This is a genomic window from Gordonia sp. ABSL11-1 (assembly GCF_030315685.1).
Taxonomy (GTDB): domain Bacteria; phylum Actinomycetota; class Actinomycetes; order Mycobacteriales; family Mycobacteriaceae; genus Gordonia.
In genome coordinates, this window is record NZ_JASXSI010000003.1 from 115,344 (window position 1) to 230,686 (window position 115,343).

Consider the following 115,343-nt stretch of genomic DNA (forward strand, 5'->3'; position numbering starts at 1 on the left):
GATCTCGTGATCCCCGCCGACATCGCCCGCGCGGTCACCCGGCACGCCTCCGACCGCGGCGTCACACCGTTCATGGTGCTGCATGCCGCCCTGGCGGCGGTGCTGTCGCGACTGTCCTCGACCACGGACATCGCGATCGGCACCCCGGTCGCGGGCCGCGGCAGGCGCGAGCTGGACGGACTCGTCGGGATGTTCGTCAACACCCTGGTGCTGCGGACGGAGGTCGACCCGGCTCGGGCATTCGACGAGCTCCTCGACGACATCCGCCGTACCGACCTGGACGCATTCGAACGTGCCGCCGTCCCGTTCGAGTACCTGGTCGACCGGCTCAATCCCGTCCGGTCCGAGGCGTTCGCGCCGCTGACGCAGGTGTGGCTGAACGTCGGCGGCACCAGCGCGGGCAACGCGATCCTGCCGGGTCTCGACGTCACACCCGTCGACGACGCCGGCACGGCGGTCGCACGGGTGGATCTCAGCGTCGACTTCGGCCCACCGCCGAGCGGCCTCGATGCCTGGCACTACGTGATCACCTATGCGACCGACCTGTTCGACGACGAGCGGGTCGCGCAGATGGGCGACACGCTCGTCCGCGCACTCGCCGCCTTCTGTTCGGCTCCGGCCGCCGCGATCGGCGACGCCGACATCCTGCCCGGAGTGGCGCAGGTGGACTCGTGGACCGCCGGCGACACCGTCGACGTCCCCGACCGGACGCTCGGTGACATGGTCGCTGCGCGCGTCGCAGAGGAACCCGACGCCGTCGCCCTCGAGTTCGAGGGTCGGTCGGTGAGCAATCGCGAGTTCGGTGCCCGGGTGTCGGTGCTCGCCCGGAATCTGATCGCGAACGGTGTTGGGCCGGATGTGGCCGTCGCGGTGAGTGTCCCGCGGTCCGTCGAACTCGTGGTCGCCCTGCACGCGGTGATCGCCGCGGGTGGTCAGTACGTGCCGATCGATCCCGACACACCCGCTGATCGCGTCGTCTACATGATCGACGTCGCCGGAGCCCGGGCGATCATCGTGTCCGGAGATGTTCCGGCCGGTGTCGACCCGGCCGTCACCCCCGTGATCGACCTCGATTGTGCTGCACCGCTGAATGAGTCGACGGCTCCCGTGACCGACGCCGACCGCCTGGGCACGGTGCGCGGCGGACACGCGGCGTACACGATCTTCACCTCCGGCTCGACCGGCCGTCCGAAGGGCGTCACCGTCACCCACGACGCCATCGTCAATCGACTGTCGTGGATGCAGGTCTGGTATCCGATCGACACGACCGATGCCGTGGTGCAGAAGACGCCGGTCACCTTCGATGTCTCCGTCTGGGAGTTGTTCTGGCCGTTGACCGCCGGGGCCACGCTGGTGATCGCGCGACCCGACGGTCATCGGGATCCCGCGTATCTGGCGTCGCTGGTGCACTCGGCCGGAGTGACCACCGCGCATTTCGTGCCGTCCATGCTGGCGGCCTTCGTCGACGTGGTCGGGCCGGACGGGATGGCCGAGCTGACGTCGCTGCGTCGGGTGTTCACCTCGGGCGAGGCCCTGGCGCCGACGGTGGCGTCCGCCGCGCTCGAGGGCTGGCCGCAGGCCCGCATGATCAACATGTACGGGCCCACCGAGGCGGCGGTCGACGTGACCGTGCACGAGGTCGGTGCGGACGACGCGGTGGTGCCCATCGGGCGCCCGGTGTGGAACACCGCGGTCCGCATTCTCGACTCACGACTGCACCCGGTTCCCGCCGGGGTACCGGGCGAGCTCTACCTCGCCGGTGTCCAACTGGCCCGCGGCTACACGTCGCGGCCCGATCTCACCGCGGACCGTTTCGTGGCGGACCCGTACGGTGTGGCCGGCGACCGCATGTACCGCACCGGCGATCTGGTGCGGTGGACCGGCCCGGAGAGCGGGTCGGGTGCCGGAATCGGCGAGGTGGAATACCTGGGACGCACCGACTTCCAGGTGAAGCTGCGTGGCCAGCGGGTGGAGTTGGGGGAGATCGAGTCGGTCCTCGCCGCCACCCCGGGTGTCGTGCACGCGGCTGCGCTCGTCACCGCGGGGCCGGGTGGCGGCCAGCTCGTCGGCTACATCGCCGGCGAGACGGTCGACCTCGACGTCGTGAAGGATCGTGCGGCTCGCGCCCTCCCGCAGTACATGCGACCCACCGTGTGGTCGGTGCTCGGCGAGATGCCGTTGAACGCCGCCGGAAAGATCGACCGCCGGGCCCTTCCGACACCCGAGACCGGAGCCGGGACAGATGAGTTCGTGGCCCCCGACAGCGACGTCGAACAGACGATCGCCGAGGTGGTCGCCGATGTTCTCGACGTCGAGACGGTGTCGGTCACCGCCGGGTTCTTCGACATCGGGGGCAACTCGCTGTCGGCGACCCGGGTCGTCGCACGTGTCGGCGAGGCGCTCGGGGTCGACCTCCCCGTTCGGATCCTCTTCGAGGCGCCCACCGTGCGAGGACTCGCCGAGGCGGTGTCGTCGACACCGACGGCGCGCACCGTACAACCGCTGGGCCCGCAACCGCGGCGCGATCCGATCCCACTGTCCTACGCGCAGCAGCGGATGTGGTTCATCAACCAGTTCGACCCGTCGTCACCGGCGTACAACATCCCGGTGGTCCTCCGGTTGTGTGGGCATGTCGACCTCGACGCGATGCGCGCCGCCGTCCGGGACGTCGTGGAACGCCACGAGGTGCTGCGCACCATCTACCCGGCCGACGCTGCAGGTGTGCCGCGCCAGGACATCCTCGGGGCGACCGAGGGCACCATCGATTGGGAGGTCACCGGCGAGGAGTCCGCGCGATCGATCCTGCGCCGCGGTTTCGACGTGACGATCGAGACACCGCTGCGAGTGCGCGTTGCGCCGCGTCACCGCACCGGCGAAGCCGAGCAGCCGGAGCACCTGTTGGTGCTCGTCACCCATCACATCGCCTCGGACGGCGAGTCGGCGCCCGTGCTGGCGCGCGATCTGGTCACGGCGTATCAGGCACGGCGCAACGGCACGCCACCGGCATGGTCGTCGATGCCGGTGCAGTATGCCGACTTCGCGGTGTGGCAACGCGAGCAGTTCGGCGACCCGCACGAGCCCGACTCCGTCATCGCCCAGCAGGTGGCGCACTGGACCGACGTCCTCACCGGTGTGCCGCAGGTGCTCGATCTGCCGACGGACCGGCGTCGTCCGGACATCCCGAGCCGGGAGAGTGCCGAGACGGTCTTCACGATCCCGGGCGACGTCCGCGACGCCCTGGCGCGCACGGCACGGTCGCACGACATCACGCTCTTCATGGCGCTGCATGCGGCGCTGGCCGCACTGCTCGGGCGGCTGTCCTCGACCACCGACATCGTCGTCGCGACCGCGGTCGCCGGCCGCGGATCGCGATCGCTCGACGACCTGATCGGCATGTTCGTCAACACCCTCGCGCTGCGTACCGACGTCGACCCGGATCTCGGTCTCGACGTGCTGCTCGACGCCGTGCGCCGCACGGATCTCGACGCGTTCTCGCATGCCGACGCCCCGTTCGAGCAGGTGATCGAGGCACTCGATCCGGTCCGATCCCAGTCCTTCGAGCCGCTGGCGCAGACGCTGTTCACCTACGACCAGTCGGATGGAGGGGCCGCCGACGATGTCGTCGCCGAGATCGACGGTCTCACGATCACCGCCGAGCGATCCTCCGCCGCGGCCGCGAAGTTCGACCTCAGTATCGGCATCCACGATTCGGGCGCCGACATGGTCGGCAGGATCGCGTACGCCACAGACCTTTTCGATGCCGACACGATCGAGAGGTTCGCGGGGTTCTACCTGCGGATCGTGTCCGCCGTCGTCACCGATCCCGGCATCGCGGTCGGCGATGTCGACCTGCTCGACGACACGGAACGGGCGACGATCGTGAGCCGCGGGACCGGCGAGGCGACGGACCGGGGCGATTCGACCCTGGCCGACGTTCTCGCCGGCGCCGCGCGAGAGAATCCCGACGCCGTGGCCATCGAGACGTCGGGGGACCGGCTGACGTATCGCGAATGGACGCATCACGTGACGGCGTTGGCCCGCACTCTGATCAGCGCCGGCGTCGGTCCGGACGTCGCGGTCGTCGTCAGCATCCCACGATCGAGCGCGATGGTCGTCGCCATCCATGCGGTGGTCTGCGCGGGCGGCCGATTCGTGCCGATCGAGCCGGACACCCCGCCGGATCGGGCCGTGTACATGGCGGCGACCGCAGGTGCGGATCTGGCGCTCGTCACCGATGCCGGCGGGTCGTCGGACACCCTGTCGGCCGACATCCCGCGCATCGTCGTCGACCTGTCCGGTGATGTTCCGTCCGACGAGCTCTCCGAGCCGATCACCGACGCCGAGCGCACCGCGCCACTGCGGGCCGACGACGCGGCCTACACGCTCTTCACCTCCGGGTCGACGGGCCGACCCAAGGGTGTGACCGTGTCCCATCGTGCGGTCGTCCATCGACTGGCGGCGGATGCCGAGATCTTCGATGTGCGTGCCGGAGACGGGGTGTTGCACAAGACCCCGCTCGCCTTCGACGCATCGGTGCGTGAGCTGTTCCTGCCCGCGCTCACCGCGGCCCGCATGATCGTCGCCGACGACGGCGGCCACCGCGAGCCGACACACATCGCGGCGATGGCGGCGCGCCACGACGTCACCCTGATGCACTTCGTGCCGTCGATGTTGTCGGCGTTCCTGCAGGCACTCGACGACGCGGAACTCCTCCGTCTGCGCACGGTGCGCACGATCCTCACCGGCGGCGAGACATTGCCGCCGGCCCTGGCGTCGGCGACGCTCGAGGCGTTCCCGTCGGCACGGCTGTTCAACCAATACGGGCCGACCGAGACCACCATCATCGTCACCCACCACGAGGTCGTCGCCGGTGACACCGTGGTGCCCATCGGTCGACCGATCACCAACACCACCGCCCACGTCCTCGACGACCGTCTGCGGGTCGTACCCGACGGTGTGGCGGGTGATCTCCACATCGGCGGGATCCAGGTCGCGCGAGGTTACGAGAGCCGTGGGGATCTCACTGCCGAACGGTTCGTCGCCGATCCGTTCGGACCGCCGGGTGCGCGGCTGTACCGAACCGGCGACCGCGCCCGGTGGAGCAGGCCGGACGGACCGTCCTCGGCGCCGGAGCTGGAGTACCTGGGCCGCAGCGACTTCCAGGTGAAGCTGCGCGGACAGCGCCTCGAACTCGGCGAGGTGGAAGCCGTGCTCCGCTCGGTCCCGGGAGTGGTGCACGCGGCGGCGACGGTGGTGACCGCGCCGGGTGGCGGACGCCACCTCGCGGGATACCTCGCCGGCGTCGACGACTCCGCCGGTGCCGTTGCTGCGGTCGCATCGGTGTTGCCCGACTTCATGCGCCCGACCGTCTGGGTCGTCCTCGACGAGATGCCCCTCGGCGTCGCCGGCAAGATCGATCGCCGCGCCCTGCCGGTGCCGACATTCGGGACACCCGGCACCGGACATGTCGAGCCGGAAGGCGAGACGGAACGACAGATCGCCGCCGTCTTCACCGCGGTCCTGGGTGTGCCGCGGGTCTCGGTCACCGACTCGTTCTTCGCGCTCGGTGGCGACAGCATCGTGTCGATCCAGCTGTCATCGTTGCTGCGTTCGGCAGGGCTGACGGTGTCGCCCCGAGACATCTTCGAGCACACCACGGTTCGCGGGATAGCCCGGGCGATCGCCGACCGCGAGGTGGCGACCCTTGCCGAGTTCGACGGAGGCGGTGTCGGCGACGTCGAGCTCACCCCGGCCGTGTGGTCGATGATCGAGCGCTCCGGCGACGCAGCCGACTTCGCCGACTTCTCCCAGTCCGCGCTCCTCGTCCTCCCCGAGGATCTCGCCCTGGCCGACATCCGGGTGATCATCGATGCCGTCGTCGCGAATCACCCGATGCTCGCCGCGTCCCTGTGTGAGGCGGACGGCGAGTGGATCATGACCGCCGGCACCGGTTTCGACGCCGACACGGCCGTCCGCGAGATCCTCACCGACGCCGCCGTCGGGGACCAGGAGTTCACCGACGTCGTTCTCGACGCGCATGCGCACGCCCTGGCCCGACTCGACCCGGCACACGGCCGCCTCGTCGACGTGACCGCCATCCGATCGGCACCGGGGACCGCATCACGCGGACGGCTGCTCATCACCGTCCATCACCTCGGCATCGACGTGGTGTCGTGGTCGGTGCTCCTTCTCGAACTGAACACCGCACGAGCACAACGCGACCACGGACAACCGATCCGGCTCACGGCGGAGTCGACGTCGATGCGGCGTTGGGCGGCTGCACTGCGCGACACCGCAGAGGCCCGCGACGACCTCGCGTTCTGGCAGGCGCGTCTCCCGGCGACGGCATCGCCGCTGGCGGCTCGGCTCGACCCGGCGCGCGATCGCGTGCGGACGGTGGTGACGCGCGAATCCGTCGTGGACACGGGACTGTCGGACGCGGTGCTCGCGCGCATACCCGCGGCCTTCCGCACCGGGACCCGCGAGGTCCTCGTGGCCACACTGACCGAGGCGGTCGCGCGGTGGCAACGTCGAATCGGCGGTACGGGCGCGGACGTCGACACCGTGTCCGTCCTGACCGAGAGTCATGGGCGTCACGAGGAGATCGCGGACGGGGCCGATCTGTCCCGCACCGTCGGCTGGTTCACCGCCTATGTCCCGGTGACGGTGGTTCCGGGCAGCAACATCGGGGAGTCGGTGAAGGCCGTCAAGGAGTCGTTCGCCGCACTCACCGATCAGGGGATCGGATTCGGCGCCATACGCTTCGGGCCGGACGCGCCACTCCGCGACCGGCCCCTCCCGCCGATCCTGTTCAACTATCTCGGCACCGCCGCCGATGGCGGGGCCCGTCGCGACGACCTCGGCTGCCGTACGGGCTCGATGCCCGGTGAGTCGGGTGGCCTCTTCACCTTCGCCGACGATGCGCCCGTCCTTCCGGGGTCGATCACAGGCGCCATGGCCGCCCCCGCGCTCTCGGTGCAGGTGTTCGTCGGCGCCGACGACACCGGTCGACGGCTGCACACCGTGCTGTCGTTTCCGCGGGCCGTCCTCGGCGACGACGACGCGGCCGAGATCGCCGACAACTGGATCACCGCCCTGGGCGAACTGACCGAGTTCGTGGACACGGCCGAGGACATCGGCCTGACACCGTCGGACATCCCCGGAACCGAACTGGGGCAGCGCGAGATCGACGAACTCGCCGATCGGTTCCCCAGGGCGGACATCTGGCCGATGACGCCGTTGCAACATGGTCTGTACGTCGAGTCGGCGCGCTCCGCGTCGGACATCGGGACCGCCACAGACCTGGACATCGATGTCTACGTCGCCCAGGTCGTCCTGCATCTCGGCGGAATCGTCGACGAGTCCCGCCTCCGCCGTGCCGCCGAGCATCTCCTCGACCGCCACGACGTCCTGCGCTCCGTCTACGTGCAGACCGCCCAGGGGACCGTGGTGACCGTCGTGCCACCGGCCGCCGATCTGCCCTGGCACACCGTGGATCTGCGTAACCGCGCACCCGCGGACGCCGATGCGGCTCTGGCCGACCTGGCGATCGTCGAACGGGTCAACCGATTCGATCTGCACCGCGGACCGCTGATCCGATTCGTCCTCGTCCGGCTGCCGAGTGACGACGACTCGCCGCGATCGGCCCTCGTCGTGACCAACCATCATCTCCTGTTCGACGGATGGTCCGGCCCGCTCGTCCTCGCCGACCTCGTCCGCGGCTACCTCGCCGGTTCCGCCGACGACCCATCGCCGCTCGGCTTCGGCGACTACCTCCGTTGGCTCCACCGCCAGGACCACGCCGGAGCCGTCCGCGCGTGGGCGGACGAACTCCCGGCCGTCGAGGGACCGACCCTGGTCGGTTCCGGTGCGGTCGCCACCCGCGACGAGATGCCGCGCCAGCACGCGGTCCTGGCCGGGTCGGAGATCACCGAGGCGCTGCGGTCGGTCGCACAGACCGAGGGGACGACCCTCAGCACACTCGTCCAGCTGGCGTGGGCGATTCTGTTGTCGCGCATGACCGGACAGCGGACCGTCGCGTTCGGTGAGACCGTCTCCGGGCGTCCGCCCGAGATCGACGGAGTGGAGCAGGCTGTCGGCCTGTTCATCAACACCCTGCCCGCCGTCGTGGACTGCGACGCGGACCGCAGCATCCGTGAGTCGATCGCCGATCTGCAGACGCGACGTACCCGCCTGCTCGATCACCAGCATGTGGGGCTGTCGGAGATCGCCGCGGTGACACCGGGGCTCGGCTTCGACACGCTGATGATCTTCGAGTCGTACCCGATCGACTCGGACGCCGTCGCCGACGGCAGTCGCGCGGCGGGGCTCGACATCACCGGCATCGACGTGGCCGACGCCACGCACTACGTGTTGAACCTGTACTGCACACCGAGCGACGACGACCTCAGCATCAACCTGAAGTACCTGCCCAGTGCGTTCGGCGACGACGAGGTGGTGGCGCTGGCGCGGTCCGTCGTGTCGATCCTCGCCACCATCGCGAGGGCACCGGAGACCCGTCTCGGCGACATCGACCTGCTGTCGGATCTGGATCGCGCCGCGGTGACGCAGGCCGCCGCCGGACCCGAGGTCAGGATCGAGCCGGACACCGTGGCCGACCTGATCGCCCGGCAGATCGCAGCCACCCCGGCGGCCACCGCACTCGTGTTCGACGACGGGCACGAGGTGACCTACGGGGAGTTCGGTGCACGTGTGGCGACCCTGGGCCGCCGGCTCATCGATCTGGGAGTCGGCCCTGATGTCGCTGTCGCCGTGTGCATCCCGCGATCGCTCGAGATGATGGTCGCGATCCACGCGATCGTCGCCGCCGGGGGACAGTACGTGCCGGTGGACACCGACATCCCCGCCGAGCGGGCCGAGTACATGCTGGCGACGGCCGCCGCGGCCGCCGTGCTGGTCGGCGGTGGAGACGACGGCGTCGGACTGCGTGCCGCGGCCGAGACCGCGGGCATCGCCGTGATCACCGTCGACGCGGCGACACCCGTTGCCGACGATGTCGCACCGATCCGCGACGACGAGCGCCTCGCGCCGGTGCGTCCCGACAACGCGGTGTACACCATCTTCACGTCGGGTTCGACCGGCAGGCCCAAGGGCGTGACCCTGCCGCACGCCGCCGTCGTCAACCGGTTGTGGTGGGGGCTCGACCGATTCCCGCTCGATGCGACCGACCTGGTGGTCCAGAAGACCCCGTACACGTTCGATTGTTCGGTTCCGGAATTGTTCGCCCCGTTCGTCGTCGGCTCGCGGTTGCTCGTCGCACGTCCCGGCGGCCACGCCGATCCGGTCTACATGGCCGACCTGATCGCCGACCACGGCGCCACGATGGTGCATTTCGTGCCGTCGGTGCTGTCGGTGTTCCTCGACGTCGCCGGTGCCGAACGGCTGGCCCGGCTGACCGGCGTCAAGTACCTCTCGACGACCGGTGAGGCGCTCCCACCCGCCGTCGCGTCGGCGACGCGGACGGCGTTGCCGCAGGCCGAGTTCTACAACCTGTACGGTCCCACCGAGGCGGCCGTCGAGATCACCTATGAGCGCATCGGGACCGGGATCGCCGAGCAGTCGGCCGAGTCGTCGGTGCCCATCGGCACACCGATGTGGAACTCCACCGCCCATGTCCTCGACGACCGGCTCCGGCCGGTCCCGGCAGGCGTCGCCGGGGAGCTCTACCTCGGCGGAATCCAGCTCGCCCGCGGCTACGCCGACCGCGCCGACCTCACCGCCGAGCGGTTCGTCGCCGATCCGTTCGGGCCGCCGGGCACACGTCTCTACCGGACGGGTGACCTTGTCCGGCGCCGCGCGGGATCCGACACCACCGACGGTGGTGACTCGCTGGAATACCTGGGACGCACCGACTTCCAGGTCAAGCTCCGCGGCCAGCGGATCGAGTTGGGCGAGATCGAGTCCGTCCTCGCGTCGGCACCGGGCGTGGTCCATGCCGCAGCCACCGTCGCGTCCGCGCCGGCCGGGGGCGAGCACCTCGTGGCCTACGTCGCGGGAGCCGATGCGAATCACCGACCCGACGTCGACGACGTCCGGGACGCGGTGGCCGTCGCGTTGCCCGACTACATGCGTCCGACGGTGTGGATGGTGCTCGACGAGATCCCGCTGAACTCCGCAGGCAAACTCGACCGCCGGGCGCTGCCCGAGCCCGAGTTCGGGGCAGGCGAGTTCGTCGGCCCGGCCACCGCGACCGAGGAGGCCGTCGCGCAGATCTTCGCCGACATCCTCGGCATCGAGCGGATGTCGGTGACCGACAGCTTCTTCGACCTCGGCGGCAACTCGCTCACCGCCACCCGTGTGGCGGCCCGGGTCGGCGATGCACTCGACGCCGACGTGCCCGTCCGTGCCCTGTTCGACGCTCCGTCGGTCCGCACCCTCGTCGAGCGCATCCGGCCCGGTGACCGTCGTGCCGTGGCGCCGATCGGATCGCTGCCGCGTCCCGACCGCATCCCGCTGTCGTTCGCCCAGCAGCGGATGTGGTTCATCAACCGGTACGACCCGGGTGCCGCCACCTACAACATTCCGGCGGTCCTGCGACTGACCGGACACCTCGACACCGATGCCCTGCGGGACGCAGTCCTCGACGTCCTCGGACGACACGAGATCCTGCGGACGACCTTCCCGTCGGATCAGGGACGCCCGTACCAGTCGATCGCGGAGATGTCCGCCGTTGCGGCCGACCTGCCCTGGGCCGTCGTCGACGACCCGGCAGACGCACTGGCCGCCGCCGCAACCGGATTCGACGTCACCGCGCAGTGGCCGATCCGCATCCGCCTCGCCACCGGTGACGGCGCGATCGACACCGCCGATCACCTACTGGTCGTCGTCGTCCATCACATCGCCGCCGACGGCGAGTCCGTGCGGCTGCTGGCGCGCGACCTCATCGCCGCCTACACGGCGCGCGCCGCCGGCGACGCACCGGCGTGGAGCCCTCTGCCGGTACAGTTCGCCGACGTCGCCACCTGGCAGCACACCGTGCTCGGTGCCGCCGACGTACCCGGATCGCTCCTGGCCGAGCAGGCCGACCACTGGCGGGACCGGCTCGCCGGACTGCCCGATGTCCTCGAGCTGCCCACCGACCGACCCCGGCCCCGCGTCGCGTCGATGCGCGGCGCATCGGTGTCGTTCGACATCCCCGCCGACCTCGGACGCCAGATCTCGCGACTCGCGCATGCGCGCGGGATGACCGAGTTCATGGTCCTGCATGCCGCGCTGGCGGCCGTGCTCGGCCGGCTCGCCGGCACCGACGACGTCGCGATCGGCACCCCGATCGCCGGCCGGGGGGATCCGCTCGTCGACGACCTCGTCGGGATGTTCGTCAACACCCTGGTGCTGCGTTCGGTCGTCGAGCCGTCGCTGACCGTCGACGAGTTGCTCACCGGCGTCCGCGCGACCGATCTCGATGCCTTCGCCCACGCCGACATCCCGTTCGAGCAGGTGGTGGAGCTGGTCGATCCGGTCCGTTCGGAAGCCTTTGCGCCCCTGGTCCAGACGTTGCTCGCCGTGGATCAGACCCCGGTCGACCGGATGGCGCGTGGCGCGGATGCGGCCGCGGACGACATCCGGGTCGGTGACCTGGGGATCACCGCGCTGGATCCCGAGGTCTGCTCGGCCAAGGTCGATCTCACCGTCGCCGTCGCCGCCGGGGCGGGGGACTGGGCCGGATCGATCACCTATGCGACCGACCTCTTCGACGAGGCATCGGTTCGACTGCTGACGCGACGTCTGGTGAGCTTCCTGCGCGCCGCGGTCACCGACCCGGCGGTGGCGCTGGGCGATGTGGACCTCCTCGACGCCGACGAGGCGACCGCACTCTCCCGCGTCTCCGGCGGACGCGGCACCGAACCCGCCGTGCTCGCCGATCTGTTCGCCACCGCGGCGCATCGGTGGCCTGAGCGCGTCGCTGTCCGCGACGCCACCGGGCGTGCGCTCACCTATGACGACCTCGACCGACGATCCGACCGACTGGCCCGATGGCTCCGTGCCCAGGGGATCGGCGTCGAATCCCTCGTCGCCCTGGCCGTCGGCCGATCGACCGACCTCCTCGTCGCGATCTGGGGCGTCGCCAAGTCCGGTGCGGGATACGTGCCCATCGATCCCGACTACCCGGCCGCCCGGATCGCCACGATGGTCGAGGACTCCGGCGCCGCCCTCGGCCTGACCCTGTCGACCGTCACCGACCTGCCCGACGACACGGTGGCCTGGCTGACCCTCGACACCGGCGAGGTGGCCGCAGGGATCTCCGCGACTCCCGACGGTCCGCTCGCCGACGACGAGCGCCCGGCGGTCCGGCCCGACAACGTCGCCTACGTCATCTACACCTCCGGGTCGACCGGCCGGCCGAAGGGCGTCGCCGTCACCCACAGCGGACTCGCGAACTTCGCCGATCAGGAACTCAGCCGCCTGGGCATCGACAACCCGATGATCGAGCAGCCGGACACCGCGCCGCGCGTCCTCGGGTTCGCGTCACCGAGTTTCGACGCCTCGGTACTCGAGTACCTGATGGCCACCGTGTCCGGCGGATCCGTGGTCTACCGCGCCTCCGACGCGGTCGGCGGCGATCTTCTGCAGTCCTTCTGCGCCGGGCAGCGGATCACCCACACCTTCCTCACCCCGACCGTCCTCGCGACGCTGGATCCGCAAGCGTTGCCGGATCTCTCGGGCCTGATGGCCGGCGGCGAGGCGGTACCGACGGCCATCGTCGACGACTGGTCGCCACATGTCGCGGTGCACAACCTCTACGGACCGACCGAGACCACCATCGGTGTGACCCTGTCCGCGCCGATGCGACCGGAGGAGCCGGTCAGACTCGGCACGCCGTTGGCCGGCCTCGGTCTCACCGTCCTCGACGCACGGCTGCACCCCGTGCCCGTCGGTGTCGTCGGCGAGCTGTACGTGACCGGACCGGCGCTCTCACGTGGATACCACGGTCAGCCGGGACTGACCGCCGACCGGTTCGTGGCCGCGCCGAACGGGGTGGCGGCGGACCGTGGTGGGTTGAACGCTGGTGGATTGAACGCTGGTGGATTGACCGGGGCCGCAGCGAACGGTGTTGCGGGCGAACGGATGTACCGCACCGGCGACCTCGTGCGATGGCGCCGTGACGTCTCCGGCGATCTCGTCCTGGAGTACGCCGGCCGCACCGACGACCAGGTGAAGTTGCGCGGTCTGCGCATCGAACTCGGCGAGATCGAGTCGGCGATCACCGACCATCCGGCGATCACCGCGGCGGTCGTCGTCGGGATCGGCGGTTCGGTGGCGACGGCGCTCGCCGCCTATGTCGTCGTCGACGGACACCGCGACGGTCCGATCACCGACGACAGTGCCACCGACGACAGCGTCGTCGACGAGGTGCGCGGACTGCTCGCAGATCGGCTGCCCGCCTTCATGATCCCGTCGTCGTTCACCGTCCTCGACGCCCTGCCACTCACCCCGGTCGGCAAGCTCGACACCGCGGCCCTGCCCGAACCGGTCATCACGACCGACACCGACGTCGCGGCGGACACCGACGAGGAACGGGCCATCGCCGAGATCTTCGCGGAGGTGCTCGGCATCGCGGATGTCGGTGCGACGACGGGGTTCTTCGAACTCGGCGGCAACTCGCTGTCGGCGACCCGAGTGGTGGCGCAGGTAGCCGAGTCGCTGCGCACGGATCTCGTCGTGCGCGATCTGTTCGAGGCGCCGACAGTGCGCGCTCTCGCCGCGCGCATCGTCGCCGGCCGTGGCGACGCATCCGGGACACCGGCGTCGGGGCAGCACGTCGAACCGTTGGTCGCGGGTCCCCGCCCGGCGCACATCCCGCTGTCGAACGCCCAGCAGCGGATGTGGTTCATCAATCGATTCGATCCTCTGTCGACCGCCTACAACATCCCGGTGGCGATGAGACTGTCCGGTGCACTGGATGTCTCGGCCCTGCATCAGGCTCTGCTCGATGTGATGGCCCGGCACGAGATCCTCCGCACGCGATTCCCGCAGGACCCCAACGGCCGACCCGAACAGGTGATCGTGCCGGTCGAGGAGTTGTCGTCGGCGTTCGACTGGGACGAGGTGCACACCGAGGTCGACCTGTTCGACGCGACCCGCGTCGGGTTCGACGTCACCGGCGAGCTCCCGCTCCGCGCCCGTCTCTACCGCGTGCAGGCGGGAGAGCACATCCTGCTTCTCGTCGCCCATCACATCGCCGCCGACGGTGAGTCCCTCGCTCCTCTGGTCCGCGATCTGACGGCCGCCTACCGCGCCCGGGCGGCCGGACAGTCACCCGACTTCGCTCCGCTTCCGGTGCAATTCGCCGACGTCGCGCTGTGGCAGCGGCGTGTGCTCGGGGCCGCCGACGACCCGGAGTCGGTCCTCGGGCGCCAGGCCGATCACTGGATCGAGACGCTGGCCGGGTTGCCGGACGTACTGGATCTCCCGACCGACCGTCCGCGGCCGTCGTCGGCGTCCATGCGCGGTGGACGCCTCGCACATCCGATCCCGCGCGAGGCAGCCGACCGGCTGACCGCGTTCGCCGGCGCCCGGGGAGTCACCGAGTTCATGGTGATCCACGCAGCGCTCGCGGTGCTGCTTGCCCGACTGTCCGCGACGACCGACATCGCCATCGGCACACCGACGGCGGGTCGCGGCCGGGCGGCCCTCGACGACATGGTCGGCATGTTCGTCAACACCCTCGTGCTGCGCACCGAGATCGATCCGGCAGCAACCTTCGACGAGGTGATCGACCTCGTCCGCCGGACCGACCTCGACGCCCTCGCGAACGCGGACGTGCCGTTCGAGTACCTGGTGGAGGCCCTCGATCCCGTCCGCTCCGACGCGTTCGCGCCGCTCACCCAGGTGATGCTGAGCGTCGACCAGAGCGTGGCGCGCGCCACCGAGACCCTCGAGGCCCTGTCATCCGACGCCACCGCACCCGACGGTCTGCGGGTCGAACCGGTCGCCGAACCCGGCGTCCCCCCGGCGCGTGTCGACCTGTCCATCGGGGTCTCCACCGACTCCGCGGGCGTGTACTCGACCGTCGACATCCTCTATGCCACAGATCTGTTCGACTCCGCGACCGTGCGGTCGATGGCGAGCCGGTTCGTCCGCCTGCTCGATGTGGTCACCGCCGGCCCGGGCGTGGCGGTCGGCGACGTCGAACTCCTCGACCGGGCGGAGCGCTCCGCGGACGTCGAGCGGGCCACCGGTCACGACGTGCTGGTGAGCGACGAGCTGCTGCCCGACATCGTCACGAGGCAGGCCAGGCGGATGCCGTCGGCCTCCGCGTTGCGCCTCGGCGACCGGACCGTCGACTACGCGGAGTTCGCCGATCGCGTCGCCGAGCTGGCCCACGACCTGATCGATCGGGGTGTGGGACCCGATGTGGCGGTGGGTGTGTGCATGCCGCGTTCGATCGAGATGGTGCTCGCCGCCCACGCGGTCGTCGCAGCCGGTGGCCAGTACGTGCCGATCGACATCACCGCACCGGCCGACCGCGTGCAGTACATGGTGACGACCGCGGGCGCCGGGCTCGTCCTGGTGTCGGCCGCGCACGGCGCCCCGACACCGGTGGCCGAGTCGTCGGTCGAGACGCTCGTCGTCGACGCCTCCGCACCGATCACCGGCGACACGACGCCGGTCACCGACGCCGATCGGCACGCCTCGCTACGGCCCGGTCACGCGATGTACACGATCTTCACGTCCGGGTCGACCGGTCGACCCAAGGGCGTCACGCTCACCCACGAGGCCGTGCTCAACCGTCTGTGGTGGGGCCTGCATCAACTGCCCATCGACGTGTCCGACATCGTTGTGCTGAAGACGCCGTACACGTTCGACTGCTCGGTTCCGGAGCTGTTCGCCCCGTTGATGATCGGCGCACAGACCCTGATACTCGAGGCAGACGGCCACCTCGACCCGGTGTACGTGGCCGAGCAGATCGCCGACCATCGCGCCACGATGGTGCATTTCGTCCCGTCGATGCTGTCGGTGTTCCTCGAGCTCGCCGGCACCGAACGGCTCGCCGCCCTCGACAGTGTGCGCATCCTGTCCACCACCGGCGAGGCGCTGCCGCCGGCGGTCGCCGCGCAGACCCGCGAACTGATCCCGGGCGCCGATCTCTACAACCTCTACGGCCCCACCGAGGCGGCGGTCGAGGTCACCTGGCAGCAGATCGACTCGATCGACGCCGATGCGCCGACCACCCCCATCGGTGTGCCGGTGTGGAACTCGACATCGCATGTGCTCGACGGGCGACTGCGGCCTGTCCCCGTCGGTGTGCCCGGCGAACTCTACGTCGGCGGCGTGCAGCTCGCCCGCGGCTATGCGGCACGTGCCGACCTCACCGCCGAGCGGTTCGTCGCCGATCCGTTCGGCGAACCCGGTGACCGCCTGTACCGCACCGGCGACCTCGTGCGCGTGAACCCGGCGGGCGAGCTGGAATACCTCGGCCGCACCGACTTCCAGGTCAAACTGCGCGGACAGCGGATAGAGCTGGGCGAGATCGAGTCCGTCCTCGCCGCGACCGAATCGGTGGTGCATGCGGTGGCCACCGTCGCCACCGCCCCCGGGGGCGGAGAACATCTGGTCGCGTATCTGGCCGGCGACGGAATCGACCTCGAGATCGTCCGACGCGAGGTCGCGCAGGCGTTGCCGGAGTACATGCGCCCGACGGTGTGGACCGTCCTCGACGACATCCCGCTCAACAGCGCGGGCAAACTGGATCGCCGTGCGCTGCCGGAGCCGGAGTTCTCGGCTGCCGGAGACCACGTCGCGCCGGCCGGGCACCTCGAGGAGACCATCGCCGGGATCGTCGCCGAGGTGCTCGGGGTCGAGCGCGTCAGCGTCGTCGACAGCTTCTTCGACCTCGGCGGCAACTCGCTGTCGGCCACCAGGGTGGTCGCGCGGGTGGCACAGGCACTCGACACCGATGTCCCGGTACGACGCCTGTTCGATGCGCCCACCGTCCGCGACCTGGCAGCCGGACTGACGCCGGGAACCGGCCGGCCGTCGGCGGGCATCGTCGCGGTCGCCCGGCCCGACGAGATCCCGTTGTCGTTGGCGCAGCAGCGGATCTGGTTCATCAACCGGTTCGACACGTCATCGTCCACCTACAACATGCCGATCATCCTGGGCCTCGACGGCCCCGTGGACGTCGACGCCCTCCGCGCCGCGATCGGCGACGTGGTGGCACGACATGAGACGCTGCGCACCACCTATCCGGAGACCGACGGCGTCCCGAGGCAGGATGTGCACCCGGCCGAGAGCGCCGAGGCCACACTCGACTGGGCCGTCGTCGGGGAGCGCGCCGAGATCGACGCCGCCGTCGGCGTCGGCTTCGATCTGGCGACGCAGTGCCCGATCCGGGTGCGGTTCTTCTCCGGTCCCGACGGCACCCATGTGCTCGCCGTCGTCGTGCACCACATCGCCGCGGACGGCGAGTCGATCGCGCCGCTCGTCCGCGACGTCGTGACGGCCTATGCCGCTCGCACGCGCGGACAGGACCCCGGGCTGCCCGACCTCGCGGTGCAGGTCGCCGACCATGCGCTGTGGCAGCGCCGCGAACTCGGCTCGCCCGACGACCCGACCTCGGTGATCGGCGGTCAGCTCGACTTCTGGGACACCGAACTCGCCGGGTCGCCCGACGTGCTGGAGATCCCCGCCGACCGCTCCCGCCCCGCGGTGTCGAGTGGACGAGGTGCGCTGGTCCGCTTCGAGATCCCCGAAGCAGTGGCCAGGCGCACGACCGGGCTCGCCCGACGGCATTCCGCCACACCGTTCATGGTGGTGCACGCCGCGTTGGCCACCCTGCTCGCCCGGCTGTCGGCCACCGACGACATCGTCATCGGTACGCCGGTCGCGGGTCGCGGACAACGCGCTCTCGACGACGTCGTCGGCATGTTCGTCAACACCCTGGTCCTGCGGACGCCGGTCGACATCGCCGCGCCCGTGGGCGACGTGCTCGACACGGTCCGCGCGGTCGACCTCGCTGCATTCGACCATGCCGACGTGCCGTTCGAGGCCGTCGTCGAGCGGCGCAATCCCGTGCGATCCGAGTCGTTCGCCCCGCTCTTCCAGGTGTCACTGACCTTCGAGGCGAACACGGTGCCGGACATGGCGGCGTCGACGCTGACCGCCGGGGACGTCGGCGGTGTCCGGATCACACCGCTCGCGCCGCCCGGGGTGTCGGCGAAGGTGGACCTCACCGTGACCGTGTCCGTCAGCGACGACGGGCCGTGGCACGGGTCGATCATCTACGCCACCGACATCTTCGACGAACCGACCGTCGACACCCTCGCTCGACGGCTGATCGACGTGCTCGACACCATGACCGAGAGTCCGGAAGTCGTGGTCGGCAACATCGACCTGCTCGACGTCGACGAGCACGATCGGCTCGTCCCCGTCGCGGGTGCGCCGTCGGCGACACCATTGCTGCTGTCCGATCTGTTCGACCGGACCGCGCGGCAGCGGCCCGACGCGGTCGCCGTCGTCGACGCCGACGGCCGGTCGGCGACCTATGCCGAACTGGACCGTCGCTCGAATCAATGGGCCCGACAGCTGATCTCGGTCGGCGTCGGACCGGACCGTCTCGTGGCGGTGGCGATCGGTCGGTCGGTCGATCTGCTGACGGCGATCTGGGCGGTGACCCGCGCCGGCGGCGCCTTCGTCACCGTCGACCCCGACTATCCCGCCGACCGGGTACAGATGATGATCGCCGACAGCGGCGCGGACATCGGGCTGACGAACGCGGACGCCACCGGCCCCGACGCGGCACATCCCTTCGACGCCGATCCGGCGCAGACCGGGATCGACTGGCTGCGGATCGATGACGCCGACATCGTTGCCGCGCAACCGGACACCGCACTGGTATCGGACGAGCGCCGTGGTGTGACGCGGCTCGACAACCTCGTCTACGTCATCTACACCTCCGGATCCACCGGCCGTCCGAAGGGTGTCGCGGTGACCCATCGCGGTCTGCACGACTTCGTGTCGACCTCCAACGGGCTGATGGGAATCGGTCCGGATGCACGGGTTCTCGGCTTCGCGTCGCCGAGCTTCGACGTCTCCGTCTCCGAGATGGTGTCGGCGATGACGGCGGGCGCCACACTCGTGTACCGGCCGCCTGATGCCGTCGGCGGCGACGAACTGCACCGGTACATGACCGACCAGCGGATCACACACGCGATGCTGACCACGAGTGTGCTGGCGACCGTGCCGTCGCACGGACTGCCGGATCTCGTCGGGCTCACCACCGGCGGCGAGGTCGTCGGACAGGCGTTGGCCGACGAATGGTCCGGTCGCACACCGACACTGAACGGCTACGGCCCGACCGAGGCGACGATCGCCGCGACGCTGTCGGAGCCGATGGTGCCCGGCGCACCCGTGCGGATCGGAGATCCGCTGAGCGGGGTGCGGCTCGTCGTGCTCGACCACCGGCTGCGTCCGGTGCCGGTGGGCACGCTCGGGGAACTCCACATCATGGGTCCGTCCCTGGCCCGCGGCTACCTCGGCCGGCCCGCGCAGACGGCGAGCAGTTTCGTCGCCGCACCGTTCGGCGCACCCGGCGAACTCATGTACCGTACGGGCGATCTCGCCAGGTGGACGATCGCCGCCACCGGGGAACTCGGCCTCGAGATCGATGGCCGTAGCGACGACCAGGTCAAGCTCCGCGGTCTCCGCATCGAGCTCGGGGAGATCGAGACGGTGCTCGCCGAGCATCCCGCCGTACGTCGCGCGGTGGTCCTCGGCGTCGGCGATCCGGTGTCGTCGCTGACGGCCTATGTCGTCGGCGACGCGGACACCGATGTGGACGCGCTGCGCGCCCATTTGGGTCGCCATCTCCCACGGCACATGATCCCGTCGTCGTTCACCGTGCTCGACACGCTGCCGCTGACCCCGGTCGGCAAGCTCGACAAGCGTGCACTGCCGGCGCCGACGATCACGGTCGCCTCCCACGTCGAACCGGCGAGGGACTCCGAGCGGCTCGTCGCCGACACCTTCGCCGAGGTCCTCGGACTCGAGCGGGTCGGCGCGACGGACAGCTTCTTCGACCTCGGCGGCAACTCGCTGTCGGCGACCCGGGTGCTGGCACGGCTGCGTGAGCGGTCCGTCGAGATCGAACTCGCCTGGCTGTTCAGCGATCCCACGGTCTGCGGGGTCGCGGCCCGCATCGACGGCGACGACGCGGGTGCGGTCGTCGGGGAGGTGGTGCTGCCGCTGCGCCGCGACGGCGCGCGCGCACCGCTGTTCTGTGTTCATCCGGCCGGTGGTCTGGCCTGGTTCTACGGCGGGCTCGCGCCGCACCTGGTGGACCGGCCGATCTACGGCGTGCAGGATCCCCACGTGGTCACCGGGGAGCCCGCCGCCGAGTCGATCGAGGAACTCGCGCTGCGCTACCTCAAGGAGATCCGGCAGATCCAGCCCGACGGGCCGTACCACCTGCTCGGGTGGTCGCTCGGCGGCCAGATCGCCCACGCCATGGCGGTCATGCTCCAGCACGACGGCGACGAGGTCGCGTTCCTCGGCATCATGGATGCCGTGGCGCCGGCCGCGGCGACGTCGACGGACAGTGTGCCGCCCGCCCTCGACGATGCCCCCGGTGGTGTCGAATCCGTCGAGCCGACCGGAGAGCAGGCGGGTGCACTCGCCAACGACCTGCTCGGCGGGTGGCGCGACCTGTTCGACCTCCCCGACGACGTCGCCGCAGCGACCCCCGAGGACGTGGCGGAGATCGTGCGGGAGCAGATCGCCGCGATGGGTCTGCTGCGCGAGGACCAGGTCCAATGGGTGATGGACAGCTTCGACGCGGCGGGCCGGATCGGGGCCGGTTACCGCCCCGATGTGTTCGACGGCCCACTGTCGGTGGTGACCGCCACGGCGGACAAGACCGACCCCGCGGGCGTCCGCGCGTCCTGGCGTCGACACGTGACCGGTACGATCACCAATATCGATGTCGCCGCCCACCACCTGGGACTGGCCGACGCGGTGGTCCTGGAGACCCTCGGACCGTGGCTCGACAGGCAGTTGGGGGACCGATGAGGAAGGGCCGGTCGACGACCGGCATGGCCACGCCGGTGGCGGCAGACGACCGTCACCACCAGAGATAAGAGCGAGAGGAACGACCGAGCAATGACCAACCCGTTCGACGACGAGAACGGACGTTTCTACGTCCTGGTGAACGATGAGAATCAGCATTCGCTGTGGCCGACTTTTGCCGACATCCCGGCGGGATGGACGAAGGTCTTCGGTGAGGATTCTCGGGCTGCGTGTCTGGAGTATGTGGAGAAGAACTGGACGGATCTGCGTCCGAAGAGCCTGATCGACGCCATGGAGGCCGACAAGGCCGCCTCCGGCGACGCCTGAGGTAGATCACGACCGCACGGGCCGGCAGAGATCAGGAAATCCTGATCTCTGCTGGCCCGTTGCCGTGACAGCGGCCGCGACATCTGGGACGATTTCTGCACAGGGAGTCAGCAGGGTTCTTCGTCGGTCGTGGCCGGAGGGCGCCTCGCCGCTCCCATGGATCTGCCGAGAGCGGGACTGACATGGTCGGTGACAACGGACTATGGAGAAGCGAGCCGTGGGGGAGCGGGCGGTTGCTCGCGACACAACGGGAGGTCCGGCGCCGTGCCGAGATCGCCCCCGGACTCACCGCGGTCCGGTTCGGTGGGGAGTCGGCCACCTACGGCGATCTCGCCGAGGCGTTCACCGGTTACGACACCGTCGCCGAGCGCAACGGACTGGGCGTCGGATCGTCGGTCGTCGCCTCGATCCTGCACTGTCTGCCCCGTATCGGGACGCTCGGTGAGCCCGGCGCCGTCGCCGGCGCCACCGGACAGGTGGTCGAATGGCTCGCCCGGGACATCGACGACGGCTACGAACAGATCGGCATCGTCGGCTGAGAGCGTCCGCCAGAGGAGTCACGCGCCTCAGCGGGCGGTCGCGGCCTTCCGGTAGCCGCGCAGTGCCGGGTAGATGCACACCCCGATGATCACGATCGTCCAGATCGCCACCTTGATGACGTCGTGACCGGCGGGTTCCCCGGTCGCGAGCGCACGCATCGCCTCGATCGTCGGCGTCATCGGCTGGTTCTCCACCACCGGTTGCAGCCACTCCGGGTAGGCGTCGATCGGAGAGAAACCGGAATTGAAGAACATCAGCACGCTCGAGACGAGTGACAGCAGCGGGACGAGGGGCGCCGACGGCTGCGCGCTGACCGCCAACGCCAGGACGAGGGTCGCGTAGGCGACGCCGAACATGAGCGAGACGCCGAAGATCCCGGCGACCGCGCCGACACCACCGGTGATGTCGAAACCGATCGTCGTCCCGACCGCGACGAGCAATGCGGTGACCACCACGATCCGGAAGACCTCGCTCAGCAGACGAGAGGTGAGGTCCGCGGCCCGGTTGATCGGCAAGACGTAGAGCCGCGCGAGGAGACCTGTGCTGCGTTCCTGATTGAGCCGGATACCGGCCGCCACAGATCCGAACATGGCGCTGACGAGGATGACCAGGGGGACCGTGCCGTACGTGCTGTCCTCGCCGGTGGCGCTGCCGATGGCATCACCGAGGACGACCTTGAACATGATCAGGGTCAGGATCGGCACGATGATGAGCTGGATGAAGGTGCCCTTGTCGCGCACCATCACCGAGATCTGCCGCCACGCGAGCACCCCGCTCTGGGCCGCCCAGGCGCGTACCGACCCCTCGGCGGGGCCCGATGCCGGGTCGGTGCCGGTCACGGCGAGGCTGGTCATCGGATCATCCTCCGCACGCCGATGCCGGTGAGGACGACGCCGGCGACGGCCAGACCGACACACCACCAGATGGTCGGGGTCAGCACCTCGAGGGTGGCTGTGCCGTCGCTGAGGGCCCGCATCGACGTCGCGAACTGTGAGATCGGCTGATTGCGGACGAACGGCTGGATCCAGTCGGGGAACTGGCTCTCGGGCACGAATCCGGTCGACAGCATACCCAGGATCAGAATCGGCAGCGACAGTGCCTGGCTGGTCGCCTCAGGACTGTTCGACAGTAGTCCGATCGCGTCCGCGAGCACGGCGATCAGGATGCCGACGGCCATCACGACCACGAACAACCCGACCGTGTCGAGCACGCTGCCCGCCGGGCGCCATCCCATCACCAACGAGGTGGCCGCCGCGCAGACGACCGAGATCGCCAAGAGCACCGTGTTGGTGCCGAGTCGCGCGAGCGTGGGTATCGCGGCGGGCATCGGCATGGTGCGGAAGCGGGTGTTGATCCCCTTCGTGGTGTCGACGGCGGCGCGCATGGCCGCCGACGACGCGACGAAGCTGACCGACTGCAACGAGATGATCGGCATCAGGAACGCCGCGTAGTCCATCGACGGATCGGAGTCCATGATCGCCCGCAACGGGAGATAGAAGCAGATCGCGAGCAGGATCGGCGCGACGAAAGCGAAGATGATCTCGCCGTTGCGGATCATCGCGGCGAGGCCTCGGCTCGTGAGGGTCCACCACTGCACCGACGCGCGCGTCCGTGGACGTTCGACGGAGACGGATTGCGTTGTCACGTCGAGGATTCCGGCCCGTCGGTGGCAGCTGTGGTCGTGGCGGCGGTGGTGTCACCGGTGCGCGAAGCGTCGGCCGTGGACGGATCGGTCAGGGCGAGGAAGACCTCGTCGAGGCTGGGCCGCCGGAGCGCGACGTCCGACAGGCGGATGCCCGCGGTCGTGGTGCGCTGCACGATCTCCACCAGGGTGTCCGCGCCGTCGGGGGCGGGCACGGCGACCGATGTCGCGGCGTCGGTATCGGCGGGGCCGTCGGTGATCAGGTCGTCCAGGCAGGTCGTCAGACGTGGCAGGTCGTGCGGGTCGGCCGGAGTCACCTCGTAGTGCGAGGCGCCGGTGGCGGCCTTCAGCTCGTCGGCGGTCCCCGAGGCGATCACGCGGCCACGATCGATCACGACGATGTGGTCGGAGAGCGTGTCGGCCTCTTCGAGGTACTGGGTGGTGAGCAGGGTGGTCACGCCCTGATCGCGCAGTGATTCGACGAGGTTCCACACGTCCTGGCGGCTGCGCGGGTCGAGGCCGGTGGTGGGTTCGTCGAGGAACACGACCTCGGGCTGGGTGACCAGACCGCATGCGATGTCGATCCGCCTCCGCATGCCGCCGGAGTATTCGCCGACCTTGCGTTTCCCGGCAGCCGTGAGGCCGAACGACGTCAGCAGCTCGTCGGCACGCGCCCGGGCCGATGACTTCGACAGCCCCATGAGCCGTCCGAACAGGATGAGATTGTCGCGACCGCTGAGCGCCTCGTCCAGTGCCGCGAACTGCCCGGTCAGCATGATGGACCGACGCACCCCGGCCGCATCGGAGGCGACGTCGTGACCCGCGACGAGCGCGGTCCCGCCGTCGGGTTTGAGCAGCGTGCAGAGCATGTTGACCGTCGTCGTCTTGCCGGCGCCGTTGGGGCCGAGCAGCGCCAGGATCGATCCCTTCTCGACCGAGAAGCTCACGCTGTGGACCGCGACGTGCTCACCGAACCGTTTCTGCAGGTCGACGGCCTGGATCGCGTACTCGGGGCCGGATTCGTCGGGGCCGGGCATGTCGGCGGGCACATCCTCGGCCCGATCGGGGAGCGTCGCGTCGTCGGTGGCGTCGTCGGCGGTCGCGGTGGAGGTGGCGACACCGGTGGCCGGGGACCGGTCGTCGACGACGGTGTCCGAGTCGGCCCGCGCACCGGACTCGGCTTCCGTGCGGGCCGTCGCACCCGCCGCGCGTGTCCTCGAGCCCGGAATCAGAGTCTGCGGGTCCGGACCTGCGTCGTTGCCGCTATCCGGGGACACGATCTGCCATCCGGTGGCCACGCTGGTCGGCGACGCCGGGGTCCCTTCGGGTACGGTCGGCAGAGGAATTGTGGGTGCATCGTCACCCGGCACGGCCGCATGGCGGGGTCGCGCCGGTCGGTCGGTGCCCGCTTTCGCGGTGAGATCTCTGTTGTGGTCGCGGGCACCGGCATCGTCGGGGCCGATCCGGTCAGGAGCGGGGTCGGGTGCGGCCCCGGAGTGACGGGCGGAAAAGCGCGAGGGATCGACAGGAAGGTCGCCGGAGGTGAGCACATCCGGAACGCTGACGGACAGCATGCTGTCGGCCGGCTCACCGTGGGCGGGTCGTCGTGGCGGCCGCGTGTCGGCACGATGGTCGGTGGAGGTCACCGAGTGGAAGGCGGCGGACGACAATGGCGTGGGTGCGGTCGTCTCCGATGCAGTCGACCCGGGTGCAGTCGTATCGCGTGCAGCGGTCGTCTCGCGGGACTGCTCGGCCATCAACTACTCCTCTCGGGCCACCTCGGTTGCCGGAGCACACGGCCGGACGAACAAGACACGCGCACCTGGGCGCCGGCGACGTACGGCCTGGCGTCACACCTCGGACTGGGGGAGAGCGTCCGTGTGGGCCAGGGTACCGAAATCATCGCCGATGTCCTCGCAGGACTGTCGTCGGAGGACACGAAATCATTACGACTGCGATCACAATGTTCATACGTTTGGTGGACTCGGTCGACCGATCGGTAACGAACCGGGTGGCCAGATCGAAATCCTATCGTGAGCCAGTCCGTGATCAGCGATTTGTGAGGCCACGGGGACGCTCTGCCATTCAATCGAATCATGGTGAAGTTCGTTGTGAAAGGTGGATAATGACGCACACTGTTGCGAGGGAACAGCCTTCCCCCGGAACAGACAGCCCAACACGGTTCCGGTGTCGGTCGAACCGGCCGATGCCTGATCGGGCTGGCCGATGACCTGGAAGAGAGAGGCAATGGGGTCAGTCGACAACTTCCACGACGGCACTGAGTCCGAGCTCGTACCTCTGGAGCTCACCGCTGCGCAGCGAGGAATGTGGTTCGCGGAAAATCTGTCGGCAGACTATTCCGTCACCGTTGCGCAATATCTCGATATCCGGGATCAGGATCGACGACTGGATCGCGAGCTGTTCCGGCGCGCAGTCGTCGACAACGGGCGTGCACAGGAGTCGGCGTTCACCAGGATCGTCGAGGTCAACGGCATCCCGATGCAGGTCGTCGACCAATCCCTCGACAATGATCTCGAATACCGTGATTTCCGTGGTCATTCCGATCCGGCGGCCGCCGCGATGCAGTGGATGAATGACGATTATCAGCGGCAAATGGATCTCCGCACCGACAAACTCGTCGTTTCCACACTTCTCCAGATCGCCGATGATCGTCATTTCTGGTATGTGCGCGCGCATCATATTGCGCTCGACGGATATGCGGGATTGATGGCGGTTCAAGATGTCGTGAATCGATATAATGCGGCGGTCGCCGGAACAGAATATTCGGCAAAACCCGGCGCGTCGTTGGCAGAACTCGTCGAGGACGACAAGAAATACATCGAGGGCACCCGCCGCGTGTCGGACCGCGACTACTGGGTCGACCGGGTCCGTGACCTGCCGGAGCGGGTCACCCTGGCCGAGAGTTCCGTCGCCGCCGAGCTGTCCCCGCGCAACATCGTCGCCGGCTCCGAGCTGACCGCTGCGCAGCAGGGCGAACTCGATCGCGTCGCCGCCGACCTCAACACCTCGGCCGCCGTTCTCCTCACCGCCGGGTTCTCCGCCTACCTCGCCCGGATGGCCGGCACCGACGACGTGGTCCTGAGCCTTCCCGTCACCGGCCGGGCGACCGCCAAGATCAAGCGGGCGAGCGGCATGCTCGCCAACATGCTTCCGGTGCGCGCGCGCGACATCTCGCATCTGTCGATGCGCACGCTCATCGATCAGGTCACCCTGGAGCTGACCGGGGCGTTACGACACCAGCGGTACCGCTTCGAGGACATCCGCATCGACGCCGGACTGAACGACGCCAACACCGCGTCATTCGGTCCGATCGTCAACCTGATGTTCTTCGACAAGCCCATCGAGATGTCCGGCGCGAGTGTCGATTACCAGATCCTGACGTCTGGCATCCTCGAGGATCTGCGGCTCAACGTCTATCAGGCGAGTCCCGGGGCGCGACTTGTCGTCGACTTCCACGGCAACCCGAATCTTTATTCCGAGGACGAACTCCGCGGCCATCTCGAGCGGTTCCTGATCTTCCTCGACCGTCTGTTCTCCGACCTCGACGCGCTCGTCGGCGCCGTCGACCTGCTGCGCACCGACGAGAGCGCCGCCCTGGTCCGCCTCGGTGAGGGGCCGGCGCTGACCGAGCCCGTCACCGACACCCACCTGCTCGCGGCGTTCGAGCGCACGGTGCGCGACCACCCGGACGCGACGGCGGTCGTGTTCGAGGACCAGATCTGGACGTATGCGCAGTTCGATCGGCTGCGTCGCACGCTGGCCGATCACCTCGTGGACGCCGGGGCAGGCCGCGGCGACCACGTGGTGGTCGCGCTCGACCGCGGTGTGGCGCAACTGGCGGCCATCTATGCCGTCCTGACCGTCGGGGCGGCATATGTCCCCGTCGACCCGGCGCAGCCCGACGAGCGGCGCGCGCTGATCGTCGACACCGTGTCGGCACGGATCGTCCTCGACGCGGCGCGGCTGGCGTCCATCGGATTCGATGTCCGCGACGGCGACGCCGAACCCGGCGAGCACGAGGTCGTCGGCGGCGGTCCGGAAGCGGCCTACGTCCTGTTCACCTCCGGCTCCACCGGTACGCCCAAGGGCGTCCAGGTCGCACACGGCGCGGTGCTCAACCGTCTCGCCTGGATGCAGGAGAACTATCCGCTGACCGCGGGGGACCGGGTGCTCTACAAGACCCCGTTCACCTTCGACGTCTCCGTTTGGGAACTGTTGTGGCCGTTGGCCCGTGGCGCTGCGATGGTGATCGCCCGGCCGGACGGTCACCGCGATCCCGAGTACCTGCTCGACCTGATCACCGCATGGCAGGTCAACGTCGCGCACTTCGTGCCGTCGATGCTCGACGTGTACACCGAGGTGCTGATCAACGACGGCCACCAGACCCTGTTGCCGCCATCCGTGCGTCGCGTCTTCACCTCCGGTGAGGCACTGCCGCGACTCCTGGCCGACCGCGTGCTCGGCGGCTCCTCCGCGGAGCTGGTCAACCTCTACGGGCCGACCGAGGCCGCCATCGACGTCACCGAGTACCGGGTCGTCCCGGGCGACGGCCCCGTCCCGATCGGTCGTCCCGTCGCCAACACCGACGTCCTCGTCCTCGACCCGCGGCTGCAGCCGGTACCCGTCGGCGTCGCCGGTGAGCTCTACCTCGCCGGTTGTCAGCTCGCCGACGGTTACGTCGGTCGTGCCGATCTGAGCTCGGACCGGTTCGTCGCGAACCCCGTCGGCGGGCCGGGCGCCCGGATGTACCGCACCGGTGACCTCGTGCGCTGGGCCGCCGACGGACAGATCCAGTACCTCGGCCGCACCGACTTCCAGGTCAAGATCCGCGGCCAGCGCATCGAGCCGGGCGAGATCGAGGCCGTCCTCGACGGCATGCCCGGTGTGGACGCGACCGCCGTGGTCGCCCGCACCGACCTCGGCCCGGGTCCGGTCCTGGTCGCCTATCTGCGCTCCGACGACGACTCCGTCAGCGAGGCCGCCGCCCTGGCCTGGTGCCGACGACACCTTCCGTCGCACATGGTCCCGTCGGCCGCCGTCCTGCTCGAACAGTTCCCGATCAACGCGACCGGCAAGCTGGATCGCAAGCAGCTGCCGGCACCGGAGTTGCGGCCGGTGGTCGGCTATGAGGCTCCTCGCACGCCGGTCGAGCAGACACTCGCGATGCTGGTCGGTGAGATGCTCGGCGTCGATCAGGTCGGCCTGCGCGACAACATCTTCAAGCTCGGCGGCGACTCGCTGATGGCGGCGCGCCTGGTCTCGCGCGCGCGTGTGGAGCACGACGTGCGGGTGGATCTGACCGACGTGTTCACCTCGGTCGACGTCGGCGAGATCGCCGAACGATCGCGCTCCGGCGGCACCGACGGCCGGCCGGCGCTGACCCGTGTGCACCCGCGCCCGGAGACGATCCCGCTGTCGCACGCGCAGACCCGACTCTGGTTCGTGAATCGCATGGATCCCGGTGCTGCGACCTACAACATGCCGGGCGCGGTGCGCCTCGGTCACGAGGTCGATGTCACCGCGCTGCAGCAGGCCCTGGTGGACCTGGTGGAGCGGCACGAGAGCCTGCGCACCCGGTTCGGGTCGCAGGGGGGTGAGCCGGTCCAGGAGATCCTCACGACCGACGAGGCACTGCGATTCCTCGACATCGAGGTGGCCGTCGTCGACGATCGCCTCGACGAGGTCCTCACCGGCGAGGCCGCCCGCGGATTCGATCTCGCCCACGACATCCCGTTCCGTGCACGCATCCTGTCCGACCGGCACGGCGTCGTCGTGATGGTGGTGCTCCACCACATCGCCGGTGACGGATTCTCCCTCATGCCGCTGATCCGTGATCTGTTCGCCGCGTACTCCGCGCGGCGCGAGGGTGTGCAGGCCGGACTCGCGCCGCTCGAGGTGCAGTACGCGGACTTCGCGATGTGGCAGCAGCAACTCCTCGGTGACTCCGACAACCCGACCGAGGTGGCGGCCGAGGGCCTGTCGTTCTGGCAGGACGAACTCGCGGACCTGCCCGGATTCCTGCCGCTGCCGACCGACCGGCCGCGCCCGCACGTGGCGACCGGTGCCGGTGGCTATGTCGACACCGTCATCGACGCCGACCTGGCCGCGGCCATCCGCACCCTCGCGCGTGATCACAACGTCACCCCGTTCTCCGTGCTGCACACCGCGTTCGCGGTGCTGCTGACCCGCTGGGCCGAGGTCGACGAGGTCGCGATCGGCACCGCCGTCGCGGGCCGCGACGAGCCCGAGACCGTCGACCTGGTCGGCATGTTCGTCAACACGGTGGTGCTGCGGACCGCGCTGCGCCCCGACGACACGACCGCACAGCTGCTCGACCGCGCCCACACCACCCGAACCCGCGCGATGCGGCACGCATCGATCCCGTTCGAGCGGGTCGTCGAGGCCGTCTCGCCGGAACGCTCGGCCGCGCACACCCCGCTGTTCCAGGTGTCGCTGACGATGCATCCCGGTCAGGCGGCCGCCCTCGACGAGTGGGTCGATTCGGCCGAGCTTCTCGATACCCGTGTGCCCGCAGCCAAGTTCGACCTGTCGGTCACGGTGACCGATCAGGTCGGGGCGTCCGGCTTCGAGGTCGAACTCGCCTACGCGTCCGATCTGTTCGATCACCGCACCATCGAACGGGTCGGCGCGCAGCTGATCACCGTGTTGCAGTCGATGATCGACGCGCCTCACCGACCGGTCGGCACCATCGACCTGCTCGGCACCGGAGACGTCGCCGAGCTGACCGCACCGGCCGAGTCCCGGGTCATCCCGGAGACCCTGCGCGATCTGCTGTTCAACGGTCTGGTCCAGTCGAACCCGGCGGCGGTGGCGATCAGCGGCACGTCCACGATCACCTGGTCTACGCTGGAGGCCAACTCGAATCAGCTTGCGCGCGAACTGGTGTCGCGCGGTCTCGGTGCCGGCGACGTGGTGGCCATCTGCATCCCGCGGTCGCACCTGTCGGTGACGTCGATGATCGCGGTGGCGAAATCGGGTGCCGCGTTCGTCAGCATCGACCCCGGTCATCCGCCGGCCCGCCTGGCCGAGATCCTCGCGGACAGCGGGGCGTCGATGGGACTGACGTCGGTCGCCGTCCGCGCGCAGGCCCCGGCCGGCGTGGAGTGGCTGGCCGTCGACGACGAGACGGTCGAACTGCAGCTCGCCGGCCACAGCGGTGCACGACTGCACAGTGACGAACTCCGTCGCGTCCCGCGCGTCGACGATCTCGCCTATCTCATCTACACGTCCGGCTCCACCGGACGACCGAAAGCCGCCGCCGTCAGCCACATCGGTCTGGCCAACGTGGTCGCCAACCAGAAGAAGATCCTGCGTCTCGACCAGCGCTCGCGCGTGCTGCACGTGGCCTCACCGAGCTTCGACGCGTCCATCTTCGAGATCCTCATGGCGTTGGGCACCGGAGGCGAACTCGTCATCAGCCCGACCGGTGTGTACGGCGGCGACGAACTCGCGTCGCTCATCGACCGGCACCGGGTGACCCACGCGGTGATGACCCCGTCGGCGCTGGGCACCCTCGAGCCCGCCGCAGTCCCCAGTCTGGGACGCGTCATCAGCGTCGGTGAGGCCTGCCCGCCGGACCTGATGCGCCGCTGGGCACGCGCGGGGCGCGCGTTCTTCAACCTGTACGGACCCACCGAGGTCACCATCTGGGCCACCGCTGCGGGACCCATGCACGAGGGCGACGAGGTCACCGTCGGCCGCGCCGTCCCGGGAGTCGGCGCGCTCGTCCTCGACCAGACGCTGCGCCCGGTCCCCGAGGGCGTCCCGGGTGAGCTGTACCTGTCGGGTATCCAGCTCGCTCGTGCTTATCATCGCCGAAGCGATCTGACCGCAACACGTTTCGTGGCCAACCCGTTCGGTGCCGGTGAGCGGATGTACCGGACCGGAGATCGCGTGGTGCGCACGGCCACCGGCAATCTACGGTACGTCGGCCGAACCGACTTCCAGTTGAAGATCCGCGGACTGCGGATCGAGCCGGGAGAGGTCGACGCCGCGATCCTGCATCACCCGCTGGTCACCGAGGTCGTGAGTCTCGGCGTTCCCGGCCCGGGCGGTGAGGACGTGCTCGTCGCCTACGCGAAACTGGTCGATGGCGCCCCGGCCGAGCCCAAGCGCATCCTCGAGCAGGCCGCCACGCATCTGCCGGGCTACATGGTTCCCCACGCGCTGGTCGTGGTGAAGGAATTCCGCCTCACCACGTCTGGCAAGATCGACCGGAAATCCCTTCCGCCGGTGGACTTCACCGCATCGCTGCCGTATCGGGCGCCGAGTTCGCAAATGGAGGCGGTCGTCGCCGGGATCTTCGGTCAGGTGCTCGGGCAGGACCGGGTCAGCGCCGATGCCGACTTCTTCGACCTCGGCGGCAGCTCCCTGTCGGCCACCAAGGTGACGTCGCGGCTGTCGGCGCTGCTGGATCGTCAGGTCCCGGTCAAGCTCCTGTTCGAGCGGCCGACCGTGGCCACCCTGGCGCAGGCGCTGGCCGGCGGCCCGACGGGTCAGAGTGCGCCTCCGTTGCTGGCCCGCAGCCGTGCCGAACTGGTGCACGTCTCGGAGATGCAGCGCGGGCTGTGGCTGGTCAACCGTGCCGACCCCGATTCGGCCGCCTACAACGTGGCGATGGCGCTGCGTCTCACCGGAGATCTCGACGTGGCCGCACTGCAGCTGGCCACCGCGGACATCGTCCGGCGGCATGAGTCGCTGCGCACCACCTACCCGATGATCAACGGTGAGCCGATCCAGGTGATCATGCCTGCGGACGTGGTCGAGAGCGATCTCACCGTCGAGTTGCGCGAGGTCACAACCTCTCTCGAGGCCGCGATCGCGGAGGTCACCGGTGCCGGCTTCGACATCGCCACCCGCCCTCCGGTGCGGGCGGTGCTGTTACGGATCGCCTCCGACGAGCACATCCTGGTCTTCGTGGTGCACCACATCAGCGCCGACGGGGCGTCGATGTCGCCGCTCGCTCGCGACCTGATGACCGCGTACGCGGCGCGGAGCAACGGTGCCGAGCCCGCGTGGAAACCGCTGCCGGTGCAGTACGCGGACTTCAGCCTCTGGGTCTCCGAGCGGCTGGCCGTGCTCGACGCCGACGGCGTCACCGAGGGTGAGCGTCAGCTCGCCTACTGGGACGAACGGCTGGCGGGCGTGCCGGAGCGACTGGAACTGCCGTTGGATCACCAGCGGCCGAAGTCGCCGAGCTTCGCCGGTGATGCGGTGAACTTCGAGATCCCCGCGGCACTCGTCGGGCTGCTCGAGAATGTCGCCCGGCAACACCACACGACACTGTTCATGGTCGTGCACGCCGCATTCGCGGTCCTGCTCAACCGCATGTCGGGTCGCGACGACCTGGTCATCGGTACGCCGTTCGCGGGCCGCGGCGAGCAGAGCCTCGACGACGTCGTCGGCATGTTCGTCAACACGCTGGCACTGCGGACCCGGGTCAATCCGGGTGAGCAGTTCGTCGACCTGCTCGAACGCGTGCGCAACGACGATCTCGCCGACATGTCGCACACCGACGTGGCGTTCGACAACATCGTGTCGCGCACGTTGCCGAAGCCACCGACCTCGTACAACCCGATCTACCAGGTGATGCTGGCGTTCCAGGACGTCGACTTCCCGACCCTGCAGTTCGATCGGCTGACCGTGGCACCGGTGCACGAGGAACTGACGTCGGCGAAGGTCGATCTGCAGCTGACGCTGTTCCCCAACGATCCCGACCGGGACGAGCGTGGGGGAGCGATGCGGGCTCAGTTCCTCTTCGCCACAGACCTTTTCGAACGCACCACGATCGAGCGGCTGGCGTCACGCTATCTACAGGTGCTCGAGACGGTCGCCGCCGATCCCGAGCACGTCGTCGGCGATGTCAGCATTCGGCTGTCCGACGAGATCATGTCCGCGGCGCCGGAATCCGACTCGGTCGAGGTCAGCTTGGCCGACCTCGTGTCGGAGGCGGCGGCGGCCGACCCGACAGCGATGGCGGTCAGCGGCGCCGCGACGCTGACCTTCGGTGACGTCGACATCATGACGCAGGCAATGGGACCCACTGCGCCAGACGCGGATTCGGCGCTGACGATGGCGCTGATGACCTTGGTGCCGGGCCTGGCCGAGGCCGGGCCGGAAGGCTTCGACGGTCTCCTCAGTGAGCTGCGGGATCGGGCCCGAAGCGTGGTGACACAGAACGAACATTCGACGGATTCGGTTGAGTCGGAAGGCAGCGAGCGAACGTGACGGAGATCGGCTTGGACGCAGTAGACATTTCTACGGGATGGGGGCGGCGTCCGCCGACGCGAGACCTGATCACCATTGCGGCCCAGCTCGAACCGGGTACTGTAGCGCTGGCCGGGACCGCCTCGCCGGTGACGTTCGCCGAACTCAACGGCCGGGTCGCGCCCACCGCGTCGGTGTTCGCCTCGCGCGGCCTGGACACCGAGGCGGCCGTCAGCGCGATCGTCACCGCGTTGATCCCCAAGGACGGACTCGATCCGGCAGGTATCGCCGCGGCGATCCAGACCGCGATCGACGACATCCGCGAACGCGCGTACGCCGTCGCCGGCACCACCGACTGGGGTTCCCTGCCCGGCATCTTCCGGTCGGCGGTGCATCGCTTCGGCGATCGCGTCGCGATCACCGACCTGTCCGGCGGTGCGCTGACCTACCGTGAGCTCGACGACCGCTCGGATGCCGTGGCCTCCGGGCTCCTCGCCTCCGGTGTCACCACGGGCAGCGTGGTCGGTCTGGCGACCCCGCGCACCGTCGACGTGATGGTCGCGATTCTCGGCATCCTCAAGGCCGGCGCCACCTACCTTCCGCTGGACACCTCGCATCCCGCCGATCGCCTCTCCTTCGTCGTCTCCGACGCCGATCCGGTGCTCGTCATCACCGACCACGACGGGCGCGAGGTGCTCGGCTTCCTCGATGTCGAACGCCGCACGATCTCCGAACTCCTCGCCGATGCCGACGGGGCCACCGTGTCGCTGCCGAGTGCGATCGACGCGCGCGGCGCCGCCTACATGATCTTCACCTCCGGGTCCACCGGACGTCCCAAAGGCGTTGTCGTGGAGCATCGTAGCGTCGTGGCGCTGATGGCGGCGGCCCAGCAGCACTATGCGTTCACCGAGCACGACGTGTGGACGATGTTCCACTCTTACGCGTTCGACGTGTCGGTGTTCGAGATGTGGGGACCGCTGCTGTTCGGTGGCCGCCTCGTCGTCGTCGACTTCCTGACGACCCGCAGCCCCGACGAGTTCGCCGAACTGCTCACGGCGGAGCAGGCCACCGTCGTCTCCCAGACCCCGTCGGCCTACTACCAGCTGGCCGCCGCGGTGCGTCCGGCCACCCGGAACCGACTGGCGGGCAGCGTCCGCTACATGGTCTTCGCCGGTGAGGCACTCGACTTCGCCCAGGTGCGGAGGTGGTACGAGGACCGTCTCGAGGCCGAAGGCGTGGTCGGGCCGGTCCTGGTGAACATGTACGGCATCACCGAGACCACCGTGCACTCCACCTTCCGTGCCCTCGATCCCGACTTCGTGGCCTCCGCCAAGGGATCCGACGTCGGCCACGGACTACCCGAGCTGACGATCCACCTTCTCGACGATCGCCTGCGCCCCGTCCCGGATGGCGTACCGGGTGAGATCTACGTGAGCGGAACCCAGGTCACCCGTGGGTATCTGGGCCGCCCGGGGCTGTCGTCGGGCCGGTTCGTCGCGGATCCCTTCGCCGGTGACGGCCGCCGGATGTATCGCAGCGGCGACCTCGCGATCGCGCGCGAGGGAAGTCTGGAATACCTCGGCCGCGGCGACGCGCAGGTCAAATTGCGCGGCTTCCGCATCGAACTCGGCGAGGTCGAGACCGCTCTGCTGGCCACCCCCGGGGTCGACGCCGCGGCCACCGCGGTGAAACAGCGCGACGGCGGCGACGAACTGCTCGTGGGCTACGTTGTCCTCTCCGACGGCGCCGATGTCAGTCCGTCGGATGTCCGCATCGCGGCGGCAGGCGCACTGCCCGGCTACATGGTTCCCGACGTGGTCATGCTGATCGACGCACTGCCGTTGACGGTCAACGGCAAGCTCGACCGCCGCGGATTGCCCGACCCCGAGATCGTCGGCGCCGCAGAGTACGTGGCTCCGAGCACCGAGACCGAGAAAATCCTCGCCGAGATCGTCGCGGACGTGCTGGGGATCGAACGGATCAGCGTTGCCGAGTCGGTCTTCGACCTCGGTGGCAACTCACTGGCGGCGGCCCGAATCGTCGGCCGCGCCGGGGAGACCTTCAACGTCGACCTCTCGGTGCGCGACGTGTTCGACGCGCCGACGGTGCGCGGACTGGCCGGGGTCGTCGGTGGCCGCGGTGTCGGTGTCGCGCCTGTCGTCGCGGTACCGATCCGTCCGGATCGAATCCCGCTGTCCTTCGCGCAGATGCGCATGTGGTTCATCAATCAGTTCGACACGGCCGCGTCGACGTACAACATCCCGGTCCTGCTGCGCCTCGCCGGTCCGGTGGATGTCGCGGCGCTGCGGTCGGCGCTGGCCGACGTCGTCGTCCGGCACGAGGCCCTGCGGACGGTGTTCCCGTCGGTCGACGGCTCCCCGGTCCAGATCGTGTCTCCGGCGGATGACGTTGCTGCACAGCTGGATTGGGACACGGTCGCGTCGGAGTCCGATTTCGCCACCGCCGTCACCGCCGGGTTCGACGTCACCGTGCAGTGGCCGGTCCGCGCCCGCCTGTGGCAGGTCGGTGCCGATGAGTACGTGTTCGGTCTCGTCGCCCACCACATCGCCGCCGACGGTGAGTCGATGGCGCCGCTGGTGGCAGACATCGTCACAGCCTACGCGGCACGGGTCGCCGGGGCAGAACCCGAGTTCGCGCCCCTGGACGTGCAGTTCGCCGACTTCGCCATCTGGCAGCACGAGGTGCTCGGATCCGCCGATGAGCCCGGCTCGATCGTCGGCCGGCAGCTCGCGTACTGGTCCAAGCAGTTGGCCGGACTCCCTGATGTCCTGGAACTCCCCACCGACCGTGCACGGCCGGCGGTCGCCTCCCAGCGCGGTGCGGAGGTCACCTTCGAGATCCCGGCGTGGGTCGTCGACCGGATCGGCGTGGTCTCCCGTGAACGCGGGGTCACCCCGTTCATGGTGGTGCACGCCGGACTGTCCGTCCTGCTCTCCCGGCTGTCGGCGACCGACGACATCTCCGTGGGCACGCCCATCGCGGGTCGCGGTCAGCGAGTGCTGGATCCGCTGGTCGGCATGTTCGTCAACACCCTGGTCCTGCGGACCGGGGTCGATCCGGACATGACATTCGACGACCTGCTCGACCAGGTGCGTGTCACCGACCTCGAGGCCTTCGCGCACGCCGACGTGCCGTTCGAGACGGTCGTCGAGCATCTCGATCCCGTGCGGTCCGAGGCGTTCGCGCCGCTCACCCAGGTGTTGCTGTCCTTCGACCAGTCGGTGCTCGCCGAGTTCTCCGGAGGTGGGGTGCTGGCCGAGGACGTCGCCGGTGTCCATGTGAGTTCCGTTGCCGTCGAAGAGATCCCGGCGAAGGTCGACCTGACGGTCGGTATCACGGATGCGGGCGACCGCTGGTCGGGCTCGCTCATCTTCGCCACCGACATCTTCGATGCGCCGACCGCCGAGCACATGGCGGCCCAGCTGGTCCGGTTGCTCGACCAGTTGACGGCCGAGCCGGCCCGGCCGGTCGGCGACGCGCACCTCCTCGACGACGAGGACGCGGCCGCCCTGTTGCCGGTGTCGGGCCGGCCCGGCGTCGCTGCGCGCCTGCTCGCCGACGTGTTCACCGATGTCGCAGCGGCCCATCCGGATCACGTCGCCGTCTCGGACGGCTCCGGAGCCGTTCTGTCCTACGCCGACCTGGACGTGCGGTCCAATCAGCTCGCGCGATGGCTGATCTCGCAGGGCATCGGGACCGAGTCGCTGGTCGCGTTGGCCATCGGGCGGTCGGTCGACCTGCTCGTCGCCATGTGGGCGGTCGCCAAGGCCGGCGCCGGCTATCTGCCGATCGATCCCGACTACCCGTCCGAGCGCATCGAGCACATGGTCACCGATTCCGGTGTGCGCGTGGGCCTCACCACGCGGGCACGGGTGTCGGCGCTGCCGACCGGGGTGGCCTGGAGCGCGGTGGAGGACGTGGCCTCGCCCGACGTCCTCGCGAGCTTCGACGGCGTGGCGGTGCGCGAGGACGAGCTGCGCGTCCCGCGGCACCTCGACGCCACCGCCTACGTGATCTACACATCCGGGTCGACCGGTACCCCCAAGGGCGTGTCGGTGACCTATCGCGGCATCCACAACTTCGCCGCCGCGGAGATAGACCGCTTCGGCGTCGACGAGAACGCACGCGTGCTGGGCTTCGCGTCCCCGAGTTTCGACGCCTCGATCCTGGAGTGGCTCCTGGCGTCGGGCAGCGGCGCCGCCCTGGTCTACCGCCCGGAGGGCGTGCTCGGTGGGGACATGCTCGCGGACTTCGTATGCGAACAGGAACTGACCCACGTCTTCCTCACCCCGACGGTGCTGGCCACCCTGGAGCCGTCGTCGATTCCCGATGTGCGCGTGCTGATCTCGGGCGGCGAGGCTGTCTCCCAGACGCTCGTCGACCGCTGGGCGCCCGCGCTGCGGTTCTTCAACGCCTACGGTCCCACCGAGGCCTCGGTGGCGGTCGCGATGAGTCACGCGCTGACACCCGGCATCGGGGTCCACATCGGCGGCCCGGTCGACGGAGTGGGGCTGCTCGTCCTCGACGCGCGCCTGCACCCGGTCCCGGTCGGCGTGCCCGGAGACCTCTACGCGGCCGGGGTCGCTCTGGCCCGTGGCTATCTCGATCGTCGCGGTCTGACGTCGGAACGGTTCGTCGCCGACCCGTACGGCGAGCCGGGCGCCCGGATGTATCGCACCGGGGACGTCGTGCGCTGGCGCCGCGCCGAATCCGGCGATCTCGTCCTCGAGTACGTGGGCCGCAGCGACGACCAGGTCAAGCTGCGCGGACTGCGCATCGAACTCGGCGAGATCGAGGCGGCGCTGGAATCGCATCCGGCGGTGTCGTCGGCCGTGGTGATCGGTGTGGGGGGATCGGTGGCCAGCGCGCTCGCCGGATATGTGGTGGCCGACGCCTCGACCGACGTCACCGCGCTGCGCGACTTCGTCGCCGAGCGTCTGCCGTCGCACATGGTCCCGGCCGGTCTGCAGGTCCTCGACGTCCTGCCGTTGACTCCGGCCGGCAAACTGGATCGCCGCGCACTGCCCGCACCGGTGATCGAGACGGAGACAGCCGATCACGTCGATCCGACGTCGTCGACGGAGCTGACCCTCGCCCAGATCGTCGCGGGCGTCCTCGGCGTCGATCGGGTCAGCGTGACCGAGTCGTTCTTCGCCCTCGGTGGGGATTCGATCAGCTCGATCCAGCTCTCGTCCGCCGCGCGGGCCGTCGGGTTGTCGCTGACGCCCCGCGACATCTTCGAGCACAAGACCGTGCGCGCCATGGCCCAGGCCGTCTCCTCCGGCGGCGAACGGCTCCCGCTGCTCGACGACCCGTCGGGCGGTACCGGCGAGGTCGCGATCTCGCCGGTGGTGTCGTGGATGCTCGAATCCTCGGATACAGCAGCCGATTTCGCCGACTTCTCCCAGGCGGTGGCGTTGATCGCGCCGGACGGCCTGACCACGGACGACCTCGCTGCGGTGCTCAGTGTCGTCGTCGATGCCCACCCGATGCTGTCGGCGCGGATCACCGACGTCGACGGACACTGGGTGCTGACCGCCGGCGTGGGATCGCGCCCGGTGGTCCGTGAGGTCTCGACGGACACGACCTCGGGGACCGTCGCGTTCACCGAGGCCGTCGCCGCGGTGCACGCGGATGCGCTGGCCCGTCTCGATCCCTCCGCCGGTGTGCTCGTGTCCGCGGTGATCGTCCGTGGCACCGATGCCGCACGCGTCGTCCTCGCCGTTCATCACCTCGGCGTGGACGCCGTCTCGTGGCCGATCCTGATCGAGGACGTCATCACGGTGTGGGGCCAGGTGCAGTCGGGGCAGGAACCCCGGGTGCGTCCGGAGGTCACCTCTGCGCAGGCATGGCACGGCGCGATCGCCGACCAGACGGCCCATCGCGGCGGCGAGGTCGCCTACTGGGATGCGCGCCTGCCGGAGCCGACCGGTTTCGGAACACCGTTCGACCGTGTCCGCGACCGTTTCTCGACACTCGGCTCGGTCCGGCACCGGGTCGCGGCAGACATCACCGAGGCCTTGGTGACCGTCGTCCCCGAGGCGTTCGGCGGGCATGTCGACGACGCGTTGCTCGCCGCCCTGGCGCGTGCCGTGCGATCGTGGCAACGGGCGAACGGGATCGCCGACGAGTCCCCGGTCGGCGTGCTCCTCGAGGGACACGGCCGATACGAGGAACTCGTCGCGTCCGGCCTGGATCCGCGGCGCGCGGACCTGTCGCGCACCGTCGGGTGGTTCACCACGATCGCACCGATGAGCCTCGATCCGTCCGACGACGCCGTCCACGCCGTGAAGGCGGCGAAGGAGGAGCGGCTGGGGCGCCCGGACCGTGGTGCCGGCTTCGGCCCGCTGCGCTTCGGCGGCGACGAGCGGCTGTCCGGGCGGCCGCTGCCGTCGATCGGATTCAACTTCTTCGGCGCCGGTGGCCGTGCGGTCTCCGACGACGATCTCGTCGTGCCGTTCATGGTCGACCCGGACGCCCCTGCCCTCCCGGCGACCGTCTCGGGCGCGATGGCGGCGATGAACGTCCTCACCGTCAACGTCGGTACCCGACCGACTGCCGCGGGCCGCGAACTGTCCGCGGACTTCCTCTTCGCCGAGGGCATCATCACCGCCGAGGACGTCGAGGGCATCGCGGACCGGTGGTCGGCCGAGCTGGCCGCGATCGTCGACGTCGTCGCGCACGGTGTCGTCGGACCGTCCCCATCCGATGTCCCGGGAACCGGTGTGACACAGAAGGATCTGGACCGGATCGCCGAGGAGGCGCCGGGCGCGGCGATCTGGCCGCTGTCCCCGCTGCAGAACGGCCTGTACCTGCAGTCCGCGCTCGCCGGCACCGATGCCGTCGACGTCTACGTGAGCCAGGCGGTGCTGCGCCTGCGCGGTGACGTCGACGAGACGCGCCTGAGGTCGGCGGTCGACGCGCTCGTCGCACACCATCGGGTGCTGCGGTCGGGCTTCGTGCAGACCGAGAGCGGTGCAGTGGTCGCCGTGGTCCGCGATGACGTGGACGTGCCCTGGCACACGGTCGATCTGGGATCGGTGTCCGACGACGAGCGCCGTATGCGGGTCGAGGAGATCACCGCGGCAGCGCGTGTCGAGCCGTTCGACCTGGCCGCACCCCCTCTGCTGCGCGTGGTCGTGGTGCGCGACGACGCCGGTGTGAGCGTCGTGATCACCAACCACCACATCCTCTTCGACGGGTGGTCCGGTCCGCTGGTCCTGGCCGACCTGCTCGCGCTGTACGCGTCCGGGGCCACCTACACCGCTCAGATCGCCACCGGAAGCGGCGATTTCGAGGACTACCTGCAGCACATCGCGACCGCTGACGACGCGGCCGGACTCGCCGCGTGGCGGGAGGTGCTCGCCCCCGTGGAGGGTCCGACGCTGGTGGCACCGGGAGTCGAGGCGACGTTGGATGCGTTGCCGCGCAACCATGCCGTCGTCGTCGACGCGGAGCTGACCGCGGCGATCGACTCGCTCGCCCGTGCAGAGGGCGCGACCGTCGCGACCGTCCTGCAGTTCGCGTGGGCGGTGCTGGTGTCGCGGCTGACGGGCAATCGTGTCGTCACCTTCGGCGAGACGGTGTCCGGGCGTCCGGCCGACCTCGAGGGTGTCGAGTCGATGGTGGGCCTGTTCATCAACACGCTGCCCGCCGTGGTGGACGTCGACCCGCGGTCCTCGGTCGCCGAGGTGCTGCGTGCCCTCCAGGCGGCGAAGGTGTCGGTCCTCGATCACCAGCACCTGGGCCTGCCCGACCTGATCGCGCTGACGAACGTCCCGAGTCTCTTCGACACGCTCACCGTGCACGAGTCCTATCCGGTCGACACCGACTCGCTCGCCACGACGGACGCCGCGCTCACCGGCGGTCTCGACATCGCCGAGGCGATCGTCAGCGACTCGACGCACTACCCGCTGAACATGATCACGTCGCCGATGGGTGACGAACTCTCGATCACGCTGAAATACCTGCCGGAGGCGTTCGCCGACGAGCAGGTCCGGGTGTTCGCGCACGCGGTCGTCGAGATCCTGCGTGCCGCCGCATCGGCGCCGGAGACCCTCGTCGCCGACGTGCCGCTGCTCACCGCCGCCGCCGGCGCGGTGATCGCCGACCGTTCGGTCGGCGACGAGGTCGCCGTGCCCGTCGGTTCCGTGCCGGATGCCGTTGCCGCACAGGCCCTTCGCACACCGGACGATGCCGCGGTGCGGTTCGAGGGCCGCGCCCTGACCTACCGGGAGTTCGGCGCACGGATCGCCACCGTGGCACGGGAACTCATCGCGGCCGGGGTCGCGCCGGGTGTCGCCGTGGGCGTGGCGATGGATCGCTCGGTGGAGCTGGTCGTCGCGATCCACGCCGTCGTCGCCGCGGGCGGCCAGTATGTGCCGATCGATCCGACCGTACCGGCGGATCGAGTGCAGTACATGGTCGAGACCGCGGATGTCGGTGTGGTGCTGGTCCGTTCGGATGTCGTGCCGTCGTCGGTCGCTAACCTCGGTACGGCCGTCCGGATCGTCGAGGTGGACACCTCGGGTGACGTGGATGAGTCGGTCGGCCCGGTGACCGATGCGGAACGTCTCGCGCCGCTGCGTCCGCAGGATGCCGTCTACACCCTGTTCACGTCCGGCTCGACAGGGCGGCCGAAGGGTGTGACGGTGTCGCACTCGTCGGTGGCGAACCGGCTGTGGTGGGGCCTCGATCAGTACCCGTGGTCGTCGGGCGATCGGGTGGTGCTCAAGACCCCGTTCACCTTCGACGTGTCGGTGCCGGAGCTGTTCGCGCCGGTGATGGCCGGTGCGACCATCGTCGTCGCACGCGCAGGCGGCCACGCCGACCCGATGTACATCGCCGACCTCGTGGCGTCCGAACGTGCGACGTCGGTGCATTTCGTCCCGTCGATGCTGTCGGTGTTCCTGGATGTCGTCCCGGCGGAGAGGATCTCGGCGCTGGATTCGGTGCGCTGGCTGTTCTGTTCCGGTGAGGCGTTGCCTCCGTCGGTGGTCGCGCACGCCCATGACCTGTTGCCGCAGGCGTCCATCGTCAACCTGTTCGGGCCGACAGAGGCCGCGGTCGAGGTGGCCTACGTCGATGTGACCGAAGCGACCGACGTGGTACCGATCGGTGTCCCGGTGTGGAACACGTCGACCTTCGTGCTCGACGCACGATTGCGGCTGGTGCCGCCGGGAGTGCCGGGTGAGCTCTATCTGGGTGGCGTGCAGGTGGCGCGGGGCTACGCCTCGCGGCCCGGATTGACCGCCGAACGGTTCGTCGCGGATCCCTACGGTTCCGACGGGTCTCGGCTCTACCGGACCGGTGACCTCGTCCGCTGGGACACCTCCGGGTGGATCGAGTACCTGGGGCGGACCGACTTCCAGGTCAAGCTGCGCGGTCAGCGGATCGAGCTGGGTGAGATCGAGTCGGTCGTCGCCTCGGCGCCCGGTGTCGTGCATGCCGCCTGCACCGTGATCGAGACCTCCGGTGGGGGACAGCATCTGGTCGCGTACGTGTCGCCGTCCACGGTCGACGAGCAGGCCGTGCGCGTCGCCGTCGCGGAGGCGTTGCCGGAGTACATGCGTCCGTCGGTGTGGATGCTGCTCGACGACATCGCCCTCAACAGTGCCGGCAAGCTCGACCGGCGGGCGCTGCCCGCCCCGGCGTTCGAGGCAGCGGAGTACGTCGCGCCGTCGACCGACGCGCAGGTACGGGTGTCGACGGTGATCGCCGACGTGCTCGGTGTCGAGCGGGTCAGCGTGACGGAATCGTTCTTCGACATCGGCGGGAACTCACTGTCGGCGATGCGCGTGGCCGCGCGGGTCGGCGAGGAGTTCGGCGCCGACGTGTCGGTGCGCGACATCTTCGGGGCACCCTCCGTCCGCGAGCTCGCGGAACTCGTCGTCGGACGCGACGCGGGACTTCCTCCGCTGGTGGCGATCTCACCGCGACCGGCACCGATCCCGTTGTCGTTCGCGCAGACCCGCATGTGGTTCATCAACCGGTTCGAGCCGGGGACGGCGACCTACAACATCCCCGTCGTGCTGCGACTGAGCGGCCCGCTCGATGTCGACGCCCTGCGACAGGCGGTCGTGGACACGGTCGTGCGACACGAGGTGCTGCGCACGACCTTTCCCGCCGTCGACGGCGTACCGGTGCAGGTGATCAGCCCGGCCGACGAGGTCGCCGAGCGGATCGACTGGGCGGTCGTCGCCGAGCCGGCCGATCTGGAATCGGCGTCGACGACCGGATTCGACGTCACGGCGCAGTGGCCACTGCGGGTGCGTCTGCTGGGTGAGTCCGAGGGTCAGCACCTGCTCGCGGTGGTGGCGCATCACATCGCGTCCGACGGCGAGTCGATGTTGCCGCTCGTCACAGACATGGTGGCCGCCTACCAGGCGCGCGCGGCGGGTGATGAGCCGCAGTTCGCGCCGCTGACAGTGCAATTCGCCGACTACGCCCTGTGGCAGCACACCGCGCTCGGCGCGCCGGATGCGCCGGAGACGGTACTCGGCCGGCAGGTGTCCTACTGGCGGCAACAGCTCGCCGGTGTCCCGGACGTCCTCGAGCTCCCCGCCGACCGGGAGCGTCCGGCGGTCGCGTCGCACCAGGGTGCCCGTGTCCGATTCGCCCTGCCGGCGGAGCTCGGCGAACGCGTGGGCGCCGTGGCGCAGCAGTTCGGGGCCACCCCGTTCATGGTGGTGCACGCCGGACTCTCGGTGCTCCTCGCACGTCTCTCGGCCACCGACGACATCACCATCGCCACCCCGATCGCGGGGCGCGGGTCCGCCGCGCTCGATCCGCTCGTCGGCATGTTCGTCAACACCCTCGTGCTGCGGACGGGCGTCGCGCCGTCGACCAGTTTCGCCGAGGTGCTCGACGACGTCCGGGTGACCGATCTCGATGCCTTCGCCCACGCCGACGTCCCGTTCGAGACGGTGGTCGAGGCGGTCAATCCGACCCGTTCGGAGGGTTTCGCGCCGCTGGCGCAGGTCATGTTGTCGTTCGATCCGGCGGCATCCGCGGAGGATGCCGACATCGCGGTCGCCGGCCTGTCCGTCCGGTCGATCGAACCGTCCTGGGTTCCTGCGCAACTCGATCTGTCGGTGACGGTCAGCTCCGCGCCCGCCGGCCAGGACTGGGCATGCTCGATCGTGTACGCCACCGACCTGTTCGACGAGTCCACTGTGGAGACGCTCTCCGAACGCTTCGTCGCGCTCATGTCCGACCTGGTGACGAACCCGGCCGATCCGGTCGGGGATGCCGTCCTCATCTCCGACGCCGAACGGGGAGTCGTCGACGGGTGGTCGACCGGTGCCGTCGTCGAGGTGCCGGATGACCTGGTCCCGGACGCGATCATCGCGCAGGCGGCCCGGACGCCGAACGAGGCCGCGCTCGTGTACGAGGGCCGCACGGTGTCCTACGCCGAGTTCGCCGCACGCATGTCTACGCTGGCCACGGAGCTGATCGCCGGCGGTGTCGGACCCGGTGTGGCCGTGGCTGTCTCGCTGGACCGCTCGGTCGAGATGGTCCTCGCGGTCAATGCCGTCCTCGCTGCCGGTGCGCAGTACGTCCCCATCGATCCGGACACCCCGCTCGACCGCGTCGAGTACATGCTCGAGACCGCCGACGTGGACGTGGTGCTCATCGGCGCAGGCCGAGCCGCGGTGGGCGCCACCGTCGACGGCGTCACCGTGATCGAGGTCGATTCCACCGGCACCGTCGATCTGTCGGTGCCGCCGGTGACCGACGCGACGCGCCGGACGCCGCTGCGGCTCGACGATGCCGCCTACACACTGTTCACGTCGGGTTCGACCGGGCGGCCCAAGGGCGTCACGGTGTCGCACCGGTCGCTGCTCAATCGGATGCGTTGGTGTGTCATCGAATTCGAGTGGGGCATCGGGATGCGGGTGGTCCTGAAGACCCCGGTCACCTTCGACGTGTCGGTGCCGGAACTGTTCGGTCCGTTGATGTCCGGGGCAACGATGGTGATCGCCCGCGCCGGTGGTCACATGGAGCCCGACTACATCGCCGACCTGCTGGCGTCCGAGGGGGCGACGTCGGTGCATTTCGTGCCGTCGATGCTGTCGGTCTTCCTCGATGTCGTCTCGGCCGAGAAGCTTGCGCATCTCGACGGGTTGCGTTGGCTGCTGACCTCGGGCGAGGCATTGCCGACCCCGGTGGCGGCGCGTGCGCACGAGCTGTTGCCGCATACCCAGATCATCAACCTCTACGGGCCGACCGAGGCGACGGTCGACGTGACCTCCGTCAACGTGACAGGTACCGACAAGGTCACCATCGGCACACCGGAGTGGAACACCACGACCTATGTGCTGGACGCCCGCTTGCGGCCGGTGCCGCCGGGCGTCCCCGGCGAACTGTATCTCGGTGGCGTGCAGTTGGCACGCGGTTACGCCTCGCGCCCTGGCCTCACGGCCGAACGATTCGTCGCGGACCCGTTCGGGAACGACGGAGACCGCCTGTATCGCACCGGTGACCTGGTGCGGTGGGACCACCGCGGCGAGATCGACTACCTGGGCCGCACGGACTTCCAGGTGAAACTCCGTGGTCAGCGCATCGAACTCGGTGAGATCGAGGCGGTCATCGCCTCCGCCTCCGGCGTCGTGCACGTGGCCTGTACGGTCGCCGATTCGCCGACCGGCGGTCAGCATCTCGTCGCGTATGTCGCTCCCGCGTCAGTCGACGAGGGCGTCGTCAAGGCGGCCGTCGCCGACGCGTTGCCGGAGTACATGCGACCGTCGGTGTGGATGCTGCTCGACGACATCGAGCTCAACAGCTCCGGCAAGCTCAACCGGAAAGCGTTGCCGGCGCCGGTGTTCGAGATCGGCGATTACGTGGCGCCGTCGTCGGACGACGAGTACGCGGTCGCTGCGGTGGTCGCCGACGTGCTGGGGCTCGAGCAGGTCAGCGTCACCGAGTCGTTCTTCGACATCGGCGGCAACTCGCTGTCGGCGATGCGGGTCGCGGCACGGGTCGCCGAGGCCCTCGGCGTCGACGTGTCGGTGCGCGATCTGTTCGAATCGCCCTCTGTGCGAGAGCTCGTCGCGGCAGTGGCCGGACGTGAGCAGACGGTGCCGCGGCTGGTCGCTGCGTCACGGCCCGACCGGCTGCCGCTGTCCACGGCGCAGGCGCGGATGTGGTTCATCAACCGTTTCGATCCGGCCTCACCCGCCTACAACATCCCGATGGCGCTGCGGCTCACCGGGTCCCTCGATCTCGAGGCCCTTGCCCATGCGGTAGGCGACGTCGTGGCCCGTCACGAGGTGCTGCGCACCGTCTATCCGCTCGACACCGACGGACCCACTCAACGCATCCTCGATGCCGATGAGGCACGTGGTCTGCTGGATTGGCAGGTCGTCGACGACGAGACCGAACTGGCCGCCTCGGCGTCCCGCGGTTTCGACGTGACCGTCGATCTCCCGCTGCGCGGACGGGTCCGACGATCCGGTGCCGACGCCGTCGACGTCGTCCTGACGGCCCACCACATCGCGTTCGACGGCTCGTCGACGTCCGTGTTCGTCCGGGACCTGTTGAGCGCCTACATGGCTCGCGTCGACGACGCGGTACAGCCCGCGCCGGCGCTCGATGTGCAGTACGCCGACTATGCACTCTGGCAACGGGCCACGCTGGGCGCGGCCGACGATCCGACCAGCCGCATGGCGGCACAGCTCGGATACTGGCGTGAGCATCTGCGCTCGTTGCCGTCGGTGACCGACCTGCCGATGGACCGCTCGCGGCCGGCGGTCATGGAGACCACCGCCGGGGTGGTGTCGATGCCCGTCGACGACGGAGTGGCCCGCCGGCTGGAGGAGTTCGCCCGCGCTCAGGGCGTCACCCCGTTCATGGCATCCCATGCCGCGCTGGCCATCCTGGTCTCGCGGCTGGCGTCGACGACCGACGTCGTGATCGGCACCCCGATCGCCGGACGGACCGATGCCGCACTGGGTGATCTCGTGGGCATGTTCGTCAACACCCTCGTGTTGCGTACGCAGGTGGAGCCGTCGACGTCGGTGACCGACCTCCTCGCCCGGGTCCGCGGCGAGGATCTCGAGGCGTTCGCCCATGCCGATGTGCAGTTCGAGGAGCTGATCGACGAACTCGCGCCCACGCGGTCGACGGCCTTCCCGCCGCTCGCGCAGATCGCCTTCACCCATGTGGACGGCGATCCGGGGGCCGCGGTGCTCGAGGCGGCCGGTCTCGTCGCACAGCCGCTCGACCTGCCCGACCAGGTGGCCAAGTTCGAGCTGTCGGTCGCGGTGACCGATCGGAGCGAGACCGCACCGATGACCGTCGACTTCGTCTACGCCCGTTCGCTGTTCGACGAGGCGACCGTGCAGGGCTTCGTCCGGGCGTGGCTCCGCGTCGTCGAGTCGATGGTGGACGACCCGTCGGCGGCGGTCGGCGACATCGACCTGCTGACCTCGCAGGACGCGGCCGAACTGGCGCCCGTCCGCGGCGTTCCCGGCCGGCCGCCGAGTGTCCTGCGCGACATGTTCGCGGCGGTCGTCGATCGTCACGCCCAGGCGACGGCCGTCGTCGACGCGTCCGGTACCTCGCTCACCTACGCCGAACTCGACGCGCGGTCGAACCGTCTGGCACGGTGGCTGATCTCGCAGGGCGTCGGAGTGGAATCGTTGGTGGCACTGGCCATCGGCCGTTCTGTCGAGCTGTTGACCGCCATCTGGGCGGTCGCGAAGACCGGGGCCGGGTACCTGCCGGTAGACCCGGCCTACCCGGCCGAACGCATCGCCCACATGCTCACGGATTCGGGAGTCCGCGTCGGATTGACGACCCGGGCCCACCGGCAGGAGTTCGGCCCCGAGGTGGACTGGACCGTCGTCGACTCCGACGGGTTCGCGTCGTACCTGGACGGTGTCGACGCCTCGCCGGTGCTCGCCGGCGAGCTGATCGGCGTTCCGTATCCGGACGCGGTGGCGTACGTGATCTACACATCCGGGTCGACCGGCACACCGAAGGGTGTGCAGGTCACCGCGCGCGGACTGGAGAACTTCGCCGTTGCGGAGGTCGAGCGTTTCGCGGTGTCGCATGGATCGCGGGTGCTCGGGTTCGCATCGCCGAGCTTCGATGCGTCGCTGCTGGAATGGCTGATGGCCGTCCGGGCCGGGGCCGCCCTGGTCTACCGTCCGGAGGACGCGCTCGGTGGCGAACCGTTGTACGGATTCCTGCGCGCGTCCCGGATCACCCACGGATTCCTCACCCCGACCGTGCTCGCGACCCTCGAACCGGAGACGCTGCCCGACCTCGAGGTGCTCGCCTCCGGCGGTGAGGCCGTACCCCCGTCGATGGTCGACCGGTGGGGTGCACGCGTGGCCTTCCACGACATATACGGCCCGACCGAGACGTCCATCGTCGTCGCGATGAGCGGGGCGCTGCGACCGGGGACACCGCCGACGCTGGGCGGACCGATCCCGGGAGTCGGCCTGCTGGTGCTGGATTCGCGACTGCGGGTGGTGCCGGTCGGGGTCGCCGGCGAACTGTATGTGACCGGTGGTGCACTCGCCCGCGGCTATGTCCGGCGCGCGGGCCTGACGGCGGAGCGGTTCGTCGCGGATCCCTTCGGCGACAACGGTGCCCGTCTGTACCGGACCGGTGACGTCGTCCGGTGGCGCCGCGACGCGATCGGTGAACTGTCCCTGGAGTACGTGGGGCGCAGCGACGATCAGGTGAAGCTGCGCGGTCTGCGCATCGAGCTGGGTGAGATCGAGGCGGTGCTGGCCTCGCATCCGTCGGTGGAGTCGGCGGTCGTCGTGGGTGTCGGCGGATCGGTCGCCACCGCGCTGGCCGGCTACGTCGTCCTGCGAGACGACGTCGAGCCCGGCACCCTGCGGACGTTCGTGGGGCAGCGGTTGCCGTCGCACATGGTCCCGGCGAGTATCGCCGTGCTGGAGTCACTTCCGCTGACCCCGGTCGGCAAACTGGACAAGCAGGCGCTCCCGGAACCGGTCGTCGACATCGCCGTCGAGTTCGTCGCCCCCGGCACCGAGGCCGAGGAGTCGGTCGCCCAGGTGTTCGGCGAGGTCCTCGGCGTCGAGCAGGTCAGTGTCATCGACAGCTTCTTCGAGGTCGGCGGCAACTCGTTGTCCGCGACGCGTGTCGCCGCCCGCGTGGGCGACGTGTTCGGTGTGGACGTGTCGGTTCGCGACGTGTTCGAGTCGCCGTCGGTGCGGGCTCTCGCAGCGGCGGTGGCGGGCCGCGGAGCCGGCCTGGAACCGGTGACGGCGGTCGTGCCGCGACCGGACCGGACGCCGGTCTCTTTCGCGCAGTTGCGGATGTGGTTCATCAACCAGTTCGACCCGTCGGCCTCCACCTACAACGTCCCGGTGCTCCTGCGCCTCGACGGAGACCTCGATGTCGCCGCGCTGCGTGCCGCTCTCGTCGACGTCGTGGTGCGCCACGAGGTCCTGCGCACCACATTCCCGGCGGTCGGCGGGGTCCCGGTCCAGGTGATCGCCCCCGCCGCCGCGGTCGGGGAGACCCTCGACTGGGCCGAGGTCGAGTCGTCGGCCGGCCTCGAGGAGGCCGTGACCGCAGGGTTCGACGTGACCGACCAGTGGCCGGTGCGCGCCCGCCTGTGGCATGTCGCCGACGGTGAGTTCGTCTTCGCGATCGTCGCGCACCACATCGCCGCGGACGGCGAGTCCATGGCCCCGCTCGTCGCCGACCTCATGACCGCCTACGCCTCGCGGTCGGCCGGCAGCGAGCCGGCGTTCACGCCGCTCGAGGTCCAGTTCGCCGACTTCGCGCTCTGGCAACACCGTGTGCTGGGTTCGGCAACAGACGCCGATTCAGTGGTGGGACAGCAACTCTCGTACTGGTCGTCGGCGCTGCGCGGCCTGCCGGATGTGCTGGATCTCCCGAGCGATCGACCGCGACCGGTCGTCGCATCACAGCGCGGCGATCAGGTGGCGTTCGAGATCCCCACCGACGTCGTCGACGGGATCTCCGCCATCGCCGCCGCGCGGGGGGTCACCCCGTTCATGGTGGTGCATGCCGGTCTGTCGGTGCTGCTCGCCCGACTGTCGGCCACCGACGACATCGCGATCGGCACACCGATCGCGGGTCGCGGACGGCGCGAACTGGATGCCCTCGTGGGCATGTTCGTCAATACGCTCGTGCTTCGCGCCGGTGTCGACCCGGGAATGTCGTTCGCGGAGTTGCTCGATCAGGTGCGGGTGACCGATCTGGACGCGTTCGCCCACGCCGATGTCCCGTTCGAGACGTTGGTGGAGCATCTGGATCCGGTGCGCTCGGAGGCGTTCGCGCCGCTGACCCAGATCCTGCTGACGTTCCATCAGTCGACGCTGCCCGAGTTCTCGACCGCGCTGGGGGAGTCCGCGTCGGGGGCGACGACCACCATCGGCGGGCTGTCGATCACGCCGGTCGAGGCACCCGAGACACCGGCGAAGGTGGACCTCACGTTCGCCGTCGCCGGCGGAACCGACGGGCAGGCATGGCCGGCCCAGATCGTCTATGCCACCGATCTGTTCGACGAGGCGACGGTCACGGCGATGGCCCAGCGGTTCGTCCGGGTACTGGCCGCGCTCGTGGCCGATCCGACGACACCGGTCGGCGACGTCGAGTTGCTCTCCACCACGGAGTCGAGTGACCTTGCGGCGCTGCCCGCGCCGGTGACGGCGACCGCGCACACCGACCGCACCCTGGTCGATCTGTTCTCCGCGACCGTCGCACGTCACGGCGACCGCACCGCGGTCACGGCCGAGGGGACGTCGCTCACCTACCGCGACCTCGACGTACGCTCGGATGCGGTGGCCGCGGCCCTGCATGCGCGCGGCGTCCGTACGGGTGTCCTGGTGGGCATCGCGACCGCCCGGTCGGTGGACCTCGCGGTGTCGATCCTCGCCGTCCTCAAGGCCGGCGCCGGCTACCTCCCTCTGGACACCACGAATCCGGTGGATCGGCTGGCGTTCATCGTGTCGGACGCATCGGTCGGCGTGGTGATCACCGACGCCGCGACGGCGGGACACGAACTCTTCGGCTCGTTGCCGGAGACCGTCGTCGCCGTCGACGTCGACCACCTGGCGACGACCGGTGCGAGCTCCGTGGTGCCCTGGCCTGGAGTGCGCCCGTCGTCGCGGGCCTATGTGATCTACACGTCCGGGTCGACCGGGCTGCCGAAGGGTGTGGAGATCACCCATCGCGATGTGATCACACTGATGGACACCGCGGCAGGGGATTTCGACTTCGTCGAGACCGACGTGTGGACCATGTTCCACTCCTACGCCTTCGACTTCTCGGTGTGGGAGCTGTGGGGACCGTTCCTGTCGGGTGCCCGGCTGGTCATCGTCGATCGCGGTCTCGCCCGCGATCCCGACGCCTTCGTCGATCTGTTGGCCGCCGAGGGCGTGACGGTCCTGAACCAGACGCCGTCGGCCTTCTATCAGCTGATCGACGCGCGTCGACGCTCGACCGTCGAACTGCCGTTGCGCTACATCGTGTTCGGCGGTGAGGCGCTGGGCTTCGATCAGGTACGTCGGTGGTTCGACGACCATCCCGACGACACGGCGCAGCTGGTCAACATGTACGGGATCACCGAGACGACCGTGCACGTCAGCTACCGCCCCCTCGACCGCGCACTCGTCGCGGGCGGCGAGGCCTCCCTGATCGGCCGTCCGCTGCACTCGCTGGCGATCCACATCCTCGACGACCGCCTGCATCCGGTGCCGCCGGGGGTCGTCGGCGAGATGTATGTCACGGGTGGACAGCTCGCGCAAGGCTACCTCGGACGTGCCGGACTCTCGTCGACCCGATTCGTCGCGAATCCGTTCGACCCGAACGGTGCACGGATGTACCGCACGGGTGACCTCGCCCGCCGTGTCGGCGACGACATCGAGTACCTGGGCCGCGGTGACTCGCAGGTCCAGTTGCGCGGCTTCCGGATCGAGTACGGCGAGATCGAGGCCGCGCTCCTCGGCGTGGACGGTGTCGCCGCCGCCGCGGCGAACGTGGTCGAACTGCCCGGCCGCGGTGAGCAGCTCATCGGCTATGTCGTCGCCGAGGCCGGCGCTGAGATCGATGCCCAGGTCGTGCGGGAGACGACCGCCCGTGCCGTGCCCGGATACATGGTGCCCGGCCTGATCGTGTCGGTCGACCACCTGCCGCTGACGGCCAACGGCAAGCTCGACCGACGAGCACTTCCGCTGCCCGACCTCGACGGCGGTGGTGACGACTACGTCGCGCCCGAGACCACCACCGAGGAGGCCCTCGCCCGGGTCGTCGCCGGAGTCCTCGGCGTCGACCGGGTCAGCGTGACCGAGTCGTTCTTCGCGCTCGGCGGCGACTCCATCCTGGCGATCCAGTTGTCGTCTGCGGCGCGGGCCGCCGGATTCGCGGTGTCGCCACGAGACATCTTCGAGCACAAGACAGTCCGCGCGATGGCGATCGCGGTGTCGGCCGGAACCGATCGGCTGCCCCTGCTGCCCGAACCGGCCGGCGACGACGTGACCGTTCCGCCGGTGGCCGCGTGGATGCTCGAATTGTCTTCGGCGCCGGAGGATTTCGCGGACTTCTCCCAGTCGATGGTGCTGATGGCGCCGCCTGCGCTCGACCTGGCGACGCTGACGACGGTGCTCGGCGCCGTCGTCGGGGCGCACCCGATCCTCTCCGCGCGGCTGACCGCCACGCCGGATGGCTGGGAGTACACGCTCGGCGACGGGGCGGGGTGCGTCGCCGGCGAGGTGACCACCGGCGCCGATGTCGGGAGCCCCGACTTCGACGAGACCCTGCGCACCGCCCATGCCGATGCGCTCGGCCGGCTGGACCCGGCCACCGGCGTGATCGTCTCCGCGGCGCTGGTCGTCGGCGGTGACGGTGCACGCGTCGTGCTCGCCGTCCACCACCTCGGCGTCGACGCGGTGTCCTGGCCGATCCTGATCGAGGACGTCATCACCGCGTGGGGCGCGGTGACGTCGGGTCAGGAGCCGGCCGTCCGGCGCGAGGTGACGTCGGCCCGGGCGTGGCATGCGGCGCTGGCGCAGCAGGTGAGGGATCGTGACGACGAGGTGGCCTGGTGGCAGACCCGGGTGAACCGGGCGCCCACCGATTTCGGTGTGCCGTTCGATCCGCGACGGGACACGTTCGCGACGGTCGGTTCCGTACGGGTGCGCGTCGACGCCGACGTCACCGAGGCGTTGCTGACGACAGTGCCGGACGCCTACGCGGGCCACGTCAACGACGCGCTGGTCGCGGCGCTGGCACGGGCGGTGCGGTCCTGGCAGCGTGATCGGGCCATCGCCGACGACGCGCCGGTCACGGTCCTGATGGAGGGCCACGGGCGCTACGAGGAGGTGGTGGCGCGCGGCGACGATCCGCACTCCGCGGACCTGTCGCGGACGGCGGGCTGGTTCACGACCATCGCACCGACGGCCCTCGACCCGGCCGATGACGTGGTGCGGGCGGTGAAGGCCGCGAAGGAGGAGCGGCTGGGTCAGCCGGACCGTGGCGTCGGATTCGGGCTCCTGCGCTTCGGCGGCGATGCCCGGCTCGCCGGTACGTCGTTGCCGTCGATCGGGTTCAACTTCTTCGGTGCCGGCACCCGCTCGTCCGGCGAGGAGATCGTCGTGCCGTTCATGGCCGATCCGTCGGCTCCCGTTCTGCCGGCCACGGTCTCGGGTGCGATGACAGCGATGAACACACTCACGGTGAACGTCGGGACGCTGGCCGATCAGCACAGCCGCGCGTTGTCGGCGGACTTCCTGTTCATCCGGTCGGTGCTCTCCGACGACGACGCCGCCGACATCGCCTCGCGCTGGCGCGGCGAGCTGGCGGCGATCGTCGATCACCTGTCGACCGTCGGCGATCCCGGGCTCTCGCCTTCGGATGTCCCGGGAACCGGGGTCACCCAGGCCGACCTCGACGCACTCGCCGAGCGCTTCGGGAACTCGGACATCTGGCCGTTGTCGCCGTTGCAGAGGGGTCTGCACTTCGAATCGGAGCTGGCGTCGACCGTCACCGACGCATCGGTGGATGTCTATGTGGTCCAGTCGATCCTGGAACTCGGGGGCACCGTCGACCTCGATCGGCTGCACGGCGCGGCGCAGGCGTTGTTCGCGCATCACCGCGCGTTGCGCTCCGGCTTCGTCCGGACTGCTTCCGGAGCGGTGGTGGCCGTGGTGCCGCCGTCGGTCGAGGTCCCGTGGGAGGTGCTCGGCGCCGGCGGCACCGACGAGGCGATCGCTGCGCGGGTGCACGAGATCGCGGACATACAGCGGCGCACGCCGTTCGACCTCGAACGTCCGCCGCTCATGCGCTTCGCCGTCGTGCGGCACGGTGACACTGCGCATCTCGTGGTGACCAACCATCACATCCTCATCGACGGATGGTCCGGACCGCTGGTGCTCGCCGATCTGCTTGCGCTGTACGCGACGGGCCTCACCTACACCGGCCAGATCGGCTCCGGCGACGGTGACTTCGAGGACTACCTGCGACATCTCGCGACCGCCGACGACACGGCCGGACGCGAGGCGTGGCGCGCGGTCCTGGCGCCGATCGAGGCGCCGACGCTCGTGGCGCCGGGTGCCGAGGCGACGGCGGACGCACTGCCGCAGGATCTCTCGGTCGTCCTCGATGCCGATCTGACGGCGCGCATCGAGGCCGTGGCCCGTGCCGAGGGTGCGACGGTGGCGACGGTGTTGCAGTTCGCATGGGCCGTGTTGTTGTCGCGGCTCACCGGCAACCGAGTCGTCTCGTTCGCCGAGACCGTGTCCGGTCGACCGGCCGATCTCGACGGTGTCGAATCGATGGTGGGTCTGTTCATCAACACGCTGCCCGCGGTGATCGACGTCGACCCGGAGGCGCCGATCTCCACAGTGCTCGCACGCGTCCAGGAGACGAAGGTGTCGGTGCTCGATCATCAGCACCTCTCACTGGCCGAACTGTCCGGACTCGCCGGTGGTTCCGGGATCGGCGGGCCGCTGTTCGACACCCTCACCGTGCACGAGTCGTATCCGGTGGACACCGATTCGTTGTCGACCACGGATGCGTCACTCACCGGTGGACTGGAGATCCTCGACTTCGAGGGCTCGGACGCAACCCACTATCCGTTGAACATGTCGACGTCACCGATTGCGGGAGAGCGACTCTCGTTGACGGTGAAGTATCTGCCGAGCGCATTCGACGCCGCGCAGGTCCAGGTGTTCATCGACGCGCTGGTGCAGATCCTGCGGACGGTCGCGGACGCACCGGACACACTCACCGTCGACATCCCGTTGATCGGTGGGGAGCAGGTCGCGGGTCTGACGTCGGTCTCGGGCGGACCGGGGACCGGGCCGATGCTGCTCACCGACATGTTCGGTGCGGCGGTGGCACGCCACCCTGATCGCGTCGCCGTCGTCGACGGCCACGGCGCCTCGCTGACCTATCGGGACCTCGACGAGCGCTCGAATCGTCTGGCGCGCTGGTTGATCGGACGGGGGATCGGTGTCGAATCGCTGGTCGCCCTGGCCATCGGCCGGTCGGTCGACCTGCTCACCGCGATCTGGGCCGTCACCAAGACCGGCGCGGGGTACGTGCCGATCGACCCCGACTATCCGGCCGAACGCGTCGCGAACATGGTCGAGGACTCCGGGGCGATCCTGGGGCTGACGGTTCGTACGTCGGACCTGCCGGGCCGCGACTTCGACTGGATCCACCTCGACGACGACGAGATCGGTGCGACCGTGGACGGCCTGCCCGGCGGCCCCATCGCGGACGGCGAGACCGCGGGGCCGGTCCGCCCAGAGAACGTGGCATACGTGATCTACACGTCGGGATCGACCGGTCGGCCCAAGGGCGTCTCGGTGACCCACTCCGGTCTGGCGAACTTCGCCGCTCAGGAGACGGCCCGCCTCTCGGTGGCCGACGCGCCGGTCGTCCTCGGCTTCGCCTCACCGAGCTTCGACGCGTCGGTCCTGGAGTATCTGCTGACGACGGTCAACGGCGGCACCCTCGCCTACCGTCCGAGCGACGCTGTCGGAGGCCATGCGCTGCAACAGTTCATGCAGGAGCATCGGGTCACACACACGTTCCTCACGCCGACGGTGCTGTCGACCCTCGATCCGGCCGCGTTGCCGGATCTGGCCGCCCTGATGGCCGGCGGTGAAGCGGTGCCCCCGTCCCTGGTGGACGCGTGGTCGCCGCACGTGCCGATCCACAACCTGTACGGCCCCACCGAGACGACGATCGGCATCACGCTCAGCGCCCCCATGCGCGCGGGTGAGCCGGTCCGTCTCGGCCGACCGTTGGCCGGCGTCGAACTCCTCGTCCTCGACGGACGGTTGCGACCCGTGCCGGTGGGTGTGCCGGGCGAGCTGTACGCCGTGGGCGGGGCGTTGTCGCGCGGCTACCTCGATCGTGCGGGCCTGACCGCCGAACGATTCGTCGTCAACCCGTTCGGGGCGGCCGGGGAGCGGATGTACCGAACCGGTGACGTGGTGCGGTGGCGTCGTGACCGCGACGGTGAACTCGTGCTGGAGTACGCGGGCCGATCCGACGATCAGGTGAAACTGCGTGGTCTGCGAATCGAGCTCGGGGAGATCGAGGCCGTCCTGGCGGACCATCCGTCCGTCGAGTCGGCGGTCGTGATCGGCGTCGGGGGATCGGTGGCGACGGCCCTGGCCGGGTACGTGGTGGCCGAGGGGACCCTCGACGTCGGCGCGCTGCGCGACTTCGTCGGGCAGCGCCTGCCGGCGCACATGGTGCCGTCGAGCATCATGGTCCTGGACTCGCTCCCGCTGACGCCGGTCGGCAAGCTCGACAAGCGGGCGTTGCCGGAGGCGATCATCGACGCCGGTGTCGACGAGTACGTCCCCCCGGCGTCCGAGGTCGAGGCTGCCGTCGCGGCGGTGTTCGCCGACGTGCTGGAGGCCGAGCAGGTCGGCGTCACGCAGAGTTTCTTCGACCTCGGCGGCAACTCGTTGTCGGCGACGCGTGTGCTTGCCGGACTGCGCGAGCGCGGCCACGACCTCGAGTTGGCCTGGCTGTTCAACGACCCCACCCCGCGCGGTCTGGCCGCCCGGATCGACGGGGGTGGCAGCGGTTCCGGCGAGGTGCTGATCACGCTCAACGCACAGGGCTCACAGCCACCGCTGTTCTGTGTCCACCCGGCCGGTGGTCTGGCATGGTTCTACGGCGGCTTCGTGCCGTTCCTCGCCGACCGGCCCGTGTACGGCCTGCAGGACCCGCACGTCGTCGCCGGCGAGCCGAGTGCCCGCAGCGTCGAGGAGATGGCGACCCGCTACCTGGAGGAGATCCGACGGGTCTCACCCCATGGGCCCTATCACCTGCTCGGGTGGTCGCTGGGAGGTTATGTCGCCTATGCGATCGCGACCGCGCTGCGCGCCGACGGCGAGGAGGTGGCGTTCCTCGGGGTCATGGACTCGTCGCCGGTGCCGGCGCAGACCGCCGAGACCGGCGCCGACGCACCGGTCGGCGTGCAGCTGGGCGGGGAGTACGTCGGGGACTTCCTCGGCGGATGGCGCGACCTGTTCGACCTCGACGACAGTGTCCACGCGGACAGCGCCGAAGAGGTCGCGGAGATCATCCGGCAGCAGATCGCCTCGATGGGGCTGCTCGACACCGATCAGGTCCGGGGGGTGATGGACAGCTTCGCGATCGGCGAATCCCTCGTCGAGCAGTTCCGGCCGGCCCCCTACGACGGCTCGCTGCTGGTGTTCACCGCCACGAGGGACAAGGAGGACCCGAGTGCGGTCGCCCGTGGGTGGGAACCCCACGTCGGCGGCACCGTCACGAACGTCGACGTGGACGCCGACCACCTCGGCCTCGCCAATGCCGAGGCGCTGCAGATCATCGGTCCGGAGCTGGACCGCCGGCTGCGTTCGCGACCGGCCGGTCAGCACGACGAGAACTCACGATGAGAGAGGAGTGAAGGGATGACCAACCCCTTTGATGACGAGAACGGACGTTTCTACGTCCTGGTGAACGATGAGAATCAGCATTCGCTGTGGCCGACTTTTGCCGACATCCCGGCGGGATGGACGAAGGTCTTCGGTGAGGATTCTCGGGCTGCGTGTCTGGAGTATGTGGAGAAGAACTGGACGGATCTGCGTCCGAAGAGCCTGATCGACGCCATGGCGGCCGACGCCGCAGCACAGGGTGGCTCCGCCCCGAGCGGGCCGTCGGCGGGATGAGTCCGGGGGTGGCGGTGAGATCGAAGGATGACGTCGCGGGGACGTGTCACCGCGATAACGCTTCCACATCAAGCTCATACGCCACTCCTCTAACACGAGACACGCAGGTAACATCGGAGGCACGGCGAGGATCAGAAATTTTCTGTGTATTCGTCACAGAATCAGCGTCACCGGTTTCCAAAAGTCCGTTAGCAAGGCAAGCTATGTACAAGGACCCGGTGCCAGTTCAACTGGGAGGCAGAGTGGCCAGGGTCGAAGGATCGAGCTCGGGGGAGCGACGATGATTATGGAACTTGTAGAAGACATCCAGCGCCGGGCGGAGATCACGCCCCGACTGACCGCGGTGCGTTTCGGCGAGGACGCCGTGACGTACGGAGCGCTCGACGAGAGTATCGCCTCCTACGAGTCGGTGACGGAACGTCACGGCTTGTCCCGAGAGGCCGCGTTCCACGCCAGCCTCCTGCACTGCATGCCCTCGCTGACCCGCATCGACGGCCACGTCGAACGCAACCGCGTGGTGTCGGAGATCGTCGGCTGGTTGGGCCGCGACCTCGGCAACGGTGGCGGTCGCCTGCGCGCCGTCAGCTGACACGGACAAACGACAGGCCCCACCGGGTGTGATCACTCGGTGGGGCCTGTTCGTTTTCATGGCCTGTCGGGCCGGCTCGCTCAGAGGATGGCGGCGATCGCCAGGATGACGAGCAGGATGGGTGCGCCGACGACGATGCTGCCGGTGCCGAGCACCAGCGAGGCGATCGCACGTCCTGTCCCACGGTGGCGCGTAGATCCCGTGACGGCGTTGCGACTGGTGCCGATCCGGACGAGGGCGGTCGCGGCCAGGACCATGGCGATGAACCCCAGTACCGCTCCCACTCCGATCAGCGCGAGGGGAAGCGAGACGACGCCGGTGACCAGCGCGGCCGTGGCCATGCCACTGCTCTCGCGTGGTCGTGACGACATGGTTGTGATGGGTCCCGCTACCACCGAAGCCGTGACCGGCAGGCGCGGAGACGTGTACGGGATCGCGTACTCCCAGACCTCGGGGACGGCGGCCGGGATCGGACGATCTTCGACGTCGCGCCGCGTGATCGCGGGATGGACCATCGGCGGGGTGGAGAACCGTCCCGATGCGTGCGACACGGCCGCCGCCTCCGGCACGATGACCCCGGATGACACCTCCGGCGCCTGGTACTCGACGATCGGCGTCCCGGAGTCGCCCGCGGGCCAACGCCGGATCTCCTCGGTGACCGACGGCACGATCGGCTGTGTGGGATGGTCGCTCACCCGCATGGGAATCCTCCTGGTGCCCGACGACTCGGCTCCCCATCCTCGCGACTCGGGGTCGGGAGGGGAGGGGCGCGACGTCCATTCTGTCGTACTCCACTGCAGCCGACGAACGTCACGGACGCGTAACGCCCGTGTCGGACATGGTGGAGAACGACGGAACTCGCCATCCGGGATGCCCGGGAATGGCGAGTTCCGTGTGCGTGGATCGTTGGCGATCAGCCTCCGTGCTGGCCGCCCATGGAGGTCAGCTGGGTGACCGCGTCACCGCTGAGCTTCCAGTCGCCGTCGACCTTGGTGTAGGCCAAGGTGATGTCGATCGGCTGCGGAGCGTGCGGACTCTTGACCGCGACGGTCGCGACTGCCTTGTTGTCGCCCTCGGCCTTCACCTCTTTGACGGTGTAGACCTCGGGGGTGTAGCCGGCCATGTTCGAGCCCTTGGCGTAGGCGATCAGTGCGCCCTTGGTCATCGGGTTGGTGGTGTCGACGACGGCTTCGATCTCCTCCGACGACGTCGCGGGGTCGACCGCCTTGCGCAGGATGACCTGTGCGTCGTCGGAGCTGAGTCCGACGACGGCCTGCTTGGCGTCGCTCGCTGCCGATGCGACCGCTGCCGACGCGTCGCTGGCGGCACTGCTCACGGTGTCCGACGAGTCATCGGAACAGCCTGCGGCGACGAGCAGGGTCGCGGTGGCCAGCAGCGCTGCGGCCAGGGACTTCCGAACGTTCATATCGATTCCTCCTCTTGGGTAAGCCCACACTAACCCACGCCTCCCGCCGGGAGAACCGCACTCGGAATTAATCGGACCGTGGTCCGGTTAGACTGGGTGACCACTCGGGCAACCCGGACATCTCAGAGCCAGGAGGCGTGACATGCAGTTCGGACTCTTCAGCGTCAGCGACATCACCGTCGACCCGACGACCGGTGTCGAACCGACCGAACACGAGCGCATCAAGGCGATCGTCGCGATCGCCCGCAAGGCCGAGGACATCGGTCTCGATGTCTTCGCGCTCGGTGAGCACCACAACCGACCGTTCTTCTCCTCGTCGCCCACGACCACCCTGGCCTACATCGCCGCGCAGACCGAGCGCCTGCAACTGTCGACCGCGACGACCCTGATCACCACGAACGACCCGGTGAAGATCGCCGAGGACTTCGCGATGCTCCAGCACCTGTCGGACGGGCGTGTCGACCTGATGCTCGGGCGCGGCAACACCGGTCCGGTGTATCCGTGGTTCGGGCAGGACATCCGGCAGGGGATCCCGCTGGCCATCGAGAACTACCACCTGCTGCATCGGCTCTGGACCGAGGACGTCGTCGACTGGGAGGGCAAGTTCCGGACCCCGCTGACCTCGTTCACGTCGACGCCGCGACCGCTCGACGACGTCGCGCCGTTCGTGTGGCACGGCTCGATCCGCAGTCCGGAGATCGCCGAGCAGGCCGCCTACTACGGGGACGGGTTCTTCGCGAACAACATCTTCTGGCCCAAGGAGCACTTCCAGCAGCTCATCGGTTTCTACCGAGAGCGCTATGAGCACTACGGACACGGCACCGCCGCCCAGGCGATCGTCGGTCTCGGCGGCCAGTTCTTCATCCGCAAGAACTCGCAGGACGCCGTGCGCGAGTTCCGGCCGTATTTCGACAACGCGCCCGTCTACGGACACGGACCGTCGCTCGAGGAGTTCACCCGCGAGACGCCGCTGACGGTCGGCAGCCCACAGGAGTTCGTCGACAAGACGCTCACGTTCCGGGACAGCTTCGGCGACTACCAGCGTCAGCTGTTCCTCGTCGACCATGCCGGACTGCCGCTGAAGACGGTGCTCGAGCAGTTGGACCTGCTCGGTGAGGTTCTGCCGGACCTGCGCGCGGGGTTCGACGAGGGGCGTCCCGCCGGCGTCCCGGACGCCCCGACCCACGCCTGTCTCGTCGCTGCACGCGATGCACAGGTGACCACTGCACAGGTGACCGACGCAGACATGACCGACGCGGACACGGTGCAGGCATGACCATGACCGATCCCACGTTGTCGCTGGTGGCGGTGAACGCCGGACTCGGCGACCCGTCGTCGACCCGACTGCTGATCGACCGGCTCGCCGACGCCGCAGTCGACGAGTTCGGTGCGGATCGGGTCACCGTCGAGGTCGTGGATCTCCGCGACCTCGCGGTGGACATCGCCCGGTCGATGATCTCCGGATTCGTGCTGGGCGATGCCCGCGAGGCGATCGCTCTGGTGCACGAGGCCGACGGTCTGGTCGTGGCGACCCCGGTGTTCAACGCGTCCTACAGCGGACTGTTCAAATCGTTCTTCGATCTCGTCGAGGTCGATCGGATACAGGGAAAGCCGGTGCTGGTCGCCGCGACCGGAGGGAGCCCCCGGCACTCGATGGTGCTCGATCACGCGATCCGGCCGCTGTTCTCCTACCTTCGCGCCGTCGTCGTCCCCACCGGGGTCTACGCGGCCGCCGAGGACTGGGCCGGCACCTCCGGGGACACGGCGCAGCTGTCGGACCGCATCCGGCGCGCTGCCGCGGAGCTCGCCGCGGCGATGCGCGCCGCCCGTCCGGATCTGCGGACGGATCGGGGCGCCGCGGTCGGGGACCGCACCACGGCGGCGACTGGCGCCGACGCGACCCGGACCGCGCTCGAGGCAGAGGGAATCGCGAACTTCGCGAAGCTGTTGGGCGACAACGCCTGAACGTCGTCGAGCGTCACGCCTGACCCGGGACGTTGTGCCTCGGGCGCAGACGTGTCGTCGGCAGGTCCGGGGCCGGTAGATGTTGCGTCGAACCCTGATAACCCTGCACCTGGCCGAACCGGTCACTGTGCTCGGTCCACTGCTCCCGGAATCGGACGATGTCGTCGTGGCTGCGGCCGAGGAAGTTCCACCACATGATGATCTCCTCTTCGAGGGGTGCACCCCCGAGCAGGACCAGTCGCGCACGCTCGTCGGAGCCGTTCGCCAGGGACAGATGCGTGGCACCGACCCCGACGTAGCCGAGTTCGGTGCGCGCCAACGGTTCCGCCGCGGAGTTGACGATCCGAATCCGCCCCGCGTCGACGAGGATGCCGTGCTCGAACCCGGCGTCGACCCGCAGGTCGATCTCCGCGCCGGGTGGCATCGTGAGCTCCGCACCCAGCAGCGGGGTGAACGTGTGGACCGGCGATCGTCGACCCAGCAGGTCGCCGAGGAACACCCGCACCTCGACACCGTCGCGTTCGACGACGGGTGGCACGTGATGGGCGAAGTCCCGGGGCGTGTCGACCTCGGATTCGGGCAGCGCGACCCACAGCTGCACACCGTGCAACACCGTCGTGTCCGGGGTGGACACCTCGGTGTGCGCGATCCCGTGTCCGGCCGTCATCAGGTTGAGCTCGCCGGGCCGCACCATCGCGTGGCTGCCCATGGTGTCGCGGTGCTCGACCTCGCCGGAGAACAGCCAGCTCACCGTCTGCAGGCCGGTGTGCGGGTGCGGAGGGACGTCCATTCCGCCGGTGGCCGACACGTCGTCGGGGCCATAGTGGTCGGCAAAGCACCATGCGCCGATCAGAGACCGTCGCCGCTGTGGCAGTGTCCGACGGACCGTCATCGCGCGCGGGCCGCCCAGCGGGACGTCGCGGGCGGTGAGCACCTCCACCGCCACCAGGTCGCCGTCGGCATCGCCGCCACGGTGAACTGTTGAGCGACAATCGATCTCGGTGGGCTGGGCTTCCAGGTTGCTCATGGTCGGGTGGCTTTCGGTCGAGGCTGAACGTCTCGATCCATTCTGCCCTGTCCGTAGACGCGGCAGGAGTCCGTCGGTGGGCGATACCCGCTCACGTCGGCGATCTCGAACGGTCTCCCCGAACGACCTCAGCCCAGGACGGTGGGGTCTTCGAAGGTCATCGTGAGCCGGTCGACCGACGATGTCATCAATGCATGACGTCCCATCTTCAGCGACCGGAGCTCTTCGGCGATCGGATGATCGCCGAGGACGAGCTCGGCACCGCCGACGCGGGTGCGTGTGCCCGCCGTCGACGTCAGCTTCCACGGCGTCACGCGCAGCACGCCGTCGAGCTGCGAGTAGGCATTGAGGACCGCGTCCTTGGTGTTGTCGGGCACCCGGAACCCGGGACGCACCGTCAGGTCGACGATGAGTTGATCGTCGGCGACGACCCGTCCGTGCCTGGTCGGGGAGTCGTGGTCGGTGTCGAACTCGGCGAGCGTCTTCGGGAAGCCCCAGATGCCCCGTCCGGCGGCGAGGGTGAAGTCGCCGTCGACGGGGAGTCGATGGATGAGTGCGCGCGCGTCGCCGCCGATGAGCGATCGCAACGCGCGGATCGGTGAGGCCGGCGGCTTGTGCGGGTCCTCCACCAGGAAGCACACGCCGAACTCGTTGTACGGTCCGAGGTCACCGTCGACGTAGTCGACGAAGACGATCATGCACATGGTCCGGCCGGGCCGGATGCGCAGTGGACGCGGGGTGGTCGCGGCGCCGCTCCCGGCGGCGTCGATCGCGCGTGCGACGGCGTTGCTGTCGGCGGTGAACCCGGCGACGAAGCAGCGTGCGTGACGGATCTCGACCGGCATCGTGACGGTACTGCCCAGGACGTCGTGCGTGGATGCGGCGTGGGCCATCGACTGATCTCTCCCTCGGATCGGTGGCAGGACTCGGATCGGAATGCCGAAACGAGAACGTGTTCTCGTTTCGCATCATGCCAGTTCCGCCTGCGACGGGCCACCGGATCCGTCTATCGCGGCTGCACAGAGGTCGCGGTCGGCGATGTGCGGTACCCAGTCGCCGGATAGGCTCAGGTGCGACGACGTCGATGAGGAGGTGGCCGATGACACCGAGCGCGCCCGCCGTGGTCCGCGTGGGGATGGTCGACGATCACCCGTCGCCGGTGTGGGGGGTCGAGCGGATCCTCGATCGACAGCCCGACCTCGAACTGGTGTGTTCGTCGGCAACCGTCGGCGGACTCCTCCAGCAGGGCGTCGCCATGGACATCGTCATCCTCGATCTGCGGCTCGACGACGGCACGAGTCCGGGTGAGAACGTCACCAGACTCACCGAGGCCGGCGTCGGCACCGTCGTCTACACCTCCGGCGAGCATCCGTCGCTGCTACGGTCGGCCGCCCGCGCGGGCACGCTCGGGGTGGTCCTGAAATCTGCGTCCGAACAGGAGATCGTCGACGCGATCCGAGCGGCCGCCGCAGGTCGCGAGGTGCTGACCACCGAGTGGGCCGCCGCGATCGACGGTGATCCCGAACTCGAGGCCGTCGATCTGAGTCCCCAGCTACAGCGGGTCCTCACCTTGTACGCGTCCGGTGAGACGTCGGCGGGCGTGGGCGCCGCGCTCGGCGTCACCGCTGAGACGGTCAACGAATACCTGAAGCGCATCCGCCAGAAGTACGCAGCCGCCGGACGTCCGACCAGGACCAAACTCGACCTGTTCAAACGGGCCGTCGAAGACGGATGGCTACCGGTCCCGGGCCGGAACGCGTCGTCGGCGCCGAACCGGTCCGTGCGCCGCGACGCACCGCGCGATCCGGGTGACTGACCTGTCGCCGGGCGCGACGGCCGGCGACCGCATGCGATCGTCGGGAACGCCCGACCGCGCCCCTGACCGCCTTTCCGGCCGTGCCGGCGCACTCGTGTCGACCGCGGGCGGCGACCGCGAGGTACAACGCGTCGTCCGCAGTCTCGCGCGGGTGATCGCCTGCGGCTACCTCGCGTTCCTCGTCACCTCGATCCCGGAGATCGGCCCGGCGAGTGCCATCGTGGACGTCTGGTACACGCCGGTCGCGCTGGTCGTGGCCTTCGGCCCGGGGCTCGCGCTGTTGCCGGCCAGTCTGTGGCGCGGCGGGCGATACGTCACACTCTGCTGCCGGCTCGCGGTCGTCGGCTATTTTCTCGCCTCGGTCCTCTGGCTCGTCGCGTGGAACGGCGCAATCGGAGACGCCGAGCGGGCGACGTGGCTGGTGAGCTTCTCCGGACTTCCGGGAATCGCTGTCGCGCTGGCGATCTCGAGTCGCAGAGCAGCGGCGGTCGTCGTCGCCGGCACAGTGGTGGCGGCGGTCATCACGTACTTCGGGCGCACCGACGTCGACGTCGGCTACCTGGTGCTGGAGACGGTTTTCGCCAGTGCGTTCGCATCCGTCTTCCTCGCGACGGCCCTGACGGTGCTGCGCACGGGACACCTGCTCGACGCGACGCGGATCGACGCGTATCGCGCGGCCGCTGCCACCGCCGCGGCCAAGGCGCGCGACGTCCAGCGCCGACGATTCGATGCGCTCGTTCACGACCACGTGCTCGCGACACTGCTGGAGGCCTCCGCGGGGTCGTCAGGACCCGAGCTCGCCGAACAGGCGCGATCGGCGATGTCCCGGCTGGACGAACTGGCGGAGGGACGGGCGCCGATGGCCGCCGACCAGACCGCGGGCGAGCTGATCACCGCGTTGCGAGCGGCGATCACCGCGGCCGGCGAGGATGTCGGCGTCCTGCGTGACCGGGTGACCGATGCGTCGTCGGTGTTCCCGGTCGATATCGTACTCGCGATCGTGGACGCGACCGGCGAGGCGGTGCGCAACGTGGTCCGTCACGCCGGGACCTCGGCGTCCTGCGCCGTCCTCGTCGACATCGCCGATGATCGGATCGCGGTCACCGTCGCCGACGACGGAGTCGGATTCCATCCGGACCGCGTCGAACCCGCGCGGGTCGGGATCGAGGTCAGCGTGCGCCAGCGGGTGGAATCCGTCGGTGCGACCGCGAGAGTCCGTAGCTCGCCCGGATCGGGCACCGTCGTGGAGGTGTCATGGTCCCGACGCTGAATCGGTCGAGAGGCCAGGCGCGTGGGGCGGAGACCACGGATGCGCCGACCGTCGTCGGTATGGCCGGCATCGGACTGCGCTCGGTCGGCGCGGCCGCCCTGATCTCGGGTTTCGTGCTGGTATGTGTGACGATCACGTTCGCGACCCCGGGAGTCGGCATCTGGCGCAGCGCCGCCGCCTACGCACTGATGGTGGTCTCGGCCGCGATCGTGTTGCGGGTGACCGGCGATCCGCTCCGGCCGCGCGCGACCGCGGTCGTCGCCGTCACACCCGCGCTGATGATCCTGACCGGGGCGCCGGGGCTGCCCGCCTCGCCGCTGCTGCCGACCACCGCGCTCACCGCTGCCGTGGCGATGGTCGCGGCGTTTCTGGGTGTGCGCCATCGTGTTCGGGTCGCGATTGCCGCTTACCTGGGGTCGGTGGCCACAGCCGTCGTGGTGCTCCCGCGGAGCGGGACCGTCGGGATCACGACGTCGACCTGGATCACCGTGGGGATGCCCGACCTCGCAGTGATGATCAGTGCCGTGGCTTTCGCCGTGTTCATCCGGCACGCGGCCCTCCGGATCGGCGCGATGCGTGCCCGGACCGAACGCGAGATCGCCGGTCGCGCGGCCGTCGCGCAGGCCGACGAGAGCGTCGCCCAGATGGTCCGACTCGACGAGCATGCTCGCGGACTGCTGTCCCGGATCGCCGAGGGGAGCCGGCTCACGGACTCCGAACGTGAGCTGTGCCGGCTCACCGAAGGGCGGCTGCGGGACGCGATCCGGGCGCCCGCCCTCGACCGGCCCGATCTCGCCCAGGCCGTCTGGGCCGCCCGGGGTTCGGGTGTCTCGGTCACGCTCCTCGACGACTCGGACGCCGCCTCGCACGCCGACGTGCCGCCGGACGATCCGGCTCGGCTGCAGATCGTCGACGAGCTGTGTGCCGCCGCGGTCGACCTATTGTCGACGATGCCGCGCGACTCCTCGATCACCGTCCGCGTCCATCCGCGTGGACGGTCACCGATCGGGACCATCGTGGCCAGAGATGCTCCTCACACTCTTCGCCGAATTTTCGGCGCAGATTCGGAGACAGGGGATATCCGCAGTTCGCGGTGACCACTCCCGGGCCTGTTCAGCGCGTCGGCCGACGAGTGTCCCCAGTTCTGGGTCTATTGATCCACTCGCGAAGTGCCTACGTTTGGACTACCTGTGGTGCGGTCTTGTCGGGGCACTGGGGCGCCCCTGGATCCCCGGATACGGCGTGTGACAGAGCGAAGGAATGACAAGTGACCGCGAGTTCTCAACTGCCGATTCATCGTCTGGCGCGGGCGGAGGCCCAGCGGGCGGGGCACGCGGCCCCGGATATCGGGCATGCCGTGCCAGGCCCGTCGGTGACGTGCATCTCCGACTATCGGGCCGGTGACTCCGCAGTGGCGGATCACCGACGTCCCGTCCTCTCCTCACGTGAGGTCGAGGTCCTGCTGGCCTGGCTGGCTGCGGAGTCCAAGGACGAGGCCGCCTCGTCGCTGTTCATCTCGGCGTCGACGGTGAGCACGCATCTCGCGCGTATCCGGGCGAAGTACTCGGCGATCGGTCGGGACGCCCCGACGAAGACCCATCTACTGGCCCGTGCGCTGCAGGACGGTTACACCAGCCTCGATCGCTGGTAGGGCCTCACCCGGCCCGAACGGACGCCCCGGGTCGCGTTCCGTGGAACGCGACCCGGGGCGCTCATCGCAGGTCGCGCTCGATCGACGGCCAGGTCCGGTGCAGGTCGTCCTGCCAGTAACCCCAGGAATGCGTGCCGTTGGGACGCAGGGTCACCTTCGCCGGGATGCCGAGCTGGCCGAGCCGGGTGGTCATCTGACGGGTGCACTGATCGATGGCGACCTCGATGAGCCCGCCGAGCGCGGCCTGATTGGCGAGGAAGAACGGATCTCCGTCGACGAACGGATCCTGCAGACGCTCATGCGGACCGGGCAGTCCGGTACCCGACGTCATGTGGATCTTGGTGCCGCGGAGCTTCGCGGCATTGATGTACGGATCGTTGGCGCGCCACCCCGGTCCGTTCAGCGGACCCCACATGTTGGTCAGGTTTGCCCCACCGCGGTCCTGGACGACGAAACGGATGTACTGCTGTCCGGCCGGGTCGCTCGTCCGTGCGCACCCGCTGAACGCGGCCACCGACCGGTAGAGCTGCGGTGCGGCGATCGCCAGGTTGAACACGGTTGTCCCGGCCATGGAGATGCCGGCGACGGCGTTGCGGCCCGTGGTGGTGAAGTGCTGGTCGATCAGCGGCGGGAGCTCCTTGGTGAGGAAGGTCTGCCACTTGTTGCGGCCCAGCTTGGGGTCGTCGCGCTCCCAGTCGGTGTAATACGAGAACGCACCGCCGATGGGCGTCACCACGTACACGTTCTTGTCGGCGAAGAACTTCTTGTAGTCGGTCCGGGCGTCCCAGGTGGCCGAGTCCTCGCCGCCACCGGCGCCGTTGAGGAGATAGAGGGTGGGGCTGGGTTTCGAGCGATCCCGCGGTGTCAGCACCGTCACCGGGATGGTGCGGTCCATCGAGGCCGAATAGACCATCAGTGTGACCTGCTGCGGGTCGTCGTCCTGCACGCTGGTCACCGACGACGGCGGTGCTGCCGAAGCCGGCCCCGAGACCCCCGCGAGCAGTGCTGCGATGGTCGCCACCACGGTCATGATCGCGGCCACGAAGTGGCGCTGCTGTCTCCCCACGCTGTTCCCATCCATCTTCTCTTGATGACCCGGCTGCCCAGTCTAACGGCCTTCCCTGAGGGTGCCGGACGGCATGAAGCCACTCACGGCCAGGGTGGGCTTGGTTACGGTGGGGCAATGACTGCGACCGGGGCGGCCAATGATTCCGACCTCTTACGATCTCTGCTCGCGGATTCCGCCGAAGGCGACCGGGGTGCCTTCGCGCACCTCTACGACCTCACCAGCGCCCGTGTCTATGGTCTGGCACTGCGGGTGGTCCGCGACCGAAACTACGCGGAGGAGGTCGTCCAGGAGGCGTATCTGCAGTTCTGGCAGAAGGCCGCCGAGTACCACCCGGCCCGCGGGTCGGTGATCAGTTGGATGATGACGATCGCCCATCGGCGCGCCGTCGACCGGGTGCGCACCGAGGAGTTGCAGCACCGGAAGGTCTCCGAATACGAGTCGATGAACCGCGAGCCGGGAACTCCGGTGCCGCTGGAGATCATCGTCGACCGCGAGGACGGTGACGAACTGCGGACGTGTCTGTCTCGTCTGACGGACCTGCAGCGCGATAGTATCGAGATGTCGTACTTCAGCGGCATGACCTATCCGGAGGTCGCCGAGCACACTGCGACGCCGCTGCCGACCATCAAATCGCGGATCCGGGACGGGCTCCGCAAGTTACGCCATTGCCTGAGGAGCCGGGACGATGCCTGATACCGACTGGCTCGACGACCACGTCGAGCTCTACGCGGTCGATGTCCTGACCCGTCCCGAGCACGATCGCGTCGATCGCGAGCTGGAATCGCTGACACCGGTGGAGCGACGGATCTACGACGGCCGTATCGCCGAGACACGTTCGGCCATGGCCGAACTCGCCAGCTCGTACGCACTGGACGCCCCGATCACGTTGCGGGACCGCGTCCTTGATCACGTGTTCGCCGCGCCCCCGGCCGCCGTTGCCGGGACCTCGCCGGCGATTCCCGAATCGCAGTCGGAAGTTCCTGTGGTGGAGCAGGATTCGCCGAACGTCGTCCCGATCGACAAGATGCGTGGCAGTCGGCGGTGGGCCGGCGTCGCCGTCGCGGCCGCGGCGGCCGTCGTGGTCGCGTTGGGTGCCGGCGTCGTGATCGGCCGGAGCACCGCACCCGAGCCCGCGCGGCCCGCGGTGGCCTCGGATCAGCAGCAGGTGCTCGATGTGCTCTCCGCCCCGGACGCACAACTGTCCGTCGGGCGTCTCGACGACCGGCGCGGCACGATGTCGGTGGTCGCCTCGCGCGATCGCAACCAGGCGGTCGCCCTGCTGCGTGACCTGCGCAATCCGATCCCCACCGACCGTGACTTCCAGTTGTGGCTGGTCGGCAAGGCGGACAATCCGGTATCGGCCGGCCTCATCCCGCCGTCGGGCGAAGGGTCTCCGGCGCTCGTGGACCGCCTCGACGGCTCGACGGTGCTCGCGGTGACGATCGAGCCGAAGGGCGGCTCGCAACAGCCGACCACACCGATCCTGGCGCAGATCTCACTCTGATCGTGCGGGTGGCGATCGTCCGGAGCCGCCCAGCGTGCAGCCACCCCGACCGTTGAACACCACAATGGTTGTGAACCAAGGTGGTTTCGTACAGTCGGGGTGGCTGGTCGAGGCTTGCGTATCGAGACCTCAGCTGGTCGAGCGTCGATACATGATGAGCGACACCGGGATGCAGATCGCGAGGATCGCGACACTGGTCGCGATGGAGTAGCCGACGGCGTGCTCGGCCACCCACCCGGTCGCAGCCGGGAAGTCCGGTGGCGAGGCATTGCCGAACTTCTGCCGGCAGGCCGTGGCGACGGCGGTCACCGGATTCCATTCCGCGATCGGGCGCAGGATGCCGGGAAGGCTCTGCGCCGAGATGAATGCGCTGGAGAGGAAGGTGACCGGGAACATCCACAGGAAGCCGATGCTCTGGGCCACTTCGACATTCGGTGCCGCCAGCCCGGTCACCGCGCCCACCAAGGCCATCGCGAGGGCGAACAGCAGGATGATGCCGAACGCCACCAGGGCGTCGAGCGCACTGTCACGGATCCGCCAGCCGATGGCGAGACCGCAAGCGACCATGACACCGAGTCCGATGATGCCGAGGAGCATGTCGGAGGTGACCCGACCGGCGATGACCCCGAGTCTCGACATCGGCAGGGAGCGGAGCCGGTCGATGATGCCGTCGGACATATCGTTGGCCAGACCGACGGTCGTGATCGCGGCGTTGAAGACGACTGTCTGGGCGAAGATGCCGGACATCAGGAACTCGCGGTAGGAGCCGCCGCCGAAGGTCGCGCCGAACACGTAGGCGAAGAGGAACACGAACATGAGCGGCTGTACCGTCGCACTCATCAGCAGGGTCGGGATTCGCCGTACCGTCAACAGATTTCGTTCGACGATGACGGCGGTGTCGGTGAACATCACACGCGCTCCAATCGTTCGGTGGCGGTCTCGTCGTTATCGCTCGCCGACGCGCGCGGGGTCCCGGTTCGTTCGGTCAACTGGAGGAACACGTCGTCGAGGGTGGGGGAGGCGACGGTCGCGTCGAGCACGTCGATGCCGACGTGCTCGCAGGCCTTGACCGCATCGACAGCGCTACGCGATCCCTCCGTCACCGCGACCGACCAGCGCACATCGTCGAGTTGCTGCGGCATGCCGAGGCCGATCTCGGCCAGGGTGGTGGCGACCAGGGTGGAGTCCGCAGCCCGGTGCTCGAGTTCGACGGTCAGGATCGACTGCGCGGTCGTCGACTTCAGCTCGGCGGCCGTGCCCTGCGCGCGGATGGTGCCGTGATCGATGACGGTGATCTCGTCGGCGAGCGCGTCGGCCTCCTCGAGGTACTGGGTGGTGAGCAGGACGGTGGTGCCGGCGGCCACCTGCTCGGAGATGACCTCCCACATCTGGCGTCGGCCACGGGGATCGAGACCGGTGGTCGGCTCGTCCAGGATCACCAGTGTCGGTTCGTTGATCAATGCGCCGGCGAGATCCAGCCGGCGCCGCATGCCGCCCGAGTAGGTGCGCATCGGGCGGTCGGCGGCGTCGGACAGTGTGAGGTCGGCAATCATCGCCCGGGCACGCTCGGACGCCTCCTTGCGCCGGTGACCGTAGAGCTGGGCGACCAGCCGCAGGTTCTCGAACCCGGTGAGCGTGCCGTCGACGGCGGCGTATTGTCCGGAGACGCCGATCATCTCGCGCGCGGTGTCGGGTTCGGCGAGCGCGTCGACACCGTCGACGAGGACCGAACCCTCGTCGGGGCGCATCAGCGTCGCGACGGCACGGACCGTCGTCGTCTTGCCCGCCCCGTTCGGTCCGAGCAGGGCGTGGATGGTGCCGGACGGAACCGTCAGGTCGAGGTCGGTGAGTGCGTGGACCTTGCGTCCCCGGCCGAACAGGCCGGAGCGAAAGGTCTTGGAGATTCCTCGTAATTCCAGTGCGGGTGTCTCGGTGGTGTCAGCCATCGTGTGTCGTCCCACGGTCCTCGCTCCCTTCCATGGCGCGTATCAGGCTGGCCGGGCGCATGTCGCGCCAGTTCTCCTCGACGTAGGCGAGGCAGTCATCGTGACCGGCAGGGCCGAACACGGTCGACCAGCCGTCCGGTACCGCCGCGAACTGCGGCCAGAGCGAATGCTGGTCCTCCGCGTTGACGAGTACCAGGAACACGCCTTCGGTGTTGTCGAACGGATTGGTCATCAGTCCTCCTCGTGTCTGTGCTTCTCACCCTTCGTTCGTGCGGCGAGGGCGCGCGGATCGGTCGATGGCGGAGGAATACTCGGACACGTTCTCCGGCAGCAGCATCCGGGCGTGACTGCAGTCCACGGTGAACTCGGTGACAGTGCCGGTGATGCGTCCTGCCCAGTCGCCCACCGCCGGGCCCCCGGGCGGCGGGTCCGCCGTGGCCGTCACGAACACCGCATCGCCGTGATACGTGCGTGGCCGCCAGTCCGCGGCCAGCGGTGTCGCGGCCAGGAAGGCGCGGTGAACCCTCCCGAACTCGGCCTCGGTCAGTCCGCCGAGCGAGCCACCGGCGTCACGGACCGCCTGCCACGCCTCGGCGATGGTCGGTTCGCCGCCGGGGCCGGTGTCGGCGGAGAGCCCGAACTCGGCGAGCAGTTCGGCGACGGACGGGGTCTCGTCACAACCGGGACGGTCGGCGACGACGAACGAGTCCAGCAGGACGAGCTCGTCGATGACGTCGCCGGCGGCGTGCAGCTGGATCGCCATCTCCTGCGCGATCAGACCGCCGAGAGACCAGCCGAGCAGGTGATACGGGCCGGCCGGGGCGATTTCCCGCATCCGCTCGATGTAGAGGGCTGCGAGTTCGCTGACCGACTGCGGTTCCGCGCCGCCCGACAGCATCGGGTTCTGCAGCCCGTACACGGGACGGTCGGGATCGATGTGCGGGAGCAGCGAAGTGAAGCTCCACGACAACCCGATGGCGGGGTGCACCACGAACAGCGGTGCGACCGGCTCGGCCGACGACCGCGCCCGCCGGAGCGGGAGGACCGTCGCGAACGGATCGACGACACCGCGATCCTCGACGCCCTCCGGCGTCCCGTGGCCGTCGACGATCGCCGCCAGCTCGGCCGGTGTCGGTGCGGTGAACAGGATTCCGGCGTTGATGTCGCGACCGGACAGATCCGACAGGCGTGTCGTCACGGCGGTCGCCATCAACGAGTTCCCGCCGAGGTCGAAGAATCCGTCCTCGGCACCCACGTCGGCGACATCGAGGTCGAGCACGTCCGCGAAGACCGCGGCGACGGCCGATTCGGTGCCGGGGCGCGGTGCCCGCGACGGCGCGCGGCGCTGCGGTTCGGGCAGTGCCCGCCGGTCCAGCTTCCCGACCGGGGTCATCGGTATCTCGTCGAGCACGGTGATCGACGCCGGCACCATGTGCCGGGGCAGCAGCGCCGCGACGTCGCGCCGCAGCGCCTCCGGATCCGGTTCGTGGCCGCGCGTAGCGGTGACGTAGCTGCGCACCGAGGCGGGTCCGCTCCCGCCGTCGGCCGACGGGTCGTCGACGACGGTGACCGCGAAGTCGACGGCGGGCTGCGCGGCGAGGGCGTCGTCGATTTCCCCCAGCTCGATGCGGAAGCCCCGCACCTGTACCTGATTGTCGCCGCGGCCGACGTAGCGGAGGCGTCCGTCGTCGGTCCACCGCACCAGATCTCCGGTGCGGTACATACGGCATCCGGCATGGCGCGGCCCGGCCACCATCGGTGCCGGCACGAACCGGACCGAGGTGAGGTCGGGTCTGCGGTGGTAACCGCGGGTGACCTGATCGCCGATCAGATACAGCTCGCCGGTCACCCGGGGTGGTACCGGATGCAGACGTTCGTCGAGGACGAGCGCCGCGACACCGTTGTTGGGGGTGCCGATGGTGAGGTCGGCGTCGGTCGACAGTTCCTCACTGCCCGTGGTGATCACGGTCGTCTCGGTCGGTCCGTACACGTTGACGAGGGTGCGGCCGGGTGCCCACCGGCGCACGAGTTCGTTGCCGAAGGCCTCACCGCCGATCGCCAGCGCCTGCAGCGTCGGGACCGCGTGGGGATCCATGCTGGCCACCGCCGCCGGGGTGATGAAGGCGTGCGTGACTCCGTGGCGGTCGACGAAGTCGGCGAGCGGCGCACCACCGTAGACGTCGGTCGGGACCACGACGAGCGTCGCCGCGCCGGCCGAGGCGAGCAGGAATTCGAGCACGGAGGCATCGAAACTCGGTGACGCGAAGTGCAGTACGCGCGACGACATGTTCGGCGCCAGACGATCTCGCAGCTCGTCGCGTACCGCCGTGAGGCCCGAATGCGGAACCAGGACGCCCTTGGGCTTCCCGGTCGAGCCGGACGTGTAGATGATGTAGGCGAGCTGATCCACCCGGATCGGTGTCGTGCGTTCGTCATCGCTGAGCGGAGCCGGCGACGAATGTCCGATCCGTGTGCGGATCGCCGGGTCGTCCAGCACGATCGTCGGGGTGTCGGTGGTGACCGACGGCCGTGCCTCCCCGGTGGTGACGACGAGGCAGGCGCCGCTGTCGTCGAGCATGTGCGCGATCCGGTCCGCGGGGTAGGTCGGATCGATCGGCACATACGCGGCGCCGGAGCGGATGATCGCCCAGATCGCCACGAGCGCGTCGATGGACCGCGGCACCGCCATCGCGACCACCGGCTCACCGTGGGACGACTCGGTGCTGGGGGAATCCGTTGTCCGTGAACCGATTCCGCGTCCGAGAAGCACACGCGCCAGACGATTTGCCCGGGCGTCGAGGTCGGCGTAGGTGATGACGTCGTGCTCGGTCACTGCGGCGAGCCCGTTCGGGTTCCGGCGCACCGCCTCGTCGAGCAGCGTCCCGAATGTCACGGGGCGCGACGGGTGCGGACCGGTGACCGGACTGAACCGGGCCACCTCGAGCGGGTCGGTGACACGGATGTCGCCGACGGCCCGCTGTGGGTCGCAGATCATCGCGCGCACGACCCGCATCAGCCGGGCGATGAGCAGTTCGACATCCTCGCGGCGGTAGCGGCCTGCCGCGTACGACACCTCGACCGAGGCGTTCCCGGCGGCCGGGCTCATCCCGGTGACGGTGAACTGCAGGTCGAACTTGGCTGTGCCGGTGTCGAGTTCGGAGACCGATATGCCGAGGTTCTCGTCGACTTCGAGTGTCGAACCGTCGATACCGTCGGCGAAATCGTGGACCGACAACGCGATCTGGAACAGCGGATGCCGTCCCGCCTCGCGTAACGGGTTGAGCTCACTGACCACGTCGTCGAACGGGACGTCCCGGTGATCGAGCGCCTCGAGGTCGTCGTCGCGGACCTCGGCGACCATGTCGGCGACACTGCGGCCCGGCTCGATCCGGGTACGCAGGGCGAGGGTGTTGACGAACATGCCGACGACGCCGGAGAAGTCGAGGACGCTGCCCGACCGCGGGGATCGATTGGCGACAGGAGTCCCGACCACGACGTCGCGGCCCAGACCCATGCGGTGCAACAGGATTGCGAGCGCGCTGTGCAACACCGAGAACGCGGTCGTGTTGTGGTCACGGACGAACCGGGTGAGTCCTTCGCGTACGTCGTCGTCGATGGCCACGGTGGCCAGCGCCCCGCTGTCGGCGGGGGCGTCGTCGGCGACGGTGGCCGGGATGGTCGTCTCGGTCGGGGCATCGGCCAGACGAGCCGTCCAGTAGGCGAGGTCGTCGTCGGCCAGACCCTCCGACGCCATCCGAACCGCATAGTCGCGGAAGTCGACGTCGGCGGCCCGCCAGGGCTCGGCGCGGCCGGCGAGGCGCTCGCGGTAGCCGGTCAGGAGGTCGCCGACGAGTACCGGCAACGACGCACCGTCCGCGGCGATGTGGTGGATCGCGAGGATCAGCACGTGCTCGTCGCTGCCCGACGACGCCACGGCTGCACGGAACGGCGCGTCGACGGTGAGGTCGAACGGGCGGGCACAGATCTCCTCGGCGACGCCCACGGGATCGGCGTGGCGGTGGACCCGCACCGAACCGACGACGTCCGCGGGCTCGTCGAGCACGATGCCGACGGGCTCGCCGTCACGCACCGGATAGACGGTGCGCAGCGACGTGTGACGCGTGACGACGTCCTCCAGTGCGCCCCGTAGGGCGTCGACAGAGAGGCGGCCGGTCAGCCGCAACGAGAACGGCATCGTGTACTGCGTCGAATCCGGGGCCGCACGGGTCACCGACCACAGTCGTCGCTGCACCGGGGCCAACGGCACGGTCGACGGACGATCGACCGGCGCGAGCGGTCCCGGCGCCGACGCCTCGTCGAGCGCCTCGGGGACGGGATCGATCAGGGCGGCCAGTTCGGCGACGGTGCCGTTGTCGAACACCTCGCGGACACGCACCGGCTGTCCGCGGTGCACATGGTTGAGCCTGCTCGTCAGCGTGGTCGCTTGCAGTGAGGTGCCGCCCAGTTCGAAGAAATCGTCGGTCGACGACACGTCGCGGACACCGAGCACGTCGCCGAGGACCTGCGCGACGAGCCTCTCCGCCAACGATTCCGGGGCCGGACCCGACGCGGTGCGCGCCGTCGACGCCGGGGTCGGCAGGGCCGCTCGGTCGAGCTTACCGTTGCGGGTCAGCGGGATCCGGTCGATGACCGTGATCGACGCGGGGACCATCGGGGCGGGCAGGCGGCCGCGGACGGCGGCAAGGATTCCGGGACCGTCCGGTCGGGCCTCGTGCGCGACGTCGTCGCGGATCGTCACGTAGGAGACCAGGGTGGCGTCGGCACCGGTGCCGTGCACGAGTGTGGTGGCGAAGTCCACAGCGGCATGACGGTTGATCGCCGAGGTCACTTCGTCGAGCTCGATCCGGAAACCACGCACCTTCACCTGGTTGTCGCTGCGGCCGTGGTAGATCAGGGCGCCGTCGGGTCGTCGACTGACGACGTCGCCGGTCCGGTACATGATCCGGCCGTCGGCGTCCGGTGCGGCGACGAAACGCGTTGCGGTGAGGCCGGTCCGGTTCAGGTAACCGCGGGCGACCCCGTCGCCGACGAGGTACAGCTCGCCGGGCACCCGGCCGGGCAGGGGACGGAGCCGATGGTCGAGCACGAGTGCGGTGGCACCGTCGATCGGCGTGCCGATGGTGATCTCGTCGCCCGGTGACAGCGGCTGTGACATCGTCGTCACGATCGTGGTCTCGGTCGGACCGTAGCAGTTCAGGTAGCTCCGGCCCGGGGCCCACCGTGCGATCAGCTCGGGCGGCGACGCCTCTCCGCCGACGGCCAGCGTCTGCAGGTCCGGCAGGTCGCGCGGGGCGGCCGCGGACAGTGCGGCAGGTGTGATGAACGCGTGGCTCACCGACTGCTCGGCGAGGACGTCGACGAGCTCGTCGCCGCCGTAGATCGTCGGCGGTGCGATGACCATGGCGGCGCCGGCCTCGACGGCCAGCAGCAGTTCCAGCATGGCCGCGTCGAAGCTCGGCGACGCGAAGTGCAGGGTGCGGCTGTCGCTCGTCACGCCGTGGCGGTCACGCTGGGCGGTGGAGAACGCGGCCAATCCGCGGTGGGTGACGTTCACACCCTTCGGCTCGCCGGTCGACCCGGACGTGTAGATGACGTAGGCCGTGCTGTCGACGAGACGTGCGGCGGGTCGTGCGGGTGTCGTACCCGTCACGCCGTCGGTCTCCAACGACACGGTGCTGACCCACCAGATGCGTTGCGGCAGCGTGCCGAATCGTTCGGCGGTGGTGATCCCGAGGATGGCGCCGGAGTCGGTCAGCATGTGGGTCACCCGCTCGGCGGGATACCGTGGGTCGATCGGCAGGACGGCGGCGCCGGCCTTGGCGACGGCCCACACTGCGACGACCGACTCGATCGACCTCTCGAGCGCGACGGCGATGACATCCTCGGTGCCGACACCGAGCATGGTGAGCCGGTGAGCCCAGGCCGAGGACCGCTCATCGAGCTCGCGGTAGGTGACCGTCTCTGTTCCGGTGTCGATGGCGACCGTGTCGGCGTGCCCGAGGGCCGACGTCTCGAGGATGTCGGCGAGATGACGTGGCGCGATCGCCGGCAGCGCCGACGGACGTGGCGTGGTGAGGGTGTGCTCGTCGATCCGTCGCCGCGGATCGGCGACGATCTGACGGGCCAACGACACGAATGCGTCGGCGATGGACTCGACGCGAGCGTGGGTGAGGACGTCGCCGGCGTAGGTGAACCGTGCGCGGTCGCCCCGGATGCGCAGTTCGAGATCGAAACGTGCCGTGCCGGTGTCGACCTCCTCGGGCGTGACCTGCAGACCCTCCAGATCCAGCGACGGACCGGTCGGGACCCGGCCGTCGGTGGTCTCCGCGTCGAACGCCAGCACCACACCGAACAGCGGATGACGGCCGCTGCGTGGGGGATTGACCGCCGCGACGACCTGCTCGAACGGGAGATCGGCTTGCGACAGTGCCTCGAGATCGTGGCGACGCACGGTGTCGAGCAGCTCTCCGAAGCCCGCCGAACCGTCGATCGGTGTGCGCAGCACGACCGAATTGACGAACATCCCGACGAGATCGGACAGCCGCGGATCGTTGCGTCCGGCCACGGGGGTACCGATGACGACATCAGCATCCGCGCCGGCGACATGGACATCGGCATCGGAGTTCAATCGGTGCAGCAGGGCCGCGAACACGGCGTGCACCGTCATGAACTCGGTGGCCTTGCCGTCGGCAAGGGCACGCAAGCGCGCCCGGAGTCCGGCGTCGAATTCGACCTCGACCACACCGGTGTGCGGCGCGGCGTCGGAATCGTCGGCGGAGGCCGCGGAGTCGTGATCGGGGAGCAGGACGGGGGAGGCGTCGATTCCCTCGAGTTCACGACGCCACCAGTGGGCGAGTTCGCCCAGCCGGGTCCCGTCCTGCCCGCCGACGTCGGCGTCGAGTTCGCGTGCGTCGATCGAGAGACCACGCTGCGGGTCGACACCCAGATTCTCGGCCTGCCACCGGAGGTAATCGCGGTAGTCGACCGTCAGCGGTGCCTGCGCCGGTGATCGACCGTTGTGCAGGTCCGCGTAGGCCCCGGCGATGTCGCGCGCCAGGGGCGTCATCGACCATCCGTCGGCAGCGATGTGATGCACGACGATGGTCAGCTTGTGGTGGGGCGCAGACGAATCGATGTCGCCGTCCCCGGTCTCGAGGCGATGCAGCGCGACACGGATCGGGGCGTCGACGGTCAGGTCGAAACCGGCGCCCGCCAGGTGGCGTGCATCTGCGGTCCAGCCCGCATGATCGGTGACCTGTGCGGTCAGTTCCTTGATCACGTCGTCGGCCGGCCGGACCTCCATCACCGGTCGTCCGTCGCGTTCCGGGTAGACGGTGCGCAGCGGCTCGTGGCGCTCGACGGCGTGCAGCAGGGCACCCGAGAGCGCGTCGATGTCCAGGTCGCCGCGCAGGTCGAGCGCGAACGCGATGTTGTACGCACTCGCCGACGTCTGACCGTCCGACTGTCCGTCCACCGGATCATCGGACTGGGCGAGCCGATTGAGGAACCAGAGTTGCTGTTGCGCGGGTCCCGGCGCCACCACGGCGTCCGGGTCGTGACTGAGCAGCGACAGCGGACGCGAGTCCTCGTCGTCGGGAACCGTTGTGTCGGTGACGGACTCGGTGTCGGGCTCGCCCGCCGCCAGGCGCGCCAGCGCCGCGATCGTCGAGTGGTCGAAGATGTCGCGGACCGAGATGCGGCGCCCGCCGATCTCCTCGAGCCCGGCCACCAGCTGGGTCGCGGAGAGCGAATTGCCTCCCAGGTCGAAGAAGTCGTGATCCCGGCCCACGGTCGCGGCATCGATCCCGAGGTGGTCCGCGACGAGTGCGGCCACGGTCCGCTCGGCGGCGGTCCGCGGAGCCATGTAGGGGGAGTCGCCGTCGACTGCGCCGACCGAGTCGGGCGCGGGCAGGGCACGCAGATCGACCTTGCCGATCGGGGTCGTCGGGATCTCGTCGAGCTCGATGATGACCGAGGGGACCATGTGTTTCGGCAGTCGCCGGCTCAGCCGGTCGCGGACGGTCGCCACGACGTCGTCGACGTGTCCGTCCGCGGCGCCGGAGAGCGTCACGTAGGCCACCAGTCGCGCGGCCGCCGGCTCGCCGTGCGTCGTCGTGACTGCCGCGCTCACCGCATCATCGCTGACGAGCGCCGCATCGATCTCACCGAGTTCGATGCGGTGTCCGCGGATCTTGATCTGATGATCGGCACGGCCGCGGAACTCCAGCCGCCGACCGGTCGACCCGGGGGTGTCGCCGACACGGTCCGCCGTCCAGCGGACGAGGTCGCCCGTGCGGTACATCCGGTCACCCGGGTCGCCGTACGGGTTGGCCACGAAGCTCTTCGACGTCAACGGCCGCACGCCGTGATACCCGCGGGCCAGGTGCGGGCCGGCGATGTACAGCTCACCGACCGCACCCGGCGCCACCGGGCGCAGGCGCTCGTCGAGGACCATCGCGGCGATGCCGCGGATCGGGCGACCGATGGTGAGGACCTCGTCGGCCGGGTCGATGTCCTCCGACATCGTCGCGACCACCGTGGTCTCGGTCGGCCCGTAGGCGTTGAACAGTGATCTGCGGGCCGACCAGCGGCGCACCACTTCGGGATTCGGGTGCTCGCCACCGATCACCAACGTGCGCAGGTCGGGCAGCTCATCGGGATCCATCGTCGTCAACAGCGACGGGGTCAGGAACGCATGGGTGACCCGACGTGCGCGCATGATGTCCGCGAGTTCACGGCCCCCGACGATGCCCGGGGGCACGATGTGCATCGTCGCGGCGGCCGACACCGCCATCAGCACCTCGAGCACCGAGGCGTCGAAGCTCGGCGAGGCCAGCTGCATGGTGCGGCTGTCCGGGCTCAGGCCGAAATGACTGACCTGCTCGGCCGCGAAGTCGGACAGGCCCCGGTGGCTCACGACGACGCCCTTCGGCGTGCCGGTGGTGCCGGACGTGTAGATCAGGTAGGCGGGGTGATCGACGGCGAGCGGGGCCCGACGGTCGGCGTCGACGATCGGACCGGGATCCTGCGTGGCGAACTCCTCGCGGAGGGCGTCGTCGTCGAGGCGCAATGCGCGGACGCCATCGGCTCCCGGATCGCTGGTGGAGTCGGTGACGACGAGAGCCGCGCCCGAGTTCTCGATCATGAAGGCGATACGCGCAGCGGGATAGTCCGGATCGACGGGCACCCAGGCCGCTCCCGAGCGGGCGATCGCCCACAGGGTGACCATCCAGCGGACCCCGCGCGGCATCGACACGGCGACGAAGCGCTCGGGGCCGGCGCCGTGGGCGATGAGCAGCCGCGCCAACCGATTCGATGCGTCGTCGAGTTCGGCGTAGGTCAGATCATGGGTGCGGTCGGACAGCGCGGTGCGCTGCGGTTCCGCGGACACGGCGGCGTCGAGCAGCCGCGAGAGGTGTTCGACGGGACGGCGGCCCGCGCCGACGGCGGGCACGAGGTCCAGACGTTCCATCGGGTCGAGCATCGACACATCGCCGATGGTGACCTGGGGATCACGCACGACCGCGTCGATCACCCGGCGCAGGCGCTGGGCGAGTGCGGCGACCGTGGCACGGTCGAACAGTGCTGTCGCGTAGCCGATCTCGATCCCGAGTCCGCCCGGACCGCCGTCGGCGTCGGTGTGTTCGGTGAACGTGAACTGCAGGTCGAACTTGGTGTGTCCGGTGTCGATCCGCGATGCGGTCGCCGACAATCCGGCGAACTCGAGGTCGATCGCGGAGCTGTCCTCGACGGCGACCGAGACCTGGAACAGTGGATGGACACTGCCCCGTTCGGGATTCAGCTCCGTCACCAGGCGATCGAACGGCACCTCCGCATGCTCGAAGGCGGCGAGGTCGCGATCGCGCACCCGCTCGAGCAGATCGGCGAACGACGCGTCCTTGTCCACCCCGGTGCGCAGGACGACGGTGTTGACGAACATGCCGACCATCGGGTCGAGCTCGGCGTCGCCGCGTCCGGAGACCGGTGTGCCGACGGTGATGTCCGGGTTCTGCGACATGCCGCGCAGCAGTGCGGCGACCATCGCGTGGCAGACCATGAAGACGGTGGAGTCGGTGCTGTCGGCGATCTGCCGGACGCTCCGGTGCACCGTGGCGTCGACGCCGCTGTGGATGGTGGCGCCGGTCGGGTCGGGCAGCCGTGTGCGCGGACGGTCGAACGGCAGTTCCGTCTCACCGGGCGAGCCGGCGAGTTCGGTCCGCCAGAAGGACAGTTCGTCGTCGACCGTCGCATCGAGCACCGCGTGGCGTCGTGCACTGACCTCTGAGTATGTGACCGGCAAGGGCATCAGATCCGGTGTCTGGCCGTCGCGGCGGGCGCGGTAGGCCTCCGCGAGATCGGTCGCCAGGGGTGCCAGCGACCACCCGTCGGCGGCGATGTGGTGGATGACGACGGTGAGGTTGTGGTCGTCGTCGCCGGTGCGCACGATCCGCGCGCGGATCGGCAGATCATGCGCGAGATCGAAGGGGGCGGCGGCGAACTCGCGCACCGGAAGCGTGTCGTCGGCCTCGGACACCGGCACGTCGATCTCGACGCGGCCGGCGTCGATGATGTCGGCGTAGGGGCTACCGCCGTCGTCGGTGACCCTGGTGCGCAGCGGTTCGTGACGGGCGACGACGTCGAGCAGTGCGGCGGAGAGCGCGTCGGTGTCGAGCGCACCGACGAGGCGCACGGTGAACGGGATGTTGTAGGTCGCGGCCGCCGACCGGTCCATCCGGTTGGTCAGCCACAGCCGGGTGGCGGCGGGGGAGAGCGGAACCGGATCCGTCGGGATCGCGACGGGGATGCCGGCGACGGGATCGGTGTGGTGCTCGTCGGCGGACACCCCGGCGGCGACCAGTGCGGCTGCGACACCGGCGATGTCGGCGGCGTCGAAGATGGTGCGGATGCCGATCCGTTCACCGGTCGCCCGGGAGAGTCGGGCCGCCACGCGGGTGGCCGAGAGGGAGTTGCCGCCGACTGCAAAGAAATTGTCGGACATGGAGATCGAGTCCACCCCGATGACGGCCGCGACGGTGCGGGCCACGAGCTCCTCGAGCGGATTGCGCGGTGCGAGGTGATCGGTGCCGGCCGGGCGCTCCGGCGCCGGGAGTGCCCGGCGATCGAGCTTGCCGTTGGCCGTGGTCGGCAGATCGTCGAGTACGAGGATCGCGGTCGGGACCATATGGTCGGGCAGGTGGTCGGTGAGTTCGGCGCGCAGGTCGCGTTCGGACAACGAGCCGTCGCCGGTGACATAACCGACGACAGCGGCCGAGTCGGCGACCAGGTCATCGCGCACGACGACCGCCGCGGCGCGCACGCCGTCCAGACGGTGCAGCGCCGCCTCGATCTCACCGAGTTCGACGCGCTGGCCGCGGATCTTCACCTGCGAGTCGCTGCGCCCGAGGTACTCGAGCTCGCCGTCGGCGCGACGGCGGACGAGATCGCCGGTGCGGTACAGGCGTTCGCCGCAGCCGGAGGGATCGGCGACGAACCGTCCCGCGGTCAGGTCGGCTCGATGGACATAGCCGCGGGCGAGTTGCACTCCGCCGAGGTAGAGCTCGCCGACGGCACCGACCGGCTGCGGGGCGAGTCGGTGGTCGAGGACGTAGGCCCCGGTGTTCCAGACCGGCGCGCCGATCGGGACCGTCGTCGCGTCGGCGTCGGACCGATCGTGGAAGGTCACGTCGATCGCGGCCTCGGTGGGCCCGTAGAGATTGTGTACGGGCGCGTCCGTGAGCCGGGCGGTGGCGGCGACCGTCTCGGGGGTGAGGGCCTCACCGCTGGTGAAGATCTGTCGCAGCGAATCCAGGTCGTCGGCGGTGGCCGCGATGTCGTCGGCGTGGGCGGCCGCGAACGCCGTCAGCATCGATGGCACGAAGTGGGTCGTCGTGACCTGGTGGGCGGCGATGATGTCGCGCAGGTACCACGGGTCACGGTGGCCGTCGGGGGACGGGATGACCAGCGCGGCGCCGGAGACCAACGGCCAGAAGAACTCCCACACCGACACGTCGAACGTGGCCGGGGTCTTCTGCATGACCCGGTCGCCGCCGTTCAGCGTGTACCGCGACTGCATCCACCGGAGGCGATTGACGATCGAGCGGTGCGAGATCATCACGCCCTTGGGCTTTCCGGTGGAGCCCGAGGTGAACAGCACGTATGCGGGATGATCCCCGCGCACCGGGGTCGACGAACGCGGGTGTCCTGACGCGGTGTCCGGGTCGGACAGGGCCGCGAGGTCGACGGTGTCGACACCGGAGGCCGGGAAGTCGTCGTCGGCGATCAGCAGCGCCGGACTCGCTGTGTCGAGGATGTGGGTGAGACGTTCGGCGGGTTCCGCCGGGTCGATCGGCAGGAAGGCACCCCCGGCGCGGACGGTGGCGTGTAGGCCGACGAGCTGGTCGATGCCCCGCGGGAGTGCCACGCCGACAACGCTCTCCGGTCCGATCCCGCGGGCGCGAAGCCCGTCCGCCGCCGCATCTGCCCGTCGCGTGAGTTCATCGTAGGACAGTGTCGTGCCGTCGCCGGCCACCAGCGCCGGCTGTCCGGCGTGCCGGCAGGCGGCGCGGGTGAGGAGGTCGACCAGGGTGGTGTCGCCGAGATCGACATGCTCCCCGACGGCGGCGCGGTTGGCTGCGGCCGCCTCGTCGGCGCCCATCAGTGCCAGGTCGGTCACCGGGGTCGACGGGTCGGCCTGGACGAAACGTTCGAGGAACGCGATGATCCGGTCGTGGTGGGTGACGATCTCGTTGTGTGAGTAGACGTTCGGATTGGCTTCGAGGTCGAGGCGCATCCCGCCGGTGAACCCGTCGTAGACGTTGATCGAGGCGTCTTCCACCGGTCCGGTGGACAGCACGTTCAGCTCGCCGCGCAGCGTGCCGAAGTCGATGTGCTCGAAGAAGAGCATGATGTTGACCATCGGTCCGAAGAATCCGCGTCGGCCACCAGGGCTGGCGAGCACGTCGCCGCTGATGTCCTCGTGGCGGAACTTCTGATGGCGCACAGCCTCTTTGATCTCACCGTTCACCGTGGTCAGCAGATCGGCCATGGTGACCGGGTGACCACTGTTGTCGTCGATGCGCGCGCGGATCGGCACGACGTTCGACGTGAGTCCGGCGGAGGTCCGGAGGATCTCGCGCTCGCGTGCGGCCATCGGGAGGCTGAGCATCATCTCGTCGCGGTCGTTGAGCCGCGCGAGGTAGGTCGCCACGGCGGCGGTGATCACCGACGCGGGACGGACCCGATGCGCCTTGGCCAATCCGCGGATCGTGTCGACGAGGTCGGCGGGCAGCGTGTGATCGCGCACCGTCGCAGTCGGCGCGGCGACGGCCGTCCGTGAGGACAGGGAGGTGACCTCGGGGAGTTCGCCGTCGTCGAGGAGTCGCGACCTCCAGTGCTCGCGGTCGGCGGCGAACTGGTCCGACTCGCGGTACTCGGTGTCGAAGTCGGCGATGTCGGCCATCGACGCGATGTCGGCGGGCGCGACGTCGGTGCCGTCGACGATGGCGGTGTAGTGCTGGGCGACCCGCAGCATCATGTACATCGCGGCATAGCCGTCGAAGGCCAGGTGATGGCCCCAGCAGTACCAGATGTGGTGTGCGTCACCGAGACGCAGCAGATACGTCTGCAGGAGATGATCTCCGTACAGGTCGGTGGGGGTGCCGCGGTGCTCGTCGATCCAGGCCATCGCCGCCGCGCGCGGGTCGTCGGCGTCGGCGAAGTCACGTCGGCCGAGGGTGACCCGGCGCTCCGTGTCGACCAGCGTCCGCGGCTCGCCGTCCTCGGTGGGGACGAGGCGCAACAGACCCGATTCCGTCTCGGCGGCGGTGGCGGCGACCGCGCGGTCCATCACGTCCGCGTCGACCGCGTCGCGGAACTCGGCGAACGCCGCGACGGACATCGGCACGTCCGGATCGATCTGCTGTGCATAGAAGATGCCCCGCTGCGCGGCGGTCATCGGGATCGTACGGGTGCGATGTGCCTCGTCCCGGTCGTCGGTGGGCCCATCGGTCCGGATGACGTTGTCGGTGGTCACGCAGTCCTCCCTCGTGTCGGCGGTCGGCTCGGCCGGGTGGCCGATGCGTTGGCCGTCTATGGGTGCTTCGGGTGAGGGTCGGGGGCGGATTGGTCGAAGATCTCGATAGCGTCTCGACCGCGGAACCCAGCGGCGGGCTACGATCCGGACGAGATCTCGCCAGTAGATCCTGGCGACCGGTGATTTGGTCCCGACCTGCGGTTTCCCCTACACTTGTGGAGTTGCCTGCGGCATTGACGTGCCGCAAATCGGTTCGCGAACCCACTGGGATGGCCGTCGGAAGACGAAAAGCCCAGGCAGGCGCGTGTTCGGTGGGCGACAGACCGTGTGCGTCGGGTCGGCAATCCGGCGGACATCAACATCCAGGTCAAGGAGATTGACGAGTGATTCAGCAGGAATCTCGCCTGCGGGTCGCCGACAACACCGGTGCGAAGGAAATCCTTTGTATTCGCGTGCTGGGCGGTTCCTCGCGGCGCTACGCCGGCATTGGTGACGTGATCGTCGCCACTGTCAAAGACGCCATCCCGGGCGGCAACATCAAAAAGGGTGAGGTCGTCAAGGCGGTCATCGTGCGCACCACCAAGGAGCGCCGTCGTCCGGACGGAAGCTACATCCGTTTCGACGAGAACGCCGCCGTCATCCTCAAGGGTGAGAGCGACCCCCGCGGGACCCGCATCTTCGGCCCGGTCGGCCGTGAGCTGCGTGAGAAGCGTTTCATGAAGATCGTGTCGCTGGCACCGGAGGTGATCTGACATGAAGGTCCACAAGGGTGACACCGTGATCGTCATCTCGGGCAAGGACAAGGGCGCCAAGGGCAAGGTCATCCAGGCCTTCCCGAAGGAGCAGCGAGTCCTGGTCGAGGGCGTGAACCGCATCAAGAAGCACACCGCCGCCTCGGCAAACGAGCGTGGCGCATCCTCCGGCGGCATCGTGACCCAGGAAGCCAAGATCCACGTCTCGAACGTGATGGTCGTGGATTCCGACGGCAACCCGACTCGCGTGGGCTACCGCGTCGACGAGGAGACCGGCAAGAAGGTCCGGATTTCCCGCAAGAACGGGAAGGACATCTGATATGACCAGCACCGAAATCGAGAACGGCTCTGCAAGCTCCGCCGGGACCAAGATCCAGCCGCGCCTGAAGACTCGCTACCGCGAGGAGATCAAGGACGCGCTGAACAAAGAGTTCACCTACGACAACGTCATGCAGATCCCGGGCGTCGTCAAGGTCGTCGTCAACATGGGTGTGGGCGACGCCGCTCGCGACGCCAAGCTGATCAACGGCGCCGTCGAGGACCTCGCGCTGATCACCGGTCAGCGTCCGGAGATCCGTCGTGCCCGCAAGTCGATCGCGCAGTTCAAGCTGCGTGAGGGCATGCCGATCGGTGCCCGCGCCACGCTGCGCGGCGACCGTATGTGGGAGTTCCTGGACCGCCTCGTGTCCATCGCGCTCCCACGTATCCGCGACTTCCGCGGTCTGTCGGATCGCCAGTTCGACGGCAACGGCAACTACACGTTCGGCCTGAACGAGCAGTCGATGTTCCACGAGATCAACATCGACAAGATCGATCGCCCGCGCGGTATGGACATCACCGTCGTCACCTCGGCCACCACCGACGAGGAAGGCCGCGCGCTGCTCCGTCAGCTCGGCTTCCCGTTCAAAGACAACTCCGTGAAGGACAACTGACATGGCAAAGAAGGCTCTGGTCAACAAGGCCAACAAGAAGCCCAAGTTCGCCGTGCGGGGCTACACACGGTGCAACAAGTGCGGTCGCCCGCACTCGGTGTTCCGCAAGTTCGGCCTCTGCCGTGTGTGCCTGCGCGAGATGGCACACGCCGGCGAGCTCCCGGGCGTGCAGAAGTCCAGCTGGTGACTTCTCACCCGATTTCGTAGTACGAACACGCGGAATCGGCGTGTAGATACTACGGATTCAACAGGTTTGGCGAACGGCCCCACCTTCCTGACGGGAAGATGGGGCCGTTCGTGTCCGTATCAGTGGCCTGCGATGTGCCAGTGCCCCGAGATCAGGACCGCCGTCGCGTGGCCGCCCGCCGTTGCGCGCGATTCGGGCCGCGGTGCCGGGTGATCACGCGCGGTCCGCGCACCCGACCCGACCCGGTCGCGACGATGCCCTTGAGCTGTTGGTCGGCAGGGCGGAGCGAGTAGCCGTCGTCCCACGGGAGGTGTCCGTGATCGTCCGGCCAGATAACTTGCAGCGCAGGTGAATCCGGGAAGAGCTCGTTCGTGATGTGCAGATCGTCCTTGTCGACCATCTCGATCAGTCGTACCGGTACCTCGATGGAGCTGAGCCGCACGTCGATGCCCCGGTCCACGGCATCGCGCCAGTCGTAGGTGTGGAAGACGTCGCCGAGTTCGTTGAGGACCTCGCGGCTCGTCCACGCGTCGAGTCCGTAGACGGCGAGCTCCGGTATGCCGTGCAGGCCGAGCCCCGACGTGTAGGCGAAGGAGCAGTCCGGCGACGAGCAGTTCCCCGACCGACACGAGCACTGCTCGCTGATCGCGGTCACCGCCCAACCGTGTGCCCGGATCCGGTTGATCGTGTCCTGGATCACCGGGTTCGGGTGCCAGCGACGCAGGCCCCGGATAGCGGCGGCGTGATCGGACATTGTTCGCTCCTTTGTTCGAAGGTGCGATCGAGTAGACCAGAGCGGTCCGACAAGGTCGTGAGCCGATGTGAGCGCTTTGTGAGAGGGATCCGGTGAGGTCGGACAGAATTGACAGGGCCGGGGGCCTCGACGACGACTGACAGGGCGCACGCATGACGACTCCGTACACCGTTGCCGACTACCTCTTCGACCGGCTGGTCGAACTCGGAGTCGACACCGTTTTCGGGGTGCCCGGGGATTTCACCCTGGGCCTCCTCGACCACATCGACGATCGTGACGATCTCTCATGGGTGGGCACCGCCAACGAACTCGGGGCGGGTTACGCCGCCGACGGATATGCCCGCATGCGGGGGATCGGTGTCGTGTGCTCGACCTTCGGAGTGGGCGAACTCAGCGCCATCAACGCCGTCGCAGGCGCCTACGCCGAGCACGTGGCCGTCCTGCATCTCGTCGGGTCGCCGACCGAACCCGTGCAGGCCGCCGGGAGGCCGACACACCACTCGCTCGGCGACGGCGACTTCGACCACACGCTGCGCATGACCGTCGAAGTGACGGTGGCGCAGGCGAAGCTCACCGCGGCGACCGCCCCGGAGGAGATCGACCGCGTGCTGGCGACGATGGTGGCCCTGCATCAGCCGGGCTATCTGTCGCTGCCGGCCGACGTCGCCGAGGCGCCCTGCACACCGCCGTCGGGAGCGCTCGCGGTGCCGGCGGCGACGACGGACGCGACGGTGCTGCGCCAGTTCGCCGCGGCTGCACGGCGATTGCTCGACGGGCGGTCCCCGGTCGTGCTGGCCGACATCTATGTGCACCGAGCAGGTGCACAGGACGAGCTGGACCGATTCGTCAAGGTCGGCGGCCTCCGCTACGCGTCGCTGCTCTGGGGACGACGGGTGGTCGACGAGAGCGGCCCCGGCTACCTCGGACTGTATCTCGGGGCCGCGAGCAGCCCAGAGGTCCGCGAGGCCATCGAGAACGCTTCCTGTCTCGTCACCGCCGGCGTCTACTTCACCGATCTCATCTCCGGCTTCTTCAGCCAGCACCTGGACGCCAACGTCCGGATCGACGTGCAGCCGCATACCGCGGTCGTCGCAGGGGAGGTGTTCACCGGGATCGAGATGAGTGACGCCCTCGCCGCGTTGACGGACGTGATCCCGCCCGCCGACCCCGCCGACACCGAGCCCGTCCCAACACCCGATGCGGTGCCGGTGACCGATGCGTCCGACGCCGATTCGCCTCTGTCGCAAGCGGTGTTGTGGGAGCGGGTGGCCACGGCGCTGACGTCGGCGGACATCGTCCTCGCCGATCAGGGCACATCCTTCTACGGCATGGCCGGTCAGCATCTGCCGCATGGGGCCGTGTTCATCGGACAGCCGCTGTGGGCGTCGATCGGGTATACGCTGCCGGCGATCGTCGGTGCCGCGGTCGCCGCGCCGGAACGACGCCCGGTGCTCCTGATCGGCGACGGCGCAGCCCAATTGACCATCGCCGAACTCGGCACCATCATCCGCCTGCGCATCCCGGCGGTGATCGTCGTCGTCAACAACAACGGATACACGGTCGAGCGGGCGATCCACGGACCCGACAAGGCGTACAACGACATCGCTGCGTGGAACTGGACCGCGCTGCCCGCCGCGCTCGGTGGCACGCCGGACACCGTCCGTGCGCAGCGAGCGACCACGGCGAACGAGCTCTCGGCGGCACTCGCGGACGCAGCCGAGCGCCCCGTCATGCTGACCCTGATCGAGGTGGTCACCAGTGAGCTCGATGTGCCCCCGGTCCTGGAGGCGGTTGCCGCGGCGGCGGCGAAGGCGAACACGACGTCGTGAGGAGGTGACGGTGGTTCCTTCCGCCCGGCGGAGGTGCCCATCTTGCGAGATCGGTTCGGCCGGGTGATGTCCCAGATGTCACCTCAGCGGCCGGCCATGGCGTCCGGCGCGTCGGCGGTCGTCTCAGATGTCATCTGGGACAACTCCTCACGGCTGGTCGACGAGTGCGTCGACAACCCGCGGCATCTGAGGGCGTCCGGCGCAGCCGAGGACGTCACGTTCTTGTCGGTGGTCGAATGTATGTTTGATTCATGACTTCGACAGCTCCCTTGGTGGCCCGTTTGGCCGAGGATGAGCAGCACTCGGCGACCGAACTGGTGGAGGTGTTGCATCATTGCAACGCTGTGCGGGCCAGCGCCGATTATCGGATGGTGCAGGCGGCCAGCCTGATCCACGATGAGCGTGAGCAGGAGTATCTGGCGCGGATCGCTGCCGGTGTCGGGACCGGCGAGGCCACCACCCTGGCCGAGCTCGAGCAGCTGGCCCAGCGGGCGGCGGCGGGAGCCGATCCACGCGCACAGTACGGTCCCACCGGTCTCGACCACGCCGTCGCCGAAGTCGGTGCCGCACTGACGATCGCGCCCGCCCGGGCCCGCGAGCTGATCGAGGCGGGCAACGTGATGCGTCATCACCTGCCGTTCACCGGCGCGACCCTGGCGTCCGGACGTATCGACCTGGCCCGCTTCCTGATCGCGGTGCGTCGGGTCGCGTTCTGCTCCACCGAGACACTGCACCTGATCGACACCGACCTCGCCGAGGCGATCGACACCCGTGAACCCATGTCGCTGGCACGGTTTCAGACCATGGTCGACACGATCATCGCGCAGATCGATCCTTCTGCCCTGCGCCGTCGACGCGAGCGTGTCGACGCCGACCGCAACGTCTCGGTACGTCCCGATCGCCACACCCCCGGCCAGTCACGGATCTCCGGTGCCCTGCCCGCGGAGAAGGCCGCCGCGGTCGATGCCCGACTGACCTCGATGGCCACCGCAGTCCACCCCGGCGACCCCCGCACCCTCGAGCAGCGCCGCGCCGACGCGTTGGTCGCCCTCGCCGAGGGCATCACCACCCTGGCCTGCCGCTGCGAGACCTGCACCCACCAGCCCGACCCGGAGCTCGACACGTCAGCCGAGTCGGACGCACCAGCGCTCGTACCGGAGACGGAGCCGACGGCGGACCTCGAAGCCGAGTCCGACAACGATACCGGCGAGTCGACCACTGTCGAGGACACGTCCGCTCCCGTCTCCGACACCGCACCACGCCCGACGTTTCACATCGTGGTCAACCTGAGCACCCTGCTCGGACACGACAACGATCCAGCGGTGCTCGACGGGCACGGGGCGATCGATGCCGACACCGCACGCCAACTACTCGGCGAGGCGCGCAGAACCTACCTGCGTCCCGACCTGTCGACGACACCGGAGGCCATCGCCCGTTACGCACCGTCGAAGAAGGTGGCCGACCTCGTACGGGCCGGCGAGTTGTGCTGCAGTTTCCCCGGCTGCAACAACCGGGTCTGGCACGCCGACCTCGACCACTCCGTCCCGCACGGCGACGGCGGCCCCACCCATCCCCGAAACCTCAAACCCCTGTGCCGCTTTCACCACCGGCTGAAGACCTTCGGCATCGGCTGGCGTGACTACCAGGATCCGATGGGAACCGTGTTCTTCCAGTCACCCACCGGCCACACCTATCTGGGTAACGCCTTCACCGGCCGCGACCTGTTCACCAGCCTCACCGCCACCGCACACCCACCCGAACACCCCGCCCGAGAACGCATCGACACACTCCGAGCCACCCGCGCCGCAGCCGCTCGGCGTGCCGACAAACGTGCCACCGACCGGTGGAACAAGGACAACCCACCACCGTTCTGACCCGCGGGGTGCTGAATAGCGGACGCTCAGCCGGCCGATCTTTCCTCTCGTCGCTTGATGCCGAAGATGGTGAACACCAGGGCGAAGCACGCGGTGATCACCAACAGGACGAGGCCGACCGTGTAGCTGTGCGCCGCCGCGTCGTAGGTCGCTCCCATCACGAGCGGCGGGAAGAACCCGCCGAGACCGCCAGCCGCGCCGACGATGCCGGTGACCGAGCCGACCCGGGCCGCCGGGGCGTCCCGGGCCACCCAGCTGAACACTGATCCCGATCCGAGCCCCATGCACACCGCCATCAGGACGAAGTCCAGACCTGCGGGGATCTCGAGCGGCGGCTGGGTGATCATCCACACCGCGAGGAGCGCCGCGCCGGCGGTCGAGACCGCCGTGATGATGCGCGGCCCGAAACGATCGGACAGGATGCCGCCGAGCGGGCGCGCGATGACCGCGGCGACGGCGAAACCGGCGGTGCGCGTCCCGGCCGCCTGCAGGTCGAAGTCGTAGATGTCCTTGAGATAGGTCGGCAGGTACGTGGAGAAGGCGACGAACCCACCGAAGGTCGCCGCGTACAGGAAGCCCATCTGCCAGGTGATCGGGAGTTTGGCCGCTGCAATGAGTTTGGGTGCCACAGCATCGCGGTTCGGACGCCACTGCGGCGCGTCGTGCATGAACATCCAGACGACGACCGCGACGGCCACCAGGGCGACGGCGATGATGACGTGGGTCGCGACGTAGCCGAACCAGCTGACGAATCGCGGCGTGAAGAACGCCGACAGGGCGGTGCCGCCCATCCCGGCACCGAACACGCCGGTCGCGAATCCGCGTTTCGACGGGTCGTACCACGCGTTCACGAATGGAATGCCGACCGCGAACGTGGTACCGCCGATACCGAGGAAGAACCCCATGACGAGGAGCATCGGGTAAGAACCGATCTCCCCGGCGACCGCGACGAGGACCACGAACGGCGCGGTCGCCACCAGCAGGACCGGGAACATGATGCGGCCACCGAAGCGGTCGGTCAGTGCGCCGGTCAGGATGCGGCCGAGCGAGCCGACGATGATCGGGATGGCGACCAGCACCGACTTCTGCGTCGACGAGAGATCAAGGATGTCCGAATACCGCACTCCCAGTGGTGCGATGAGATTCCACGCCCAGAAGCTGATGCAGAAGGCCAGCGTGGCGAGGAACAGATTCATTCCCTGACCGGCTTTGAGCGCGGCGGGATCTGCGGCGGGGGTGGTCATCGATCCCGAGCCTTTGTTCCGACCGGCGCCCACCCCCGCCGGGCCGGTTGATTGCCCGGGGTGGTGCGCTGATCACGGCTGCGATAGACGATGTAGGGGCGGAAAAGGTAGTGCAGTGGCGCGGTGAACATGTGCACCAGGCGGGTGAACGGCACGAGGCAGAACAGCAGCATGCCGATCAGGACATGGACGTGGAAGCGCATCGGAGCGGCGTTCATGGCGTCGATGTCGGGCTGTAACAGGAAGATCGACCGGAACCACGGCGAGACGGTCTGGCGGTAGTTGACGCCCGGTCCGTGCGGGTCGATGGTGCCGATCAGGGTGATGAACGTGCCGGCGACGAGGGCGGTCACGAGAACCGCGTACATCAGTTTGTCGTTGCGGGTGGTTGCCATGAAGACGGGGCCGGTCGTTCTGCGCCGGTAGATCAGCAACGCGATCCCGACGAGCGTGGCCACCGCCGCGATGATGCCGAACAGACCGGCACCGTAGTGATACAACGTTTCGGACACCCCGATGGCGTCGGTCCAGGATTCGGGGATCACCAGGCCGATCGCGTGTCCGACGATGACCACCAGGATGCCGTAGTGGAACATCGGCGACGCGATCCGGAGCAACCGCGACTCGTAGAGCTCGGATGATCTCGTGGTCCACCCGAACTTGTCGTATCGGTACCGCCAGACCGTTCCGCCGATGAGCAGCCCGAGCGTCACGTACGGCAGCACGCCCCACAGGAAGATGTCCACGGCTCACCTCACAATCAGGTCGGATTGATCGGCAGGAGCCGCGGGTCGAAGGGCTCGAGACCGACGGACTCTTTCGGTATCGGCGCGCGCAGGGCCAACGCCGACTCACGGTCGGCGGGCGCCGGCCCGGGCAGCGTTGCGCACACCGCGGCGAGGACATCGGCGTGGCGGCTGCCGCGCTCGGCCAGCGCCAGTCGGATCAACTCCAGTGCAGGGCGGTACTTCTCGAGGACCTCGCGGCCTCGACGCGGATCCGCTCGAGCACTGAACTCGAGCACGATGGGGAGGTGATCGGGTAGCTCACCGCCCAGATCGACGAGGAAACCGCTGTCGCGGTAGAGCTGTTTGAACTCGCCGAGCGTGGCACCACGACGACGGGTGTCGCCGTCCGTCCAATACGACAGGTAGAGAGTCTGTTTGCGGGACAGGTCGAAGACATCGATGTAGTCGCGGCGGAGCCCGTCGGGGTCGGCGGTGCCGAGGTGGTGGACGAACCCGCTCAACAGGGTCACCTGCACCCCCGGTGGCTGTTCGTCGAGGGCAGCACGCAGCAGGTCGAGCCGGCCGAGCAGCACGTCATCGGGATACCCGAGGCACCAGGACGCCACCTGATGGATCACCCGGTCGTCCGGTCCGGTGTGCTTGCGGCGCAGCGATCTCACGGTTGCTCACCCCGTCCGGGAAACATGCCGGGTGGAACGCCGTTTCCGTCCCAGTTGAGCAGATTCGTACGGCCGGCGAGTGCACGGTCGCCCGTGGCGACATCGCCGGTCTGTCGCTGCTTGAGTGCGTGGAAGGTCTCGACCGACACCGGTGCCGGCCGACCGCTCGCCTCGCCGAAGGCCGACGAGTCGAACATGCCGGGGCCGTCCTCGTAGTCGAGCGAGCAGGCCATCTCGTCCAGCTTCTCCGCCTGCTCCAGGTGCGCCGTCGGGATCACGTATCGGTCTTCGTATTTTGCGATCGCCATGAGGCGGTACATCGTGTACACCTCCTCTTCCGTCATGCCCACCGATGCCGGGATGTCCGCGTTCAGCTCGCGGCCGAGCGTGACGTCGCGCATGTACGCCCGCATCGCCGCGAGACGTCGCAGTACCGAGTCGATGACCGCAGTGTCGCCGGCGGTGAAGAGTTCGGCGAGGTACTCGACGGGGATCCGTAGGGCGTCGATCGCGCCGAACAGCGTGCTGTGACTCTCGGCGTCGTGTCCCTGCTCCGACAGCAGGTCGACGATGGGGGACAGCGGCGGCACGTACCAGACCATCGGCATCGTCCGATATTCCGGATGCAGCGGCAACGCGACCCGGTACTTCTTCGCGAGTGCGTAGACCGGTGAACGGCGGGCCGCGTCGAGCCAGTCCTCGGGGATGTCGGCGGCCCGGGCCGCGACGATCACGGCCGGATCATTCGGGTCGAGGATCAGATCGAGTTGCGCCTCATACAGATCACGCTCGTCGGCGACCGACGCGGCATCGGTGACCGCATCGGCGTCATAGAGGAAGATGCCCAGGTATCGCAGGCGTCCCACACAGGTCTCGGAACACACCGTCGGCTGCCCCACCTCGATGCGGGGATAACACAGGGTGCATTTCTCGGCCTTGCCCGACTTGTGATTGAAATAGATCTTCTTGTACGGACACCCCGTGATGCATTGGCGCCAGCCGCGGCAGCGGTCCTGGTCGACCAGCACGATCCCGTCCTCGCTGCGCTTGTAGATGGCGCCGGAGGGACACGACGCCATGCACGACGGGTTGAGGCAGTGTTCGCAGATGCGGGGGAGATAGAACATGAACGTCTGCTCGAAGCTGAACTTGACGGCGTCTTCACAGTCCCGGCGCAGCTTGGCGACGATCGGATCCAGATCACCCATCTCGGTGGCGCCGCCGAGATTGTCATCCCAGTTCGCCGACCACGTCACCTTGGTGTCCTCGCCGGTCAGCAACGATTTCGGCCGGGCCACCGGGAAGTCGTCGCCCAGCGGGGCGTCCACCAGCGTCTGATAGTCGTAGGTCCACGGCTCGTAGTAGTCGGAGATCGTCGGTTGCACCGGGCTGGCGAAGAGCGTCAGCAACTTCTGCAGGCGACCGCCGGTACGCAGCCGGAGCTTGCCCTTCTTGTTCAGATGCCATCCGCCACGCCAGCGTTCCTGATCCTCATACCGCCGGGGATAGCCCTGTCCGGGACGGGTTTCCACATTGTTGAACCACACGTATTCGGTGCCCGACCGGTTGGTCCACGCCTGCTTACAGGTGACCGAGCACGTATGACAGCCGATGCATTTGTCGAGGTTCATCACCATTCCGACCTGCGCCATGACCCGCATCAGTACGTCACCTCCTGGCTGCGCTTGCGGATGGTGGAGACCATGTCGCGCTGGTTGCCGGCAGGCCCGAGATAGTTGAACGCGTAGGAGAGTTGCGCATATCCGCCGATGAGGTGAGATGGCTTGACCAGCAGCCGAGTCGCCGAGTTGTGGATGCCACCGCGGCGGCCGGTCGCCTCCGACTTCGGCACGTCGATGGTCCGCTCCTGCGCGTGATAGACGTACGCGACACCCTCGGGCATGCGGTGGCTGACGATGGCCCGGCAGACGACGACCCCGTTGATGTTCACACATTCGATCCAGTCGTTGTCGTGGACATCGATCGCGGCTGCGTCCTGCGGGCTGAGCCAGGCGGTGGGACCGCCCCGCGACAACGACAGCATGAACAGGTTGTCCTGATACTCGGAGTGGATGGACCACTTCGAGTGCGGCGTCAGATAGCGGACCGTGATCTGCTGCTCGCCGTCGGGACCGAGCTTGGGTTCCCCGAAGAGTCGGTGCATGTCCAGCGGTGGCCGATAGGTCGGGAGGGACTCGCCGAGGTCGATCATCCAGTCGTGATCGAGGTAGAAGTGCATCCGGCCGGTGAGTGTGTGGAACGGCTTGAGCCGCTCGATGTTTACCGTGAACGGCGCATATCGCCGACCGCCGGTCTCGGATCCGGACCACTCGGGTGAGGTGACCACCGGAACGGGAGAGCGTTGGGTGTCGGCGAAGGTGATGCGCTTCTCCTCGGCACCGGCCGCCAGGTCGACGAGCGGTGTGCCGACACGTTTCTGCAGTTTCTCGAATCCGTTGACCGCCAAAGCCCCGTTGGTCGTACCGGACAGACCGAGGATCGCCTCGGCGAGCTTCGCGTCGGTGTCGATGGCGGGACGCCCGTCGCCCGCGCCGCCGAGCATGACGCCGTTCGACTCGGCGAGCCGGCTGGTCTCGTCGGCGAGGTCGAAGGTGACGTTCTTGACGGTGAATCCGAGTGTGTCCGCCAGCGGCCCGATGGCGGCGAGCTTGTCGGCGACGGCGGTGTAGTCGCGTTCGACGACAACGAAATCGGGCATGTTCCGGCCAGGCCGTCCGGGGGCATCGCCGTTCCGCCAGTCCGCGACCCGACCGTGCGGTTGCGCGGTCTCACCGGGTGTGTCGTGCTGGAGCGGCACGCTGACGAGATCCTTGCGCACACCCAGGTGCGTTCGGGCCTGCCGCGAGAGTTCCTGCGCCAGCAGGTGGAACAGATCGAAGTCGGACTTGGCCTCCCACGGCGGATCGATGGCCGGGGAGAACGCGTGCACGAAGGGATGCATGTCGGTCGACGAGAGATCGTGCTTCTCGTACCAGGTCGCCGCCGGCAGCACCACGTCGGAGAGCAGCGTGGTCGACGTCATCCGGAAGTCGGCCGACATCAGCATGTCGAGCTTTCCCTCCGGCGCCTCGTCGTGCCACACGACGTCACTGGGACGTGGGGTGTCGGGTTGTTCGGAGCCCAGGACGTTGTGATGGGTACCGAGGAGGTGCCGAAGGAAATACTCGTTCCCCTTGGCCGACGACCCCATCAGGTTCGATCGCCAGAGGACGAGGGTCCGTGGCCAGTTCTCGGGGGCGTCGACGTCGGTGATCGCCGGGGTGAGGCTTCCGTCGCCCAGTTGCGCGGCCACGAAGGCCGCCGCATCCGGTGACTCTCCGGCGTCCACCGCGGCCGTCGCCTGGTCGGCGATCTCGAGCGGATTGCGATCGAACTGGGGGTAGAACGGCATCCAGCCGAGCCGGGCGGACTGCGCGATGGCGTCGGCCGTGTGCTCGTGGGTCAGCGTGCCCCGCGACAGCGGCGATGCGAGCGACGCCGTCGAATATCCGTCGTTGCGCCACTGATCGGTGTGCATGTACCAGTACGACGTCCCGGTCATCGTCCGGGGCGGACGAGACCAGTCGAGCGCGTTGGCCAACGAGATCCAGCCCGTGATGGGCCGGCACTTCTCCTGCCCGACGTAGTGGGCCCAGCCACCGCCGTTGCGCCCCATACAACCGGTGAGGATGAGCAGGGAGAGGATCGCGCGGTAGGTGGCATCGCCGTGGAACCACTGGCAGATCCCGGCGCCCATGATGATCATCGAGCGACCGTCGGACTCGATCGCGTTTGCCGCGAACTCGCGTGCGACGCGGATCGCGGCTTCGGCGGGGACGCTGGTGATCTCGGCCTGCCACGCGGGTGTGTACGGCGTCGAGGCGTCGTCGTACCCCGACGTCCAGTCCCCGGGCAGATCGTCGCGCCGCACCCCGTACTGGGCGAGCATCAGGTCGAACACCGTGGTGACGAGGTGGCCGTCGACGCGGATGGCCGGGACGCCCCGTCGCAGGACGGAACCGCTCCCGTCCGGCGCGTCGAAGGCGGGCATCGAGACCGCGATCGATTCGGCGCCGGTGCGGCCGAGCAACGTCAGGGCGGGGGTGATGCCCTCCAGGTCGAGGTTCCACCGGCCCTCCCCGGACGCGGAGTGTCGAAATCCCATGGACCCGTTGGGGACGATCGGTGTCCCGGTCGCGTCGTCGAGCACGACCGTCTTCCACGCATCGTCGGCATCGGGGTCCGAACGCGACGGTCCGAGATCCTCGGCGGTGACGAACTTGCCCGGCACGTGACCTGTTTCGTGTTCCTCCAGGTGCACGAGGAACGGCAGATCGCTGTACGTGCGCACGAAGTCGTCGAAGAAGGGGGTCCGCTTCTGGACGAAGTACTCCGTGAGGATCACGTGGCCCATGGCCATCGCCAGCGCCGCGTCCGTGCCGGCCTGGGCGGGAAGCCATTCGTCGGCGAACTTGGTGTTGTCGGCGTAGTCGGGGCTGACGGTCACCACCTTGGTCCCGCGATAACGGACCTCGGCCATCCAGTGCGCGTCCGGGGTGCGGGTGACGGGGACGTTGGACCCCCACATCATCAGGTACGTCGCGTCCCACCAGTCGCCCGATTCGGGGACGTCGGTCTGATCTCCGAACACCTGCGGGCTGGCGACGGGCAGGTCGGCATACCAGTCGTAGAACGATGTCATCACCCCACCGATGAGCTGGATGAAACGTGTGCCGACACAGTGCGACACCATCGACATCGCCGGGATGGGCGAGAAGCCCGCGCAGCGGTCCGGCCCGTAGGTCTTGATCGTGTGGACGTGGGCGGCGGCGACCATCTCGATGGCCTCGTCCCACGTCACCCGGACGAGGCCGCCCTTGCCGCGAGCCTGGTGGTACGACCGGCGGCGGATCGGGTCTCCGACGACATCGGCCCACGCGAGTACCGGGTCGCCGAGGCGTGCCTTCGCCGCCCGGAACATCTCGACCAGCACACCTCGGGCGTAGGGATGACGCACTCGGGTGGGGGAGTAGGTGTACCAGGAGAACGCCGCGCCGCGCGGACATCCGCGGGGCTCGTATTCGGGGCGATCCGGTCCGACCGAGGGGTAGTCGGTTTCCTGTGTCTCCCAGGTGATGATGCCGTCCTTGACATACACCTTCCAGGAGCAGGAGCCCGTGCAGTTCACCCCGTGCGTGGACCGGACGATCTTGTCGTGGCTCCATCGGTCCCGGTAGAAGATATCTCCGGCGCGTCCGCCCTCCCGGAAAACGGCTCGGCCGTCATCGGTCTCGTCCCATCGCGTGAAGAATCTGCCGATGTCGAGGAGAGCGGCTGCTGCGTCGCCCTGTACTCCAGAAGACCGGGCCATGTGGTCACTGTAGGTGTGTTTGCATCCCGTTGCCGGGTTTACCGGCGATCAGGTCTGTCGGCTTTCGTGATTGTCTTCCTGCCGTGACATCGCCGAAACACGTGCCGCCCGATGGTTTGCGCGCTGTTGAGGCGAGCCCGAAGTATGCAGGGACGCAGGGTGTTTCCGAAAGGTACCCGGAAGTCGACGCGCGGTCCACAAAGCTCTCTCTGTACAGAACCACGTGTGAGTTCTCTTTCTTTCGCGTATACCTTCCGGATTCATGACGATCGGTCGCAGGAAAGGTGAGGCAATCCGTTTTTCGTCGTCCTGACGAGAGCGGATCGCGTCGATGGAACACTGAGACCTGTGACCGGGGACGCCGTTGACCCTGGTTCCTGGCCGTCGTCTGCTGGTCGGTGGGCCTGGTGCAGTTGATCCTGATTGCCGCACTGATGGCGGCCCGGCTGCTCACCGCGCCGCTCCGCGTCGACGACGAGGTCGCTCCGTTCTGGGTGTTCATGGGCGCGATCTCCGTGCTGGCCGGTGTCGAGATCCTGGGTGCGGCGGCCGATCAGACGTTGCTCGACGACGAGGTCGTCGCGTCGGTGAGCACGGCGCTGTGGGCGTTCCCGACGTGGCTCATACCCTGCCGATCGCGCTGACGGTGTGGCACGCGCGACGGCCCGGGGCCGTCACCGGATTTCGAACAGCGCTGTGGTCCACGGTGTTTCCCATCGGTATGTACGGCGAGGCCAGTCATCAGCTCGGGGTCTTTCGATCGAGACCGTGGCTGGAATCGCTCGGGGCGTGGGAATCGTGGGTGACCCTGTCGGTGTGGGCGGTGGTGTTCGTCGGGATGCTCGTCTGGTGGACGCGATGGCTGGGTCGTCGACGAGGGGGTGGGGTCAGGGGTGCTGCGGACCGGTGATCACCGTCAGCAGGATCACCGAATCATCCTGTGCGAGCAGACTGTGTCGGGTGTCGGGCACCGCGGCGAGATCGCCCACGACACCGTCCCAGCGATCGTCGTCGGCCACCAGGGTGACGCGACCCGTCAGCACCTGGAGCGTGGCCTCGCCGGGGCTGTTGTGTTCGGAGAGGGAGTGTCCCGCGGCCAGGGCGATGACGGTCTGTCGGAGGTGGTGAGCCGAGTTCCCGTACAACGTGTGTGCGGCGCGGCCACTGTGCGCCTCTCGCGCGGCGGCCAGCAGTTCGTCGACGAGATCGGGCAGATGCGTGACGTCCATGATTCCATGGTGCTCCGATCAGCATCGGTTGTGTCCGGACTCGCGGGTAAACGTGACTGCCACGTCATCAATCTGGTCAACGGCTGCGATTGTGACGCCGGTTCACGACAGCGGGATCCGCAGAATCCGGTCGTCGCCGTCGCCGGGCAGACCGCGGCCGTCGGTGTTGCTTGTGGCCATCCACAGCGAGCCGTCCGGCGCCGCCGCCACCGCTCGGATCCGTCCGTACTCGTCGGTGAACCGTGCCACCGGTGCTCCGGCCGTCTCACCCTGCAGCGGAACCTCCCACAGCCGGCGGCCGCGCAGAGCGGCGACGTAGGCGCGATCGCCCACGATGGCAAGTCCCGCGGGCGACGCCTCCCCGGTGGACCACGTCGTGACCGGTGGTATCCATCGCGGGTCGTCGGACTCGCCCTCGACCTCGGGCCAGCCGTAGTTGCCGCCGCGACGGATGAGATTGAGTTCGTCCCGGTCGTTCTGCCCGAATTCGGTCGCCCAGAGGCGGCCTGCGCGGTCGAACGCGAGCCCCTCGACGTTGCGGTGCCCATAGGACCACACCTCGTTGCCGAAGGGATTGCCCGGCGCGGGTCGTCCGTCGCGGGTGATCCGCAGGATCTTGCCGTTGCGTGCCCGGACATCCTGGGCGACGTCGGGCCGCGCCGCATCGCCGACGGCGACGAACAGGGTGCCGTCGCGGTCGAACAGCATCGCACCGCCGTGGTGATTGAAGGCGGTGTCGAGCCCGGTCATGATCGGCCGGGGTGCGCCGAGGCGTGCGTCGTCGAAGTCCATTCGGACGACGCGGTTGTCGTCATCGGTGGTGTAGTAGGCGAACACGGTTCGGGGATCGTCGGGCGCCACGGCGAGTCCCTGCAGCCCACCCTCGCCGCGCGGCGCGACGTCGGCGACATCGCCGACGGTCCGTACACGGCCGTCCTCCGTGATCTGCGATATCCGGGCGTCGTCGCGTTGGGAGACCAGTGCGCTGCGATCCGGGAGGAACACGATGGACCATGGAACGTTCAGCCCGGACACGATCGTCTGCGGCGCACCGTCGGGCGCCGGAGTGCCCGAACTGCCGGGCCCGGACGTCCCGGTCGGACCGGACGGGGTGGACGAGCACCCACCCGCGACGAGGGTGGTGGCCGCCGCGCCGGCCGCGGACAGGAATTGTCGTCGGTTCACAACCCCGATGGTCCACGAAATCGGACATCTGCGACGGTCGCGTCAGGTGACGGCGGCTCCTGCCGTCAGCGTCCGGTCTCGACCGGGAAGCCCCGTCGTCGTAGCTCGGCCTCGAGGGAGTTGCGTTTGCGCAGGAACTCCGCGGTACGGACCGAGTCGTTCGCGAGATACAGACCGCCCGAGAAGGTGGCGCCCCGGTCGTCGCGGTGACCGCCGTCGGCGCCGGCGCGGATGAGCAGCAGACAGTGGTCGATGTTCTGTACCGCCGCCGCGGTGAACAGTGGTGTCTGACCGGACAGCGGCTGCACCGAATCGAGGTCCGCGCCGGCGTCGATGAGCATGCGGACACCGTCGTCCCGGCCGTGGCGCACGGCAGTGTGCAGGGCGTTGCCACCGAGTCGGTCCTCGGCGTTCGCCAACGTCGGGTCGAAGGCCAGGAGGGCTTGCACCGACTTCGGCCGATCGCGCAGCAGTGCGTAGGTCATCGCGTTGTAGCTGCTGCCCCGGGTCAACCGCGCGTCGGCCCCCACCTCGAGCAACGTCGTCACGGTGCGCGGACTCTCGAACTCGACGGCGAATTGCAGGGGTGACAACGCCTTCCGGCGGGGGTCGTGGTCGTTGCCGCGGGCATCGACGTCGACGCCGTCGGCGAGCAGGCCACGAGCTCGGTCCACATCACCCGCGCGTGCCGCCTCGATCAACGCGACCGTACGCGAGTCGAAGTACTCGGCGGCGTCTGCGCCACCGATCACCTTGCGCACCGAGTCACATCCCGACAGGAACAGTGCGATGAGAATCGACATCAGCGCGATGAGGCGGCGGCCTCCGGGCAGGGTTCCGGGCGGTGTCGGCAAGAGGGCCCCTCGGCGATTGACGATGATGAGAATCGGACATGTGAGCAGAAGTATCCATCGGCGACGGCACGATCTCCATATGCTTCCCGAATGACTGACGTGCCGGACGCTGCGGCACGGGGGAGACGACGACGGGGGAGACCAGGCCGAACTCGAGCGTCGGATGACGGCCATGCTGGAGAGCGTGCAGCGGTTCGGCGCCGACCGGCACCTCGACCGGGTGCCGACCTCGCGCTACGACGTGGTGTGGTGATCGCCGACGCGATTTGGGTCTGGCCAGCGACTTCTCTACACTAGAACGGTTGCCTGCGCTCTGCGGTCTTCCCCGGGGCGCGCACGCCACAACCGAATAGTCTCCGGTGCCGGTGAAAAACCAAGGGCATCGGTGGCGAGAACCTATTGACAACTATCCACTTCGTGGAAGGCCCACCGCAGGTCAGGGATCATTTTTCTCTGTCCGGCGCTGTATGGGAACCGCTACGAGAAAGGTTGACGGTCAACCATGACCATGACTGACCCGATCGCAGACTTCTTGACACGTCTGCGTAACGCCAACTCGGCGTTCCACGACGAGGTGACACTCCCGTCGTCGAAGATCAAGGTGAACATCGCCGAGATCCTCAAGCGCGAGGGCTACATCACCGACTACCGCATCGAAGATGCCGAGGTCGGCAAGAGCCTCATCGTCACCCTGAAGTACGGCCCGAGTCGCGAGCGCAGCATCGCCGGCCTGCGCCGAGTCTCCAAGCCGGGACTCCGGGTGTATGCAAAGTCCACAAACCTGCCCAAGGTTCTGGGCGGCCTCGGCGTGGCCATCATCTCCACGTCATCCGGCCTGCTCACCGACCGCCAGGCAGCCAACCAGGGCGTGGGCGGCGAAGTCCTCGCCTACGTCTGGTAGGGGAGCCTCACCATGTCGCGTATCGGTAAGAATCCCATCGAGATCCCCGCAGGTGTCGACGTCACCGTCGACGGCCAGAACGTGAAGGTCAAGGGCCCCAAGGGTGAGCTCTCCGTCACTGTTTCGGAGCCGATCTCGGTTGCCAAGGAAGACGACAGCATCGTTGTCACCCGGCCGAATGACGAGCGTCGCAGCCGTGCACTGCACGGACTGAGCCGTTCACTGGTGAACAATCTCGTCATCGGCGTCACGCAGGGCTACACCACGAAGATGGAGATCTTCGGTGTCGGCTACCGCGTGCAGGCCAAGGGCAAGGACCTCGAGTTCGCCCTCGGCTACAGCCACCCCGTGCCGATCGAGGCTCCCGAGGGCATCAGCTTTGCCGTGGAGTCCCCGACCAAGTTCTCGGTCTCGGGTATCGACAAGCAGCAAGTCGGCCAGATCTCGGCGAACATCCGCCGCCTGCGTCGTCCGGACCCCTACAAGGGCAAGGGCATTCGCTACGAGGGTGAGCAGATCCGTCGCAAGGTCGGAAAGACGGGTAAGTAAGCCATGAGTGATACAGCAACCCAGAAGAATCCTGTGCGGACTGTTCGCAAGCCCCTGGGCAAGGACGTGTCGACCCGTCGTCGCACCGCGACCACGAATCGTCACTTCCGCCTCCGCAAGAAGGTCAGCGGAACGCCGCAGCGCCCGCGTCTCGCGGTCAAGCGCAGCTCGCGTCACATCCACGTGCAGCTGATCGACGACCTGGCCGGCAAGACCCTGGCCGCGGCGTCCTCGATCGAGGCCGACGTGCGTGCCGCCGGTGGCGACAAGTCCGCGCAGGCCCGCAAGGTCGGCGAACTGATCGCCGCCCGCGCCAAGGCCGCCGGTGTCGACACCGTCGTCTTCGACCGCGGTGGCAAGGACTACCACGGACGGATCGCGGCACTCGCCGACGCCGCCCGTGAGGGAGGGCTCGCCTTCTAATGAGTACGAGTCTGATGACCATCTACACAAGCACGACAGTCAACACCGGAGGGGACCTCTGATGCCCGGACGTCAGCGTGACGGCGGAAACGGACCCGCCGGAAACGACAACAACCAGAATGCAGCCGGCGGCAACGACCGCCGTGGCGGCGGCCGCGGCCGCCGTGACGACCGCGGAGGTCGCGACCGCGAAGATCGCAACCAGCTCGAGCGCGTCGTCGCCATCAACCGTGTGTCCAAGGTGGTCAAGGGTGGACGTCGGTTCTCCTTCACCGCTCTCGTCGTCGTCGGCGACGGTCAGGGCATGGTCGGCGTCGGCTACGGCAAGGCCAAGGAAGTCCCGGCCGCAATCCAGAAGGGCGTCGAAGAGGCTCGCAAGAACTTCTTCCGCGTGCCGCTGATCGCCGGCACCGTGACCCACCCGGTCCAGGGTGAGGCCGCAGCCGGTGTCGTCATGCTGCGTCCGGCCAGCCCCGGTACCGGTGTCATCGCCGGTGGCGCGGTGCGTGCCGTGCTGGAGTGCGCGGGCGTCCATGACGTCCTCGCCAAGAGCCTCGGCAGCGACAACGCGATCAACGTGGTCCACGCCACCGTTGCCGCGCTGAAGATGCTGCAGCGTCCGGAAGAGGTCGCCGCACGTCGTGGTCTGCCGATCGAAGATGTCGCACCCGCGGGCATGTTGCGTGCCCGCGCCGGCCAGGGAGTCTGATCGACATGGCAGAACTCAAGATCACCCAGATCAAGGGCACCATCGGTACCAAGCAGAACCAGCGTGACAGTCTGCGGACCCTCGGACTGAAGGGCATCCGCAAGTCGGTCACCCGCGAGGACACCCCGATCAACCGCGGCCTCATCAACGTGGTTCGGCACCTCGTGACAGTTGAAGAGGTCAAGTAATGACAATCAAGCTCCATCATCTTCGCCCCGCTCCGGGCGCGAAGACCGAGAAGACCCGCGTGGGTCGCGGCGAGGGCTCCAAGGGCAAGACCGCGGGCCGTGGCACCAAGGGCACCAAGGCGCGTAAGAACGTGCCTGCCGCCTTCGAGGGTGGCCAGATGCCGATCCACATGCGGCTGCCGAAGCTCAAGGGCTTCACCAACCGCAACCGGGTCGAGTACCAGGTCGTCAACGTCGGCGACATCGCCAAGCTGTTCCCGCAGGGCGGCACCATCGGCGTCGACGAGCTCGTCGCCGCAGGCGCGGTTCGCAAAAACCAGTTGGTGAAGGTCCTCGGCGACGGCGACCTCGGCGTCAAGGTCGACGTCACCGCCAACAAGTTCACGGCTTCGGCCAAGGAGAAGATCGCCGCTGCCGGTGGCAGCGTCACCGAGCTCTGAATCGAGTCCGTCACCGTCGGCGGTCGGCAATGACATCCAGCGGATACATTGCCGACCTGCCGGCGGTCTCGCTGTTCAAGGGTCACCGACAGGTGATCAGCTGGACAAGGCGGACATCGGCCCGTCGCGCTGACAAGGGCCGATGGCGTGACTGTTAGAGTTCAAGCGTTGTCTTGACGCTTCGATCAACGTCGATTGCCGAGCACGTGGGGGGACGTCCGAGTCCATCCGCGTGGTCGTTCCTAGGAGGAGTTAGTGTTTTCCCCCCTCGTCGCGGCCTTCCGGACGCCCGATCTGAGGAAGAAGATCCTCTTCGTCATCGGCATCATCGTGCTGTATCGACTGGGTGCGACCATTCCTTCCCCGGGTGTCGACTACAAGGCCGTCCATGCGTGTCTCGACGAGGTCTCGCGCGGCGACTCGGCCAATATCTATTCGCTGATCAGCATGTTCTCCGGCGGCGCGCTTCTGCAGCTGTCGGTGTTCGCGATCGGCATCATGCCCTACATCACCGCGAGCATCATCGTTCAGCTGTTGACCGTGGTGATCCCCCGTTTCGAGCAGTTGCGCAAGGAGGGTCAGTCCGGTCAGGCGAAGATGACGCAGTACACGCGTTATCTCACTGTCGCACTGGCGTTGTTGCAGTCGACCGGCATCGTGGCGCTGGCCGACCGCGGACAGTTGCTGCAGGACTGCTCGACCGGTGATCAGATCCTCAACGACCAGTCCATCTTCGGGCTCGCGATCATCGTGCTCGTCATGACTGCCGGTGCCTGTGTCGTCATGTGGTTCGGTGAGCTGATCACCGAGCGTGGCGTCGGCAACGGCATGTCCCTGCTGATCTTCGCCGGCATCGCGGCACGAATCCCGGCCGAGGGCAAGACGATCCTCGACACCCGCGGCGGGCTGGTCTTCGGTCTCGTCTGCGTCGCGGCTCTGCTGATCGTGGCCGGTGTGGTCTTCATCGAGCAGGGTCAGCGTCGAATTCCGGTCCAGTACGCCAAGCGCATGGTCGGTCGCAAGATGTACGGCGGATCGTCGACGTACCTGCCGCTCAAGGTGAACCAGGCCGGCGTCATCCCGGTGATCTTCGCCTCATCGCTGCTGTATCTCCCGCAGCTGATCCTGCAGTTGACTCAGGGGTCGAGCGGCGAGCAGTCGACGTGGCAGCGCTACATCAGCCAGTACCTGACGGACCCCAGCAGCTGGGTGTACATCCTCGTGTACTTCCTGATGATCATCTTCTTCACGTACTTCTACGTCGCGGTCACGTTCAATCCCGAAGAGCGCGCCGACGACATGAAGAAGTACGGCGGCTTCATCCCGGGCATCCGCCCGGGCACACCCACGGCGGACTACCTCGGTTACGTGTTGAGCCGCATCACACTGCCGGGTTCGATCTACCTGGGTATCATCGCCGTACTGCCAAACCTGTTCCTCGAGATCGGTAACAGCGGTGGTGTGCAGAACCTGCCATTTGGGGGCACGGCCGTGTTGATCATGGTCGGCGTGGGTCTGGACACGATGAAGCAAATCAACAGTCAATTGATGCAACGCAAGTACGAAGGGTTCCTCAAGTGAGACTCGTGATTCTCGGCCCCCCCGGCGCAGGTAAAGGCACTCAGGCGGAACTTCTGTCCGAGGCACTGGGCATTCCGCACATCTCCACGGGAGACCTGTTCCGCGCCAACATCTCCGAGGGCACGGCGGTCGGCATCGAGGCCAAGCGCTACCTCGACGCCGGTGACCTGGTCCCCTCCGAGATCACCGTCGACATGGTGCGTGCCCGTGTCGGTGAGCCCGACGCCGCAAAGGGATTCATCCTCGACGGCTTCCCGCGGTCGACCGAGCAGGCCGACGCGCTGAAGGACATCCTGGCGAAGCTGGACACCGGTCTCGATGCCGTTCTGTCGTTCGTCGTCGACGAGGACGTCGTCGTCGAGCGGATGATGTCGCGTGGACGCGCCGACGACACCGAAGAGGTCATCCGTAACCGGATGGCGGTGTACACCAAGGAAACCGCGCCGCTTCTCGAGTACTACGGCGGCGAGGTCAAGACCATCGACGCCGTCGGCGACGTGCAGGACGTGCATCAGCGCGTGCTCAGCGCGCTCGGCGCAGGCGTCTCCTGATCCTTCGATCGCACACAGAGATCGGTCGCGCCCATGGCATTTCGTAAACCGAGGCCGGTGCCCTTCCGGAGCGCCGGCGAGGTCGACGCCATGGCCGCGGCCGGTGCTGTCGTCGGAGCCGCGCTCGTCGCCGTTCGTGCGGCTGCGGTTGCCGGCGCCACCACGCTCGACCTCGACGAGGTGGCCGAGACCGTGATCCGCGAGGCGGGTGCGGTTCCGTCATTCAAGGGCTACCACGGGTTCCCGGGTTCGATCTGCTCCTCGGTGAACGAGGTCGTCGTCCACGGGATACCGACGGCCGACACCGTGCTCACCGACGGTGACCTTGTGTCGATCGACTGCGGAGCGATCCTCGACGGCTGGCACGGCGACTCGGCGTGGACATTCGGTGTCGGCGAGCTGTCCGACGCCGATGCCGATCTGTCGGAGGCGACGCGGCTGGCGATGGAGGCCGGCATCGCGGCCATGGTCGAAGGCGCTCGCCTGACCGACATCTCCCACGCGATCGAGACCGGTACCCGCGCCGCGGAACAGAAGTTCGGCAGGCAGTTCGGGATCGTGTCCGGATACGGCGGGCACGGCATCGGTCGAGAGATGCACATGGAGCCCTTCCTCGCGAACGAGGGCAAGCCCAACCGTGGGCCGGTCCTCGTGATCGGCTCCACGCTCGCCATCGAGCCGATGCTGACCCTCGGCACCACCGAGACCAGCGTTCTCGACGATGACTGGACCGTCGTCACCGACGACGGCTCTCGCGCCGCCCACTGGGAGCACACCGTCGTCGTGACCGGTGACGGACCGCGGATCCTGACGACCCGGCCCACCTGAGCAGGCAGCGTTCACCGTCCGAGTTCGGGCGGTGAACAGAAGTTGGCGAATCGGCCGCGCGATGTCGATGTGTGCATTACGCTGTCGCTATCTCGCAAGAGAGCGAGGGGGATGCGCCGGTTGGGGTGCCCTTGATACGTTCGATCCGTATGTCCTCCACTGACGGCTTGGTGCCGGTGGTCTGACACCGTTTCGTGTGATCCGGCTGTCTCCATCTCGGGATTCACCGGTCACGGCGGCCCCCGAAGTCCATTGCGGCGGAGGGTGGAGATGGGACTTTCCTCGTCACTGTCGATCGTCGGTGGCTGGGTTCCGGTCAGCGTCACCATTCTCGGCATTCTCGGTTTCCTCTGGCTGATCGTCTATCCGAGTGTCCGCTATCTCCTCATCGTGGTACCCGTGTCGGTCGCGGTCGCGGTGATCGGCACAATCGCGATCCGCCACGTCATCGAAGACGTCTGGCATCCGTTTCCCGAGCCGATCCAGACGAAGGTCTACGTGTCGGGCGGCGTGGCCGTCCTCGCCGCGATCCTCCTGGTCGCGCGATTCATCGTCGGGCATGGTGTGGCGCAGAAGCTCGTGACGGTCGTCGCCGGTCTGCTGGCCATCACGATGGGTCTGTCGCAGATCAACATCAGTTTCGCCGCATACCCGACCGTCGGCGCACTCATGGGCGACGTCGGTGCGAGTTCGGTCTCGCTCTCCCAGCTCGACGATCACAGTCTGCGGGTCGTGCCGATCGACGAATGGCACGCGCCCGCCGGGATGACCAGCGGCGGGCGGATTCTGACGGCCACCATCCCGGGAACCAAGTCCGGCTTCCAGACCCGGCCGGCCAAGATCTACCTCCCACCCGCGACGTTCACAACGCCGACGCCGCTCCTGCCGGTGCTCGTGCTGATGGCCGGCCAGCCCGGTTCCCCGGACGACTGGCTGCTCGGCGGGCAGCTCGTCGCCACGATGGACGACTTCGCCCGCACCCATCACGGTCTGACGCCCATCGTCGTCGTGGCCGATGCGACGGGAACCGAACTGGCGAACCCGATCTGCGTGGACTCGAAGCTGGGCAACGTCGCCACCTACCTCACCCAGGACGTGCCCGACTGGGTCGGGCAGAACCTCCGCAACGCCGACACCGCGCGGACGAGATGGGCGGCGTCGGGCCTGTCCTACGGTGGCACCTGCTCCTTGCAGCTCGCGACGAATTACCCCGAGCTGTATCCGACCTTCCTCGACATCTCCGGTCAGCTCGAACCGACGCTGGGGTCACGGCAACGCACCATCGACGTCGCCTTCGGTGGCGATGCCGCCGCCTTCCGCGCAGTGAACCCGATGGACCTGATGGCCACCCGGCAGTATCCGGAGTCGGCCGGTGCGTTTGTGGTCGGTTCGGGCGACACGGAGTACAAATCGGGCGTCCAAGCAACCTATGAGGCCGCGAAACGTGCTGGGATGGACGTGCACTACTCCGAGGTGCCGGGTGCCCACACGTTCGCGGTGTGGTCGGCCGGCCTGCGTCAGCAGATGCCATGGCTGGCCAAGCGATTGGGGATTCCCGAATGAGCGTACCCACGGCAGAGTCCGTCGACGAGACGCCGAGCGTCCTCGTCGCCCGGCTCCGGACGACCGCGACCGCTCTTGTGCGACTGCCCTTCACCCTGACGCTCTGGGTGCTGGTCTTCGTCCTCGGGCTCGCCTCCGGGTCGCTGTGGGATCACGCGAGCCACAAATCCTGGTATCACAACGTGGCTTTCGGACTGCCCGCCGTCGAAGAGGGCAAATGGTGGACGATCGTCACCTCCTCGGTGTTCGAGCCCAGTCCGGGGAAGTACGCGATCGCCCTCGTCCTCGTCGCCGTGGGGATCGGCTGGGCGGAGTGGCGTCTCGGGACGGCACGCGTGGCCATCGTGGCCATCGGCGGCAAGATCGTCGCGGAATTGCTGACGGTGCTGCTCGTGTGGCTGTTCAGCCGTGACTTCACCTCGTGGCAGTGGATCGATCATCTGGCGGATTCGCGCGGCACCGGGGTGATCACGATGGTGGTGGCCGCGGTCGCGGTCGCATCGGCGACGCTGCGGTCACCGTGGCGGCTGCGGATCCGCGTGTTGCTCGGTGCCGTCGTGGCGATCACCTTCCTGTTCGAGGGCACCTTCGGCACCGTTCAGTACGTCCTGGCGACGATCATCCTGCTCCCCATCGGCGAGCGGTACTTCAGCACCGCCGAACACGGCTACCTGCCCCGGACCCGGCGCGAGGTCCGGATGCTGGGATGCGCAGGCGTGCTGCTCATCGCGGCCGCCAACCTGCTGGTGTTCTTCTTCCCGGGCAGCGGTCCGCTCGGCCCCACCGATTCCGGCGACGAGTCCACCTTCTCGATGCTCATCATCCTGGTCATCAACCTGCTGATCGCGGACCAGTTGCGCCGCGGTCGACGATGGGCGTGGTGGGTCGCGATCGTGATCGGTCTGCTCAACGTCGTCGTCACCGTCTTGGTGGTCGCGCTGGTGGCGCTGTCGGACTTCGAGGCCGAGGGTGGTGTCACGGTCGGCACGACGCTGCTGTGGTGTGTTGTTCTCGCCGTGCTCATCCCGGGCCGATTCGCCTTCCGCGTGCCGTGGCGGACCAAGCGGGTCGGTGCGGGCGAGGGCGATCCGGTTGTCCAGGTGAAGGACCTGTTGCACGAACACGGTGGCGGGACCATGTCCTGGATGATCACGTGGCCCGGCAACGAGTACCTCTTCAGCGACGACGGCGCTGGTGCCGTCGCGTACCAACGTCACATGGGAACGCTGCTCGCGCTGGCGGATCCGGTCTGTGATCCCGCGGGCCGCCGAGATGCGGTGCGAGCGTTCATCGATCTGGCCGAGCGCAGCGGGAAGACGCCGTGCTGGTTCTCGGTCGGTGCCGAGACCGCGCAGATCGCCGAGGAACGCGGGTGGCGCAGTCTGCAGATCGCCGAGGACACCATCGTCGACCTACCCGACCTGGCGTTCAAGGGCAAGCCGTGGCAGCATGTCCGCTCGGCTCTGAACAAGGCGAAGAAGGAGAACATCACCTTCCGTTCGGTGGTGCTCGCCGACGAGTCGTTCTCGATCAAGTCGCAGGTGCGGGCGATCTCCGAGGAATGGGTGGGTGACAAGGGCCTGCCCGAGATGGGTTTCACGCTCGGCAGTGTCGACGAAGCGATGGATCCCGAAGTGCGCGTGGCACTTGCGCTCGACGACACAGGCAGCGTCCACGGGGTCCTGTCCTGGCTGCCCGTGTACGGACCCGCCGGTGGCGATGGGGAGCAGACCGACCACGGCACCGTCCGCGGCTGGACCCTCGACGTCATGCGTCGGCGCACCGACGGATTCGGTCCCGTCATCGAGTACCTGATCGCGTCGTCGGCGATGGCGTTCAAAGACGAGGGAGCGAAGTTCATCTCACTGTCTGGTGCTCCCCTCGCGCGCAGTGGGGACACGGCGGAGGAAGAGGGGATGGACCGCCTGCTCGACAGCCTCGGTGCGGCCATGGAGCCGTTCTACGGATTCCGGTCACTGCACGCCTTCAAGAAGAAGTTCAGTCCCCGCTACGAGCCGGTCTTCCTCGCCTTCCGCGACGAGAGTGACCTACCGCGAATCGGATTGGCGATCTCCCGCGCGTATCTGCCCGACGCCACACCCGGACAACTGGTCCGCCTGGCCGCCTCGGGCAAGGGGGACTGACCCCGACACCAAGGTCTCGCACGTCCTACTCGTGCGCCCCGAGCTTCGTGGCCGCCTGCGACCTCCGGCGCTGTTCCTCACGGCGGTCGTCGAACTCGGCTCGCCAGTCGGTCGACAGGACCAGGCCCTGACGTTGTGCCTCCTCGGTGCTCAGCTCGACCGGGAAGCCGAATGTGTCGCTGAGCGTGAAGAAGTCGTCGCCGGTGATGGGACGGTTTTCTTTGGCGATGTGCCGGAGTTCGCGCAGGCCCTTGTTGAGGGTGCGGCGGAAGGCGCGCTCCTCCTTCTGGAGAACCTTCACGATGGTCTCGCGTTTCTCGCCGACCTCCGGGTAGGAGTCGGCGTAGATGTCGGCGACGACATCGACGAGCGGTGCCAGCACGTTGTTCTCCACGCCCAGCTCGGTCGCGAACCGGATCGCGCGGCGCAGCAGGCGCCGCATCACGTAACCGGCTTCCCGGTTGCTCGGTGACACGCCGTCGGCCGCGAGGAAGACGGCACCGCGCACATGGTCGGTGACGATCCGCATCGCGTGCGTCTCGTCGTCATATGACTTG

The 115,343-nt window shown here is 68.6% G+C and carries 56 protein-coding genes (2 of these 56 cut by a window edge); 34 read left to right on the forward strand and 22 right to left on the reverse strand.

Features of this window, described 5'->3' with window-relative positions; all coding sequences use genetic code 11:
* From QSJ19_RS04715 to QSJ19_RS04725, 3 genes are all read left to right on the forward strand, one after another.
* On the forward strand, nt 1-21,027 hold the 3' end of the coding sequence (locus QSJ19_RS04715) for a non-ribosomal peptide synthase/polyketide synthase (RefSeq protein WP_286318654.1). 33,660 nt of this gene lie to the left of the window's left edge; only the last 21,027 of its 54,687 coding nucleotides appear in the window; the start codon falls outside the window, past its left edge; its stop codon occupies nt 21,025-21,027.
* Between the two features lie 90 nt (nt 21,028-21,117).
* Nucleotides 21,118-21,351 carry an MbtH family protein gene (locus QSJ19_RS04720; RefSeq protein WP_187587478.1) on the forward strand — a complete coding sequence of 78 codons (234 nt, stop codon included), beginning with the start codon at nt 21,118-21,120 and terminating at the stop codon, nt 21,349-21,351.
* Nucleotides 21,352-21,584: 233 nt separating this feature from the next.
* Nucleotides 21,585-21,890 carry a hypothetical protein gene (locus QSJ19_RS04725; protein ID WP_286318655.1) on the forward strand — a complete coding sequence of 102 codons (306 nt, stop codon included), beginning with the start codon at nt 21,585-21,587 and terminating at the stop codon, nt 21,888-21,890.
* A gap of 27 nt (nt 21,891-21,917) precedes the next feature.
* On the opposite strand, the gene QSJ19_RS04730 is transcribed toward QSJ19_RS04725, so the two are convergent.
* From QSJ19_RS04730 to QSJ19_RS04740, 3 genes are read right to left on the reverse strand one after another with little or no spacing between them, the layout of a single operon-like run.
* A complete protein-coding gene (locus QSJ19_RS04730) occupies nt 21,918-22,745 on the reverse strand; it encodes an ABC transporter permease (protein WP_286318656.1) in 828 nt (275 codons plus the stop codon).
* On the reverse strand, nt 22,742-23,536 hold the full coding sequence (locus QSJ19_RS04735) for an ABC transporter permease (protein ID WP_286318657.1): 795 nt from the start codon (nt 23,534-23,536) through the stop codon (nt 22,742-22,744). Before QSJ19_RS04735 ends, QSJ19_RS04730 begins: the two co-directional genes overlap by 4 nt.
* Nucleotides 23,533-25,290 (reverse strand): ATP-binding cassette domain-containing protein, encoded by a 1,758-nt coding sequence (locus tag QSJ19_RS04740; RefSeq protein WP_286318659.1) that lies wholly within the window; start codon nt 25,288-25,290, stop codon nt 23,533-23,535. Before QSJ19_RS04740 ends, QSJ19_RS04735 begins: the two co-directional genes overlap by 4 nt.
* 490 nt (nt 25,291-25,780) lie before the next feature.
* Here QSJ19_RS04740 and QSJ19_RS04745 point away from each other — a divergent pair, with 490 nt between their 5' ends.
* From QSJ19_RS04745 to QSJ19_RS04760, 4 genes are all read left to right on the forward strand, one after another.
* Nucleotides 25,781-33,802 (forward strand): non-ribosomal peptide synthetase, encoded by an 8,022-nt coding sequence (locus QSJ19_RS04745; RefSeq protein ID WP_286318660.1) that lies wholly within the window; start codon nt 25,781-25,783, stop codon nt 33,800-33,802.
* Nucleotides 33,803-33,813: 11 nt separating this feature from the next.
* Nucleotides 33,814-58,701 (forward strand): non-ribosomal peptide synthase/polyketide synthase, encoded by a 24,888-nt coding sequence (locus QSJ19_RS04750; protein WP_286318662.1) that lies wholly within the window; start codon nt 33,814-33,816, stop codon nt 58,699-58,701.
* Between the two features lie 15 nt (nt 58,702-58,716).
* Nucleotides 58,717-58,974, forward strand: coding sequence for an MbtH family protein (locus QSJ19_RS04755; protein WP_286318664.1), 258 nt, complete (start codon nt 58,717-58,719; stop codon nt 58,972-58,974).
* 286 nt (nt 58,975-59,260) lie between these two features.
* Nucleotides 59,261-59,563, forward strand: coding sequence for a hypothetical protein (locus tag QSJ19_RS04760; RefSeq protein ID WP_286318666.1), 303 nt, complete (start codon nt 59,261-59,263; stop codon nt 59,561-59,563).
* Between the two features lie 80 nt (nt 59,564-59,643).
* Here QSJ19_RS04760 and QSJ19_RS04765 read toward each other — a convergent pair whose 3' ends face one another.
* Nucleotides 59,644-60,264, reverse strand: a complete 621-nt coding sequence (locus QSJ19_RS04765) for a hypothetical protein (protein ID WP_286318667.1) — start codon at nt 60,262-60,264, stop codon at nt 59,644-59,646.
* Nucleotides 60,265-60,476: 212 nt separating this feature from the next.
* Entirely contained in the window at nt 60,477-60,989 is a 513-nt protein-coding gene (locus QSJ19_RS04770) for an MTB12 C-terminal domain-containing protein (RefSeq protein ID WP_286318668.1), read from the reverse strand.
* Between the two features lie 142 nt (nt 60,990-61,131).
* Here QSJ19_RS04770 and QSJ19_RS04775 point away from each other — a divergent pair, with 142 nt between their 5' ends.
* Nucleotides 61,132-62,265: an LLM class flavin-dependent oxidoreductase gene (locus QSJ19_RS04775; protein WP_286318669.1), complete on the forward strand. Its 1,134-nt coding sequence runs from the start codon at nt 61,132-61,134 to the stop codon at nt 62,263-62,265.
* A 2-nt stretch (nt 62,266-62,267) separates the two neighbouring features.
* The gene (locus QSJ19_RS04780; protein WP_286318860.1) at nt 62,268-62,954 is read left to right on the forward strand and encodes a CE1759 family FMN reductase; all 687 of its coding nucleotides are present in this window, start codon (nt 62,268-62,270) and stop codon (nt 62,952-62,954) included.
* A 13-nt stretch (nt 62,955-62,967) separates the two neighbouring features.
* On the opposite strand, the gene QSJ19_RS04785 is transcribed toward QSJ19_RS04780, so the two are convergent.
* Complete coding sequence (locus tag QSJ19_RS04785; protein WP_286318670.1) at nt 62,968-63,981, reverse strand: pirin family protein; 1,014 nt, start codon at nt 63,979-63,981, stop codon at nt 62,968-62,970.
* 128 nt (nt 63,982-64,109) lie between these two features.
* Nucleotides 64,110-64,874, reverse strand: coding sequence for an acetoacetate decarboxylase family protein (locus QSJ19_RS04790; RefSeq protein WP_286318671.1), 765 nt, complete (start codon nt 64,872-64,874; stop codon nt 64,110-64,112).
* A 206-nt stretch (nt 64,875-65,080) separates the two neighbouring features.
* Here QSJ19_RS04790 and QSJ19_RS04795 point away from each other — a divergent pair, with 206 nt between their 5' ends.
* From QSJ19_RS04795 to QSJ19_RS04810, 4 genes are all read left to right on the forward strand, one after another.
* Nucleotides 65,081-65,797 carry a LuxR C-terminal-related transcriptional regulator gene (locus tag QSJ19_RS04795; protein WP_286318673.1) on the forward strand — a complete coding sequence of 239 codons (717 nt, stop codon included), beginning with the start codon at nt 65,081-65,083 and terminating at the stop codon, nt 65,795-65,797.
* Nucleotides 65,790-67,067: a sensor histidine kinase gene (locus QSJ19_RS04800; protein WP_286318674.1), complete on the forward strand. Its 1,278-nt coding sequence runs from the start codon at nt 65,790-65,792 to the stop codon at nt 67,065-67,067. The genes QSJ19_RS04795 and QSJ19_RS04800 overlap by 8 nt, the downstream gene beginning before the upstream one ends.
* Nucleotides 67,052-68,164 carry a DUF8320 family protein gene (locus QSJ19_RS04805; RefSeq protein WP_286318676.1) on the forward strand — a complete coding sequence of 371 codons (1,113 nt, stop codon included), beginning with the start codon at nt 67,052-67,054 and terminating at the stop codon, nt 68,162-68,164. Before QSJ19_RS04800 ends, QSJ19_RS04805 begins: the two co-directional genes overlap by 16 nt.
* Nucleotides 68,165-68,412: 248 nt before the next feature.
* A complete protein-coding gene (locus QSJ19_RS04810) occupies nt 68,413-68,718 on the forward strand; it encodes a response regulator transcription factor (protein WP_286318862.1) in 306 nt (101 codons plus the stop codon).
* A gap of 61 nt (nt 68,719-68,779) precedes the next feature.
* Here the strand turns inward: QSJ19_RS04810 and QSJ19_RS04815 are convergent, their stop codons facing one another.
* Nucleotides 68,780-69,748: an alpha/beta hydrolase gene (locus tag QSJ19_RS04815; protein ID WP_502876098.1), complete on the reverse strand. Its 969-nt coding sequence runs from the start codon at nt 69,746-69,748 to the stop codon at nt 68,780-68,782.
* 153 nt (nt 69,749-69,901) lie between these two features.
* Here QSJ19_RS04815 and sigK point away from each other — a divergent pair, with 153 nt between their 5' ends.
* Nucleotides 69,902-70,480 (forward strand): ECF RNA polymerase sigma factor SigK, encoded by a 579-nt coding sequence (gene sigK / locus QSJ19_RS04820; RefSeq protein WP_286318679.1) that lies wholly within the window; start codon nt 69,902-69,904, stop codon nt 70,478-70,480.
* Nucleotides 70,473-71,291 carry an anti-sigma factor gene (locus QSJ19_RS04825; protein WP_286318681.1) on the forward strand — a complete coding sequence of 273 codons (819 nt, stop codon included), beginning with the start codon at nt 70,473-70,475 and terminating at the stop codon, nt 71,289-71,291. Before sigK ends, QSJ19_RS04825 begins: the two co-directional genes overlap by 8 nt.
* A 129-nt stretch (nt 71,292-71,420) precedes the next feature.
* Here QSJ19_RS04825 and QSJ19_RS04830 read toward each other — a convergent pair whose 3' ends face one another.
* Genes QSJ19_RS04830 through QSJ19_RS04845 form a run of 4 tightly spaced genes read right to left on the reverse strand, consistent with a single transcriptional unit; the run spans nt 71,421 to nt 87,212 of the window.
* A complete protein-coding gene (locus QSJ19_RS04830) occupies nt 71,421-72,200 on the reverse strand; it encodes an ABC transporter permease (protein WP_286318684.1) in 780 nt (259 codons plus the stop codon).
* Nucleotides 72,200-73,237, reverse strand: a complete 1,038-nt coding sequence (locus QSJ19_RS04835) for an ABC transporter ATP-binding protein (RefSeq protein ID WP_286318686.1) — start codon at nt 73,235-73,237, stop codon at nt 72,200-72,202. The genes QSJ19_RS04830 and QSJ19_RS04835 overlap by 1 nt, the downstream gene beginning before the upstream one ends.
* Entirely contained in the window at nt 73,230-73,469 is a 240-nt protein-coding gene (locus QSJ19_RS04840; RefSeq protein ID WP_286318689.1) for an MbtH family protein, read from the reverse strand. The genes QSJ19_RS04835 and QSJ19_RS04840 overlap by 8 nt, the downstream gene beginning before the upstream one ends.
* A gap of 24 nt (nt 73,470-73,493) precedes the next feature.
* Nucleotides 73,494-87,212, reverse strand: coding sequence for a non-ribosomal peptide synthetase (locus QSJ19_RS04845; protein ID WP_286318864.1), 13,719 nt, complete (start codon nt 87,210-87,212; stop codon nt 73,494-73,496).
* A gap of 461 nt (nt 87,213-87,673) precedes the next feature.
* Between QSJ19_RS04845 and rplN the strand changes: the two genes are divergently transcribed.
* The 4 genes from rplN to QSJ19_RS04865 are packed head-to-tail and all read left to right on the forward strand — an operon-like array spanning nt 87,674 to nt 89,161.
* Complete coding sequence (gene rplN, locus QSJ19_RS04850) at nt 87,674-88,042, forward strand: 50S ribosomal protein L14 (RefSeq protein WP_286318690.1); 369 nt, start codon at nt 87,674-87,676, stop codon at nt 88,040-88,042.
* Nucleotide 88,043: 1 nt separating this feature from the next.
* A complete protein-coding gene (rplX, locus tag QSJ19_RS04855; RefSeq protein WP_187587525.1) occupies nt 88,044-88,361 on the forward strand; it encodes a 50S ribosomal protein L24 in 318 nt (105 codons plus the stop codon).
* A 1-nt stretch (nt 88,362) separates the two neighbouring features.
* Nucleotides 88,363-88,974, forward strand: coding sequence for a 50S ribosomal protein L5 (rplE, locus tag QSJ19_RS04860; RefSeq protein ID WP_286318692.1), 612 nt, complete (start codon nt 88,363-88,365; stop codon nt 88,972-88,974).
* Nucleotide 88,975: 1 nt separating this feature from the next.
* Nucleotides 88,976-89,161 (forward strand): type Z 30S ribosomal protein S14, encoded by a 186-nt coding sequence (locus QSJ19_RS04865; protein WP_006338055.1) that lies wholly within the window; start codon nt 88,976-88,978, stop codon nt 89,159-89,161.
* Between the two features lie 151 nt (nt 89,162-89,312).
* Here the strand turns inward: QSJ19_RS04865 and QSJ19_RS04870 are convergent, their stop codons facing one another.
* Nucleotides 89,313-89,915: a DUF4262 domain-containing protein gene (locus tag QSJ19_RS04870; protein WP_286318693.1), complete on the reverse strand. Its 603-nt coding sequence runs from the start codon at nt 89,913-89,915 to the stop codon at nt 89,313-89,315.
* Nucleotides 89,916-90,067: 152 nt separating this feature from the next.
* Here QSJ19_RS04870 and QSJ19_RS04875 point away from each other — a divergent pair, with 152 nt between their 5' ends.
* The 3 genes from QSJ19_RS04875 to QSJ19_RS04885 are packed head-to-tail and all read left to right on the forward strand — an operon-like array spanning nt 90,068 to nt 93,618.
* A complete protein-coding gene (locus QSJ19_RS04875; RefSeq protein ID WP_286318694.1) occupies nt 90,068-91,744 on the forward strand; it encodes an alpha-keto acid decarboxylase family protein in 1,677 nt (558 codons plus the stop codon).
* A 42-nt stretch (nt 91,745-91,786) separates the two neighbouring features.
* Nucleotides 91,787-91,999, forward strand: coding sequence for a hypothetical protein (locus QSJ19_RS04880; protein WP_286318696.1), 213 nt, complete (start codon nt 91,787-91,789; stop codon nt 91,997-91,999).
* Nucleotides 91,996-93,618: an HNH endonuclease signature motif containing protein gene (locus QSJ19_RS04885; protein ID WP_286318697.1), complete on the forward strand. Its 1,623-nt coding sequence runs from the start codon at nt 91,996-91,998 to the stop codon at nt 93,616-93,618. The genes QSJ19_RS04880 and QSJ19_RS04885 overlap by 4 nt, the downstream gene beginning before the upstream one ends.
* Nucleotides 93,619-93,644: 26 nt before the next feature.
* On the opposite strand, the gene QSJ19_RS04890 is transcribed toward QSJ19_RS04885, so the two are convergent.
* The 5 genes from QSJ19_RS04890 to QSJ19_RS04910 are packed head-to-tail and all read right to left on the reverse strand — an operon-like array spanning nt 93,645 to nt 101,641.
* A complete protein-coding gene (locus QSJ19_RS04890; protein WP_286318698.1) occupies nt 93,645-94,862 on the reverse strand; it encodes an MFS transporter in 1,218 nt (405 codons plus the stop codon).
* Entirely contained in the window at nt 94,859-95,608 is a 750-nt protein-coding gene (gene narI / locus QSJ19_RS04895; RefSeq protein ID WP_286318700.1) for a respiratory nitrate reductase subunit gamma, read from the reverse strand. Before narI ends, QSJ19_RS04890 begins: the two co-directional genes overlap by 4 nt.
* A gap of 14 nt (nt 95,609-95,622) precedes the next feature.
* A complete protein-coding gene (gene narJ, locus QSJ19_RS04900) occupies nt 95,623-96,270 on the reverse strand; it encodes a nitrate reductase molybdenum cofactor assembly chaperone (protein WP_286318701.1) in 648 nt (215 codons plus the stop codon).
* Nucleotides 96,267-97,931 carry a nitrate reductase subunit beta gene (gene narH / locus QSJ19_RS04905; protein WP_286318703.1) on the reverse strand — a complete coding sequence of 555 codons (1,665 nt, stop codon included), beginning with the start codon at nt 97,929-97,931 and terminating at the stop codon, nt 96,267-96,269. The genes narJ and narH overlap by 4 nt, the downstream gene beginning before the upstream one ends.
* A complete protein-coding gene (locus QSJ19_RS04910) occupies nt 97,931-101,641 on the reverse strand; it encodes a nitrate reductase subunit alpha (protein WP_286318704.1) in 3,711 nt (1,236 codons plus the stop codon). The genes narH and QSJ19_RS04910 overlap by 1 nt, the downstream gene beginning before the upstream one ends.
* 407 nt (nt 101,642-102,048) lie before the next feature.
* On the opposite strand from QSJ19_RS04910, the gene QSJ19_RS04915 reads away from it, so the two are divergent.
* Complete coding sequence (locus QSJ19_RS04915) at nt 102,049-102,285, forward strand: hypothetical protein (protein ID WP_502876093.1); 237 nt, start codon at nt 102,049-102,051, stop codon at nt 102,283-102,285.
* Nucleotides 102,286-102,528: 243 nt separating this feature from the next.
* On the opposite strand, the gene QSJ19_RS04920 is transcribed toward QSJ19_RS04915, so the two are convergent.
* The 3 genes from QSJ19_RS04920 to QSJ19_RS04930 all read right to left on the reverse strand — a co-directional run bounded on the left by QSJ19_RS04920 (nt 102,529) and on the right by QSJ19_RS04930 (nt 104,909).
* Nucleotides 102,529-102,870 carry a cupin domain-containing protein gene (locus QSJ19_RS04920; RefSeq protein WP_286318706.1) on the reverse strand — a complete coding sequence of 114 codons (342 nt, stop codon included), beginning with the start codon at nt 102,868-102,870 and terminating at the stop codon, nt 102,529-102,531.
* Nucleotides 102,871-102,972: 102 nt separating this feature from the next.
* Nucleotides 102,973-104,055: a PQQ-dependent sugar dehydrogenase gene (locus tag QSJ19_RS04925; protein ID WP_286318708.1), complete on the reverse strand. Its 1,083-nt coding sequence runs from the start codon at nt 104,053-104,055 to the stop codon at nt 102,973-102,975.
* A 65-nt stretch (nt 104,056-104,120) separates the two neighbouring features.
* On the reverse strand, nt 104,121-104,909 hold the full coding sequence (locus tag QSJ19_RS04930) for an ankyrin repeat domain-containing protein (protein WP_286318710.1): 789 nt from the start codon (nt 104,907-104,909) through the stop codon (nt 104,121-104,123).
* Nucleotides 104,910-105,411: 502 nt separating this feature from the next.
* Between QSJ19_RS04930 and rpsH the strand changes: the two genes are divergently transcribed.
* The 11 genes from rpsH to QSJ19_RS04985 all read left to right on the forward strand — a co-directional run bounded on the left by rpsH (nt 105,412) and on the right by QSJ19_RS04985 (nt 114,786).
* Nucleotides 105,412-105,810, forward strand: coding sequence for a 30S ribosomal protein S8 (rpsH, locus tag QSJ19_RS04935; RefSeq protein ID WP_187589708.1), 399 nt, complete (start codon nt 105,412-105,414; stop codon nt 105,808-105,810).
* A 12-nt stretch (nt 105,811-105,822) separates the two neighbouring features.
* A complete protein-coding gene (gene rplF, locus QSJ19_RS04940; protein ID WP_286318712.1) occupies nt 105,823-106,359 on the forward strand; it encodes a 50S ribosomal protein L6 in 537 nt (178 codons plus the stop codon).
* A gap of 3 nt (nt 106,360-106,362) precedes the next feature.
* Nucleotides 106,363-106,782, forward strand: a complete 420-nt coding sequence (rplR, locus tag QSJ19_RS04945; protein ID WP_286318714.1) for a 50S ribosomal protein L18 — start codon at nt 106,363-106,365, stop codon at nt 106,780-106,782.
* A 61-nt stretch (nt 106,783-106,843) separates the two neighbouring features.
* Entirely contained in the window at nt 106,844-107,491 is a 648-nt protein-coding gene (gene rpsE, locus QSJ19_RS04950) for a 30S ribosomal protein S5 (RefSeq protein WP_187589710.1), read from the forward strand.
* A 5-nt stretch (nt 107,492-107,496) separates the two neighbouring features.
* On the forward strand, nt 107,497-107,679 hold the full coding sequence (rpmD, locus tag QSJ19_RS04955) for a 50S ribosomal protein L30 (RefSeq protein WP_187589711.1): 183 nt from the start codon (nt 107,497-107,499) through the stop codon (nt 107,677-107,679).
* Nucleotides 107,679-108,119 (forward strand): 50S ribosomal protein L15, encoded by a 441-nt coding sequence (gene rplO, locus QSJ19_RS04960; RefSeq protein ID WP_187589712.1) that lies wholly within the window; start codon nt 107,679-107,681, stop codon nt 108,117-108,119. Before rpmD ends, rplO begins: the two co-directional genes overlap by 1 nt.
* Before the next feature lie 255 nt (nt 108,120-108,374).
* A complete protein-coding gene (gene secY, locus QSJ19_RS04965) occupies nt 108,375-109,700 on the forward strand; it encodes a preprotein translocase subunit SecY (RefSeq protein ID WP_187589713.1) in 1,326 nt (441 codons plus the stop codon).
* The gene (locus QSJ19_RS04970) at nt 109,697-110,251 is read left to right on the forward strand and encodes an adenylate kinase (protein WP_286318716.1); all 555 of its coding nucleotides are present in this window, start codon (nt 109,697-109,699) and stop codon (nt 110,249-110,251) included. The genes secY and QSJ19_RS04970 overlap by 4 nt, the downstream gene beginning before the upstream one ends.
* Before the next feature lie 33 nt (nt 110,252-110,284).
* Nucleotides 110,285-111,079 carry a type I methionyl aminopeptidase gene (gene map, locus QSJ19_RS04975; protein ID WP_286318717.1) on the forward strand — a complete coding sequence of 265 codons (795 nt, stop codon included), beginning with the start codon at nt 110,285-110,287 and terminating at the stop codon, nt 111,077-111,079.
* Between the two features lie 270 nt (nt 111,080-111,349).
* Nucleotides 111,350-112,642 carry an alpha/beta hydrolase gene (locus tag QSJ19_RS04980; RefSeq protein WP_286318718.1) on the forward strand — a complete coding sequence of 431 codons (1,293 nt, stop codon included), beginning with the start codon at nt 111,350-111,352 and terminating at the stop codon, nt 112,640-112,642.
* A complete protein-coding gene (locus QSJ19_RS04985; RefSeq protein WP_286318720.1) occupies nt 112,639-114,786 on the forward strand; it encodes a bifunctional lysylphosphatidylglycerol flippase/synthetase MprF in 2,148 nt (715 codons plus the stop codon). Before QSJ19_RS04980 ends, QSJ19_RS04985 begins: the two co-directional genes overlap by 4 nt.
* A 25-nt stretch (nt 114,787-114,811) precedes the next feature.
* Here QSJ19_RS04985 and QSJ19_RS04990 read toward each other — a convergent pair whose 3' ends face one another.
* Nucleotides 114,812-115,343, reverse strand: the final stretch of a protein-coding gene (locus QSJ19_RS04990) for an alanine--tRNA ligase-related protein (RefSeq protein WP_286318722.1). 890 nt of this gene lie beyond the right edge of the window; only the last 532 of its 1,422 coding nucleotides appear in the window; its start codon lies beyond the right edge, outside the window — the gene reads right to left on this strand; its stop codon occupies nt 114,812-114,814.

What these genes read in the sequence shown, in the direction of transcription:
- QSJ19_RS04720 (WP_187587478.1), top strand. Translation starts at nt 21,118, where the DNA reads ATGACCAACCCGTTCGACGACGAGAACGGACGTTTCTACGTCCTGGTG.
- QSJ19_RS04730 (WP_286318656.1), bottom strand. Translation starts at nt 22,745, where the DNA reads ATGACCAGCCTCGCCGTGACCGGCACCGACCCGGCATCGGGCCCCGCC.
- QSJ19_RS04740 (WP_286318659.1), bottom strand. Translation starts at nt 25,290, where the DNA reads ATGGCCGAGCAGTCCCGCGAGACGACCGCTGCACGCGATACGACTGCA.
- QSJ19_RS04745 (WP_286318660.1), top strand. Translation starts at nt 25,781, where the DNA reads ATGGGGTCAGTCGACAACTTCCACGACGGCACTGAGTCCGAGCTCGTA.
- QSJ19_RS04755 (WP_286318664.1), top strand. Translation starts at nt 58,717, where the DNA reads ATGACCAACCCCTTTGATGACGAGAACGGACGTTTCTACGTCCTGGTG.
- QSJ19_RS04760 (WP_286318666.1), top strand. Translation starts at nt 59,261, where the DNA reads ATGGAACTTGTAGAAGACATCCAGCGCCGGGCGGAGATCACGCCCCGA.
- QSJ19_RS04765 (WP_286318667.1), bottom strand. Translation starts at nt 60,264, where the DNA reads ATGCGGGTGAGCGACCATCCCACACAGCCGATCGTGCCGTCGGTCACC.
- QSJ19_RS04770 (WP_286318668.1), bottom strand. Translation starts at nt 60,989, where the DNA reads ATGAACGTTCGGAAGTCCCTGGCCGCAGCGCTGCTGGCCACCGCGACC.
- QSJ19_RS04775 (WP_286318669.1), top strand. Translation starts at nt 61,132, where the DNA reads ATGCAGTTCGGACTCTTCAGCGTCAGCGACATCACCGTCGACCCGACG.
- QSJ19_RS04780 (WP_286318860.1), top strand. Translation starts at nt 62,268, where the DNA reads ATGACCGATCCCACGTTGTCGCTGGTGGCGGTGAACGCCGGACTCGGC.
- QSJ19_RS04785 (WP_286318670.1), bottom strand. Translation starts at nt 63,981, where the DNA reads ATGAGCAACCTGGAAGCCCAGCCCACCGAGATCGATTGTCGCTCAACA.
- QSJ19_RS04790 (WP_286318671.1), bottom strand. Translation starts at nt 64,874, where the DNA reads ATGGCCCACGCCGCATCCACGCACGACGTCCTGGGCAGTACCGTCACG.
- QSJ19_RS04795 (WP_286318673.1), top strand. Translation starts at nt 65,081, where the DNA reads ATGACACCGAGCGCGCCCGCCGTGGTCCGCGTGGGGATGGTCGACGAT.
- QSJ19_RS04805 (WP_286318676.1), top strand. Translation starts at nt 67,052, where the DNA reads ATGGTCCCGACGCTGAATCGGTCGAGAGGCCAGGCGCGTGGGGCGGAG.
- QSJ19_RS04815 (WP_502876098.1), bottom strand. Translation starts at nt 69,748, where the DNA reads ATGACCGTGGTGGCGACCATCGCAGCACTGCTCGCGGGGGTCTCGGGG.
- sigK (WP_286318679.1), top strand. Translation starts at nt 69,902, where the DNA reads ATGACTGCGACCGGGGCGGCCAATGATTCCGACCTCTTACGATCTCTG.
- QSJ19_RS04825 (WP_286318681.1), top strand. Translation starts at nt 70,473, where the DNA reads ATGCCTGATACCGACTGGCTCGACGACCACGTCGAGCTCTACGCGGTC.
- QSJ19_RS04830 (WP_286318684.1), bottom strand. Translation starts at nt 72,200, where the DNA reads ATGTTCACCGACACCGCCGTCATCGTCGAACGAAATCTGTTGACGGTA.
- QSJ19_RS04835 (WP_286318686.1), bottom strand. Translation starts at nt 73,237, where the DNA reads ATGGCTGACACCACCGAGACACCCGCACTGGAATTACGAGGAATCTCC.
- QSJ19_RS04840 (WP_286318689.1), bottom strand. Translation starts at nt 73,469, where the DNA reads ATGACCAATCCGTTCGACAACACCGAAGGCGTGTTCCTGGTACTCGTC.
- QSJ19_RS04845 (WP_286318864.1), bottom strand. Translation starts at nt 87,212, where the DNA reads ATGACCGCCGCGCAGCGGGGCATCTTCTATGCACAGCAGATCGATCCG.
- rplX (WP_187587525.1), top strand. Translation starts at nt 88,044, where the DNA reads ATGAAGGTCCACAAGGGTGACACCGTGATCGTCATCTCGGGCAAGGAC.
- rplE (WP_286318692.1), top strand. Translation starts at nt 88,363, where the DNA reads ATGACCAGCACCGAAATCGAGAACGGCTCTGCAAGCTCCGCCGGGACC.
- QSJ19_RS04865 (WP_006338055.1), top strand. Translation starts at nt 88,976, where the DNA reads ATGGCAAAGAAGGCTCTGGTCAACAAGGCCAACAAGAAGCCCAAGTTC.
- QSJ19_RS04870 (WP_286318693.1), bottom strand. Translation starts at nt 89,915, where the DNA reads ATGTCCGATCACGCCGCCGCTATCCGGGGCCTGCGTCGCTGGCACCCG.
- QSJ19_RS04875 (WP_286318694.1), top strand. Translation starts at nt 90,068, where the DNA reads ATGACGACTCCGTACACCGTTGCCGACTACCTCTTCGACCGGCTGGTC.
- QSJ19_RS04885 (WP_286318697.1), top strand. Translation starts at nt 91,996, where the DNA reads ATGACTTCGACAGCTCCCTTGGTGGCCCGTTTGGCCGAGGATGAGCAG.
- QSJ19_RS04890 (WP_286318698.1), bottom strand. Translation starts at nt 94,862, where the DNA reads ATGACCACCCCCGCCGCAGATCCCGCCGCGCTCAAAGCCGGTCAGGGA.
- narH (WP_286318703.1), bottom strand. Translation starts at nt 97,931, where the DNA reads ATGCGGGTCATGGCGCAGGTCGGAATGGTGATGAACCTCGACAAATGC.
- QSJ19_RS04910 (WP_286318704.1), bottom strand. Translation starts at nt 101,641, where the DNA reads ATGGCCCGGTCTTCTGGAGTACAGGGCGACGCAGCAGCCGCTCTCCTC.
- QSJ19_RS04920 (WP_286318706.1), bottom strand. Translation starts at nt 102,870, where the DNA reads ATGGACGTCACGCATCTGCCCGATCTCGTCGACGAACTGCTGGCCGCC.
- rpsH (WP_187589708.1), top strand. Translation starts at nt 105,412, where the DNA reads ATGACCATGACTGACCCGATCGCAGACTTCTTGACACGTCTGCGTAAC.
- rplF (WP_286318712.1), top strand. Translation starts at nt 105,823, where the DNA reads ATGTCGCGTATCGGTAAGAATCCCATCGAGATCCCCGCAGGTGTCGAC.
- rplR (WP_286318714.1), top strand. Translation starts at nt 106,363, where the DNA reads ATGAGTGATACAGCAACCCAGAAGAATCCTGTGCGGACTGTTCGCAAG.
- rpsE (WP_187589710.1), top strand. Translation starts at nt 106,844, where the DNA reads ATGCCCGGACGTCAGCGTGACGGCGGAAACGGACCCGCCGGAAACGAC.
- rpmD (WP_187589711.1), top strand. Translation starts at nt 107,497, where the DNA reads ATGGCAGAACTCAAGATCACCCAGATCAAGGGCACCATCGGTACCAAG.
- rplO (WP_187589712.1), top strand. Translation starts at nt 107,679, where the DNA reads ATGACAATCAAGCTCCATCATCTTCGCCCCGCTCCGGGCGCGAAGACC.
- map (WP_286318717.1), top strand. Translation starts at nt 110,285, where the DNA reads ATGGCATTTCGTAAACCGAGGCCGGTGCCCTTCCGGAGCGCCGGCGAG.
- QSJ19_RS04980 (WP_286318718.1), top strand. Translation starts at nt 111,350, where the DNA reads ATGGGACTTTCCTCGTCACTGTCGATCGTCGGTGGCTGGGTTCCGGTC.
- QSJ19_RS04985 (WP_286318720.1), top strand. Translation starts at nt 112,639, where the DNA reads ATGAGCGTACCCACGGCAGAGTCCGTCGACGAGACGCCGAGCGTCCTC.